General features: G+C 73.7%; 79 protein-coding genes, 3 tRNA genes and 1 pseudogene (1 of these 83 running past the window's edge). 40 read left to right on the forward strand and 43 right to left on the reverse strand.

Annotated elements, in window-relative coordinates; all coding sequences use genetic code 11:
* Positions 1 to 279 precede the first annotated feature (279 nt).
* Positions 280 to 352, reverse strand: a tRNA-Arg gene (locus tag B124_RS16525).
* Positions 353 to 646: 294 nt separating this feature from the next.
* On the opposite strand from B124_RS16525, the gene B124_RS16530 reads away from it, so the two are divergent.
* From B124_RS16530 to B124_RS16565, 8 genes are all read left to right on the forward strand, one after another.
* Complete coding sequence (locus tag B124_RS16530; protein ID WP_496503610.1) at positions 647 to 2,581, forward strand: GTPase domain-containing protein; 1,935 nt, start codon at positions 647 to 649, stop codon at positions 2,579 to 2,581.
* Positions 2,582 to 3,089: 508 nt separating this feature from the next.
* Entirely contained in the window at positions 3,090 to 3,284 is a 195-nt protein-coding gene (locus B124_RS16535; protein WP_496503611.1) for a hypothetical protein, read from the forward strand.
* A gap of 239 nt (positions 3,285 to 3,523) precedes the next feature.
* Positions 3,524 to 5,662 carry a GTPase gene (locus B124_RS16540; RefSeq protein ID WP_496503612.1) on the forward strand — a complete coding sequence of 713 codons (2,139 nt, stop codon included), beginning with the start codon at positions 3,524 to 3,526 and terminating at the stop codon, positions 5,660 to 5,662.
* A gap of 119 nt (positions 5,663 to 5,781) precedes the next feature.
* Positions 5,782 to 6,285 carry a single-stranded DNA-binding protein gene (ssb, locus tag B124_RS16545; protein ID WP_496503688.1) on the forward strand — a complete coding sequence of 168 codons (504 nt, stop codon included), beginning with the start codon at positions 5,782 to 5,784 and terminating at the stop codon, positions 6,283 to 6,285.
* Between the two features lie 330 nt (positions 6,286 to 6,615).
* A complete protein-coding gene (locus B124_RS16550) occupies positions 6,616 to 8,025 on the forward strand; it encodes a Cys-Gln thioester bond-forming surface protein (RefSeq protein ID WP_496503613.1) in 1,410 nt (469 codons plus the stop codon).
* Positions 8,026 to 8,343: 318 nt separating this feature from the next.
* Positions 8,344 to 10,008 (forward strand): energy-dependent translational throttle protein EttA, encoded by a 1,665-nt coding sequence (ettA, locus tag B124_RS16555; protein ID WP_496503614.1) that lies wholly within the window; start codon positions 8,344 to 8,346, stop codon positions 10,006 to 10,008.
* 1 nt (position 10,009) lies between these two features.
* Positions 10,010 to 10,480, forward strand: a complete 471-nt coding sequence (locus tag B124_RS16560) for an acyl-CoA thioesterase (RefSeq protein ID WP_496503689.1) — start codon at positions 10,010 to 10,012, stop codon at positions 10,478 to 10,480.
* Entirely contained in the window at positions 10,477 to 11,241 is a 765-nt protein-coding gene (locus tag B124_RS16565; protein WP_496503615.1) for a DUF8185 domain-containing protein, read from the forward strand. The genes B124_RS16560 and B124_RS16565 overlap by 4 nt, the downstream gene beginning before the upstream one ends.
* 160 nt (positions 11,242 to 11,401) lie before the next feature.
* Here the strand turns inward: B124_RS16565 and B124_RS16570 are convergent, their stop codons facing one another.
* From B124_RS16570 to B124_RS16630, 13 genes are all read right to left on the reverse strand, one after another.
* Positions 11,402 to 12,445: an ABC transporter ATP-binding protein gene (locus B124_RS16570; RefSeq protein ID WP_496503616.1), complete on the reverse strand. Its 1,044-nt coding sequence runs from the start codon at positions 12,443 to 12,445 to the stop codon at positions 11,402 to 11,404.
* Position 12,446: 1 nt separating this feature from the next.
* Positions 12,447 to 15,407, reverse strand: a complete 2,961-nt coding sequence (locus B124_RS16575) for a hypothetical protein (RefSeq protein WP_496503617.1) — start codon at positions 15,405 to 15,407, stop codon at positions 12,447 to 12,449.
* Between the two features lies 1 nt (position 15,408).
* A complete protein-coding gene (locus B124_RS16580; protein ID WP_496503690.1) occupies positions 15,409 to 19,233 on the reverse strand; it encodes an FtsX-like permease family protein in 3,825 nt (1,274 codons plus the stop codon).
* Positions 19,234 to 19,364: 131 nt separating this feature from the next.
* Complete coding sequence (locus B124_RS16585; RefSeq protein WP_496503618.1) at positions 19,365 to 19,766, reverse strand: globin; 402 nt, start codon at positions 19,764 to 19,766, stop codon at positions 19,365 to 19,367.
* 177 nt (positions 19,767 to 19,943) lie between these two features.
* Positions 19,944 to 20,426: an NUDIX domain-containing protein gene (locus B124_RS16590; protein WP_496503619.1), complete on the reverse strand. Its 483-nt coding sequence runs from the start codon at positions 20,424 to 20,426 to the stop codon at positions 19,944 to 19,946.
* A 598-nt stretch (positions 20,427 to 21,024) separates the two neighbouring features.
* A complete protein-coding gene (locus tag B124_RS16595) occupies positions 21,025 to 21,438 on the reverse strand; it encodes a hypothetical protein (RefSeq protein ID WP_496503620.1) in 414 nt (137 codons plus the stop codon).
* A 127-nt stretch (positions 21,439 to 21,565) separates the two neighbouring features.
* Entirely contained in the window at positions 21,566 to 22,633 is a 1,068-nt protein-coding gene (locus tag B124_RS16600) for an ABC transporter permease (RefSeq protein ID WP_496503621.1), read from the reverse strand.
* A complete protein-coding gene (locus B124_RS16605; RefSeq protein ID WP_496503622.1) occupies positions 22,630 to 23,355 on the reverse strand; it encodes an ABC transporter ATP-binding protein in 726 nt (241 codons plus the stop codon). The genes B124_RS16600 and B124_RS16605 overlap by 4 nt, the downstream gene beginning before the upstream one ends.
* Positions 23,356 to 23,504: 149 nt before the next feature.
* A complete protein-coding gene (locus tag B124_RS16610; RefSeq protein ID WP_496503623.1) occupies positions 23,505 to 24,785 on the reverse strand; it encodes an extracellular solute-binding protein in 1,281 nt (426 codons plus the stop codon).
* Positions 24,786 to 24,787: 2 nt separating this feature from the next.
* Positions 24,788 to 25,777 (reverse strand): GlnX family signal transduction membrane protein, encoded by a 990-nt coding sequence (locus tag B124_RS16615; protein WP_496503624.1) that lies wholly within the window; start codon positions 25,775 to 25,777, stop codon positions 24,788 to 24,790.
* On the reverse strand, positions 25,774 to 27,258 hold the full coding sequence (locus B124_RS16620; RefSeq protein ID WP_496503625.1) for a vWA domain-containing protein: 1,485 nt from the start codon (positions 27,256 to 27,258) through the stop codon (positions 25,774 to 25,776). Before B124_RS16620 ends, B124_RS16615 begins: the two co-directional genes overlap by 4 nt.
* A 28-nt stretch (positions 27,259 to 27,286) precedes the next feature.
* Positions 27,287 to 29,881, reverse strand: a complete 2,595-nt coding sequence (locus B124_RS16625; protein ID WP_496503691.1) for a tetratricopeptide repeat protein — start codon at positions 29,879 to 29,881, stop codon at positions 27,287 to 27,289.
* 62 nt (positions 29,882 to 29,943) lie between these two features.
* Positions 29,944 to 31,296, reverse strand: a complete 1,353-nt coding sequence (locus B124_RS16630) for a trypsin-like peptidase domain-containing protein (protein WP_496503626.1) — start codon at positions 31,294 to 31,296, stop codon at positions 29,944 to 29,946.
* Positions 31,297 to 31,386: 90 nt separating this feature from the next.
* On the opposite strand from B124_RS16630, the gene B124_RS16635 reads away from it, so the two are divergent.
* On the forward strand, positions 31,387 to 31,686 hold the full coding sequence (locus B124_RS16635) for a trypco2 family protein (RefSeq protein WP_496503627.1): 300 nt from the start codon (positions 31,387 to 31,389) through the stop codon (positions 31,684 to 31,686).
* Between the two features lie 174 nt (positions 31,687 to 31,860).
* On the opposite strand, the gene B124_RS16640 is transcribed toward B124_RS16635, so the two are convergent.
* The 4 genes from B124_RS16640 to B124_RS16655 all read right to left on the reverse strand — a co-directional run bounded on the left by B124_RS16640 (position 31,861) and on the right by B124_RS16655 (position 37,969).
* Positions 31,861 to 32,868: an FHA domain-containing protein gene (locus B124_RS16640; RefSeq protein WP_496503628.1), complete on the reverse strand. Its 1,008-nt coding sequence runs from the start codon at positions 32,866 to 32,868 to the stop codon at positions 31,861 to 31,863.
* 28 nt (positions 32,869 to 32,896) lie between these two features.
* Positions 32,897 to 34,252, reverse strand: a complete 1,356-nt coding sequence (locus B124_RS16645; RefSeq protein WP_496503629.1) for a vWA domain-containing protein — start codon at positions 34,250 to 34,252, stop codon at positions 32,897 to 32,899.
* 121 nt (positions 34,253 to 34,373) lie between these two features.
* A complete protein-coding gene (locus B124_RS16650; protein WP_496503630.1) occupies positions 34,374 to 35,729 on the reverse strand; it encodes a protein phosphatase 2C domain-containing protein in 1,356 nt (451 codons plus the stop codon).
* A gap of 11 nt (positions 35,730 to 35,740) precedes the next feature.
* A complete protein-coding gene (locus tag B124_RS16655) occupies positions 35,741 to 37,969 on the reverse strand; it encodes a serine/threonine-protein kinase (protein ID WP_496503631.1) in 2,229 nt (742 codons plus the stop codon).
* A 40-nt stretch (positions 37,970 to 38,009) separates the two neighbouring features.
* On the opposite strand from B124_RS16655, the gene B124_RS16660 reads away from it, so the two are divergent.
* On the forward strand, positions 38,010 to 38,321 hold the full coding sequence (locus B124_RS16660) for a hypothetical protein (RefSeq protein WP_496503632.1): 312 nt from the start codon (positions 38,010 to 38,012) through the stop codon (positions 38,319 to 38,321).
* 48 nt (positions 38,322 to 38,369) lie between these two features.
* Here the strand turns inward: B124_RS16660 and B124_RS16665 are convergent, their stop codons facing one another.
* The 4 genes from B124_RS16665 to B124_RS16680 form a co-directional block, all read right to left on the reverse strand.
* On the reverse strand, positions 38,370 to 39,668 hold the full coding sequence (locus B124_RS16665; RefSeq protein ID WP_496503692.1) for a coiled-coil domain-containing protein: 1,299 nt from the start codon (positions 39,666 to 39,668) through the stop codon (positions 38,370 to 38,372).
* An 84-nt stretch (positions 39,669 to 39,752) separates the two neighbouring features.
* Positions 39,753 to 40,784 carry a glutamate ABC transporter substrate-binding protein gene (locus B124_RS16670; RefSeq protein WP_496503633.1) on the reverse strand — a complete coding sequence of 344 codons (1,032 nt, stop codon included), beginning with the start codon at positions 40,782 to 40,784 and terminating at the stop codon, positions 39,753 to 39,755.
* A 20-nt stretch (positions 40,785 to 40,804) separates the two neighbouring features.
* Positions 40,805 to 42,310 (reverse strand): GlnX family signal transduction membrane protein, encoded by a 1,506-nt coding sequence (locus B124_RS16675; RefSeq protein WP_496503634.1) that lies wholly within the window; start codon positions 42,308 to 42,310, stop codon positions 40,805 to 40,807.
* 399 nt (positions 42,311 to 42,709) lie between these two features.
* Entirely contained in the window at positions 42,710 to 43,246 is a 537-nt protein-coding gene (locus tag B124_RS16680; RefSeq protein ID WP_027770178.1) for an HNH endonuclease, read from the reverse strand.
* 323 nt (positions 43,247 to 43,569) lie between these two features.
* Between B124_RS16680 and B124_RS16685 the strand changes: the two genes are divergently transcribed.
* A complete protein-coding gene (locus B124_RS16685) occupies positions 43,570 to 44,580 on the forward strand; it encodes a mechanosensitive ion channel family protein (RefSeq protein ID WP_496503635.1) in 1,011 nt (336 codons plus the stop codon).
* 250 nt (positions 44,581 to 44,830) lie between these two features.
* Positions 44,831 to 46,039 (forward strand): ROK family transcriptional regulator, encoded by a 1,209-nt coding sequence (locus tag B124_RS16690; protein WP_496503636.1) that lies wholly within the window; start codon positions 44,831 to 44,833, stop codon positions 46,037 to 46,039.
* Positions 46,040 to 46,322: 283 nt separating this feature from the next.
* Here B124_RS16690 and B124_RS16695 read toward each other — a convergent pair whose 3' ends face one another.
* The 3 genes from B124_RS16695 to B124_RS16705 form a co-directional block, all read right to left on the reverse strand.
* Positions 46,323 to 49,376, reverse strand: a complete 3,054-nt coding sequence (locus B124_RS16695; protein WP_496503637.1) for a SpoIIE family protein phosphatase — start codon at positions 49,374 to 49,376, stop codon at positions 46,323 to 46,325.
* Between the two features lie 275 nt (positions 49,377 to 49,651).
* A complete protein-coding gene (locus B124_RS16700) occupies positions 49,652 to 52,822 on the reverse strand; it encodes a beta-N-acetylglucosaminidase domain-containing protein (protein ID WP_496503638.1) in 3,171 nt (1,056 codons plus the stop codon).
* A gap of 302 nt (positions 52,823 to 53,124) precedes the next feature.
* The gene (locus B124_RS16705) at positions 53,125 to 53,853 is read right to left on the reverse strand and encodes a FadR/GntR family transcriptional regulator (RefSeq protein WP_496503639.1); all 729 of its coding nucleotides are present in this window, start codon (positions 53,851 to 53,853) and stop codon (positions 53,125 to 53,127) included.
* Positions 53,854 to 54,002: 149 nt separating this feature from the next.
* Between B124_RS16705 and B124_RS16710 the strand changes: the two genes are divergently transcribed.
* From B124_RS16710 to B124_RS16760, 11 genes are all read left to right on the forward strand, one after another.
* Positions 54,003 to 56,615 (forward strand): dipeptide ABC transporter ATP-binding protein, encoded by a 2,613-nt coding sequence (locus B124_RS16710; protein ID WP_496503640.1) that lies wholly within the window; start codon positions 54,003 to 54,005, stop codon positions 56,613 to 56,615.
* A 151-nt stretch (positions 56,616 to 56,766) separates the two neighbouring features.
* A complete protein-coding gene (locus B124_RS16715; protein ID WP_496503641.1) occupies positions 56,767 to 57,672 on the forward strand; it encodes an ABC transporter permease in 906 nt (301 codons plus the stop codon).
* On the forward strand, positions 57,673 to 58,620 hold the full coding sequence (locus B124_RS16720; RefSeq protein WP_496503642.1) for an ABC transporter permease: 948 nt from the start codon (positions 57,673 to 57,675) through the stop codon (positions 58,618 to 58,620).
* Between the two features lie 60 nt (positions 58,621 to 58,680).
* Positions 58,681 to 60,216 (forward strand): ABC transporter substrate-binding protein, encoded by a 1,536-nt coding sequence (locus B124_RS16725; RefSeq protein ID WP_496503643.1) that lies wholly within the window; start codon positions 58,681 to 58,683, stop codon positions 60,214 to 60,216.
* Between the two features lie 269 nt (positions 60,217 to 60,485).
* Positions 60,486 to 61,421 carry a dihydrodipicolinate synthase family protein gene (locus B124_RS16730; RefSeq protein WP_496503644.1) on the forward strand — a complete coding sequence of 312 codons (936 nt, stop codon included), beginning with the start codon at positions 60,486 to 60,488 and terminating at the stop codon, positions 61,419 to 61,421.
* Positions 61,418 to 63,112 (forward strand): sulfatase-like hydrolase/transferase, encoded by a 1,695-nt coding sequence (locus tag B124_RS16735; protein WP_496503645.1) that lies wholly within the window; start codon positions 61,418 to 61,420, stop codon positions 63,110 to 63,112. Before B124_RS16730 ends, B124_RS16735 begins: the two co-directional genes overlap by 4 nt.
* Before the next feature lie 10 nt (positions 63,113 to 63,122).
* Positions 63,123 to 65,051: an exo-alpha-sialidase gene (locus tag B124_RS16740; RefSeq protein WP_496503646.1), complete on the forward strand. Its 1,929-nt coding sequence runs from the start codon at positions 63,123 to 63,125 to the stop codon at positions 65,049 to 65,051.
* A gap of 225 nt (positions 65,052 to 65,276) precedes the next feature.
* Positions 65,277 to 65,507, forward strand: a complete 231-nt coding sequence (locus tag B124_RS16745; protein ID WP_496503647.1) for a hypothetical protein — start codon at positions 65,277 to 65,279, stop codon at positions 65,505 to 65,507.
* Positions 65,508 to 65,642: 135 nt separating this feature from the next.
* Positions 65,643 to 67,916: a 4-alpha-glucanotransferase gene (locus B124_RS16750; RefSeq protein ID WP_496503648.1), complete on the forward strand. Its 2,274-nt coding sequence runs from the start codon at positions 65,643 to 65,645 to the stop codon at positions 67,914 to 67,916.
* On the forward strand, positions 67,909 to 69,570 hold the full coding sequence (locus tag B124_RS16755; RefSeq protein ID WP_496503649.1) for an alpha-L-fucosidase: 1,662 nt from the start codon (positions 67,909 to 67,911) through the stop codon (positions 69,568 to 69,570). The genes B124_RS16750 and B124_RS16755 overlap by 8 nt, the downstream gene beginning before the upstream one ends.
* A gap of 64 nt (positions 69,571 to 69,634) precedes the next feature.
* A complete protein-coding gene (locus B124_RS16760) occupies positions 69,635 to 69,859 on the forward strand; it encodes a hypothetical protein (RefSeq protein ID WP_496503650.1) in 225 nt (74 codons plus the stop codon).
* Between the two features lie 135 nt (positions 69,860 to 69,994).
* On the opposite strand, the gene B124_RS16765 is transcribed toward B124_RS16760, so the two are convergent.
* Positions 69,995 to 70,792: a VOC family protein gene (locus tag B124_RS16765; RefSeq protein WP_496503651.1), complete on the reverse strand. Its 798-nt coding sequence runs from the start codon at positions 70,790 to 70,792 to the stop codon at positions 69,995 to 69,997.
* A gap of 114 nt (positions 70,793 to 70,906) precedes the next feature.
* A pseudogene (locus tag B124_RS16770) lies at positions 70,907 to 71,125 on the reverse strand (DUF1203 domain-containing protein); the annotation flags it as partial.
* A gap of 41 nt (positions 71,126 to 71,166) precedes the next feature.
* Between B124_RS16770 and B124_RS16775 the strand changes: the two are divergent.
* Positions 71,167 to 71,433, forward strand: coding sequence for a hypothetical protein (locus tag B124_RS16775; protein ID WP_496503693.1), 267 nt, complete (start codon positions 71,167 to 71,169; stop codon positions 71,431 to 71,433).
* Positions 71,434 to 71,629: 196 nt separating this feature from the next.
* Here B124_RS16775 and pepN (B124_RS16780) read toward each other — a convergent pair whose 3' ends face one another.
* The 3 genes from pepN (B124_RS16780) to B124_RS16790 form a co-directional block, all read right to left on the reverse strand.
* Positions 71,630 to 74,200 (reverse strand): aminopeptidase N, encoded by a 2,571-nt coding sequence (gene pepN / locus B124_RS16780; RefSeq protein ID WP_496503652.1) that lies wholly within the window; start codon positions 74,198 to 74,200, stop codon positions 71,630 to 71,632.
* A gap of 244 nt (positions 74,201 to 74,444) precedes the next feature.
* Complete coding sequence (locus B124_RS16785; protein WP_496503653.1) at positions 74,445 to 75,482, reverse strand: aspartate-semialdehyde dehydrogenase; 1,038 nt, start codon at positions 75,480 to 75,482, stop codon at positions 74,445 to 74,447.
* 212 nt (positions 75,483 to 75,694) lie between these two features.
* Positions 75,695 to 79,048, reverse strand: coding sequence for a S8 family serine peptidase (locus B124_RS16790; protein ID WP_496503654.1), 3,354 nt, complete (start codon positions 79,046 to 79,048; stop codon positions 75,695 to 75,697).
* A gap of 366 nt (positions 79,049 to 79,414) precedes the next feature.
* Here B124_RS16790 and B124_RS16795 point away from each other — a divergent pair, with 366 nt between their 5' ends.
* A complete protein-coding gene (locus tag B124_RS16795) occupies positions 79,415 to 81,193 on the forward strand; it encodes a TIGR03767 family metallophosphoesterase (protein WP_496503655.1) in 1,779 nt (592 codons plus the stop codon).
* 23 nt (positions 81,194 to 81,216) lie between these two features.
* Here the strand turns inward: B124_RS16795 and B124_RS16800 are convergent, their stop codons facing one another.
* From B124_RS16800 to B124_RS16810, 3 genes are all read right to left on the reverse strand, one after another.
* The gene (locus tag B124_RS16800) at positions 81,217 to 82,317 is read right to left on the reverse strand and encodes a hypothetical protein (RefSeq protein ID WP_496503656.1); all 1,101 of its coding nucleotides are present in this window, start codon (positions 82,315 to 82,317) and stop codon (positions 81,217 to 81,219) included.
* Between the two features lie 143 nt (positions 82,318 to 82,460).
* The gene (pepN, locus tag B124_RS16805; protein WP_496503657.1) at positions 82,461 to 85,112 is read right to left on the reverse strand and encodes an aminopeptidase N; all 2,652 of its coding nucleotides are present in this window, start codon (positions 85,110 to 85,112) and stop codon (positions 82,461 to 82,463) included.
* Positions 85,113 to 85,165: 53 nt separating this feature from the next.
* Positions 85,166 to 86,632: an amino acid permease gene (locus B124_RS16810; RefSeq protein ID WP_496503658.1), complete on the reverse strand. Its 1,467-nt coding sequence runs from the start codon at positions 86,630 to 86,632 to the stop codon at positions 85,166 to 85,168.
* Between the two features lie 350 nt (positions 86,633 to 86,982).
* Between B124_RS16810 and B124_RS16815 the strand changes: the two genes are divergently transcribed.
* The gene (locus B124_RS16815) at positions 86,983 to 87,600 is read left to right on the forward strand and encodes a biotin transporter BioY (protein ID WP_496503659.1); all 618 of its coding nucleotides are present in this window, start codon (positions 86,983 to 86,985) and stop codon (positions 87,598 to 87,600) included.
* A gap of 222 nt (positions 87,601 to 87,822) precedes the next feature.
* Here B124_RS16815 and B124_RS16820 read toward each other — a convergent pair whose 3' ends face one another.
* Positions 87,823 to 88,299, reverse strand: a complete 477-nt coding sequence (locus B124_RS16820; protein WP_496503660.1) for a hypothetical protein — start codon at positions 88,297 to 88,299, stop codon at positions 87,823 to 87,825.
* A gap of 158 nt (positions 88,300 to 88,457) precedes the next feature.
* On the opposite strand from B124_RS16820, the gene B124_RS16825 reads away from it, so the two are divergent.
* Entirely contained in the window at positions 88,458 to 89,309 is an 852-nt protein-coding gene (locus B124_RS16825; RefSeq protein WP_496503661.1) for a helix-turn-helix domain-containing protein, read from the forward strand.
* A 7-nt stretch (positions 89,310 to 89,316) separates the two neighbouring features.
* Entirely contained in the window at positions 89,317 to 89,520 is a 204-nt protein-coding gene (locus tag B124_RS16830) for a DUF397 domain-containing protein (RefSeq protein WP_496503662.1), read from the forward strand.
* 171 nt (positions 89,521 to 89,691) lie between these two features.
* Here the strand turns inward: B124_RS16830 and B124_RS16835 are convergent, their stop codons facing one another.
* From B124_RS16835 to B124_RS16855, 5 genes are all read right to left on the reverse strand, one after another.
* Entirely contained in the window at positions 89,692 to 90,648 is a 957-nt protein-coding gene (locus B124_RS16835; RefSeq protein WP_496503663.1) for an SUKH-3 domain-containing protein, read from the reverse strand.
* A gap of 37 nt (positions 90,649 to 90,685) precedes the next feature.
* Positions 90,686 to 91,045, reverse strand: coding sequence for a hypothetical protein (locus tag B124_RS16840; RefSeq protein WP_496503664.1), 360 nt, complete (start codon positions 91,043 to 91,045; stop codon positions 90,686 to 90,688).
* A gap of 33 nt (positions 91,046 to 91,078) precedes the next feature.
* Positions 91,079 to 95,596: a DUF6531 domain-containing protein gene (locus B124_RS16845; protein ID WP_496503665.1), complete on the reverse strand. Its 4,518-nt coding sequence runs from the start codon at positions 95,594 to 95,596 to the stop codon at positions 91,079 to 91,081.
* 65 nt (positions 95,597 to 95,661) lie between these two features.
* Entirely contained in the window at positions 95,662 to 96,735 is a 1,074-nt protein-coding gene (locus B124_RS16850) for a hypothetical protein (RefSeq protein WP_496503666.1), read from the reverse strand.
* Positions 96,723 to 97,382, reverse strand: coding sequence for a hypothetical protein (locus B124_RS16855; protein WP_496503667.1), 660 nt, complete (start codon positions 97,380 to 97,382; stop codon positions 96,723 to 96,725). The genes B124_RS16850 and B124_RS16855 overlap by 13 nt, the downstream gene beginning before the upstream one ends.
* Before the next feature lie 294 nt (positions 97,383 to 97,676).
* Here B124_RS16855 and B124_RS16860 point away from each other — a divergent pair, with 294 nt between their 5' ends.
* From B124_RS16860 to B124_RS16870, 3 genes are all read left to right on the forward strand, one after another.
* Entirely contained in the window at positions 97,677 to 98,162 is a 486-nt protein-coding gene (locus B124_RS16860) for a ribose-5-phosphate isomerase (RefSeq protein WP_496503668.1), read from the forward strand.
* A 51-nt stretch (positions 98,163 to 98,213) separates the two neighbouring features.
* Complete coding sequence (locus tag B124_RS16865) at positions 98,214 to 99,023, forward strand: Fpg/Nei family DNA glycosylase (protein WP_496503669.1); 810 nt, start codon at positions 98,214 to 98,216, stop codon at positions 99,021 to 99,023.
* A 145-nt stretch (positions 99,024 to 99,168) separates the two neighbouring features.
* Entirely contained in the window at positions 99,169 to 100,311 is a 1,143-nt protein-coding gene (locus B124_RS16870; protein ID WP_496503670.1) for a SpoIIE family protein phosphatase, read from the forward strand.
* 127 nt (positions 100,312 to 100,438) lie between these two features.
* Here the strand turns inward: B124_RS16870 and B124_RS16875 are convergent, their stop codons facing one another.
* Positions 100,439 to 101,629 (reverse strand): cation:proton antiporter, encoded by a 1,191-nt coding sequence (locus B124_RS16875; RefSeq protein ID WP_496503671.1) that lies wholly within the window; start codon positions 101,627 to 101,629, stop codon positions 100,439 to 100,441.
* 309 nt (positions 101,630 to 101,938) lie between these two features.
* Here B124_RS16875 and B124_RS16880 point away from each other — a divergent pair, with 309 nt between their 5' ends.
* Together B124_RS16880 and B124_RS16885 are read left to right on the forward strand one after the other, a co-directional pair.
* Positions 101,939 to 102,748 carry an ABC transporter ATP-binding protein gene (locus B124_RS16880; RefSeq protein ID WP_496503672.1) on the forward strand — a complete coding sequence of 270 codons (810 nt, stop codon included), beginning with the start codon at positions 101,939 to 101,941 and terminating at the stop codon, positions 102,746 to 102,748.
* A gap of 5 nt (positions 102,749 to 102,753) precedes the next feature.
* On the forward strand, positions 102,754 to 105,480 hold the full coding sequence (locus B124_RS16885) for an FtsX-like permease family protein (RefSeq protein ID WP_496503694.1): 2,727 nt from the start codon (positions 102,754 to 102,756) through the stop codon (positions 105,478 to 105,480).
* Positions 105,481 to 105,659: 179 nt separating this feature from the next.
* Here B124_RS16885 and B124_RS16890 read toward each other — a convergent pair whose 3' ends face one another.
* Entirely contained in the window at positions 105,660 to 106,796 is a 1,137-nt protein-coding gene (locus B124_RS16890) for an acyltransferase family protein (protein WP_496503673.1), read from the reverse strand.
* Between the two features lie 621 nt (positions 106,797 to 107,417).
* Between B124_RS16890 and B124_RS16895 the strand changes: the two genes are divergently transcribed.
* A complete protein-coding gene (locus B124_RS16895) occupies positions 107,418 to 107,612 on the forward strand; it encodes a hypothetical protein (RefSeq protein WP_496503674.1) in 195 nt (64 codons plus the stop codon).
* Positions 107,613 to 107,719: 107 nt separating this feature from the next.
* Here the strand turns inward: B124_RS16895 and B124_RS16900 are convergent.
* Positions 107,720 to 107,790 (reverse strand) — tRNA-Gly (locus tag B124_RS16900).
* 225 nt (positions 107,791 to 108,015) lie between these two features.
* Here B124_RS16900 and B124_RS16905 point away from each other — a divergent pair.
* The 5 genes from B124_RS16905 to clpX all read left to right on the forward strand — a co-directional run bounded on the left by B124_RS16905 (position 108,016) and on the right by clpX (position 113,637).
* Positions 108,016 to 108,092: transfer RNA gene (locus tag B124_RS16905), tRNA-Pro, on the forward strand.
* A 195-nt stretch (positions 108,093 to 108,287) separates the two neighbouring features.
* Positions 108,288 to 109,676, forward strand: a complete 1,389-nt coding sequence (tig, locus tag B124_RS16910; RefSeq protein WP_496503675.1) for a trigger factor — start codon at positions 108,288 to 108,290, stop codon at positions 109,674 to 109,676.
* 1,044 nt (positions 109,677 to 110,720) lie between these two features.
* Positions 110,721 to 111,323: an ATP-dependent Clp protease proteolytic subunit gene (locus tag B124_RS16915; protein ID WP_107086199.1), complete on the forward strand. Its 603-nt coding sequence runs from the start codon at positions 110,721 to 110,723 to the stop codon at positions 111,321 to 111,323.
* A 115-nt stretch (positions 111,324 to 111,438) separates the two neighbouring features.
* Positions 111,439 to 112,131, forward strand: a complete 693-nt coding sequence (locus tag B124_RS16920) for an ATP-dependent Clp protease proteolytic subunit (protein WP_496503676.1) — start codon at positions 111,439 to 111,441, stop codon at positions 112,129 to 112,131.
* Positions 112,132 to 112,344: 213 nt separating this feature from the next.
* Entirely contained in the window at positions 112,345 to 113,637 is a 1,293-nt protein-coding gene (gene clpX, locus B124_RS16925) for an ATP-dependent Clp protease ATP-binding subunit ClpX (protein ID WP_496503677.1), read from the forward strand.
* Between the two features lie 102 nt (positions 113,638 to 113,739).
* On the opposite strand, the gene B124_RS16930 is transcribed toward clpX, so the two are convergent.
* Positions 113,740 to 114,852, reverse strand: a complete 1,113-nt coding sequence (locus B124_RS16930; protein WP_496503678.1) for a hypothetical protein — start codon at positions 114,850 to 114,852, stop codon at positions 113,740 to 113,742.
* A 162-nt stretch (positions 114,853 to 115,014) separates the two neighbouring features.
* Here B124_RS16930 and B124_RS16935 point away from each other — a divergent pair, with 162 nt between their 5' ends.
* Positions 115,015 to 115,343: the beginning of a valine--tRNA ligase gene (locus B124_RS16935; RefSeq protein ID WP_496503679.1), read on the forward strand. The gene runs 2,290 nt beyond the window's last position; 329 of the gene's 2,619 nt are visible here — the first part of the coding sequence; it begins with the start codon at positions 115,015 to 115,017; the stop codon falls past the right edge of the window.

The raw sequence follows: 115,343 nt of genomic DNA on the forward strand, positions 1-115,343 counted from the left end.
CAGGAATTCTGACGCACGTGCTTCGCAGCAACACTCCACGGTTCCCGTGGAAGGCCCCCAGCACCACGCTGACCTGCGAGCTCACCGGCATCACAGAGGCATCGGTTTCGGCCGGAACGAACCCCACCAGCATCCCGGACCGGCATCAGCCCCGTCAGAGCGGACAGAAGCACTTCCGGCGCGCGCCACGAGATTTACCACGCCCCCGGCGCGCACCGAAGGTGCGCTGGATCGCTGACCTGCAGGTTGGGCCCTCCCTGGGGGAGGAGGGCAGCCCTGCGCCCCCGGCAGGACTCGAACCTGCGACCAAGCGCTTAGAAGGCGCCTGCTCTATCCGCTGAGCTACGGGGGCCGGTGTGGCGTGGAACGGTGGCCGGGCTCGGCGGATCCGTGACCTTGCCAGGGGTCAAGGATAGGGCTCCGTCGAGCCACACCCGGTAGCTTCACTCCGGCACCACCTTGTGGAGGTTCAGTGAAGCGTCCCGATAATCGCAGGCGGGTGCGATTCGCGCGACGCTTTTTTCCGCGCGGTGCCGGTGGTGTTGTGCAGTCGTTATGCCCGCGTGGCGGAAGCTTCCGGGATGAAGAAGGCGCGCTGTGGGGCTAAACGCTTTCAAATTCGGATAGAAGCGGGCATTCTTCGCATGTGGCGACCCCGGATGTACGGCCTGACCTGCTGAGCGCACTCTCCGCCCTCCGAGAGTGCGTCGCCGCCGCGCGCTTTCCACTCCCCCTGCCGGGGGCGGACGGGGCGCGGCGCAGCAGAGCGGAACTGCTGGCACAGCTCGACGACTACCTGGTGCCCCGGCTGCACCGGCCGGACGCACCGCTGCTCGCGGTGGTCGGCGGATCGACGGGGGCGGGGAAATCGACCCTCGTCAACTCGCTCGTGGGCAGATGCGTCAGCGAGTCCGGCGTGTTGCGGCCGACGACGCGCATGCCCGTACTCGTCTGCCATCCCGACGACCAGTCCTGGTTCGCCGGTCAGCGGGTGCTGCCGCACCTGACGCGGGTGTGGATGCCGCGGCAGGACGCCGCGCACGGGCGCGTCGAGGCGTATGAGTCGTACGGCGCGTACGAGGCCCAGGAGATCGAGGGGCCGTACGGGGGTGGCGGGGGTGCTCGTGAGCCGTACGCGTCGGGTGTGGGGGACGGCTCCCGTGGGGAGTACGACGGGAGCTCACCTGAGGCGTACGGGACGGGCGGGGCGATCGGGGCGGCCGGGGGTGATTCCGGGGCGTACGACGTGCCTGATCCGTACCGCGCCCGGCACGGGCTGGCCCGCGACGGCGGCCTGACCCGGGGCGGCCTGACCCGGGGCGGCCTGACCCGGGGCGGTCTGTCCCGGGGCGGTCTGTCCCGGGGCGCCGCGACCTTCGGCGAGGGCGGTGGCGGGCCCGACGGGACCCTGCTGCGGATCGAGGTCGACGAGAACGTACCCAGCGGTCTCGCCCTCCTCGACGCCCCCGACATCGACTCCCTCGCCGGGCACGCCCGCGAGCTGGCCGCCGAGCTGGTGTGCGCCGCGGACGTGTGGGTGCTGGTGACGACCGCCGCGCGGTACGCGGACGCGGTGCCCTGGCACCTGCTGCGTACGGCGAAGGAGTACGACGTCAGCCTGGTCACCGTGCTCGACCGGGTACCGCACCAGGTCGCGGGTGAGATCTCCCTGCAGTACGCGACGCTGCTGCGCAAGGCCGGGCTCGGGGACGTGCCCCGCTTCACCGTCCCCGAACTCCCCGAGTCAGCCGGCGGCGGCAGCGGGCTGCTGCCCGCCACGGCGGTGCGGGAGCTGCGCGACTGGCTCGGCCACCGCGCCCAGGACCCGGAGGCCAGGGCGGAGGCCGCCGTACGGACCGCGAACGGCGTGCTCGCGTCGCTGCGCTCCCGGGTCACGTCGCTGGCCGGGGCGTGTGCCGCCCAGCACGCGGCGTCGACGCGGATGGCCCACCGCGTGGAGCGGGCGTACGAGGAGGCCGCGGAGCAGGCGCACGCCGACCTCGTCGGCGGCACCGCGTTCGCCGGCGATGCCCTCGCGCACTACCGCAACCGCGCCCTCACCCGCGCCCCGGCCGACCTCCTCACCGCCCTGACCAGCAGCGTCGCCGCCGTCCTGCACTGCGCCGTGGCCGCCGCCGACGAACGGTTCACCGCCGAGCTGCGCCGCGAGCCGGCCGCGGCGGCGGTGCCGTTCGGCGAGGAGGGCGCGGGGGCGAAGGAGCGGGTGGGCGTGCTCGTACGGCGCTGGCAACGGTGCCTGGAGGAGCTGGCCGACGAAACGCTGAGCGCCGCGGAACGGCCCGCCGACGCGGAGCCGGAGGAGGTCGCGGCGCTGCTGGCGGTGGCGCTGCTCGGCGGCTCGAACGGACACGGGGCGGCGGAGGAACTGGCGGCGCTGCTGGGCGCGAAGGCCGGGCTGCGGCTGCGGAGCCGGGGCGGGCGGCTGCTCGGTACGTACTTCGAGCGGGTGCTCGACGGGGAGCGGGACCGCCGGCTGGCGGCGATCGACGCCTTGGAGACGCAGTCGGGTCAGCAGGCTCAGCTGATCGCTGCCATGTCGGTGCTGCAGCGGGAGAAGTGACGAGAGATGGCGGAAGAGGCGGCGGGAGACGTGGTGGGTGAGGTGGCGGGAGAGGCGGGCGAGGTGGACGAGGTGGACGAGGTGCGCGCGGGGGAGATGCCGGGACCCGGCGATGCGGCGGAGGTTCCGGTTCCAATTGGGGAGGCGGCGGGGCAGGTCGTGGGGGCTGGCGGGGTGGATGGGGTGGGTGAGGTGGCTGAGTTGTGTGGGGTCATGGGGGTGGCAGAGGCCGTGGGGACGACGGGGGGCGTGGGGGGTGCGGGGGGTGCGGCGGCTGCCGGGGACGTGTGTGCGTCTGGCGAGGCTGCGGCTGCGGCTGAGGCAGAGGCCGCGGCTGAGGCTGCGGCTGCGGCTGAGGCCGCGGAGGGCGGTGCGGCTGCGGCTTCGCTGCCTGCGCCCGCCGGGATGTGGGACGACGGGTTGATCGCGCGGCGTTCGGCGCGGGGCGGGGGTGGTGCGGGGGGTTTCCTCGGGGGTGAGCCGGGTGGCGTGGATGTGTCGGAGGCGGGTGCCGGTGCCGGTGGTGCCGGTGGTGCCGGTGGTGCTGGTGGTGCTGGTGGCGGTGTCGGTGCTGGTGGTGCTGGTGGCGGTGTCGGTGCTGGTGGTGCTGGTGGCGGTGTCGGTGCTGGTGGTGCTGGTGGCGGTGTCGGCGCTGGTGGTGCTGGTGGCGGTGCGGGTGTCGGTGCTGGTGGTGCTGGTGTGAGTGGCAGTGCCGGTGGTGCTGGTACTGGTGCTGGTGCGGGTGCCGGTGCCGGTGTGGGGAGTGGCGCGGGGGTTGGTGGAGGGGGTGGCGCCGGTGTCGGGGGTGGCGTGGGGAGTGGTGCGGGTGTCGGGGGTGGCGCGGGGGTTGGCGTGGATACGGGGGGTTGTGCGGGCGCCGGGATCGGTGCGGGGTGCGGGGGTCGGGCGGATGACGGTGGGCGAGAGGACGGTGTCGCGGAGATGGATGCGGACGGCGGGCTGGACGTCGGGGCGGCGGGGGTGCCGGAGCCGGCGGGTGGTGCGGCGGCGAGGGCTGGGAGCCCCGGTGCGGGGCTGTCCCCCGGTGCGGGGTTGTCGGGGGACGGGGGTGCGGGTTCCGGGGCGGAGGCGGGTGTGTGCGCCGACGTCCGCCCGGGTGCGGGGTCCGGCTCGGGGGCGGGTGCGGGTGCCGGGTCCGGCCCGGGTGCGGGGTCCGGCTGCGGTGCGGAGCTGGGGTCCGGCTGCGGTGCGGGGGCGGGGGACGACGCCTTCGGGGACGGTACGGGCCCCGGGGCCGGCCTCGGCGGCGGTGCCCCGGCGGACGCCGGTGGGCGCGGCGGTGCGTACGACGGTGACGGTGCCGTGCCGCGCCCTGCGGAGCGGGGTCGCGGCGGGGCGCGCGCGGGGTCGGGGGCGGACGCGGGGGTGGTGCCCGGAGGATTCGTACCACGTGCCGAAGGCCCCCTGCGCGGGCGGCTCGACGCCCTGCGTGAACTCGTCGGCCTCTCCCGTACGCGGCTCGACGGGCGCACGCTCGCCGAGGCCGGGCGCGTACTCGACGAAGCCGCCGACCGGCAGCGGCTCTCCCTCGACCACGCCGTCGTCGCCATCGCGGGGGCCACCGGCAGCGGCAAGTCCAGCCTCTTCAACGCGCTCGCCGGTGCCCCCCTCTCCGAGGTCGGCGTGCGCAGGCCCACCACCTCCGTGCCCGCCGCGTGCGCCTGGCGCGGCGCGGGCGACCACGCGCCGACCCTGCTCCTCGAACGCCTCGGGCTCCCGGCGCGCGCCGCCCGCCCGCTCCGCGACGACCTGGGGCTGCGCGGGCTCGTCCTCGTCGACCTGCCCGACCACGACTCGTCGGTGGAGGAGCACCGCCGTCGGGTGGAGGACCTGCTGCGCCGGGTGGACGCGGTGATCTGGGTGGTCGACCCGGAGAAGTACGCGGACGCGGCGCTGCACGAGCGCTACCTGCAACCGCTGGCCGGCTACGCCGAGGTGATGTTCGTCGTCCTCAACCAGGTCGACCGGCTGCCCGCCAACGCCGTCGGGCAGGTCCTCGACGACCTGCGCCGGCTCCTCGACGAGGACGGTCTCGCGCTCGGCGAACACGGCGAGCCCGGCGCGTGCGTGCTGTCACTGTCCGCGCTCACCGGCGAGGGCGTGGGCGATCTGCGCGCGGAGCTGGTGTCGTTCATCGCGGAGCGCCGGGCGGCGGAACGCCGGCTGACGGCCGACGTGGACGAGGCGACGGCGCGGCTGCGCGAGGTGTACGTCGGGGAAGGCGGCGGCAGCGGTCTTGACGACCGGGTCAGGACGGAGTTCGAGGACCGGCTCGCGGAGGCGGTCGGGGCGGCGGCCACGGGGCAGGCGGCGGAGCAGTTGTGGCTGCGGGAGGCGGAACAGGCGTGCGGGGCACGGCTGGTGAAGCTGCGGCGCCGCCGCCGGGCAGGCGCGGCGGGCGGCGCTGCCGGCGTCGTCGGTGCCGGTGGAGCTGCAGACCGGTCGGCTGCGGACCTGAGCGCGCTGATGCCGGAACCCCGGGACGGGGACCAGGGTCTGGTTCCCGCGCGTGCGGTGGTGGAGCAGGCCGTACGGACCGTGGCCGACGAGGCGGGCGCGGGGCTCCCGGCGGCGTGGGCGAAGGCGGTGCGCGAGGCGGGGGTGCGCGGAGCGGAGGGGCTCGCGGACGGGCTGACGCGGCGGGCGGCGGACCCGGAGACGGGCGCGGGTGACGGTGCCGGTGCCCGGCCGGGTGGTGTGCCGCGACCGCGGTGGTGGTCGGTGGTGGGTGCGGTGCAGCGCGGACTGCTCGGCGTGCAGGCGCTTGCCGTGCTGTGGCTGGCCGCGGCGGTGTTCGGCGTCACCGGCGTGCCGTGGCCGCTGCCGCTGGCCCTCGTGGTGGTCACCGCGGCCGTCGGCCCGGGGCTGGCGCTGGCCTGCCGGCTCGCCTCCCGCGGCCCGGCGCGGCGGTACGGCGAGGAGGCGGAGAGCCGGCTGCGCGAGGAGGCGGCGGCGAGCGGGCGGGCGCGGGTGCTGGAGCCGATGGCGGCGGAGCTGCTGCGCTACCGCGAGGTGCGGGAGCAGTACGCCGTTGCCTCGGGCGGTGGCGCACGGCCCTGACCTGCTGTTTCGTTACCGGGCCCGGAGTTATCCACAGGGGTCGCGGAGTCCGGGCGGGGGAGGGCAGCATGGAGGTCAGCGGGCAGGTGATGTGCCCGGACGGGGGAGGTGCGTGGGAGATGAACGAGACGATGGTGACCGTCGTGGGGAACGCCGCGACGAGCGCGGATTACCGCACGACGCAGTCAGGAGTGCCGGCGGTGCGCTTCCGCCTGGCGGCCACGGTGCGGCGGTTCGACCAGGCGAGCGGCAGTTGGACCGATGCGTACACGAATTTCTTCACGGTCTGGGCCTGGCGCCAGTTGGCGGAGAACGTGGCGGCGTCCGTGGCCATCGGCGAACCGCTGCTGGTGCGGGGCCGGCTGCGGGTCAGGGAGTACGAGAAGGAGGGCGTGCGCTTCACGGACCCGACGATCGACGCGACGGCGGTGGGACACGACCTCGGCTGGGGCACGGCGGCGTTCCGCCGGGCGTCGCGGCTCAAGCCGTCGTTCGCGGCCCCGGCCAGAGCGGACCTGGACGTCGCGGTACGGGACGTCCTGACGCCGGGGCCGGGGTCAGGGGCGCCCGGCACGGCGGAACGGGACGAGCGGCAGCCGGTGCTGACACCGGACCCGGGCTGACGCGGAACACCGGGCGACGCGGAACACCGGGCGACGCGGAACACCGGAGAGGCGGCCGACGGGCCTCGCGCGGGCGGGCGGTGACGGTTCCGGGACGATCAGTTCGAGTGGGGCACGCGGACTTCTGGCGGTCCGCTGGGGTCTGCCCGAAATAGTCGTTGCCCGATGTAACGATTGCGTTCTAAAACCCTGTCCGCTTGGGGCATTTGAGGTTCGGGGGACAGGGGAGTCCCTAGGATTCCGAGCGGCTCGACGAGCCCGGAGCGAAGGCGTTCTTACGGCGGGGGCCATCCGAGCCTTGACCAACCCGCCCGGAGGGGATTTTCGACCATGATTTCTGTTCGGAGGCCGTCACATCGGCGGTCTGCTCGGCTTACCGCGGTCGCGCTGGCCGCAGGTCTGGCCACTGCCGGTGCAATAGCCGGCGCCGGCCCGGCGGCAGCGCAGGACGCGCCGCCCACCAGCGGCGCCACCGCCACCCTGGGCGGTCTCACGATCAAGGACACCGCCATCGTCCACGGCGACGGCGGCGACCAGGAGATCGGTGCCGGTCTGTTCGAGATGGCCGTCGACCAGGGCGGCTCCATCCAGACCTACTGCATCGACTTCGGCAACCCGACCCAGCCGGAGGCCAAGTACCAGGAGGTGCCCTGGAGCGCCTCCTCGCTGCAGAACAACCCCGACGCGGGGAAGATCAACTGGATTCTGCAGAACTCCTACCCGCAGGTGGACGACCTCTCCGCGCTCGCGGAGAAGGCCGGTGCGGGTGAGCTGACCGAGAACACCGCCGCGGCCGGCACCCAGATCGCCATCTGGCGCTTCTCCGACAAGGTGAACGTCGAGGCCAAGGACCCCGAGGCGGAGAAGCTGGCCGACTACCTGGAGGCCGGTGCCGAGGCCATCGAGGAGCCCGCGCCCTCGCTGAACCTCGGTCCCACGGCGGTCTCCGGCAAGTCCGGTGAGAAGCTCGGCCCGGTGACGGTGAACACCGACGCAGCCGAGGCCAGCCTCTCGCTGTCGCCGGAGGCCGAGTCCGCCGGCGTCAAGGTTGTCGACGCCAACGGCGAGGCCCTGGCCAGCGCCGCCGACGGCACCGAGGTCTTCCTCGACGTGCCCGCCGGCACCCCCGACGGGTCGGCGACCCTGACGGCCTCGGCCACCACCCAGGTCCCCGTCGGCCGCGCCTTCGCCGGCGTCGGTGAGCACGCCAAGAGCCAGACCCAGATCCTGGCCGGCTCCAGCGACACCACCGTCTCCGCGCAGGCCACCGCCACGTGGGCGAGCAAGGGGCCGATCCCGGCGCTGTCCGCCGACAAGAACTGCGCCAAGGGCGGCGTGGACGTGACCGCCGAGAACAAGGGCGACCAGCCCTTCTCCTTCGAGCTGGCGGGCGAGTCCCACACCGTGGCGCCGGGCGAGTCCAAGACCGTGCTGGTCGAGGTCGCCGAGGACCAGGCGTACGAGATCACCATCAACGGTGACGACGGCTTCAGCGAGAAGTTCACCGGCGTGCTCGACTGCGAGACCGCGGGCAACGACACTCCGGCGCCGAGCGAGCCGAGCCCTGCTTCCGCGGGCGGCTCCGCCGGTGACGACTCGGGCGACGAGGGCGACCTGGCGAACACCGGTGGCAGCAGCGCTACCCCGGTGATCGCGGGCGTCGCCATCGGCCTGGTCGTGGTCGGCGGCGCGACCGTCTTCCTGCTCCGCCGGCGCGGCAACAGCGCCGACGCCGCCTGACGACGGACCTCCGGCCGGCGCCGGGAAGCGCGCAGCCGCGCTGAACGGTGCCGGCCGGCGGACGCCGGCTGACGGCCGGCTCTCTGCACGGCACAGGGGCCGGGTCCCACGGGACCCGGCCCCTCTGCATGCCCGCGGACCGTCCCCGTAACGGCCCCCGACCGTCCCCAGCCCGTCCTCGGCCCGTCCCCCGACCTTTCCCTGGCCCGTCCCCGGCCGCCGTGGGCGGCGGGTGCGACCGGGGGCGTTTTCGTGCGGGGCGGCGCGTGCGGCAAGATGGGTGCATCTGCCCACCTCGGATCTGCCGGACGGTTTCTCTTGGCTGAGTTCATCTACACCATGCGCAAGGCACGCAAGGCGCACGGCGACAAGGTCATCCTTGACAACGTCACCTTGAACTTCCTGCCCGGCGCCAAGATCGGTGTCGTGGGCCCCAACGGCGCCGGGAAGTCGACCGTGCTCAAGATCATGGCCGGCCTGGAGCAGCCGTCGAACGGCGACGCCTTCCTCTCGCCCGGCTACAGCGTCGGCATCCTCCTCCAGGAGCCCCCGCTGAGCGAGGACAAGACCGTCCTGGAGAACGTCCAGGAGGGGGTCGCCGACACCAAGGGCAAGCTCGACCGGTTCAACGAGATCGCCGAGCAGATGGCGACCGAGTACACCGACGAGCTGATGGAGGAGATGGGCAAGCTCCAGGAGGAGCTGGACCACGAGAACGCCTGGGACCTCGACGCCCAGCTCGAGCAGGCCATGGACGCCCTCGGCTGCCCGCCCGGCGACTGGCCCGTCACCAACCTCTCCGGCGGCGAGCGCCGCCGCGTCGCGCTCTGCAAGCTGCTGCTGGAGGCCCCCGACCTCCTCCTCCTCGACGAGCCCACCAACCACCTCGACGCCGAGTCCGTCGCCTGGCTGGAGCAGCACCTCGCGCAGTACGAGGGCACCGTCGTCGCCATCACCCACGACCGGTACTTCCTCGACAACGTCGCCGGCTGGATCCTGGAGCTCGACCGGGGCCGCGCCTACCCCTACGAGGGCAACTACTCCACGTACCTGGAGACCAAGTCCGCGCGGCTGAAGGTCGAGGGCCAGAAGGACGCCAAGCGGCAGAAGCGCCTGAAGGAAGAGCTGGAGTGGGTCCGCTCCAACGCCAAGGGCCGGCAGGCGAAGTCCAAGGCGCGCCTCGCCCGCTACGAGGAGATGGCGGCCGAGGCCGAGAAGATGCGCAAGCTGGACTTCGAGGAGATCCAGATCCCGCCGGGTCCGCGCCTGGGCAACGTCGTCGTCGAGGTCGAGAGCCTCAGCAAGGGCTTCGGCGAGAAGCTGCTCATCGACGACCTGTCGTTCACCCTCCCGCGCAACGGCATCGTCGGCGTCATCGGCCCCAACGGCGCCGGCAAGACGACCCTGTTCAAGATGATCCTCGGCCAGGAGAAGCCGGACGCCGGCAACATCCGGGTCGGCGACACCGTCTCCGTCAGCTACGTCGACCAGTCCCGCGCGAACATCGACGCCAAGAAGACGCTGTGGGAGACCGTCTCCGACGGCCTCGACTACATCAACGTCGGCCAGGTCGAGATGCCTTCGCGGGCGTACGTGTCCGCCTTCGGCTTCAAGGGCCCGGACCAGCAGAAGCCCGCCGGCGTCCTCTCCGGCGGCGAGCGCAACCGCCTCAACCTCGCGCTCACCCTCAAGCAGGGCGGCAACCTGCTGCTGCTCGACGAGCCGACCAACGACCTCGACGTCGAGACCCTGTCCTCGCTGGAGAACGCGCTGCTGGAGTTCCCGGGCTGCGCCGTGGTCATCACCCACGACCGCTGGTTCCTGGACCGCATCGCGACGCACATCCTGGCGTACGAGGGCGACAGCAAGTGGTTCTGGTTCGAGGGCAACTTCGAGTCGTACGAGAAGAACAAGATCGAGCGGCTGGGCCCGGACGCCGCGCGCCCGCACCGTGCCACGTACAAGAAGCTCACCCGTGGCTGACGTGGCCAGACACGTCTACCGCTGCCCGCTGCGGTGGGCGGACATGGACGCGTACGGCCACGTCAACAACGTGGAGTTCCTCCGCTATCTGGAGGAGGCCAGGATCGACTTCATGTTCCGGCTGGCGCCCGGTGAGGGCGCCGCCGGGGGCGGCACGTCCTTCGCGGGCGGGTCGGTCGTGGCCCGGCACGAGATCGACTACCGGCGCCAGCTCGTGCACCGGTATGAGCCGGTGACGGTCGAGGTGTGGGTGACGGAGATCCGGGCGGCGGCGGCGACGCTGGCGTACGAGGTGAAGGACGGCCCGGAGGACGGCGGCGCGGTGTACGCGCAGGCGTCGACGGTCATCGTCCCGTACGACTTCGAGGCCGGCCGGCCGCGGCGGATCACGGCGGAGGAGCGGGCGTTCCTGGAGAAGTACCTGGCGCCTGCGGGAGAGCCGGGGAAGCCGGGGGAGGCAGCGGCGGCATGACGCGGCGGCTGGTGTTCGCCGAGGGGCGGCAGGCGGCGGGCCTGGCGGTGTTCCTGGGGCGGCTGTTGCGGTACGACCGGGGCGCCGCGGTACGGCTGCGGGTGGCGCCGGGCGCCGGTGGCGGGGGAGCGGCGCTGGCCGTCTTCGGGCACGCGCCGGCGCTGGAGGTGATCGTGGTCCGTACGGCGCTGCTGACGGCGGCGGCGGAGCTGGACGAGACGGTGTCGGCGGGGGAGCTGGCGGAGGCGATCGACGCGGCCGGCACCGGAGAAGGTGCGGGCCGGGCCGACGCCGGTGCGGACGCCGGTGCCGGGCAGGACGGATCCCCAGCAGTACGCGGGGAGTTGGCCGTGGCGCTGCCGCAGCCCGTGAGCGGGCCCGGGTGGGCCGGGCTGCTCCCGCCGCGGAGCGGCTGGCAGCCGGTGGCCGGGCTGCCGCACCCGGCGGAGCTGAACGTCGCCGTGGCGGCGGGCGTCGCGGAGTTCAAGTCCCGGGTGGAGGCGCTGCCGGAGGAGAAGCGGACGCGCGCGGAGCTGGACCGCATAGGCGGCGACATCTGGAGCCGCCCGCTGGGCGGCACCCCGCTCCCGCTGCGCGCCGCCCACGCCGCCCGCGTCTTCGGCCTGCTGCCCCCCGCCGCAGACGCCGCGGCACCGGCCCTGCTCGCCACCGGCAACTGGCTCCGCCTGCGCACCCCGTACGGCTCGGTGGCCCTCCGCCGCACCGGCGGCCTGGGCCGCCTGGGCGTCACCCCGGTCTGAGCCGCGCGTCGTCCGCTGCGGGTTCGCTGCGCGGGCGCCGCGAGGGTACGGGATCGGAGAGCAACGCGCCGGGCCGCCCGCCGCCGCGCCGCGGGCGCGCGGTGCGGCGGCCCCGGAGCGGGCGAGCGGCCGCGCCCGTACGGCACGACGCGGCCCCGCTCTACCCCTCGTCCTCCCGGTGCGGGCTCACTCTGATGTGGTCCTCCTGCAAGTCCAGGACCACCCGCTCGCGGATGTCCAGCGCCTCCGTGTACTGCTGCGGCAGTTGCAGGCGGCCCGTGCGGTCCACCGCGGCGTACTCGCGGGCCACCACCCGCTCCTCCCCGCTCGCGTCGACCTCCGTGCTGCGGACCACCTCCGACGCCATCCGGCCGTCGCGGATCGCGACCGTGCGGCGGACCTGCGCCGCCACCGCCTGGTCGTGGGTGACGATGACGATCGTCGTGCCCAGCTCCTCGTTCGCCGTGCGGAAGGCGGCGAAGATCTGGTCCGCCGTCGTGGAGTCCAGCTCGCCGGTCGGTTCGTCGGCCAGGATCACCGCGGGGGTGTTGGCCAGCGCCACGGCGATCGCCGCGCGCTGCTGTTCACCGCCGGACATCTGCCCCGGGCGGTGGTCGCGGCAGTGGGCCAGGCCCAGGAGGTCCAGCAGCTCCTCGGCGAGCGCCACCCGGCGGCGGCGGACGCGGCGGCCGTGGCCGCCCTCGCTGAGCTGCATCGGCAGCACGACGTTCTGGACGGCGGTCAGGTACGGCAGCAGGTTGCGCGAGGTCTGCTGCCAGACGAAGCCGACGACCTCCCGGCGATAGCGCAGCCGAGCCCGCGCGTCCATCGCCAGCAGGTCGAAGCCGGCGACCGCGGCGGTGCCCGCGGTGGGGACGTCGAGGCCGGCGAGGATGCCGAGCAGCGTCGACTTGCCGCTGCCGGAGGCGCCGACCAGGGCCAGCAACTCGCCCTCGGTGACCAGCAGGTCGAGCCCCTGCAGCGCCTGCACCTCCACGCCGTCGGTGCGGAAGATGCGGACGAGCTGGTCGCAGGAGATCAGCGCGTCGTGACCGTACGCCGGCTTGGCGCGCTGCTCCGCCGCCCGCCGCTCCAGCTCCGCCAGCGTCGTGCCGCTCCCGGCACCCCCGGCACCTCCGCCACTCACGGCACCCCCAGCGCCGCCGCCCGTCGTACCGCCCGTGCTCTCGTGCGTCTGGGCCATCTCACTCCCTCTCCCCGGCCCGCAGTTCCTGTACGGCCCCGCGTCTGCCGCCCCACCACGCCTGCACCAGCACCGCCGCCAGCGCCAGTGCCGGCACCGCCACCGAAGGCAGCGCCAGTGCCAGCGGGTCGGTGCGTAGCTGTGCACTGCCGGCGCCGAGCCCGTCGGTGCTCTCCTCGCCGAGCGCCAGTGCACTCAGGTCGATGCCCGGCCCCAGCAGCCGTACGGTGACCAGCCCCGCCAGCGCCCCGACCAGACCGGCCGCCGCCAACTGCGGCAGCGCCTCCAGCACCAGCAGCCGCCGACCGTGCCGCCGGCTGAAGCCCATCGTGCGCAACCGGGCCAGCAGCGCGACGCGCTCGGGGGCGGCCCGCAGCAGCGAGAGCAGGACGGCGAGCAGGGCGTAGCCGGTGGCGGCGACGGCGGCGACGGCGTACAGCCGCTCCGCGCCGCGCTGCAGCTCCGAGGCGGCCAGGTCGTCCACCACGTCGGCGCGCAGCAGCAGGGCGGCGCCGGGCGCGGAGTCGCGGGCCAGGGTGCGCAGCTCGGCGCGGTCCAGGCCGGCGCCGGTGGCGGAGAGCAGCAGCGTGTCCGGCCGCGCCTCGGGCAGCGCATCGGTGCCGGGCAGGGACCGGGCGACGGCGGCGGCGTCCACCACGGCGAACTCGCCGCCCGTCAGCGCCGGCGTCACCTCCCGTACCCCGGCGACCTCGGCCGTGATCCGGCCCCGGGACGACTGCAGCCCGAGCGTGTCGTCGCCGGCGAGCTCGGCGACGCCCGGCGAGACGAGCGCGGGCACCGCGCCGCCGTCGCCGCCCCGCAGCCGGCCGGCGTCGAACGTGCCGAGGCCCAGGTCCGCGCTGAGCTTCGCGTACGTGCCCGCGTCGACCGTCAGCAGCGTAAGGTCGCCGCCAAGACCGACGACCTGCAGCCCGTTCTCGGTGCCCACGGCGGCCACGTGCCGTACGCCACCCGCCTTCGCCGCCTTCGCGGCGAGACCGTCGGGCAGCGGTGCGGCCGAGGCGAGGCGGGCGTCGCCGCCGACGCGGTGCAGCGAGGCCGTCTCGCGCGCGTCGGCCACGCCCGCGAGCACCGAGCCGCCGAAGGAGGCGGTGGTCAGCGCCACGAGCAGCGCCAGCAGCGGCAGCGCGGACGCCTCGGGGGCGCGCCCGGCGCGGGCCAGCGACAGGAACCCGAGCGCCCCGCGGGCCCACGCCGCCGGGCGGGCGGCCAGCCGCAGCGGCAGCGGGTAGAGGCGTACGAACACGGCCGCGGCGACCACCCCGACAAGCACCGGCGCCGCGCTGACCAGCGCGTCCGCGCCGCCGTCCGCGCCGCCCCTGCGGCGCAGCACCACGAGGGCGCCCACCGCGAGCACCACCGTCGTCAGCTCCGCCACCAGCCGCTGCCGCGAGGGCCGGGCGCGGACCAGGTCGGTACGGACCGGGGGCCGCGGCCGGCGTACGGCGGCCACCGCGAGCACCGGCAGCGCGCACAGCGCCAGCGCCGCCGTCGCGCCCGCCGCGAGCAGCGCGGGCCCGGGCCGCCCGCCGGGCAGCAGGAGGGCGGCGAGGCCGTAGCCGGCCGCGGCGGCGGGCAGGACGGCGGCGGCGTTCTCGGCGAGGAGGCGCACGGCGATGCCCCGCAGGGAGCCGCCGCGGGAGCGGAGCAGGGCCAGCTCGGCGCGGCGCCGGGATGCGGCGAGGCCGCCGCTGATGGCCAGCACCACCGCCGCGACGGCGCCGACGCCGAAGGCGGCGACGGCCACGACGGGCCTGACGGCGTCGCGCAGCCCCGTGTAGCTGCCGAGCAGCCCGGTGGCGCCGGTGGAGACGTCGAGCCCGCTGCCGGTCCGGTCGCTGATCCGCTGGTAGCCGGGGCCCTCCTGGAGGGCGGACAGGCCGTCGAGCACGGCGGGCACGTCCCGGCCGCGGAGCGCGCCGCCGGCGACGGGCACGTTCCAGTACGCCGAGGTGCCCGCGTCCTCGTAGGACACGCTGAACCCCTGCGTCCCGGCGAAGAGCGCGGGGCCGCTGTCGGGGTGGAGGAGGAAGGCGGCGGCCCAGTAGCGCCGCGGTTCGAGCGAGTTCGGCTTCTGGCGCAGCTCGGGGGCGCGCAGGAGCGGGTCGACGGACCAGTAGTCGCTGCCCGGCGCCTTCGGCTCGACGATGCCGGTGACGTGGACGACGAGTTTCCCACCGGCCCGCGGCAGGTGGACGCGGGAGCCGACGCGCAGGTGCAGTTTGTCGGCGGTGGCGGCGGAGACGGCGGCCTCGAAGACGACGTCGCCCCCGGCGGCCCCCGCGGCGGCCCCGGTCCCTGCCCCGGTCCCGGCCCCGGCTTCGTCCCCGGCCCCGTACGCGGTCGGCTCCGGCAGCCGGCCGTCGGCGACGCGGACGCGCTCCGTGACCCCGGCGCGCGCGTCGAGCTGCACCTCGGGCCGCTGCCCGTCGGTCCTCGGCAGCCACGGGTCGTCCGTGACGAGCACCGGGTTGGTCCGTACGCCGTACGAGACCTGCCCGGTCTCCGCGCGCAGCGGGTCGCGGAACTCCCGCAGCACCGGGCCCGCGACCCCCGCGACGGCCCGCGCGGACATCGACTCCGCCTGGTCCTCGAACATCACCTCGGGGTCAGGCTGCGCGGTCAGTGCCACGTTGCGCTCGGCGGCCGAGGCGCCGTCGATCAGCCGGCGGGCCTCGCGGTCCTCGTACGTGTCGACACCGCGGGGGAACGCGGCGGCGAGGAACGCGGTGGCGAGCACGAGCAGCGCGAGCGCGACCGCACCGCCGGGCGCGGCCCGCAGCCGGGTCCGCACCCAGGGGGCGGCGCCGGGGGCCCGGGGGGCGCCGGGCGTGTCAGTCGCCTCCGTCGTCTCTCGGGTCTCCGGGGTCTCCGGGGTCTCGGGGGTCTCGGGGGTCTCGGGGGTCTCGGGGGTCTCCCGAGGGTCCTGTGCGGGGGGCATGTCACTCGCTTCCCAGGCGCAGTGCCGTCGCCGGGTCGCCGCGGCGCAGCGCGACGAGCACGGTGACGAGGACGGGAACCACCGCGACCGCCGCCAGCAGGCCCGCCACGGACCCCGCCGGCAGCTCCACCACCACCGGCGGCACCGGCTGCGCGGCCCGGCCGGTGAGGGTGATGAGCGGGATGACGGCACGGGCCAGCGCCCAGCCGAGCAGCATCCCGGCGGCCAGCGCGAGCGTGATCAGCACGCTCTGCTCGACGGCGAACGTGCGGGCCAACTGCCGCTGCGGGGCGCCGAGTGCGCGCAGCACGGCGAACTCGCGGGTGCGTTCCCGTACGGACGCCGCCGCGCTGACGGCGAAGCCGAGCGCCGCCAGCACCGCCGCGGCGACGGCGGTGGCGGCGAGCGCGGCCTGCGGCCCGGCGCCGAGCGGGTCGGTGCCGAGTTCGTCGGCGAGTTCGTCGCGGACGAGGACGTTGCCGGGGTCGGTGTCGGCGCGTTCGCGCAGCGCGGTGACGGCGGTGCCGGTCTCGCCCGGCCGTGTCGTCAGCCACCACTCGGAGGGCAGCAGCGTGGCCAGGCCGCGCTGGGTCAGCGCGCGGTTGGCGGTGGGCAGGTCGAGGAGCAGCGCCCCGCCGAACTGGGCCCGCGACGGCTCCGCGACGGCGGCGGGGGAGCCGGGTCCGGTGGTCGGCAGCTCCCGCAGCGCGCCGGTGATCTTCACGGACAGGCTGCCGCCGGGGACGGGGACGCTGAGGGTGTCGCCGATCTCCGAGCCGGTGGATGCGAGCAGCTTGTCGGTGGCCAGCGCGGTCAGCGGCGGGGCCGGGCCGCGTTCTGCGGTGACGGTGAGGGTGACCAGCGGCGGGCCGGTCCAGCGGTCGAAGGCCTGGTCGCCGGTCTCGTAGCGCAGCGAGAGGGCGGAGCCTTCGGGGGTACGGGGCCGGTCGACGACCGCGGCCGGGGTCTCGTCGTACAGCGCCTCGGGCTCGGAGACCGCGCGGGCGTGCCACGTGAACCCGTCGGGCACGGGCACCTCCCGGACGCCGCCGGAGCCGTCGGAGTCCTCGCCTCCGTCGCCGAGGGGCTTGGCGACCTCGACCCGCTCGACGTCGAGCCGGCGCTCCCCGCCGTCCCCCGGCTGCGGGTGTACGAGCCGGAGCCCCGTGAGCCGCAGCGGGCCCGCGGGCCGGCCGTCCGGGGCGCCCGCGGCGGCGGCGACGTCGGCGGCGAGGGTGTGCGTACGGCCGTCGGCGGGGAGGTCGCCGGCGGGCAGCTCGTACGCGGCCCCGTACCGGTCCTCGACGACCACGGTCACCGCGGCACCCCCGCCCGCACCAGCATCGGCCCCGAGCCGCGCCACAACCCGCACCTCCCCGGGCACCCCGGGCAACTCCAGCTCACCGCCACGGGCGCCGGCACCGGCGGCGGGCTCCGTGCGTGCGGCCGAGGACATCGTTCCGTCCCGGGCCTCCGCGACGTCCGCTGCCTCCGCTCCAGAGCCGGTGCGCTCCGCGGTCGCGGCCGGGTGGACCGGACCGGCTGCGGTGTCCGCGACCGAGGCCGTGCTTCCCGCGCACCGCGCGCCTGCGGAGTCCGCGTTGCCAGCGCGCCCCGTGTCCGGGCCCGCTCGGTCCGGTGGGCCGGGTCCGCCGCCCGCCGCGGGGCTGCGCCAGGCCGCGCGGTCCGCGGCGGGGTCCGCGCCCGCTCCTTCCGCACCCGCGCCCGGCGCCGCTCCGTCCGCCCGGCCCGGTCCGTCGTCCACCGCGGCCCCTGGCGGAGCCAAGCCGCGCAGCAGTTCCGCGCCCTCCGTGCCGTCCGCCAGGTCCGGCCGCAGGCGCAGGCCCGCTGCGGCCCGGGACGTGTCCAGGGCCAGTACCTCCGCCGACCCCCCGCCCGACAGGCTCATGCCCCACCGGGCCGCCGGTGCCGCGGCGGCCACGCCCCCGACGCGCTCCATCATGCCGCCCTGGCCCAGCTCCGGGAGCCGGGTGCCCAGCACCCGTACGTCCGTGCCCGTGTGGAAGTCCGCCTGGTCGCGCTGCGAACGGTTCCACGACGCGCCCTGCGCCAGCGCCAGCATCCCGATCGCCACCGCCAGCACCAGCAGCAGCACGGGACCCGCGCCCCGCAGCGGGCGGCGGCTCAACTGCCAGCCGGCCAGCGCCGAGGGCAGCCCCCGCCCCGCCACCGCGCGGCGCTCCGCGAGCCGGGCGACCGGCGGCAGGAGGCGCAGCGTCAGCACCGTGCCGGCCAGCAGCGCCAGCGCGGGCGCCGCGACCAGTACCGGGTCGATGCCCAGCGCGCCGGAGCGGTCGCCGCTCAGCGCGCCGCTGCCGGAGGTCTGCCGGTCCAACTGCCAGTACGCCACCCCCGCCACCACCAGCAGCGCCCCGTCGGCGCCCGCGCGCAGCGGTGCGGGCAGCGGCCTGGCCCGTACCGTACGGCCCGCGGCCAGCACTCCTTCGCCGGCGGCACCGCCGCCGCCGCGCAGCAGCGTCGGCGCGATGACGGCCGCCGCACAGCCCAACGCGCAGCCGGCGGCCACGAGCCACGTGCCGCTGCCCGCCGCGCCGTCCGGGGTGAGCCCGGCCCGCTCCAGCGGGCCCCGCGCGGACAGCAGCCGGATCAGCGGCCCGGCGAGCAGCGGCGCGGCGATCGCGGCGGGCAGCGCGAGGAGCAGCGACTCGGCGGCGGTCAGCGCGCCGACGCGCTGCCGCGAGCCGCCGCGGGCGCGCAGCAGGTCCGTCTCGCCGCGGCGCTCCGCGCCGAGCAGCCGGGCGACGAGCATCAGCGCGTACCCGGCGAGCAGCACGAGCTGGAGGGCGACGATCAGCAGCGTCGACCGGCTGACGAGCAGGGCCCGTTCGGTGCCGTCCAGGAGCTGCGGCAGCCGGGTGCCGGCCACCGCGCGGCCGTCGAAGACCGGCTCGTCCGCGAGCGCGCCGGAAGCTTTCTTCACCGAGGCGCGCAGGGCGTCCGAGCGGTCGGCGGTCATCTCGTCGAAGTCGCCGCGCAGCACCCACGCGCCCGCGGCCTGCGCCACGCGGCCGGAGGCGAAGGAGCCGGGGTCGGCGAGCAGCGGTCCGTAGGTGGTGTAGCCGCCCTGCTGGACGCCCTTGCCGCGGAGTTCGTCGGCGAGCCAGTAGGGGGCGTCGCGGTCGCGGGGGCGGTAGACGCCGGTGATCTCGACGGGCAGCGGAGGGTCGTCGCCGCGGCCGGCGAGGGTGAGGGTGTCGCCGGGGGCGAGGCCGAGCCGGTCGGCGGCGATCTGCGGGACGGCGACCTGGACGCTGCTGCCGTCCTGGGTGTCCGAGGAGCCCGCAGTCTTCCCGGAGCCGGCAGTCTTCCCGGAGCCGGAGGTATCCGTAACGTCCGAAGCGGCCCGCTCGTTGTCTGCCGCCCCCGGCCAGCGGCCCGCCGCCAGCGCGACCTCCGACCGCTCCAGCACCCCCAGATGCGTCAGGTCCGGGTCCTCCCCGGCGCGCGCCGCCGGCGGCTGGAGCCGGCGCGGCAGCTCGTACGGCCCGGAGCGGTCCAGGCTCTGGACCCGTACCGGCAGCCCCGCGAAGGCCGTGCGCGCGTTGTCCTCGACGGCCTCGGCCGCCGCCGCGCGGTCCTCTCCCGTCAGATACGGCACGTCCAGGGTGAGCGCCGCGTCGGCCGCCGCGTCACCGGCCAGCGTGCGCCGCAGCGCGGCGTCGCCGACGGTGCCGGAGAAGGCGGCGAGCGTGGCCAGCACGGTGGTGGTGAGGAGGACGGCGAGCAGAGCCGCGGCGAGGAGCAGCCGGTGAGCGCGCGCCCGCAGCAGCACGAAGCCCGTCACGATCCCCCCAGACATCACCGTCAAACTGTCTGGATGCTGTCAGAACGCGTTCGCACGTGGTAGCGAGTGACAGGGGAATTTGATCTGATCGTGACCGGGTCGCCGCCCCGGCCGTGGAGCGAACTCGCCGGTCAGCCGGGGGTGTTGATCATCGAGGCCGCCGCGTACACGAGGTAGTCCCAGAGCTGCTTCTCCTGCGCCGCGGGCAGCTTCAGCTCGTTCACCGCCGTACGCATGTGGCGCAGCCAGGCGTCGTGCGCCGCGCGGTCCACGGCGAACGGCACGTGCCGCATGCGCAGCCGCGGGTGACCGCGCCTCTCGCCGTACGTACGCGGGCCGCCCCAGTACTGGATGAGGAACAGCCGCAGCCGCTCCTCGGCCGGGCCGAGGTCCTCCTCGGGGTACATCGGGCGCAGCAGCGGATCCTCCGCCACGCCCTCGTAGAACCGGTGGACGAGGCGGCGGAACGTCTCTTCGCCGCCGACCTGCTCGTAGAACGTGGCTGGCGGCTGCCCCTCTGGATTCTCGCTCATCCCTGCCATCGTCTCATCCCGCCTGGCGGAGGACCGAAGGCGTAGGACCTGGGCTGGGCCGGGAGAGCGGGCTGAGCAGCCGGCGAGGGGGTCGGTGAAGCGGCTGGCGAGGGGGCGGCTGGCGAAGGGGCCGGTGAGGCCGGGCCGCGGGGCTTGCGGGTGACGGCGTGGACGTGGTCACCGTCCATGGCGATCGAATATCTCCTGACTGTCAGGAGTGAAGGTCCACTGCCGCAGGGCCCGCCGCAGCTCGGGCTCGGTCAGCCACCCGTGCCAGGCCACCTCTGCGGGGTCGGTGGCGCCGGTCTCCGGAAGCACGGCGTCGCACACGCCGAGCCAGTGGGGGCTGAGCCCGCCCCGGTTGAGGAACGTGAACCGAAGGCGCACGGCCGCCTGCACCCCCAGCTCCTCACGGAGCTCGCGGGCAGCGGCCTGCTCGTAGGACTCGCCGACTGCCGCGGCGCCTCCGACGCCGAGTTCGTAGTGCCCTGGGAAACGGGACAACTGCGCGGCACGCCGATGGACGAGAAAGCGGCCTTGCCCGTCGCGGCACACCGCGACGCCGACCCGGTGCAACCAGCCCTCCCGAACGGCCTCCCGCCGACTGACCACGCCCAGCACGTGGTCCTGGGCATCGACGCGTTCCACGAGTTCATCCACGAGGCACACGGTCGCAGACGCCACTGACACCGAGCTGCGCAGAGGGCCGGGACCGTCGGGGCCGTGTCGGCCTCCGGCTGGGTGGGGTGCGTCTCGTTGAGCAAAACTCGGGCCACGTGGGCGATTTGCCCGCGTTTGGCTTGAGGGTTACCCAGAGTTTGTCCGCCTGGCGTGCACTTGGGGGCTGCCGGGTGGTCGCGGCAAGGTTGTGGCTGGGTGGGCGTCACCCCTGGGGTTGGTGTGGGCTCGCGGGCCCCGCCCCGCGCCGGGCCCTCGCCCCCCGTCGGCCGGAAACGCCCCCGATTCCGCCACCCCGGCGCCGTACCCCCGGACGCGGCCCACCCCACAGCCCGTAGCCACAACCGCACCCCCGGGGCGCCCGATCGGCCAGCAAGTCCGCGTTGTCAGTGCAGCCGCATACCCTTGGGCGGGAGTGTGGGGGACGTGTGACGCGCGCGGTGCAGGGTTCTCGGTTCCGTGCGGTGCAAAGTGCTCGGTGACGAGCGGGCGCCGTTTTTCGGGGATTTCGGGGATGCCGGGCTGCGGGGTTTAACCGCGCGGCCTGGGTGCGGCAGCCCGGTCGTCTCTCTGTTCGCGTCTACCTCGACGGGGGATGGACGCAGTAACTCCAGAAGTCGAACTCGCAGACTCCGGGCGCAATCTCACGGCACTCCAGGTGGACGTCGCATCCCTCCCTCTCCATCGGCTCCTCCGCGAGGAGTTGCCGGCTTATCCCAAAGCCTTCGAAGACCTCGAAGATCTGCGTCAGAGGGAGCGTCATCAGTGGTTTGTAGCTTCCGGCAACCATCCCGCCACCACGGAAGACGAGGCCGTCGAGGAACTTCTCGAAGTCCTCGTGACTGAGATTTGCCAGCGGGCTGTGACGGCCTTCGCGCAGGCGCTTCACATCCTTGGCTGTGCGCGCGAACCAGTCTTCATCGCTCGCCAGCAAGTCGCCGTATTCCTTGGTGTTCTTCGCGAGCTGGCTTCGGTCAACTTCCTTTATTCTCATGCCGCTGCTTCCTCTCATGAGAAAGGACTCGCAGTTCCTTGCTTGACACCCCGGTAACCATTCTCGGCCAGGCTGCACACATCTGCATCCCGGGCCGCCGCTACCCGAGAGCCCGAGAGCCCGGGTCCTACGTCGCGTCCCAGCGGAACAGCCGGTGCGCCAGTGCCGTGAACACCGCCGCCGTCAGCAGCAGCACCCCCATCGTCGGCAGCGCGTCCGACCAGCTTCCGCCGCGCGTGAGCACGTCCTGCACCGCCTGCACCAGGTGCTTGAGCGGCAGCGCCGCCGAGATCGTCCGCACCCACGGCGGTGCCTCGTCGAGCGGGAAGAACGACCCGGACAGGAACGCCATCGGCAGCACGACGATCTGCGCGAGTCCGTTGGCGGCGTCCTCGGTCTTCGCCCACGCGCCGATCGCGAAGCCGATCGACATGAACGCGATGCTGCCGCAGGACACCAGCGGGATCACCAGCCACCAGTCGCCGGTCAGCTTCAGCCCGTAGTACGGCAGCGTCGCCACCAGCAGGAAGACGGCGGTCTGGCCGAAGGCCAGCAGCATGTTGACGCCGAGGCGGGCGGAGATCACCGGGCCGGCGCGTACCGGTGCCAGCCACAGCCGCCGCAGGATGCGCTTCTTGCGCCAGTTGACCAGCCCGAGGGCGGCGCTGAACACCCCGCCCATCGCCACCGCCCAGCCCAGCAGCCCGGGGGTGAAGTACTGGATGGCCTCCAGCGACTCGTCCTCGACCTGACCGCCGTTGAGCGTGTACGCGGGCGGCTGTCCGGTCGCCGCGATGCTGGCCTGGTCCACGACGGACCGCAGCACTCCGCCGACGCTGCCCGCCTGCACCGGGTCGGCGGCCGAGACGCGCATCTGGACCGTGCCGCCGGGCTCCTCCCACACGGCGGCGTCGGCGTCGCCGTCGCGTACCTTCTCCAGCGCCTCCGGCCGGTCGCCCGACTTCTCGATCTTCAGGACGTCGTCGAGGTCCGCGCGCTGCTTCGCCGGCATCTCGTCGAAGACCTCGACGGCGCCCACCTGCACGACCGTGGCGCGGGAAACACCCGCGTCCTTGAAGAGCACGCCGAACAGGGCGAGGAACATCAGTGGGAAGACCAGGATGAAGAACACGGCGGCGCGGTCGCGCAGCAGTCCCAGCGCCATGGCCTTCGCCAGGCTGACGAACGGCTTCACTCGCGGTACTCCCGCCCGGTCAACTGCAGGAACACGTCCTCCAGCGAGTCCACTTCCAGCTCCGCGGCCAGTTCGGCGGGCGGCCCGACCCGCAGGATGCGGCCGGCGTCCATGACCGCCACGCGGTCGCAGAGCACCTCGGCCTCGTCCATGTAGTGCGTGGTGAGGACGACCGTGCGGCCCGCCGCGTTGATGCCGCGCAGCAGGTCCCACAGGTTGCGCCGGGCCTGCGGGTCCAGGCCGGTGGTCGGTTCGTCGAGGAAGACCAGCTCGGGGTCGTGCACCAGCGCGCAGGCGATCGACAGCCGCTGTGCCTGGCCGCCGGAGAGCTTGTCCTCGCGGGTGCCGGCCTTCTCGGTGAGGCCGACCTCGGCGAGCATCGCGTCGGCGCGTTCGTCGGTCACGCCGTAGAGGGAGGCGAAGGTGCGGATCTGCTCGCGGGCGGTCAGCTTCTCGAAGAACGCCGACGCCTGGAGCTGGACGCCCATGCGCCGCAGCAGCGCCGGGTTGCGCGGCCAGGACGGCTCGCCGAACAGCAGCGCGCGGCCCTCGTCGGGGCGGCGCAGGCCCTCGACCATCTCCAGGGTGGTGGTCTTGCCGGCGCCGTTCGGCCCCAGCAGCCCGAAGAACTCGCCCTCGCGGACGTCGAAGGTCACGCCGTCGACCGCGTGTACGTCGCCGTAGCGTTTGCGCAGGTCCTGGGCGGAGATCGCGGCGGACATGGGCCGACCCTAGCGGCGGAGCGCCGGCTTCGGGAGGGGCGGGGTACCCCGTAGTGCAGTTGGCGGTCGGTACGGGACGCGGTTGGCGGTCGGTACGGGACGCAGTTGGCGGTCGGTACGGGACGGGGGCGGGCGCGCCCGGGGGGCCGTCAGCCGCAGATGCCCGTCATCCACGGCCGCTGCTTCTCCAGCTCCTGCACCTGCTGGATGTCGCGCAGCCACCGCCGCGGATCGAGGCCGTCCGCGGCGAGGTACTGCAGCGCGCCGTCGTAGAACGCGTCGCGCACCGCCGGCGGCATCACGTCGGAGGCGTCCAGGCAGCGCGGCAGGGCGGTGTCCTGCAGGTCGTGGACGATCCTGAGCGTCACCGGATCCGCCGGACGCGGCGCGCCCCGCGCGGAGCTGGCGCTGTACACCGGCGACTTCGAGGCGGCGGACCAGGCCCGCTGCCCCTGGTGGGAGGCGAGGAACCGGAACACCTCCCGGACCTTGGGCCGGTCGTCGAAGAGCGCCGCGAAGTCCCCGCTCACCTCCCGCCCGCGCGCCACCGTCGTATCCGGCAGGTACGGGGTCGAAGGCGCGTAGTCCGCCCGGCCGGCGGCATCCCCGTACAGGTCGCGGGCGAACGAGCCCTGGTGCTCCGCCACACACCGCTCGTCGGTCTCCGTCCGCCCGCCGAACAGCAGCCCCCGCTCGCCGGGGGCGCCCCGGTGGTCGTTGAGCAGCGCCCAGCGCGGCGGCCCGGCGCCGTCCGACTTCATCAGCCCGCCCCAGGCCCGCCAGGCCCGTACGACGGGCTCCGCCGTCCACTCCAGTTCGCCGCGTGCCCAGCGCGCGTACGTCCGCGGGCCGGCGCGTTGCAGCACCAGGTCCTCGATCCAGTCGCTCGCCGGCCAGCCGGCGGCGCCGTCGTCGCCCATGCCCACGCACCACTCCCGTACCCCGACGGACTCCGGCCTGCCGTTCGCCGCCCGGTACCAGACGATGCTCTTCAGCGCCGCCCGCACCGGCACCCAGTACACGCGCCCGCCGGGCTGTCCGGTGGCCCGCGGCGTCCACGGGGCGTCGTAGTGCGCGGGCTCGTACAGGTCCCGCCCGTCCAGGGGCTCCAGCAGGTCATCGGCGGCGTACGCGGCCAGCTCGCCAGGCCCCGGCATGATCACGATGTCGGGCGGGGTGCCGGCCTGCACCTGGGAGAGCAGCACCTCGCGCTGGGCGGCGGTGCCCTGGTAGACGTAGTCGAAGCCCTCGCTCTCCAGCAGCTCCTCGAAGGTCTCCTCCTGCGTGCCGGTCCACGGCCCGAGCACCGTGACCGGCCGGTCCGCCGCCTCGTCGACGGGCGGCTGGCCGCCGACGCAGCCGGCGAGGACGGCCGCGAGGACGGCCGCGAGGGCGGTCGCCGTGAAGGCCCGGCGGGGGGTCCCGAGCACGGTCAGTCCCTTCCGTAGTCGGCGTAGAGCCGCCAGAGCAGTCCGCCGGCGGCGCAGACGACGGCCAGCCCGCAGCCCGCCGCGAGCCACGGCAACGCGCGGGCGGCCGTCGAGGTGGACGCGATCGTGTCGCGGACGGCCGCGGCGTCGGCGTCGATGCGGCCCTGCTCGCCGGCGCCGTCGAGGCGCACCAGGGTGGTGTGGACGGCGTCCAGCTTGTCCTGGGTGTCGTCGGTCGCCGCGAGCGGCACCGTGGCCAGGACGCCGACGAGCACCAGGGCCGCGGCCAGCCAGCCGCTGAACAGCCGCCCGCACCGCCGCCACAGCAGCCGCCAGGCCAGCCCCACCACGAGCCCCAGCACCAGCAGCGCCGCCACCGCGACGACCCAGCCCGCCTTCTCGGCCGCGCTCACGTCCGTCTCGTCCCGGATCTGCGCGAGCTGGTGGTCCTGGAGTTCGGCGAGCCGCGGCAGGATGCCCGTGCCGTCGCGCTTGAGCTCCGTCGCGGCCTCGTACAGCTTCTGCTCCCGCATCAGCCGGTTCTCCTTACCGGTGTAGTGCCAGGCGGCCTCGCTGATCGCGTACTGGTACGAGTTGTGGAGCTCGTTCATGACCTCGACGGCCCGCTCGCCGCGGTCGCCGTCGATCTGCCGGTCCGACAGCCGGGACAGCGCCTGGTCGGCGGCACTGCTCTGCTGCTTGTACCCCTCGCCGGGGCCCACGGTGTCCATGAGGCCGTCCACGTAACTGCGGTGCGCCTGCTTGTCCGCCTCCAGCAGCGCCGTGCGCACCGCCACCGCGTCCTGCACCGCGAGCACCGAACGCGCCTGGAGCTCCGCGGGCACCCGGTGCACGCTGTCGTACGACACGAGCAGCGCGGTGCTGCCGATCGCGCCGAGCACGAGCACCGCCGACAGGTGCCGCAGCAGCCGGTACTTGACGGACCTCGGGAACAGCAGCGAGCGGACCAGTTGCCGCAGCCGCGCTCTCACCGCGGGCTCCCGGCGGACGCGAGCCGGGCGCCGCAGGCGACGCAGAAGGCGGCGGCGACGGTGGAGAGCCGGGTGCAGGCCGGGTCGGGGCAGGGGACGCCGGCGGGCGCCGCCGCCAGGGGGACGTCCAGCGGCCGGTGCTGCCCGCGGGAGAGCCGGCTGCGCAGCAGCGCCGTCTGGTCGACGGTCGCGCCGGTCCGTACCCGTACGACGCCGTTGCGCGCGTCGAGCACCTCGGCGATCCGGTTCAGGTCGTGGTCGAGGAAGTGCCGGTCCTTGAGCACGTACGCGAGCTTCGCCGCCTCGCCCAGCTTCGCCTTCGCCTCGGGCATGTCGCCGCGGGAGTAGGCGGTGCAGCCCGCGTTGAAGGCGTCGGCGAGACGGTCGCGCAGCCGGTACGTGGCCGTGGTGCCGCGGGCCCGTACCCCGGCGGGGGAGGAGTCGTACGACCAGCGCACCAGCACCGTCGCCGCCGTCGCCCGCTCCGGCAGCGCCGCGAGCCCCGGCCCCAGCGCGACCTGGGCCAGCAGCAGGTCGGCGGCCAGCAGGTCGGCGTCCCGCCCGGCCGCCGGGTCGCCGTCCGGGCGCACCTCGACCGACAGGATGTAGCGGCGGACGCCGGCGTCCCACAGGCGGGTGGTGAAGACGTGCCGCCACGGGTCGGCGCCCGCCGGCGCCGGGTCGGGCCGCAGTTCCCGGCTGACCGGCGCCGCCTCGCGGAAGGACCGCAACGTCACGCCGGTGCGCAGCCGCACCTCGACCGGCACCGCCGGCATCCGGGTCGAGCGCAGCCGGCCGGCGATCTCCGTGAGCCGGTCGGCCAGCGGCCCGGCGTCCTCCGCCAGTTCGGCCCTGCCGTGCAGCCGGGTCGCGAGAGCGGTCAGCGGCGCCGGCTCCCAGTCGCCGCCGACGCCGATGACGTCGCACGTCAACACGCCGACGCAGGCGTCGATCGCGGCGTCGAGGCGGCCGTCGTCGTGGCCGCGGCCGTCGGTGATCATGAGCAGGTGGGCGATCCGCCGCGGCTCGCGGGCGAGGTGCGCGCGGGCCGCGTCGAGCCAGGCCGCGTAGCCGCCGGGCCCGCCGGCCGCGCCGCCGGCGGTCTCGGCGGGCAGCATCTGCCCGGCCGCGAACTGCGCGGTCCGCCGGCTGAGTCCGTCCGCGCGCGCCCACACCTCGCTCGTGTCGTACGGATAGCAGACCCGCGGTGCTCCGCCGCCGTGCAGCACGGCGAACGACGCGCCGTCGGGCAGCGCCGCGATCGCGGCGGCGACCGCCTTCCGGGTCTCGTCCACCCGGTCCGGCGCGAAGTCCAGCGCCACGATGACGCCGGTGTCCGCGGGCACCGGCGCCGGCCCGCCCGCGGCCTCGGCGGTGACCTCCACGGTGGTGTCGACGGTGTGCGCGGCGACATCCGCGCGCAGCCGGTGCCGCGCCTCCGCGGCGTCCGCGAGCGTGACGCCGAACCGCAGCGTGTCCATCGGGTTCGCCTCCAGTCGGGACGGCGGGTCAGGAAACGGTGGGCGGGCGGACCGCGTTGTGCAGCTCGACGAGCTTCGCGCGGTCGCCGTCCCGGCAGTGCCGGGACAGCTTCCGGTAGCAGGCCGCGAGCAGCAGCCGGATGCGCCACTCGGGGGAGTCGCGGCGGGCGGTCCTGCGGGCCGGCAGGAGGCGGGGGAGGGGGCGTTCGCCGCCGCGGGGGCGGTACGTGACGCCGAACAGCTCGTCGTACGGGAAGCCGTCGCCGCCTCCGTCGGCCGTACCGCCCGCGTCGTCTGTGTCCTTAGTACTGCCCGCGCCGTCCCCCGTGACCAGGTCCAGCGCCCACTCCAGAAGCTCCGCCTCCAGCAGCAGTCCGTGCTCCTGCGCCAGATGCAGGGGCGCCTTGCTCCTGGTGTCCGCGGCGAGGGCCAGCCGCTTGCGGGCCTCGCCGATCTCCCGCAGCGACGGCAGCGCCGGTCCTTCCGGTGCCAGCCGCGCGGCCGAGACCCGCATGGCCGCGATCCACGCGGCGGCGTGGTCGGGGGAGTCCTCCGGCATGTTCTCCAGCGCCTTCACCGCGTCGGCCCGGCTGCCGCGGGCCAGTGCCAGCCGGGCAAGCCCGAAGGCACCGTTGCCCTGCATGCGGTTGCGCGACCAGACGGTGAGGTAGTGGTCGGTCGCGGCCTGGTGCAGCTCCTGCGGAGTGCGGCCGGCCGCCGCGGGCCGGTCGGCCGCGGCCAGCCGCTCGGCGCAGTAGCCGAGGGCCATTTTGGGCGCGTACTCGCCGGGCAGCCGCCGGTAGACCGCCTCGAAGTGGCCGTATGCCCGGCTCAGCGCCGCCTCTTCGGGTGACACCTCGTCGGCCGCGTCCCCTTCACCCTCCGGGGTGGCGGCCTCTTCGCCCCCGGCCCCGGGCTCGGTTTCGTCCCCGGCCCCTTCCCCAGTCCCTTCCCCGGTCTGCTCCGCGGCTCCGGCTCCGGCTGCGGCTGCGGCTGCGGCTCCGGTCCCGGCCCTGGCCCTGTCCGCGGCGGTCTGGGCACCTACCAGCTCCAGCAGGCCCTCGTACCACTCCAGTTGCCAGGCCCGGTACGGGGCCCGGTACGGGCTGTCCTTCAGGATCCGCCGCGCCTCGGCCAGCTCCTTCACCGCCTTTGCCAGCGCCGGCACCGTCAGCTTCCGCAGGTGCAGCCGCACGTTGTGGAAGCAGATCTCCGCGGACGGCTCGCCCTCCTGCTGGTGCAGCTTGCGGTCCGGGTCGTACGTCGACAGCCGGAACAGGTTGCGCTGCTCGTCCTGCGGATGCGGCCCCGGCACCGGCAGGGCCAGCGCCACGTCCCCTGCCCGCGGCGGCCCCACAGAAAGCGGCTCCGACACCGGCCGCGCGCCTCGTCGCGGCGTCTTGCGGTCCAGCCAGCGGGTGAGCTGCGGCAGCGAGCCGAGCCCGTTGTCGAGCAGCCGCCGGGTCGGCTCGAACAGGCCGGAGGGCTCGGGCCGGTCGCTCTTGCCGCGCAGCGCCCGGATCTCCCGCAGCACACCGCGCAACTGCTCGCTCATCTCGGCGGCGGAGGCGAACCGGTCGTCCGGATCCGGCGCCGTGGCGCACCGCACCGCGTGCTGGAAGGAGGTGATGCCGGTGCCGGGGATGCCGTGGGTGGCGGCGAAGCGGGCCAGTTCCTGGAGCGTACGGCCGACGGTGTGGAGGTCGTGCGCGACGGTCGGTCCGGTGCTGTCGGTCTCGGGGGCGGCGAAGTCCTCGGTGAGCGCGGGCGCGGTGCGTTCGCCGATGCGGCGGACGCCGCCGAGGTCGATGACCTTCAGACCGTCCCGGTAGTGGATGACGTTGGAGGGCTTCATGTCGCAGTAGGCCAGCGGCCCGATGGGCTCTTTGCGCCGGTGCAGGTGGTCGAGCGCGTCGAGGATCCGGCAGCCGTAGGTGACGACCTCCTCTATGTCGAGCCCGCGCCGGCCGTGGCGTACCTCCGTGACGATCTTCTCCAGGGTGCTGCTGCCGACGTACTCCATGACGATGTAGTTCATGGGCTGTTCCGTGCCGCCCCGCTCCTCGTGCAGATAGTCGAGGATCCGCACGATGTCGGGGTGGTCGAGCGCGATGAGGTAGCGGCGCTCGCTCTCGGCCAGCTCGGCCAGTTGCTCGTCGTGCCGGTTCAGCAGCTCCTTGACCGCGACCAGGGTGCCGTCGAGCCGGGTGTTCTCGGCGAGGTGGACCCAGCCCTGGCCGCCGTGGGCCAGGCAGCCGCGCACCCGGTACTGGCCGAGCATGTCCCCCTCGCGCAGCCGCGGCACGAACGAGTAGAGGTGTCCGCAGGCCGGGCAGTGGCCCTCGTTGGGCACCGGCGGCTCCACCAGCGGCGGTGCGAACAGGGCGCCGCACGCCTTGTTGCCGCAGCGCTTGCCGTAGGCCAGCGGCCTGTTCTCGGGGATCAGGGAGGCGTACGCGTCCTCCTCGGGCAGCTCCGGCAGCTTCAGCGGCTTTGCCGGGTTCAGCGGCTTTGACGGGCCGCCGTCCGGCTCGGGCAGCGGCCGGTCGTCGCGGTGCCGGCCGCAGCGCGTGCAGTAGCCGGTGGGCAGCAGTTCGCCGGCGCAGTCGGCGCCGGAGAACATCCGGTGCGGGCAGCGGGTCCGTACGCCGGCCGGGTCCGCGTCGGTCGTGACGGTCGTGGCGTTCAAGATCGGCCCTCCAGACGGGCGATGTCCGCGCGCAGCCGGTCGGTCAGGTCGCGGAGGGCCGAGACCGGGTCGCGGGCGCAGTCGTGCGCGGTGAGCGCGGCGTTGCGGCCGTTGGCCACCCGCGGCGGGGGCCGGCCGCGCTCCAGCGCGATCACCCTGCGGACCAGGCCGCGGGCGTACGCGTGCAGCGCCGGGCACTCCACGCACCGCTCCGCCGCCGCGACGGTCTGGGCGCTCGGGCGGCGCAGCACGAGCAGCAGCCGGACGCCCAGCGCCGCGAGTTGCGCCAGCACCCGAAGGGCCGCCGCCAGCTCCCGCGACCTGTCGGCCCCGGCCACGGCGACCCTGACCGGCAGGTCGAGGCGCTGGCCGGAGTCGCGCAGGACGGGGCGCGGCCCGTCGCCGCGCAGCCACGTGGTGAAGGCGCTGCCGTACGGCTCCGGCAGCCGCAGCAGCGCGCCGAGCGTGGCCGCGAGGTCGTCGGCGGTGCGCCCGGCCGCGTTCAGGGAGATGTCGACGGGGGCGAGCCCGGCGAAGGCGAGGTCCTGCGCGGAGCCCTCGGGGGCGGTGGCCAGCACCACCGGCGGGCCGGAGCCCGCGGCCCACTCGGCGAGCTGCGCGGCGAGCCCGGCGTCCGCCCCGGTGCCGGGGCGCGCCGGGACGACGGCGGACAGCGCGGGGTCGCGCGGGGCGGGGCCGTCGAGGAGCCGGGCGACCTCGGGCAGCAGCTCCGCGATGCGGTCCAGCGGGATCATGTGCCCGTGGCGCCTCTGGAACAGCGGCACCTTCTTCTCGTCGTCGTAGAACCGGCTGACGACCATGCCCAGGACCTCGGGCAGCGGTTCCGGCGAGACCTGGTCCAGCTGGGCGCTCGCGACCCCCGCGCCGCTGAAGCCCTTGTCGAGGACCATCGCCGGGGTCTCCGGGGTGAGTTGCCACCAGGTGCCGTACGGGCCGTCCACCTCGGCGCGTACCCATAACCCCTCGTCGTTCTTCTCGGGGAAGCCGCCGATGCGCACTTTCGCGCCGGTGTAGTGGGGGATGCGGCGCAGCGGCGCCGGGCGGGCCGCGGCGCGGGGCGGGTCGAGGGACAGCAGCGCTACGTCGCCGTCGGCCGGTTCCGTGCCCCGGGGCTTGACGCAATTGGGCAGCGGGCGGGCGCGGCTGGGCTCGACGGTGCCCCCGTAGTCGACGTAGTCGACGGTCAGTTCGCCGTCGGTGCGGTCCAGCGCGTGCGCCGAGGTCAGGGCCCGGTCCGGGGCGATGAGGATGCCCGCACCCAGGATCCGGCGGCCGGCGCGCAGCCGCAGCCGCCAGCCGTTGCCCTCCGCGGCAGCGCGATCCCCCATGACGGCTGACGATAACGCCACGGGCGGCTCCCCCTCTACACTCTGGCACGGTTCAATGACACATAGTCATGACGGAAGGGGGGCTCGCTGATGGCAGCCGGAGCGGGGAACGGCGAACTGGTGGGGCTGGCGGACGCGATCGCCGAGGTGCGGCGGGAGCTGGCGGAGGCGGAGCGGGAAGGGGAGGGGAGCGACTGGCGGTTCCGGGTGGAGAAGGTGAGCCTGGAGTTCGCCGTGGAGCTGCACCGTACGGGAGAGGGACGGTTCTCGCTGCGGCTCGGGGTGGTGGAGGCGGGCGCCGGGGGATCCGCGACCCGGGTGGGTACGCACCGGGTGCAGCTCGATCTGGTGCCGCACGGCGAGACCGGCGACCGGGGAATCAGCCGCTGAGGGCGCTGGTCGTCGAGGCGGTGTCGAGGCGGTGTGGTGCGGGGCCGGCGGTGGCGTACGGGATGGGGTCCGTACGACATCGCCGCGGCCGGCCGGTTCGTCATGCTGCGGCGCCGGGCCGTCCGGGTGGTGCGGGTGATGCAGGTGGTGCGGTCGTGCGGGGTGAGCGGGCGGCTAGCCCCGCTCGATGCGGATCGTCGTCCACGCGCCGACATGCACCCGGTCGCCCTCGCGCAGCGGCACCGGGATGAAGGGCTGGATCGGGTCGGCCGCGCCGTTGACGGTCGTGCCGTTGGTGCTGTTCTGGTCGACGACCGCCCAGCCGCCGTCCGGCTGCTCGACGAGCATGGCGTGCTTGTGCGAGACGCCCGGGTCCTCGGGCGGTCTGGCGAGGTCGATGTCCGGCACCTCGCCCGTCGACTGCCGCTTGCGGCCGATGGCGACCTGCGGGCCGACCAGCGGCACCTTCTGCTCCGGCGAGTACGCCGGCAGGTTCAGCCCCTGCGCGTCGGGGCCGCTGCGCGACATCATCGCCGCGAAATACTCCCGGTCCGGCGCCACGACCGCCACCCAGCCCACCGGCTGCGGCGGCCCCTGGCCGGGGAACTGCTGGCCGGGGAACTGCTGCCCGTGCTGCGGCGGCGGCTGCGCCGAACTGGGCGGCGTGATCAGAAAGTCGCCGCCGCCCATCCGCGGGTCCTGCTGCGCCGGCGGCGCCTGCGGGGGCACGCCGGGACCCGGGCCCGGCGGCGGGGGCGGCGGCGGAGGCAGCGGGCCCGCGCCGGTGTCCGGGCCCAGCGGCTCGGGGCCGCGGTGGACCTGCGAGGGGCCCGACGGCTGGTACGTCAGCCCCTGCGGGTGCTGCGGGGGTTGTCCGTGCTGCGGCTGGAAGCCCTGCGAGAAGCCGGAGGCCATCGTCGGCGGCACGTACGGCTGGGCGCTCTGGGTGACGAAGTTGTACCGGCACTCCTCGCAGAACTGGGCCTGCCCCTCCCGGGGCGTGCCGCACGAGGGGCAGGGCTCGGCGGGGCCGCCGGCCGGCGGACCGGGGTAGCCGTAACCCCCCGGGCCCGGTGGCGGGACCTGGGCGGCCGGCGGCGGGACGGCGCCGGGCATGCGGATGCCGCACACCTCGCACCAGTCCTCGGCTCCTGACGGGTGACCGTTCGGGCAGGTCGCCATCTCGGTGGATCCCCCTGTCTCACTCTCGTCACTTCTTGACGCGGACGGTCTTCGTCGACCGTGTCTCCAGTGTCATCTCGTCGGCCTCCGCGACCTTGGCCTTCAGACGCACAGTACCGCTCGCCGCGTCGACCACGTCGACCACCTTCGACAGTAGCTTCGCGGTGTCCGCGTTGCCGGAGGCGCTCGCCAACTGGACGGCGCGCCCCAGTTTGGCCGTGGCGCCGTCCATGTCGCCGGCCTTGCGGTCCTCCAGTCCCTGCTGGATGACCTGCGCGAGTTCGGCCTGTCCGGTGTAGTGCGCGACCTGCGCGTTGATCCGGGTGGAGGCCGCCATGTCGTCCGTCCACACCGCCCGGATCAGCCCCTGGGAGAGGGTCTGTGCGCTGCCGTCCGGCTGCGGCAGGATCAGCGAGACGCGGGCGGCCAGCATCTCCTGGCCGACGGAGGCGGGGGGCACCTCGACGCAGACGTGGTAGTCGCGGGACTCGTCGCCCCACGAGCCGGTCGGGTAGTCGCCGGCGCGCGGGCCGGCCTCCGTACGCCGCTCGGTCAGCTCCTCGACGGTGGGGGCGACCTGCTTGACGAACTTGATGGCCGACCCCTGCGGCGTCCACAGCCGCAGGCTGACGTCCGCGACCTCCTTGCCCATCGCGGCCTCCATCATCTGCGTGAAGTCCGCGGCGAGACCGGCCGGGTCGGCGACGATGTCGGCGGTGCCGAGCAGCGCGGAGGCGATGCCGGTGACCTCCTTGACCTCCCAGTCCGTGCCGACGCCGCGGGCGTCGCAGGTGAAGCGGCCGGCGCAGGCGTCGAGGGCGGCCCGCAGGTCCTCCGGCGACTCGTGCTCGTTGCGGCCGTCGGTGAGCAGGATGCCGTGCCGGATCGCCACCTCGGCGGAGCCGAGCAGCTTGTCCGCGAGCCGCAGCCAGGTGCCGATCGCGGTGCCGCCGCCGGCGCTCAGCTTGCGCAGCGCCTCCTTGGCCTCGGTACGGGTCGTGGCGTCGGCGACCGCGAGCCGGCCGCCGCCGGGGTAGACCTCGCGCGCCACGTGGGTGCCGGCGACGACGGCGAAGGCGACGCCGTCGCGTACCGTCTCGATCGCGGCGGCCGTGGCGTCCCGGGCGTTGCGCATCTTGGTGGGGGGATAGTCCATCGAGCCCGAGCAGTCGACCATGATCACCACACCCGCGTCCGGGTTCCCGGAGCCGGACCGGGCACGTGCCGGATCGGCCGCAGGCAGGGGCATGCCGCCCGTCGTGCCGCCACCGGTCGAGGCGACGGTCACGATCGCGTTCACTTCCCGGCCGCCCTCGGGCAGGTACTCGTTCTGGTAGACCTCGACCGAGAATGCCGGCGCGTTCGACTTCTCGAAGTTGGCCATCTCGTCCCCTCCCACTGATGTTAATGAGAATCTATGTAGACAAGTCGCCGGGCAAGGGAGGCTGACCACCTTACGTGCGCCGCCCCCCGCGGCGGATCGACCCCCGTACGTCCCCCCTCCGTTACGAAGGGCCTGCCCCGCCCGCCGGGCCGGGGAACGGGAGAACCGCCACTGTTACGTTGTCGTGGCCGCCGCCGTCCAGCGCGTGGCCGACGAGCACCTGGGCCGCGTGCAGCGGCCGGGCCGCGGCGTCGGGCGGCACCGCGGCGGCCAGTTCACCGGCCGCCTCGGCGTAGTTCCACAGGCCGTCGGTGCACACGATCACCACGCCAGGACCGTCGGGCTTGAACGAGGCCGTGTGCGGGTCGAGTTCGTGCGCGTCCGCGCCCAGCCAGCCGGTGATCGCGTGCGCGCGCTCGTCCGCGTACGCGTCCGCCTCGGACATCAGCCCGGCGGCGACCATCTGCGCCGCCCACGAGTCGTCCTCGGTGAGCCGGGCGGAGGGCGCGGCGCGGTCGTCGGGCACCCAGTAGGCGCGCGAGTCGCCGATCCAGCCGACGGTCAGGATGCCGCCGGCGATCACCGCGCTGACGATCGTGCAGGCCGGCGCGTTCTGGTGGCTCAGCGGCGAGTGCTGCGCGGCCAGTTCGTTGACCGCGCCGGCGGCGGCGAGCAGCGCCTCGTGCATCGCCTGCTGCGGGTGCAGCCCGCGGCCCAGCGTGGCCTGCAGCGACGCACCCCCGGCGGTGCTGGCGGCGGCGGAGGCCTCGTCGGGGCGGCTGGCGGAGGACACGCCGTCGCAGACGACGGCGACGGTCGCGGGGGCGCCGTTGGGCAGGGCCGTCTCCGCGATGGCGAAGAAGTCCTCGTTGCGGTGGTGGCGCAGGCCCCGGTCGCTGACCGCGGCGACGCCCTCCAGCTCCCGCTCCATGTGGTCCCGCTCGCGCGGCTGCGCGTGGCCGCAGCGCTCGCAGTAGCCGTCGGTGTCGATCGCGCCCGTACGGCACGCGATGCAGCGCCGCCCGGGCGGCACCGGACCGGCGGCGGGCGGCTCGGCGGCTGCGGCTGCCTCGGGGGCGGCGGTGCCCAGCGCCGCGCGCGGATCGGCGCCCTGCGGCGCCGCCGGCGCGTCGAGGCGGAAGTGCTCCGGGTCCTCCGCGGGCGCATCGAGCAGGAACTCGCCGGAGTCGCCGCCCTGCGTCCCCGCCCCGGGGACCGCGATGCGGTAGCTGCCGGTGCGCTGGGCCGCCGCCGGGCCGCTGTCCGGCGCGGCGGCGGGCGGGGCCGCCGGGGCCGCCGCCGGTGCGGCGCCGTTGGGACCCGCCGCGGGCTCCGCCGCCGCCGGTACGGGCTCCGGCGCCGGCGCGGGCGCGGCGAGATCCGCACCGCACGCCCCGCAGAACAGGTCACCCGCCTCCAGCGGCTCCTCGCACGAGGGGCACGCGCTCAGTTGGGATACGGGAGGTGTGTTCGCCATGGGCTTTCCTCTCATACCCAGGTCTTCGGGCGGTAGCGGTTGGCCCGTTCGACCATGTCGATCCGCTCATGGCCGTGCTGCGCGAGACGGGCCAGCACCCGGAAGGAGTTTTCCAGACCGAGCCGCAGCCCGTTCTCGTCCAGCGCGCAGCCCAGCAGCGGCAGCGGCGGACCCGACGGACCCGACGGACCTGCCGGGCCCGCGCCGGCCCCGGTGCGGCCGGTGAGCACCCAGTCCAGCGCACTGCCCAGCACCTCGGTGGACAGCCGGGCTCTGCGGCCCGCGTCAAGACCCACGTCCTGCAGCCGCTCCACCTGCGCACCGGCCGCCTGCAGATCGGTCAGCAGCGGCTCCTGCGGGGCGCGCTGGCGCAGCCGGGCCCTGATCGCGGCGACGCGCGCCGCGGTGTAGTGGATCGACGCCTCCGGTACGGACTCCAGCGCCCGTACCGCGCTCGACCGGTCGGCGGCGGCGAGCCGCACCCGGGCAAGACCGAACGCGGCGCTGACGTAGGCCGGGTCGGTCGTCCACACCAGCCGGTAGTACTCGGTGGCGTTGTCCAGTTGGCCCAGCACCTCGGCGCAGATGCCCAGCGCCAGCTTCGGCGCGGGCTCGCCGGGGAAGGCGTCGTAGATCGCGTCGAAGGACAGCGCGGCGGTCTCGAAGTCGCGGGTGGCCAGGGCCTGCAGGCCGCGGTACCAGACGATCCGCCAGTCGTCGGGGTGCTGCTCGCCCAGCTCGGCCAGCTCCGAGCCGGTCGCGGCCAGGTCGCCCAGCTCCAGATGGGCGCGGACCCGGCGCAGTTGCAGCTCGACGGAGTCGGTCGGCGCGTTGGCCAGCGCGGCGGTCAGCTCCGCCGGCGCGGAGGCCATCAGGCCGGCCAGGAAGCCGGCGTTGGGGTCGCTGGAGTTCACCCGCGGCACCGGCAGCGCCAGCGCCGCCGCGGCGGAGTCCAGCGGCAGCGTGTCGGCGATCTGCGCGGGCAGCGCCACCTGCGTGCCCATCCCCGGCCCGCCGCCCGGCAACTGCGCCGGTACGCCCTGCGGCGCCGGCAGCGCCGGGGTGCCGTTGCCCGCGGCCCGGGCCGCGCGCTCGCGCTTGCTCACGGCGCGGGAGCCGAGCTGCGAGGTCTCACCGGCCGCCGGCGGGAACAGCTCGGTGTCCACCACCCGCAGCTCCGGCCCGAAGAGCGTGGACAGCGCCGGCTGCGGCTTGCCCGTCTGGAGCGCCACGACCTCCCGCAGCACGCCCGTCAGTTGCTCGGACATCTCCGCGGCCGAGGCGAACCGGCGGGCCGGGTCGGGGTCGGTGGCGCGGACCAGCAGCCGGTAGAAGGACTCGTACCGGTTGAAGACGTCGATCGAGTCGGGGTCGGGCAGGCTGTCGGCGAAGACGTTGGTGTAGCCCTGGAAGTCGAAGGTCAGCACGGCCAGGGTGCGGGCCACCGTGTACAGGTCGGAGGCGATGGACGGGCCGACGTCGGCGACCTCCGGCGCCTGGTAGCCGACGGTGCCGAAGATCGCGGACTCGTCGTCGTCCATGCGGCGCACCGCGCCCATGTCGATCAGCTTGAGCTGGTCGCCCTGCTGGATGGCGTTGTCGACCTTGAAGTCGCAGTACAGCAGGTTGCGGCTGTGCAGGTGCCCGAGGGCCTCCAGCGCCTCGATCCCGTACGCGCACGCCACCTCGACCGGCAGCGGGTCGCGCTTGCCGTCCGGCGTGCGCCGCTCGTTGGCGATCTCCTTCATCGACTTGCCGCCGACGTACTCCATGACGATGTAGCCGTCGAGGCTGCCGGTGCGCTGGTCGAGGTGCTCGACGAAGTTGTAGATGCGCACGATGCCCGCGTGCTCGATCTCCGCGAGGAAGCGCCGCTCGGAGACGGCGGCGGCGATGGCGTCCTCGTCCCCGGTGTTCAGCAGGCCCTTGAGGACCACCCAGCGGTCCGCGACCGCGCGGTCGATCGCCAGGTAGATCCAGCCCAGGCCGCCGTGCGCGAGGCACCCCGCGACCTGGTACTGGCCGTGGACGATGTCGCCCTCCTGGAGCTTGGGCACGAAGGAGTACGGCTGCCCGCACTTGGTGCAGAAGCCCTCCGTGCGCCCCGGCCGGCCGCTGCGCGAACGGCCCACCGGCGCACCGCAGTCGCTGCGGCTGCAGTACCGCTTGCGCTCGGGCACCTCGGGGTTCTCCAGCACCGCGGTGCGCGGGTCGGGCCGCGGCACCTCCGGCACCGTCACCAGGCCCGCACCCAGCTTGCCGCGGGAGGCGACCGCGGACGTGCGGGAGCTCTTGACCGAGACCGAGCGGCCCGTGGACGCCCCCGTCAGCGCGCGCGACAGCCGCCCGGAGACCGACCGGCGCGACGCCCGCGAACTGCTCCGCGACGTGCTGCTCGACCGGCTCGACGCACTGGAGCTGCTCGACGAACTGCCCCGGCTGCCCCGGCTGCCGCGCCGGTGGCTGGTCACCCCGGTGGGCGCCGAGCCGACGACGCCGTCCGGCGAGACGACGGGGGCCAGACCGCAGGTGTCGCAGTACAGCTCGCCGCCGCCGACGTCCTCGTACGTACCCTCGCAGCCCGGCCGCTGACATGCCTGCGCGTTGCTCATGACTCCCCCAACTCCGTTCCGTCCAGCCTCACGCCATGCCCCCTGGCCGATCAACCGGGCCCGCCAGCACCTCCGCGGCGGCCCGCTGGTAGCGCAGCACCGCCTGCTCCGCCGCGATCAGGTCGCAGGGCGCCGACCACAGCAGCCGGCGCGCCGTGTCGTACCGCTCCACCAGGATGCGGTCCTCCGCGAAGCCGTGCCGCGCCACCTTCGCCTTGTACGCGTCCAGCCGGCCGCGCAGCTCCGCGCGCACGGCCAGCGGCGCGGTCACCGCCGTCAGCGACTCCCGCGCCCGCAGCAACTCCTCCTCGGCCCGCTGCTCCAGGCTCTCCAGCAGCGGCGAGAGCCGGTGCCACTGGGCCCGCCTGCGGAACTCGACCGCGCGGGCCAACTGCTCGTTCAGCGCGGTCGGCGGGCCGCTGACCGCCGGCACCTCGGACGCCGCTATCTTCGCCAGCACCTCGCCGCGCGCGCGGCGCGCCTCGCCCAGCGTACGGTCCGCGCGCGACAGCACGTCACGCACCCTGATCAGCCGTTCCTCCGCGTCCTGCCGGACGTGCAGCACGGCGTCGATCTCCCGGCGCACGTCCTCAAGCCCGCGCGCCGCCGCGTCGTAGCGCGCGGTGTCCGGCGTGCCGCCGCCCGGCGCCGCGCCGGGGCTGCGCCCCGCGGGCCGGGACCAGAACGCCAGCGGGTCGCGTACCACCTCGTCGCGGAGCGAGGCCAGTTCCGCGGTGATCCGCTCCAGGTCGTCGCCCGCCGGGTGCTCCCCGGAGCGGACCCCGACGGACTGGGCCAGCGAACGGGTGCGCTGCAGCTCGGCGGCGAGCAGGTCGATGCGCGCGGGCAGCGCCGACCACACGGAGTCCGCCGCCGCGACGACGTCGATCACCTCCGCGTACCACCGGTTCATCCGCTCCACCAGCTCGTCCAGCTTCAGCGACTCCGACAGCCTGGCCGGGCCCGTCAGCGACGCCGGATAGCCGCCGGCGACGGTACGCGGCCCGGCGGCGCCCGGTGCGAGGGTGACGCCGTGGTCCCGCAGCAGCGCCGTCAGCTCGGCCAGCTCCGCGCTGCCGGGCGAACGGCGGCGGGCGCGGATCTCGCGGGCCGAGCGCAGCGCGCCGGTGTACGCGTCGAAGTGCCCCCACAGCAGCGAGATCGCCTGCTCGGCGGCGGCCCAGCGCTCCTTGGTCGTACCGGACAGCTCGGCGCCCTCCAGCAGCCGGCGTCCCGCGTGGTCCTGGAGCGCGAGCAGCGAGGTCTCGATCGCCTCGTGCTCGGCTCCCAGACGCGCAAGCGCACGATCGACCTCCTCGCGGCCCATCGAGCCCCGTGGCGGGAGCGGCATCTGTTTCCCTCCGTGCTGCCGTACTCTGCCCGTTGTCGTGCTGTTCCTGCGTGTGCCCGCTCAGTCCTTGTACGCGGGGTCCGGCGGGCCCTTGATCCCCGGCATGGCGTCGGCCAGCCACTCGTCGTAGGAGTCCATCCAGCGCCCGTCCTTGCGGTAGTCCTCAAGCAGCTTGTTGACCCGGCGCACCAGATCGTGGTCGTCGATGTTCATCGCCACGCCGTACGGCTCGGGGCGGTTCAGGGTGCCGAACAGCTTCATCGACGGGTCCTGTGCGGCCTGGCCGGCGGCCAGCGCGTTGTCGGTGACGACCGCGTCGGCCTTGCCGAGCTGCACCCGCACCAGGCAGTCGAGCTGGTTCGGCACCGTCTTGACCTGCGCGCCGTACGACTCCTCCGTCAGGGCGTCCTCGCCCGTGGAGCCCTCGGCGGTGCAGACGCGCTTGCCGGCCAGGCTCTCGTCGAAGCCGGTGATGCCGGAGTCGGCGGGCGCCAGCACCGCCTGGTCCCCGGTGAAGTACTCGGTGGAGAACGCCACGTCCTCAATGCGCTCGCAGTTGATGGTCATCGTGCGCACCACGATGTCCACGTCCTTGTCCTGCAGCGCCGGGATGCGCTGGCTGGTGGGGATGGAGCGGAAGACGACCTTGTCCTCGCCCCCCGGGCCGAGGATCTCCCCGGCGATGGCCCGCGCCAGGTCGATGTCGAAGCCCTCCAACTGCCCCGTGAGCGGGTTGCGGTAGCCCCACTGATAGCTGTTCTGGTCGATGCCCACGATCAGGTGCTGGGGCTTCCGGTCCAGGATCCGCTGGACGCCGTCGCCGGAGGCGGTCGCGGACGGCCGCAGGCTCGCCTCCGGGGTGTCGCAGTCCTCCTGGCCCGACTTGGCCGCCGTCGCCGGCTGCGCCGCGACCGCGCCGCCGGCGGCGCGCTCGTCCGCCGCGCCGTCCTGCCGGTCGTCGCCGGCGAGGCCGGGCAGCAGGGCAGCGGTCAGCGCGACCGCCGCCGCCGTCCCGGCCACGCCGCCCCAGCCGCGCAGGCTCCGCCTCGTCCTGCCCGTCCTGCTCGTCGTGGGTGTCTTCGCTGTCGGCATCGCTGCCTCCCCCTTCGCCGTCACCGGTACTCCGAGAGCCTGCGGCCGATGCCGAACACCGCGCCGGCCGCGCCGAGCACGGCGAGCACCGCCGCGCCGATCCACAGACCGGACAGCGCCCCGCGGCCGTCCTCGGCCGCCGACTTGAACTCCTGGCGCTCGTGCTCCAGGGCGGTCACCAGGCTCTCGTCGACCTGGTCGAAGAACTCGCTGGTCGACTTCTCCCCGTCACCGCCGATGACCATGTCCTTCGCGGACTCGTAGTCGCCCGCGACGTTCTTGTCCTGCGCCTCGCCGTGCAGCTTGCGCCATGCGCGCACGCTGTCCACGGCCTCGGCGACGGGCTCGCGGCCCTGGTCGTCGTCGGCCAGCTCCAGGGCCCGGCCGAGCATGCTGTCCGCCGGCGCCTCCTGCGCGTCGGCGTCCTCGCCGGCCAGCTCCTTCATGCCTTTGAGGTAGGTGGCCTCGTACTTGTCGAGGCCCTCCTCGGTGGTGACGGAACCCCGGTTGACGTACGTCAGGTTCTCGTCGGCGCGGGCCGTGAGGGTGTTGATCCGCGCCTCGTTGAGCGCGTGCAGCGACTGGGCGCCGTGCCGGTCGGAGTCGCCGAGGCCGGAGCGGGCGAGGGTGTGCCCGACGGCCAGCCAGAGCAGCACGATCACGGTGGCCGCGGTGGCCGCCACCATGCCGTGGTTGAACACCCGGTTCGTACGGCGGTAGTGGCGGCGCTGCGCCCAGAACAGCACCCCGAGCGCGAGCAGTCCGCTGACCAGTGCGGCCCACGGCCACGACTTGGCGTCGGAGTAGTCCTGTTCCAACTGCCCGGTCTCGGACTGGTAGAGCTGCCGGGCTGCGGGCAGCAGCGTCTCGCGCATCTGCTCGTCGGCGTAGCGCAGGTACGCGCCGCCGAGCGGCAGGCCCTGGCGGTTGTTGGCGCGGGCGGTCTCGACGAGCGAGGTGTAGACGGGCAGCGTCCGGTTCAGCTTCTCGATCTGCTTCTGCGACTCCTCGGCGCCCTGGGAGTTGGCCGCGGCCCGCACCAGCAGTTGCGAGGCCCGCTCGATGTTGTCGTCGTACCGCTTGCGCACCTCGGGCGGCTCCTGCCCGCCCTCCAGGAAGCCGCTGGCCGCCGTGGTGTTGGCACCGGCCAGCGAGCGGTAGATGTCGGCGGCATCGGCGCTCAGCGGCTGGCTGCGGTTGATGACGTCGTCGGCCGCCGCCGACCGGCCGGAGACCTGCCAGGCGGTCAGCGCCCCGAAGAGCACGACCAGCGCGGCCAGTACGGCCCCGATGATCCGCAGCCGGCCCGGCTCGGTGGTCGCGGCGGCGCGCAGCCGGTCGAAGCCCTCGGCGAACGCGGAGCGCCGCTCCGGCGGTGCGGCGGGCGGCGGCGGGGCGGCGGCGCCGCCCGCGGGGGAGCCCGCCTGCGGTACGGGTGGGCCGTTCGGCCCGGCCTGCGCGGGAAACGCAGGCGCGGTCTGCTGCTCCGGCGGCGCGGCGCTGCCGGCCGGCGGCGGGTACGTCACGTGACCTCCCCCTGGGTCGCTGGCTGTTCGCCCGGTTGCGTGGGCGGGTCCAGTCCACCCCGGGCACGTCGGCAAGTATGGCGGCCCGTACAGGGCGTCACACCGCGATTCCCGGGATCTTGTTCGGATCGGTACCGTAACGCGCCACGCGGGGGGCGTCAGGCTCCCATCCTGCCCTTCTTCACGCTCAGGGCATCAGTTCGGTTCCTGTTCCGAGCGGCTTCGCCGCCCCGGGGGGAGAGCGGGGGCGGCGGGGCGGCGGGGATCGCTCCGGGCACGGCAGCGGGCACGACAGCGGACACGACTGCGGACAACAGCGGACACAACAGAGGGCACGGCAGCGGGCGTCACAGCGGGCACGGCGGCGAGCACCGCACCGGGCATAACAAAGGCCCGGTTCTAGGCAGAGATGCCGTCGATCCGGGCCAGGGCCTCGTCCGCGCCGTATGGCTGCAGGTAGGGCAACCAGCGCGGATCCCTATGCCCTGTCCCGATGATCCGCCAGGCCAGTCCGGACGGCGGCGCGGGCTGGTGGCGCAACCGCCAGCCCAGCTCGTGGATCGGCCGGTCGGCCTTCACATGGTTGCAGCGGCGGCAGGCCGCCACGACGTTGTCCCAGCGGTGCTGGCCGCCGCGGCTGCGCGGGATCACGTGGTCGACACTCGTGGCCACCCCGCCGCAGTACGCGCAGCGCCCGCCGTCGCGGGCGAAGAGCGCCCGGCGTGTGAGCGGAACGGGCCCCCTGACGGGGACCCGTACGAACCTCTGCAGGCGCACGACGCTTGGCGCCGCTATCACTCGCGTGGCGCTGTGCAGGAAGGCACCGGACTCCTCCAGGCTGACGGCCTTGCCGTTCAGCACAAGCACGAGCGCCCGGCGCAGTGGCACGACGCCGAGCGGCTCGTAGGAAGCATTGAGGACGAGGACGTGCGGCACGGTGCCTCCTTGTACGCCGGCGGCGCGTGGCTCGCGCCGGGACGATCTGGTCAACAGTGTGTCCTGCACCCCCGCCTCCGCGCCAGCCACGATCAGGTAAACGGGCCAACCACCCGGCAAGGTTCCGCGGCCGTGCCCGTGATGCTGATCCCCCCTTCGGCCCCGGCCTACGCCTGCCCGCGCGGGGCGGTAACAGGACCGCAACACAGGCCCGTCCGGTCGCCCCCCGCGGCCGGACTCCGGGCGCCTTCGCAGCGGCAAAGAGGCAGGCTGGGGCGGCGGGTAGGGTGAGTATGCCCACCCCTGAACGGAAGGTTCCACGCGTGTTCGCCACCGCCCTCCCGGCTGCCGAGAGCCCTGCCCCGACGCCGCTGGAGGACTCGCGCAAGAGCGCGGAGGAGACCGCCGGGTGGATCCAGGAGAACTGGACCTCGTGGCTGGGCGTGAGCCTGCGGATCCTGCTCGTCGTCCTGATCGCGTACGTGCTGCGCCGCGTGGTCCAGCGCATGATCACCAGGCTGATAACGCGGATGACGCGCACCGCCGACGCCGTGGACGGCACCGCGCTCGGCGGGCTGCTCGTCAACCACGAGAGACGCAGACAGCGGTCGGAGGCGCTCGGCTCCATCCTGCGCAGCAGCGCCTCCTTTGTGATTCTCGGCACAGCCGCCCTGACTATCCTGTCCGCGCTCAAGATCGACCTGGCGCCGCTGCTGGCCAGCGCCGGTGTCGCGGGGGTCGCGCTCGGCTTCGGCGCCCGCAACCTGGTGATGGACTTCCTCTCCGGCGTCTTCATGCTCATCGAGGACCAGTACGGGGTCGGGGACACCATCGACGTCGGCGAGGTCACCGGCGAGGTGATCGAGGTCGGGCTGCGGGTGACCAAGCTGCGCGGCGACAACGGGGCGATCTGGTACATGCGCAATGGCGAGGTCAAGCGGATCGGCAACCTCAGCCAGGGCTGGGCGACGGCCGTCGTGGACGTGCCCGTGGCGGCCGGCGAGGACCTGGACCGGGTGCGCGCCGTGATCGTCGCCGCCGGCGAGGAGTTCGGCCGCACCGAGCCGTGGAGCGAGCAGTTGTGGGGCGAGGTCGACGTGCTCGGCCTGACGGGCGTCTCGCAGGGGACGGCGATGCTTCAGGTGCAGGTCAAGACGGCGCCGGGGAAGTCCATCGAGGTCGAGCGCGAGCTGCGCTGGCGGATCCGGGAGGCGCTGCTGGCGGCCGGGATCGTCATGTCGGACGTACCGCCGGGCGCGATGGTGCCGCCCCACGCGGAGCAGGTCCAGGTGCCGCAGCAGGCGCCCGCGGGCGGCGACGGCGGCGGAGAGTAGCAGGCGGCGGAGGGTAGCCGGCGGTGGAGAGTAGCCGGCGGTGGAGGGCAGCCGGCGGCAGGGAGCAGCCGGGGGCGGTGAGGGACCGGCGGTGGAGAGTAGCCCGGGGCCGCGGCGGGCGGCCGTCGCGTTTCGCCCGCCCTCTTGACGCCGCTTCGTCCGCGGCATTAGTTTCGCCGCACTCCGATAGGAAAGTTTCCTAACCATTTGCCCGCGACCGCTGAGAAGCGAGCGCTGAGAGGTGACGCCCATGGCCGGTGGCCCGGGGACGCTGCGCGCGATGAACGACCGCGCCGCGCTGGACCTGCTGCTCGCCCACGGTACGCTCTCGCGCACCCGGCTGGGCAAGCTCACCGGACTGTCCAAGCCGACCGCCTCGCAGTTGCTCGCCCGGCTGGAGGCGGCCGGGCTGGTGATCGCCACCGGCACCAGCGAGGGCAGCCCGGGACCCAACGCCCAGCTCTACGCCCTCAACCCCGCCGTCGCCCACGTCGTCGGGCTCGACGTCACCGCCTCCCGGATCCGCGCAGCCGTCGCCGACGTCACCGGCCGCACGGTCGGCTCGTACGAACTGCCCGCCGCCAAGCGCACCGGCGGCGGCTCCGCGGCGGCGGAGACCGTGCGCCGCGTCCTCCGCGCCGTCGACGGCGCCGCCAAGGACGCCGGGCTCACCCGCGCCGGGCTGCACCGCGCCGTCATCGGCACCCCCGGCGCCTTCGACCCCGGCACCGGCCGCCTGCGCTACGCCTCCCACCTGCCCGGCTGGCACTCCCCGACGCTGCTGGAGGAGCTGGCCGCCGCCCTGCCCATGCCGCTCGCGTACGACAACGACGTGAACCTCGCCGCCGTCGCGGAACAGCGCCGCGGCGCCGCCCGCGGCCACGACGACTTCGTACTGCTGTGGAACGAGGAGGGCCTCGGCGCCGCCGTCGTCATCGGCGGCCGGCTGCACCGCGGCAGCACCGGCGGCGCCGGCGAGGTCGGCTTCCTGCCGGTGCCCGGCGCCCCCCTCGTCCGCCAGGTCACCCGCGCCAACAGCGGCGGCTTCCAGGAGCTGGCCGGCGCCCAGACGCTCGCCCCGCTCGCCCGCGAGCTGGGCCTCGTCCCCGGGCGCGGGCACTACGCCGAGGTCGCCGCCGCACTCGTCGCCCACGCCGCCGCCGAACCCGAAGAACCCCGCCACGCAGAACTGCTCGACCGCTTCGCCCAGCGCCTGGCCGTCGGCCTCGCCTCCGTCGTCGCCGTCCTCGACCCGCAGCTCATCGTGCTCTCCGGCGCCGTGCTGACCGCGGGCGGCGACCGGCTGCGCACGCTCGTCCAGGCCGAGCTGGCCGAGCTGGCCGTACTCCCGCCGCGCCTGGTGACCGGTGAGGTCGAGCAGCACCCCGTCCTCACCGGCGCGCTGGAGAGCGCGCTCGCCGCCACCCGCGACGAGGTCTTCGACACCACCGCCCGCTGACACCCGCCCGCGGCCCCGCCCGTCTCCCTTACCCGCCCGGCCCGTCTTTCCGCCAGGGGTACGTCCACCATGCCCTCAACCCGCCCACGCGGTCGCCGCGTCGCCGCTGTCCCTCTTCGCCGCCGCCCGCACCGGCAGCAACGACTCCGGCGCCGCGAACGACGACCCCCGACGCCGAGGTGATCAGCTTGCTCCTGAGGAGCAGGGCGAAGGCAGCCGGATCCCCGGCAGGGCGATTCCGGAGCCCTCTTCTTCCGCTGGACCAGGAAATGGTGTGCTCGCTTCAGCGAGTGCCGGCGGGAGGAACCGTGTGAGGTGCTGCTCTCCTTTCGGTGCCCTCCGCAGTCCGACCGGAACGGTCCCGCGTTCGTGTCAGCCAGTCGCCGTACCCCGGGGCACCCGGTGGGAGAACGGCGCCCGGCTCGGTGACCTCCGCCGTCAGCAGCGCGAGGTACAGGTGCGCGCGGCTGACGGGATCGTTCAGGTCCATGTCCAGTGCGCGGGCGGCCCGTGTGAGACGGCGGGTGACCGTGCTGTGGTGTACGCCGAGGTGCGCAGCCGTCCGCCGGGTGTTCCCGTAGTGCTCAAGCCACAGCATCAGGGTCTGCCGCTGGGCGGCGGACAGGGGGTGGACCAGTTCGACGGCCCAGTGCCGGGCCGTGGGGACGTCGACCAGCCACATCAGGCAGTCGGTGGCCGGGTTGACCTGCTCGACCGGCCCCTCCGGAGCGAGCGAGGGGCCGGTGTCCGGTGTCATGCGCAGTGCCAGATACAGCCGTACCCGTACGCACGTCTCGTCCAGGTCCGTGTCAAGCGCCGAAGCGGTCCGACGCAGTTGCTTGCGCACGACGGCGGGCGGATACCCCGTCTCGCGGGCAGCGGCGGCGACCGAGGCGCGTGGCAGCCACGCCCGAAGGGTGCGGCGCTCGCTTTCATCCAGCGGGGACAGCAGGGCGCTGGTCCAAGCCGCCAGCCGATCGCGCGGGATGAGGTGGAGCAAGTGCTGTCCGCCGAGGCCGGCCCCCGGGCTGACGTGGCGCACCGTGGCTGCTTCCCGGGCCCGGGCCGCCGCACGCGAGGCCGCGGGCAGGTCCTGTTCGGTCCAGATGAGCTTGCCGTCGGCCGTGTACCGCGTTCCCCAGCGGCGCGTCATCTGCGCGACGAGAAACAGGCCCCGGCCGCCCTCGTCCGTGATCCGGGCGTGACGCAGGCGCGGCGAGGTGCTGCTGCCGTCGGCGACTTCGCAGGTCAGCACGTCATGATGGATCAGGCTCAGGCTGATGGGGCCGGTGGCGTGGCGGATGGCGTTGGTGACGAGTTCACTGACGACCAGTTGCGTCGTCATGGTCAGCTCGTCCAGGCCCCAGGCGGCGAGTTGTTCCTCGACGTCGGCTCGGGCGCGGACGACGACGGCAGGTTCGGAGGGCAGCTTCCAGTGGGCGAATCGCTGGGCGCTGAGGGCGCGCGTTCGGACCAGCAGCAGGGTGACGTCATCGGTGGGCGGGCCGGTCAGGAGGGTGTCGGCGATGTCCTGGCAGGTGGTGTCGATCGGGGCTGCGCGGGAGCGCGCGAGAGAGGCCGCGAGCCGGCCAAGGCCGACGTCGACATCATGGTCGGCGTCGGCGGACTCGATGAGGCCATCGGTGTACAGGGCGATAAGGCTCGCCTCGGGCAGATCCAGCTCGACGGACTCGAACGGCAGTGAACCGAGGCCGAGTGGTGGTCCCGCGGGCAGGTCGGGAAAGGTGACCAAGCCGTCGGGGGTGGTCACCGCGGGCGCGAGGTGCCCGGCGCGGGCCATCGTGCACCGCTGCGTCACCGGGTCGTACACCGCGTACAGGCAGGTTGCGCCCGTCAGCGCGGTCGCCATGGCTCCGCTGTCGGCTTCTTCATCGGCGAGGCGGATGACGAGATCGTCCAAGTGTGCGAGAAGTTCCTCGGGAGGCAGGTCCATGTCCGCCAGGGTGTGGACGGCGGTGCGCAGTGTCCCCATGGCTGTGGCGGCGGCGACACCGTGCCCGACCACGTCACCGACCACGAGGCCGACCCGGGCGCCGGACAGGGGGATCACGTCGAACCAGTCGCCGCCCACTCCGATCCGGGCGTCGGCCGGCAGGTAGCGGAACGCGGTCTCCACCGCCGCTCCGCCGCTCAGGACATGCGGCAGCAGGCTTTGCTGCAACGCCAGGGCAGCGGTGTGCTCGCGGGCGTAGCGGCAGGCGTTGTCCATGCTGATCGCGGCCCGCGTGACGAGTTCCGCGGTCAGGAGCACGTCGTCGTCCTCGAACGGTGGCCGGCTGCTGGAACGGACGAACTCGGACACCCCCAGGGCTGCGCCGCGGGCGGACATAGGCATGACGAGATGACGGGTGCCCGTGCCGGTCCGCTCGCCCTCGGCCAGGTGCTCGTACACGTCGGCAGAACCGCTGACCGACTGCCGTGCCGCCCGCCGCAGTGGGGGCGGTCCCTTGACCGGCGGGGGGATGAGCTCGTCCCCCCGCAGCACCGTCTCCAAGAGGTCGACGACGGCGACGTCGGCGAGGCGGGGCACCGCGAAATCCGCCAGCTCCTGGGCGGCCTTCTGGACCTCCAGCGTGGTGCCGATGGCGGTGCCGGCCTCGCTCAGCAGACTCAGCCGTTCCCTGGCCCGGTTGCGGTCGGTGACATCCATGAGCAGGACGCAGACGCCGAGCACGCGAGAGGCATCACTTTCGAGCCGGAAACAGGACAGTGAGTAGTCGCGCCGGTACGCATAGTCGATCAGCGGCGATCCCGTCTCCAGCACCCGGCGCATCCGGGCGTCGAACCCATCGGTGGCCGGATCGGTGCCGATGCCCGGCAGCAGGTCGGCTATCCGGCAGCCGGCGCAGCTCTCGTGCGGTGCTCCGGCCAGCCGCTCCCAGGCTTCGTTGGCCCAGACGAGCCGCAGGTCGGGGTCGAGTACGGCCGTCCCCATCGGCACCTGGTGCAGACATCGTTCCAGCACGGTGCGGGAAAACGCCAGGGCGGCGGTGTTCGACACGGCCGTCGCGGTGACCAGGACGTGGACGAGGCCGTCAATCGTGAACGTCGGCGAGACCCCGAGTTCCACCTCGAAGCGCCGGCCGTCCCTGTGCCGCAGCGTCGCGGAGCCTTGCCACCCCTGCTTCCCGCCGGCCGCTGCGCGTACCTCGTCCGGCTCCGCCAGGAGCCGCTTCGCAGGCCGGTTCACCACCTCGGACGCGGAATACCCCAACAGTTCCTCTGCGGCCCCGCTCCACCCTCTGACCGTGCCGTCCTCAGCGATCACGGCAGTCGCGTCGGTGGTGGGGAAGGGCTTCCCTGCGGAGACGGGCATGAGGCAGACCTCACAACAAAATACTTCTCATTTCTATCGTAAGTTCAATTTGGGACAGCGCCCGCCCGGTGCCACCATCGGCGGCGTTGCAGGCGCGCGGACGGGGCCGTACGGTCGCCGTCCACCCGGCACGTTCGCCCTGCTGCGGGCCCTCCCCGCCGGGTGCGCAGCCGCGCGGCGCCGCCGCCGGCTGCGGCGCCGGACCCACGCACCGGAGGCGGCCAGGTCCCGTACGCCCGCCCCTTACGGCTGACGGGCCTGCCGCCCGTACGGGCTCAGTCGCGTACGGCCCGTACCTCCAGCGCGTACAGCGAATAGCCGAACTCCGTCGCCCGCTCCACTCCCTGCACCCGCACGTACCGCACCTCGCGCTCGTCCATCCGCACCGACTCGCGCCCGCCGTCGCCGTCGTCCACCGCCGCCGCCGTGCGCCAGCGGCGGCCGTCGGCCGAGACCTGGACGCGGTAGCGCTTGGCGTACGCGCTCTCCCAGGTCAGCGCCACCTCGCCGACCCGCGCCGGCTCCGCGAGCCGTACCTGGACCCAGGCGCCGTCCTCGACCGGCGAGGACCACCGGGTCTGCGGGTCGCCGTCCGCCACCGCCGCGGCCGGGAAGTCCGGCGTCTCGTCCGCCGACGACGACGCGCGGCCCGCGCGGGCCAGGTCGGGGCCGCCCACGGCGGGGTAGGCGTGCACGGTGACGGTACGGACCTGGGCGGCGCCGCCGTCCTCCAGGCGCACCGGGATCTCGTACGCGCCGGGGGCCAGGCCGTCCTTCGCGCGGATCTCGATCGGGGTCCGGGCCGTCGTGCCGCGGGGTATCCGCACCGGGCCGGGGGACTCGGCGCTCAGCCCCTTCGGCGCCTTGGCCGTCACCTCGCCGCCCGCGTCGTCCGGCCGCCGCGCGGTCAGCTCCGCGTCCACCACGACCGGGTCGCCGCCGATCGTCACGTCTGCCTCGTCGCGCGAGAGCGAGAGCCGGGCGCCGGGCTCGTCGGCGGACCACGGCACCACCTCGTGCACGACCGGCGCTGTGGTGCCGGCGGCCCACACGAGCCGCAGGGCGTCGGCGTCGGCGCGCTCGGCGGGCAGCTCCGTCCAGCCGCCGCCGTCGAGTTCGCCGAGCGGGCGCCACGCGGTCCGGCCCCGGTCCCGTACCCGGACCTGCACCTCGGCCCGGGTGCCGGTGCCGGGCTGGGTCAGGACCGTCACCGCCCGCAGCGGCTGCCGGTCGAACTCCACGACCAGCGCCTCGTGCGTGCCGGGCGACGGCGGGCGGGCGGCCTCGTACGCCGTCGCCGGCCTGCCGTCGGCCGCCGCCGCCACCGGCGAGCCGGGCAGCGGCTCCGCGCCGCCGGAGGCGGACGCCCCGGTGCCGGCGCCGCGCCGGGCGGCGCCGCCCGCGCCCAGCCAGGAGTCCGAGTCGGTCAGCGCCCGGCTGAGGAAGGCGTCGAGCACACCGGCGCCCACCACCCCGCCGCCTGGGGGGACCGCCTCGCCGGCGAGGCGCTGCAGCTCCAGCCGCGTCTGCCACGCGTCCTCGTGGCGGCCCTCGGCCTGCGCCGTGACCATGTCCACCGCCAGCTCGCCGGCCCGGCCGTACCGCGCCAACTGCGTCAGCCAGGGCCGCACCTCGTCGCCGAACGTGCCGTCCGCCAGCGGCGCCAGCTCGTCCGGTGCGCGGCGCATGACGGTGAACGCGTCCCGCAGCCGCTGCGCCGCTTTCTTCGTGCTCCCGGCGTTCTTCCCGTCCCGCCGGCCGGCCGACGCGCGCTCCTGCCAGAAGTCCGCGATCAGCGGGCGCAGATACGCCGACTCCGTCGCGCCCAGCTCCGACGACGCCGAGTTCCCGGCCAGTGCCGCGAGCGCGGCCCCCGCGCTCTCGGGGTCGGGGGCGTCCGCGGCCAGGTCGCGCACCGCGGCCCGCCAGGCGGCGTCCGGGTCGTACGCGCGCGGGTTCCAGGCGAAGTCGGCGACCGTGAACAGCGGCACCCGGGAGGCCGCGGGCTGCTCCATCGCGCCGGCCAGCACACCCGCGGAGCCGGCGGCCACCGCCGGGTCGCGGCCGTCGTACGGGCCGAGGAAGATGCGGTCGCGGGCGTAGTCGTTGACGGGGTAGTTGTCCTGGGTGATCAGCGGGTGGCCGCCGAACGCGGCCTGCGCGTCGCGCAGTTGGGTCCCGCTGATCTCCTTGGGCACCGCGCCGACGCCGGACCACGCGACCTCCACCCGCTCGTCCAGCTCGCCGGCGAGCGCGGAGCGGTAGTCGGTGGTGCCGTCCTGGTAGTACTCGGTCGGCAGCAGCGACAGCGGGGCCGCGTCCGGGTGCCGGCGGGACAGGTGCGCGGCCAGCGCGTTGGCGGTGTCGGCCTGCGCGCGGGCGGCGGCCTCGGGACCCGAGCCGTACTCGTCGGCGTCCTCGCCGCAGGCCCACTCGCTGTAGCTGACGTCCTGGAACTGGAGCTGGAACGCCCGTACGCCCAGCGCCCACATCGCGTCCGCCTTGGCCAGCAGGTCCTTGCGGTCGCGGCCGGAGGAGAAGCAGAAGTTCTGGCCCGGCGCCACCGCCCAGGCGAGCGTCACGTGGTTGGCGCGGGCCCGCTCGGCCAGCTCGCGGAACCGGGCGCGCTGCCGGGCCGGGTACGCCTCGCGCCAGTCGGCCTGGCGGTACTGGTCGTCGCCGGGGGAGTAGAGGTAGCGGTTGAGCTTGGTGCGGCCCATGAAGTCGAGCTGCGCCAGGCGCTGTTCGTGGCTCCAGGGGCGGCCGTAGTGGTTCTCGGCGATGCCGCGCACGGCGGTGCCCGGCCAGTCGCGTACGGACACGGCGGGCAGCGTGCCCTCCGTACGGGCGGCGCGGGCCAGCTCGCGCAGCGTCTGCACGCCGTGGAAGAGGCCCGCCGCGTCGGTGCCGGCCAGGGCGACGACGTCGCGGCCCTCGTGCTGCCCGGCGGCCAGCCGGTAGCCGCCGGCCGGCAGGTCGGCCTGCTCGCCCGCGCCCAGGGCGCGCAGCGCGGCGTCGGCGGGGCTGCGCCGCGGCGGCGGGCCCGCGACGCCCGCGGGGCCGGCCGGCGCCTGGTCGGCGTAGACCACCAGACCGGTGGCGGGCAGGGCGGCGCCGGGGCGTATCTGCGTGAACTCCCGTACGCCCGCGGCGCGCAGCACCTCGCGCAGCTCCGCGAGCGCCCGCGGGTCCGCGCCCTCGGGGGTGACGAGCACCGCCTGCCCGCCCGCGTGCACCTCGCCGTCGCGGGCGCTCAACTGCTGCGGACGCGGCCAGACCGCATCCCGCAGCGCCGTCTGTGCGTCCGGCGCCTCCCTGGCACCGGCAGCGCCGGCAGCACCGGCGCCGCCCGGGTCCGGCTGCTGCGGCTGGGCGGCGGCGTCCGGCGCCCGGCCGCCGAGCAGCCCGCCGATCACGGCGGCGGACAACGCCGTCGCCGTGGCCACCCGCCGCCTCGCCGCTCCGCCCAACTCCGTCCGCCCTCCGTCCGTTTCCGGCGCCGTACACCGGCGTCCCGACCGGTCTTCCGGCGGTACGCCAACGTACTGGCCGCTTGTCGCCACGGCATTTCACCACCGTTGCGCATTCCGCTTCCGCTGCGCTTCGCGCGCTGCCCCGCGCCGCATGTGCGCGAGCGAGGCGCAAACCGAGAGCCCACCACCGCGGCCCCGTTGCTGTCAACGCGCCGGTCGGCCCCGATCCGCGGGAAGGGCGGGCCGCGGGCGGCGTCGGCGCGCCGTACGGGCCGTCACGGCGCGGACCCGGCGACCCGCTCCTCGATGCCCACGTAGTGCTGCCGCACGGCCTCCCTGGCCCGCTCGGGGTCGCCGCTGAGCACCGCGTCGAGGATGCGCGCGTGCAGCTCGTGGATCACCTCCGGGTCGCGGTGCGGGGCGGTGGGTGCGGCCCGGTGGTAGGCCACCCAGAAGAGGTCGAAGAGCTGCAGCAGCATCGAGTTGCCGAGGTCGGCGAAGAGCAGCCGGTGGAACTCCCGGTCCAGCTTGGCGATCTCCTCGTGCCGGTCCGCCGCCGCGCGCATGCCGGCCAGCACCTCGCGCAGCGCCGTCACGCTTGCCGGCGTCAGCGCCCCCATCGCGTCGGCGATCATCCCGGACTCCAGCGCCTTGCGGAGCGCGACCAGCTCGCCGAGGGCGCGGGGGCCCTGCATCAGCCCGTACGGGAGGTTGTCGAGCAGCGGGGTGAAGGAGAAGTCCCGGATGAACACGCCGCTGCCGCGGCGGGTTTCGAGCACGCCCGTGGACTCCAGGGCCTTCACCGCCTCCCGGACGGAGTTGCGGCTGACGCCGAAGAGCCGGGCCAGCTCGGCCTCCGGCTTGAGCGGGTCGCCGGGCCGCAGCCCGCGCTTGATGATGTAGTGCCTGATCTCGTCCTGCACCGTCTTGTGCAGCGGGGGTACGGTCCCCACCCGCTTGAACGCTGGTTGCACCGACGACTCCTGCCTCTTCTTCTCGTCCACTCTCGAATCCCCGTCCTACCACGGCTCTTGACAGCGACGCACCGTCAACCTACGGTCCCAGGACTTGTAGGATATCTTGCAGACTTCGAACGTTCCCGTAGGGGGATCCGGTGGCAGCAGACACGGTGCCGGCCCTGAGCATCAGGGACTTGACCGTTGAGTTCGACACCCCGGCCGGTGTGGTCCGCGCGGCGGACGGCGTGAGCTACGACGTCGCCGCCGGCGAAACCCTCGGCGTCGTCGGCGAGACGGGCTCCGGCAAGAGCGTCACGGCCCTGGCGGCGCTGGGGCTGCTGTCCGCAGGGAACGTGCGGCGGGTGAGCGGGCAGGCGCTCCTCGGCGGCACGGACCTGCTGGCGCTGCCGGCGGACGAACTGCGCGCGGTGCTCGGGCGCGACGTGGCGATGATCTTCCAGGACCCCGGCTCGGCGCTGAACCCGGTGCAGCGCGTGGGCGACCAGATCGCGGAGGCGCTGCGGGTCCACGACCGGACGCTGACGGCGCCGGCCGCGCGGGCCCGGACGGTGGAGCTGCTGGACGAGGTCGGGGTGCCGGATCCCGCGGGGCGGTACGACGCGTACCCGCACCAGTTCTCGGGCGGGATGTGCCAGCGCGTGGTCATCGCGATGGCGATGGCGAACCGGCCGCGGGTGCTGATCGCGGACGAGCCGACGACGGCGCTCGACGTCAGCGTCCAGGCGCAGATCCTCGACGTGCTGCGGCGGGCGGCGCGGGAGACGGGGGCGGCGACGGTGCTGATCACCCACGACCTGGGGGTGGTGGCGGAGACCGCGGACCGGCTGTGCGTGATGTACGGCGGGCGGGTGGTCGAGTCGGGCCCGGTGCACGGCGTCTTCGCCCGGCCCCGGCACCCGTACACCGCGGCCCTGCTCGCGTCCCTGCCCCGCCTCGACGTCCGCACCGACCGCCTCACCCCCATCCCGGGCCACCCCCCGGACCTGCTCGACGTGTCCCCCGGCTGCCCGTTCGCCCCCCGCTGCCCGGTGGGCCACGACCGCGTACGGTGCGCGGAGGAGCGCCCGGAGCCGGTGGCGGCCGGGGACGGCCTGAGCGCGTGCCACTACCCCTCCGAGGCCGGCCCGCCCCCAAGGGCGGCGGGGCCCGAGCGGGGTGGCGGGGCGGGTGACGCGGGCGCGGCGGCCGGTGACGGGGCCGGTCCGCAGGGCCCGGCCACGTCGCGGCACGGTGAGCCGGAGAAGTCCGGCCTGCGGCCGGCTGGCGGTGAGGGCCCGCCCCCGCAGGACGCGGGGAGCGCCGCGGGCGATGCGGGTGCGCCCGGCGCCGAGCCCGCCCCACCCCCGGCTGCGCCGCGTGGCGGGCCGGTGGACGGGGGCGTCCCCGGACCGGATGCGGGAGCGACGGCGGCCGAACCGCCGAATCCCGGCGAGCCCGGCGCCACCGCGGCACGTGCCGCGCGCGACGCGGACGCAGCCGGCGCCGATGCCGGCCCGGCCGCCCGGCCCGCGGCTGCGCCGCGGGGCGCGGCGGCGAAGTCTGGTGCCCCGCCGGGCGGCGGCACCGCTCCGGGGGGCGGCGTACCGCCGCCTCCCGCCGTGTCCGACGGCGTCCGTCCGTCCGCCGCTGCCCCGCCGGACGGCGGTCCCGGCCCCGCCGCGGCGGACCCGGCTCGACCCCCCGCTGCCGCGCCGCGCGGCGCACCGCCGGACGGCGGGCTCGCGCTGGACGTGCGGGAGGCGCGGAAGCTCTTTCCCATCCGTACCGGGGTCTTCGCCCGGACCTCCGGGTACGTGCACGCCGTCGACGGGGTGTCGCTGCGGATACCCGCGGGGCGGACGCTCGGGCTCGTGGGGGAGTCCGGGTGCGGAAAGTCGACGCTGGCGCGGATGCTGCTGCGGCTCGTCGAACCGAGCGGCGGGGAACTCGCCGTCGCCGGGCACGACCTCGTCCGCGCCGGCCGCGGTGAGCTGCGGCGCATCCGGCGGCGGGTGCAGATGGTCTACCAGGACCCCTTCGCCTCCCTGAACCCCCGGCTCAGCGTCGGCGACAACGTCGCAGAACCCCTCCGCCTCGCCGGCGGCTTCAGCCGCCCGCAGCGACGCGCCCGCGTGCTCGACCTCTTCGACCGCGTCGGCCTCCGCCCCGAGCACGCCGACCGCTACCCCGCCGAGTTCTCCGGCGGCCAGCGCCAGCGCGTCGCCATCGCCCGCGCCCTCGCGCTGCGCCCCCGGCTGCTGCTCCTCGACGAGCCGGTCTCCGCCCTCGACGTCTCCGTCCAGGCGCAGGTCCTCAACCTCCTCGCCGACCTGCAGCACGAATCCGGCATGGCGTACCTCTTCGTCAGCCACGACCTCTCCGTCGTCCGCCAGGTCGCCGACGAGGTCGCCGTCATGTACCTCGGCCGCATCGTGGAGACCGGTCCCGCCGAGCGCATCTACGGCCGGCCCCGCCACCCGTACACCCGCGCGCTGCTCGACTCCGTGCCCACCCCCGACCCCGCCGGCCGCGAGACCCGCCGCCGGGCCCCGCTCGGCGGCGACGTGCCCAGCCCCGCCGACCCGCCGTCCGGCTGCCGCTTCCGCACCCGCTGCCCGCTGGCGGCGGAACGCTGCGCCACGGAGGAGCCGGCGCTGCGCGCCGTCGACGGCGGCCTCACCGCCTGCCACTTCGCCGAGTCCCTGCGCGGTCCCGGCACCCCCGGCGCCCCCGGCGGCCAGAGCACCCCCGGCGCCCCCGGCGCCCCCCGCACCGCCGGCCCCGTACGCAGCGAGGTGCACACGTGACCGACACCGCCCTCACCCAGCCCCCCGCTGCCGGGCCGCCCGGCAGGGCACCCCGCCGCGCCGCCGGGCGCCTCCGCGGCAGCGGTCGCCCCGCGTCTCCCGTCTCCGGCACCCGTCGCGCGGCCGGCCACGTACGACGCGAGGCGCGGTCATGACCGGCACCGCCCGCACCAAGACCCCGGCCGCAACCCCGCCCGGCAGGGCACCCCGCTTCGCCGCCGCCCGCCGCTTCGCCCGCTCCCGCTCCGCCCTCGTCGGCGCCGCCGGGCTCCTCCTCCTCGTACTCCTCGCCCTCCTCGCCCCCTGGGCCGCCCCCTTCGACCCCAACGAACAGGGCGCCGACAACCTCCTCGGCCCCTCCGCCACCCACCTCCTCGGCACCGACGAACTCGGCCGCGACATCGCCTCCCGCGTCATCCACGGCACCCGCGCCTCGCTGCTCGTCGGCTTCGGCGCCGCCGCCCTCGGCGCCCTCGCCGGCGTGCCGCTCGGCCTCGTCGCCGGCTACGTCGGCCGCTGGGCCGACGCCGTCGCCATGCGGCTGACGGACCTGCTGCTGGCCGTCCCCGGCATCCTGCTCGCGCTGGTCATCATCGCCGTCCTCGGCCCCGGCCGGCTCAACCTCATCCTCGCCATCGGCATCGGCGCCGTACCGGAGTTCGCCCGGCTCACCCGCGCCGCCACGCTCTCCATCCGGGAGCGCGACTTCGTCGTCGCCTCCCGCGGCATGGGCGCGCCGGCCGCCGACACCATGGTCCGCACCGTGCTGCCGAACGTCCTCGGGCCCATCCTCGTCCAGCTCGTCGTCACCGCCTCGCTCGCGGTCGTCGTCGAGTCCGGCCTCAGCCTCCTCGGCCTCGGCACCCCGCCGCCCGCGCCCTCCTGGGGCGGGATGCTCCAGGAGGCCCGCTCGTACCTGCACCAGAGCCCCTGGTACGGCGTCTTCCCCGGGCTCTGCCTCGCGTTCACCGTCTTCTGCCTCGACCGGGTGGGCCGCGGGCTGCAACGGGCCTTCGGCACGGCCGTGTCGGGCGGGGCACGGGAGGGGACGGTCTAGATGTACGCGTACGTCATCCGGCGGCTGCTGCAGTTCGCCCTCGTGCTGTTCCTCGGCTCCCTCGCCGTCTGGGCGTTCGTCTTCGCGCTCCCCGGCGACCCGGCGACCGTCCTCACCGGACCCGACGCCGCCCCCGCCGAACTCGCCGCCACCCGCGAGCGGCTCGGCCTGGACGACTCGGTGGTGCAGCAGTACGTCACCTGGCTCGGCAACGCCGTCACCGGCGACCTCGGCGACTCGTACTTCTCCGCCGAAACCGTCCGCTCCACCCTCCTCGACACCGTCCCCGCCACCGGCCAGCTCGCCGCCTTCGCCATGGCGCTGACCCTGCTCATCGGCATCCCCGTCGGCACCGTCGTGGCGCTGCGCCCCCGCTCGTGGGCCGGCCGCGCCGCCGACGCGTACCTCACGGCCGGGCTCGCGATCCCCGCCTTCTGGCTCGGCCTGCTGCTCATCATCGTCTTCGCCGTGCAGCTCGGCGCGCTCCCCGCGGCCAGCGACTACGTGCCGCTGTTCAGCGACCCGGCGGGCGCGGTACGCGCCACGATCCTGCCCGCGCTGGCCGTTGCCGTGCACGCCTCCAGCGTGCTCGCCCGCTTCCTGGCCGCCTCGCTGCGCGACGTGATGGGCCGGGACTACATCCGCACCGCGCGCGCCAAGGGCGTGCCGGAGCGGTACGTCGTACGCCGGCACGCGCTGCGCAACGCGGCGCTGCCGACCGTCACCGTCGTCGGCCTCCAGCTCGGCGGCTTCCTCGGCGGCACCGTCGTCATCGAGGCCGTCTTCAACTACCCGGGCCTCGGCCGGCTCCTCTACACCTCGATCGGCGAGCGCGACTACGCCGTCGTGCAGGGCGGCGTGCTCTTCGTCGTGGCCGCCTTCCTCTGTCTCAACCTGCTGGTCGACGTCCTCTACGCCTGCCTCGATCCGCGGATCCGGCTCGCCTGACCCGCCTCACCGACTCCTCCGGACCTGACACCTGCCACGTACTACGTAAGGAGTCCTGCCATGGCACGACCCGCGCCACGGCTCAGCCGGCGCTCCCTGCTCAAGGCCGCCGGCCTCACGGGAGCCGGCTCGCTGGCCGGGGTACCGCTGCTGACCGCCTGCGGCGAGGGCAGCACGTCCGGCGACACGTCCGGCCGGCTGACCCTCGGCACCACGCAGATCATGCAGTTCGACCCCTACCAGACGAACACCGCCCTGCACATCCACACCTTCTACGCCTACCTCCTCGACTACACCGACGACTACACCCCCACGCCCGCCGCCGCCTCGAAGTGGACGTTCGCCGACGACAAGAAGTCCGTGACCGTGACCCTCCGGAAGAGCGAATTCCACTCCGGCCAGGCGGTCACCGCGGCCGACGTCGTCGCCGGCGTCGAGCGCGCGAAGGACCCGGAGGCGGGGTTCACGCTGGCCGCGACGACCGCGTTCATCGACCGCGCCACCGCCGAGGACGACCGCACCGTGCGGCTGGACTTCACCGGGGCCGTGCCCGACGAACTGGTCCTGGACTGGATGTTCGCCTTCCCGCTGGTGCCGGCGAAGCGGAACGATGTCGCCGTGCTGGAGAAGGAGCCGGCCGGCTCAGGACCGTTCCTGCTGGAGGACTTCCGGCGGGACCGGCTGCTGCGGCTGAAGAAGAACCCCGGCTTCTGGAACAGCCGCGAGCCGCGGCTGGACGAGGTGGAGTTCCGCTTCTTCCGCGACGAGGAGTCCCTCGTCAGCGCGCTGGAGTCGGGCGACCTCGACGGCGCGCTGTACCTCTCGCTGCGCAACGCCGACCGGCTGCGCGACCGCTACAAGACGGTCCAGGGCGCCGGGCGGATGGACCTGTTCTTCATGAACGGGGCCCGGCCGCCGTTCGCCGACAAGAAGGTGCGCCAGGCCCTCGCCCGGGCCATCGACCGCGAACGGATCATCGACCAGGTGCGCTTCGGCCTCGGGGAGCCCGTCTACACCGCGTTCATGCCGGAGTCCCCGGCGTTCGACGCCGGCTACCTCGACTCCCACGGCTTCGACCTCGACGCCGCGAAGAAGCTGCTCGACGCCGCCGGCGGGCCGCGCAAGGCGACCGCGGCGTTCGGTCCCGAGCCGGGTGCCAAGGACATCGTGCAGGCGATCCAGGCGGACTTCGAGAAGATCGGCTTCGAGCTGACGCTCCAGCCGATGGAGGAGACGGCGTTCCTCGACGCGCTGTTCGCCGGCGAGCTGGACTGCTGCATCGCGGCGCAGCCGAACAACCTGCAGAGCCCGTCGCTGATCTCCCGCGGCCGGCAGATGCTGCCCACCGAGGACAACGTGATGATGGGCGCCAACGTCCCCGCCCGCTACGCCGCCGCCGTCGAGGCGAGCCGCACCGCGCTCACGCCCGACGCGAAGACCGCGGCGTACGCGGAGCTGAACGAGGTGCTCGTCGACGAGGCGTGGGCGGTCGGCATCGCCACCCGGCCCTCGCTCGCGGCGCTGGACCGGAGCATCAGCGGCTACGCCGTCGACAAGCGCGACTTCCTCGACCTGACCCGCACGAGCACCGCCTAGCGGCGGGCCGCGGTTTGGCGGTGCGGGGCCGGCGGTGGACGCGGGGCGGTGGCCGGACGGTTTGGCGGTGGCGGTGGTTGCAGGGCGCTGGTCGCGCGCCCGTCCGGCGCTCTGCCCGCGGCCCTACGCCACTCCGCCCTTCCGGTCCTCCGGTCCTCTGCCCTCCGCGCCGACGCGCACTCCGGCCCGTCCCCCCGGACGCCCCCGCCGGGGCCCCGCGCCCCCGTACCCGTACATCCGGCCCCCGATCCTCCGAGAAAGGCCATCGTATGAAAGCGCTCGACTACGCCGCCGGCAGCCCGGTGATGAGCCTGCTCACCGCCGTGTTCACCCCCTTCCGCCCCGACGGCGGCCTCGACCTGGCGGCCGTGGACACGCAGGCGGACGCGGTGGCGGCCTGGGGCTGCCCGGCGGTGTACGTCGGCGGCACCGCCGGCGAGGGGGCGTCCCTCACCACCGCCGAGCGGATGGCGCTGCTGGAGCGGTGGTGCGCGGTGGCGGCGGGGCGGATGGACGTCATCGCGCACGTCGGCCACACCAGCCTCGCCGAGGCGCAGGCCCTCGCCGCCCACGCCGAGGCGAGCGGCGCCCGCGCGATCTCCGCGGTACCGCCGTACTTCCACCGCCCCCGGGACGCCGCCGCGCTCACGGACTTCCTCGCCCCGCTGGCCGCCGCCGCCCCCCGGCTGCCGTTCATCTACTACCACATACCGTCCGTCACCGGGGTGCAGGTGCCGGCCAGCGCACTCCTCACCGAGGCCGCCCGGCGCATCCCCACCTTCGCCGGCATCAAGTACGCGGACAACGACCTGGCCGACTTCCAGCGCTGTCTGGAACGGGCCGACGGCACCTGCGAGATGTACTTCGGCAGCGCCCGGCTGCTGCTCGCCGCCGCCGGGGTCGGGGCGCGCGCCGCGATCGGCTCCGCGTACAACTTCGCCGCCCCCGTCTACCTGCGGCTCGTCCGCCATCTCGAACGCGGCGAGACCGACCGGGCGCGCGCCTGCCAGCTCCTCGCCCAGGCCGCCATCGACGCCGCCTCGCAGTACGCCGGGGAACTGCCCGGCTTCAAGGCGGCGACGCGGCTCGCGGGCGTGGACTGCGGCCCGTGCCGGGAGCCGCTGGGCACCCTCGACGACGGCCAGCTCACCGCCCTGCGCGCCGACTTCGACCGCATCGGCTTCCCGGACGGGCCGCCCGCGTGACCGCCCCGAGCCCCGCGCCGCCCGGCCGGCCCGGCGCCCGCGCCCGCCCCGACGTGCTGGTCATCCAGGCCGACCAGTACCGCTGGGACTGCCTCGGTGCCGCCGGCCACCCCGACGTCCGCACCCCCGCCCTCGACCGGCTCGCCGCCGACGGTGTCCGGCACACCGAGGCGTACTGCCCGTACCCCGTCTGCACCCCCTCCCGCTACAGCCTCCTCAGCGGCCTCTACGCCCACCAGCACGGCGCCTGGACCAACCACAGCACCCTCGACCCCGCCCTCGACACCTTCCCCCGCGCCCTGCGCCGCGCCGGCTACCGCACCGCCGCCGTCGGCAAGATGCACTTCACCCCGGCCTACCTCGACGTCGGCTACGACCGCCTGCACCTCGCCGAACAGCACGGCCCCGGCCGCTACGACGACGACTACCACCGCGAGCTGCGCGCCGCCGGACTCGCCGACGTCGTCGACCTGCTCGACCAGGAACTCGCGCTCCGCCCCGAGGCGCCGCCGGGCTACTGGGACACGTACGGCACCGCCCGCTCCGACCTGCCCGAGGAGTGGCACTCCACCACCTGGATCGGCGAGCGCGCGCTGCGCGAGATCGAGTCGTGGGACGACGCCGGCGGTCATCTTCTGCACGTCTCGTTCGTCAAACCCCACCACCCCTTCGATCCGCCCGCGCCCTGGGACACGCTCCACGACCCCGCCGCGCTCACCCTCCCGCCGGGCTGGACCCCCGCGGTCCCCGACGCCGATCTGCCGCACGCCCGCGCGTACTTCGACTACGGTCCGCTGACCGAACCCGTGCTGCGCACCGTCCTCGCGCACTACTACGGCGCCATCGCCCACCTCGACCACCACGTCGGCCGGCTGCTGGACGCGCTGCGCCGGCGCGGGCTCTACGACGACACCCTGGTGCTGTTCACGTCCGACCACGGCGAGTACCTGGGCTTCCACCACCTGCTGCTCAAGGACGGCCCGATGTACGACCCGCTGGTGCGGGTGCCGCTGCTGGTCAAGTACCCGGCGGGGGCCCGCGGCGGCGGGCGGCGCGGGGAGGTGAGCGACGGGCCGGCCTCGCTGGTCGACGTGGCCCCGACGGTGCTCGCCGCGTGCGGCGTCGCGGGCGGAGAGGGCGTCGCGGGCGCGGCGGAGCACGCGGGCGGTGCGGGCATCGCGGGCGCCGCGGCCGGCGCCGCGTCCGGCGGGCTGCCGGGGCGCGACCTCGCCGCGCAGGGCGCGGGGCACGGCGTCGTCTTCGCCGAGGACCGGCGGCGCGGGCGGGTGCTCATGGCCCGTTCCCGTACGCACAAGCTGCTGCTGGCCGCGGAGCCGGCGGAGGACGCGCTGTACGAGCTGACGTCCGACCCGTACGAGCTGACCGACCGGCTCGCGGACCCGGCCTGCGCGGACGCCGCCGCCGAACTCCGCGAGGCGCTGTGGCGCTGGGCGGTGTTCGACACCCCGGTGCCGTCGCGCCTGGACGAGCACGCCCCCCGCGTCGCCGGAGGGCCCGGCCCCGTACCCGGCGGTGATCCGCGCGCGGCGCCGCGCGCGCACGACGCGGCGGCCGTCCGCCGCGCCCTCGCCGCCGGCGGCCCCGCCGCCTGGGCCCGCTCCGCATCCCCCGCCGCTCCTTCCCCTTCTGCCGCCGCCCCGTCTGATTCCTCCGGTGACACCCACCCCTGAAGGGAGCACCATGTCCGCACCGCCCCGTCCACCCGCCCCCGAACCCCGCCGCGGCCGGGGGCCGTTGAGAGCCGTCGGCCTCGCCGCCTGCGGCCTGCTGCTGGCCGGCGCCGTACCGGCCGCCGCCGCGGGTGAGCCCCCGACCGACGCCGCCGCGCGCATCACGTACTCCACCGTCTTCGAGCGCGGTGAGGACGGCTACCACTCCTTCCGTATCCCCGCGATCACCGAGGCCGCCGACGGCACGCTCCTGGCCTTCGCCGAGGGCCGGGTGGACAGCGCGGGCGACGACGGCAACATCGACCTCGTCCTCAAACGGTCCCCGGACGGCGGCCGTACGTGGGGCGAGCTGGCCGTCGTCGCCGACGACGGCGGCAACAAGTTCGGCAACCCCGTGCCCGTCGTGGACCGCGCCACCGGCCGCGTCCTGCTCAACACCACCCGCACCGGCGGCGGCGTCTCCGGCCAGGACGTCGTCTGCGGCCGGGCGACGGCCGAGGAGACCCGGCGCTCGTTCATGCAGCACAGCGACGACAACGGTGCCACCTGGTCCGAGCCGCGGGAGATCACCGCCGACGTCAAGAAGCCCGAGTGGCGGCACTTCGTCGGCGGCCCCGGCCACGGCACCCAGCTCACCCGCGGCGCGCACGCCGGCCGGCTCGTCATCCCCGGCAACCACTCCAGCGCCCCCGAGCCCGGCGGCGCCTGCCCCGACAACCGCCTCTTCGGCGGCCACGCCCTCTACAGCGACGACGCCGGCGCCACCTGGCACCTCGGCGGCGTCGACGAGGTCACCGACGGCACCGTCATCCCCAACGAGACCTCCGCCACCGAACTGTCCGACGGCACCGTCTACTTCAACACCCGCGACCAGCACGGCAGCAGCCCCGGCAGCCGCGCCGCCACCGTCAGCCACGACGGCGGCGCCAGCTTCGAGGCCCCGTACCGCGAGGTGCCCGACCTCCTCGCCCCCGTCGTCCAGGGCGCCGTGCTCACGCTCCCGGCCGCCTCCGACCCGGCCCGGCGGCTGGTGTTCTCCGCGCCCCGGCACGCCACCGCGCGGGAGAACCTCACCCTGCGCACCAGCCGCGACGAGGGCGCCACCTGGCGTGAAGGACCGCAGATCAACGACGGCCCGGCCGGCTACTCCGACCTCGTACCGGCCGCCGGCGGCGTCGGCGTGCTCTACGAGAACGGCGACCGCACGCCGACCGGCGACGGCCTGCTGCCGTACCACCAGCGGATCACGTACGCGCACGTGCCCGCCCCGCTGCTGACCGTGCCGCCGCCCCGCCCCTCGGTCACGCCCGACGTCTCGGGCCACCGCCACCACTCCGTCGTCAGCGGCGCCCCCGGCCGCGTCCCCGGGCCCTTCGGCAGCGGGCTGGGGCTCGCCGGCGACTACGTCGAGACCCCGCTGACCGGCGAACTCGCCTTCGGCGAGGGGCCGTTCACCGCCGCCGCCTGGTTCCGCAGCACCGAGCGGACACAGCAGCAGGCCGTGCTCTGGGCCCACTCCGAGGAGGCCGCGGACGCCAAGTGGTGGATCCGTCTGGAGCCGGACCAGCACCGCATCCGCGGCCACGTGAACACCGGCACGGCGAACACCTTCGTCTCCGCCCCCGGCGACTTCGCGGACGGCGCCTGGCATCACGTCGCCCTCACCCGCGACGAGACGGGCATCACGCTGTACGTGGACGGGGCCGCCGCCGCCGCCTCCGGCCCGGTCGCGGGCCCGGTCTCCGCGGGCGCCCGCACCGGCATCCGCGCCGGCGCCCGCGTCAACGGGATCAACAACCCGCTCGTCGGCGCGGTGGACGAGGTGTGGCTGTCCGACCGGGCCCTCGACGCCGCACAGGTCGAACGGCTCGCGGCGGACAACCTCGCGCCGCAGGGAGCCGCCGTGCTGCACCTGCCGCTGGAGGAGGTCCGCCCGTAGCTCTCAGGCACGCCCGGCACCTCCTCCGCCCTCCCGGCCCGCGACGGAAAAAGCGGGTCGGGAGGGCGTGCAGGCCCAAGCTCTTGCGTTCCACAGGCCCCGCTACAGTGAATTCGCCCGTTCCGGGTACTGTGACGTGTGGCACGAACGCGTGCCGCCACGCCTGCCGGGCCCGCGACCGGGTAGCGGCGGACGTGACCAGCCGTCGACCGAGGAGGACTCGCGGTGGCCGCTCCCGCTCAGTACGAAGCCAGCCACGCCCACCACGCACATCACCACAAACCGGTGGAGGGCGCCGACCCCGACTACGGCCTGGCCGGCTCCTGTTCCTGCGCCGAGCTGCCGCTGACCAGCGAACCCCCGCTGGCCGCGGGCACTCCGCTGACCAGCGAGCCGCCGCTCGCCGCCGACGACAACCTCATCAGCGAGCCCCTGCCGCCCGTTCACTTCACGTGACGGCGTGCTGACGGCGCGCTGCAGCCGCAGTACGATCAGCCTGCCGGCTCACCCCGGCGGCGACCCTCCGGGGCCCGCGACCGGATGCGTGGGTGACGCCGGAGCCGATGACGTCGCATACCACCTGGGGGTGGCATGTCTCTGGCGCGGTTAGCTGCGCTGCACGGAGTCGCGGTCTCGTACGAACGCGCCCCTGACCGCGCCGTCCCGGTCCCCGAGGAGACCCTCGTCGCCGTCCTCGCCGCGCTCGGCGTGGACGCCTCCGGGCCTGCCGCCGTCGCCGCGGCCCTCGCGGCGTACGACGCCGCGGAGCGGGACCGCCTCCTGCCCGCGACCCTCACGCCGCCCCCCGGCACCCTCCTCGACCCCGGCCCACTGCCTGACGGTACGAAGACCGCCCTGGCCGGCGAGGACGGCACCGCACTCGACCCGCGCGCCCCGGTCCCCCTCGGCGTCCACACCCTCACCGCCACCGCCCCCGACGGGCGCACCGGCCGGGCCGCCGTCATCGCCGCCCCCGCGCGCCTGCCGCAGCCGCGGCGGCGCGGCGCCGGGCTCGCGCTCCCGCTGCCCGCGCTGCTGTCCGCCCGCTCCTGGGGCATGGGCGACCTCGGCGACCTCGCCGAGCTGGCCGCGTGGTCCGCGCGCACCCACGGCATGGACTTCGTGCAACTGAGCCCGCTGCACGCCGCCGTGCCCGGCGCGGCCGGCCGCCCCGCGGACCCCTCCCCGTACCGGCCCTCCTCGCGCCGCTTCACCGACCCCGTGCACCTGCGGATCGAGGACATACCCGAGTACCGCTACCTCGCCCCCGCCGACCGCGCGCAGGCCGCAGAACTCGCCGGCCGCGCCGCCGCGCTGCGCGAGACCGTACGTGCCAAGGGCGGGCTCATCGACCGCGACGAGGTGTGGCGGCTCAAGCGCGCCGCCCTGGAGCTGCTGCTGCACGTCGAGCTGACCCCCGGCCGGCGCGTCGCGTACCACCACTTCCTCGCCGAACAGGGCCAGGCGCTCGACGACTACGCCGCCTGGTGCGCGCTGGCCGAGATCCACGGCCCCGACTGGCGCTCCTGGCCAGGCGGCCTCGCCGACCCCCGCTCCACCGCCACCACCCGGGCCCGGCACGACCTCCTCGACCGCATCGACTTCCACTGCCGGCTGGCCTGGCTCACCGACAACCAGCTGTGGCGGGCCCAGCGCATCGCCAAGGATGCGGGCATGGCCGTCGGCGTCGTGCACGACCTGGCGGCCGGCGTGCATCCGTCGGGCGCCGACGCCTGGGCCGAGCAGTCCGTCCTCGCCGCCGGCTGCACCGTCGGCACCGCGCCCGAAGGCCCCGGCACCCGTGACGACGACGGTGACACCGGCGGCGCCGGCGGCGCCGACCTGGGTGTGCCGCCGTGGCGGCCCGACCGGCTGGCCGCCGCGGACTACGGCCCGTACCGCTCGGTGCTGCGCGCGGCGCTGCGGCGGGCGGGGGCGCTGCGCGTCGGGCGCGTGAGCGGGCTGTTCCGGCAGTGGTGGGTGCCGGCGGGAAAGCCGCCGGGGGAGGGCACGTACGTCTCGTACGACGCGGCGGCGATGCTCGGCGTGCTGGCGCTGGAGGCCCACCGGGCGGGCACGCCCGTGATCGGCGAGTTCGGCGGGTTCGGCGGGTTCGGCGGGTTCGGCGGGTTCGGCGGGTTCGGCGAGGATGCGGCCGGCCCGGCGGACCACGGCGTACGGGATGCGCTGGCGGCGCGCGGCGTGCTGGGCACCTCGGTGCTGTGGAGCCGGCGCGACCCGGCGCCGGAACCCGGCGCGGCCGTGCCGTGCCCGCGCCCGCCGGAGGACTGGCCGGCCGCCGTGCTGGCCACCGTCACCGGCCCCGGCCTGCCGCCCGCCCCCGCCCGGCTCAGCGGCGCGCACCTGGCGCTCCGCCACGAACTGGGCCTCGTCGCCGCCCCGCTGTCTGCCGCCCGCGCCGCCGACGCCGTCGAGGTCGGCGCGTGGCTCGACCTGCTCGACCGGCTCCGGCTGCTGCCCGGCGGCCGGGCCGACGAGGCGTCGGTCATCACCGGCCTGTACCGCTTCCTCGCCCGTACCCCCGCGCGGCTCGTCGCCGTCTGGCTGCCGGACGCGGCCGGCGACCGCCGCCCGCAGCACGTGCCGGGCGCGGGCGCCGAGTACCCCGGCTGGCGGCTGCCGGTCGCCGACGCGGACGGCCGCGCGGTGCTGCTGGAGGAGCTGGCGGACTCACCGCGGACGCACCGGCTGCTGGCGGAGGTGGTGCGCGAACTCGGCGGCAGGGCGGGCGGAGACCCGGGCGTACGCGCCGGCGACGGGGAACACGGCGAGGAGTCCGGCCGGGAGCCGGGTGGCAGTGGCGAGGCGTCCGGTCGTACGAGCGAGGAGGAGCCCCGTGCGTAGAGCCGCCCGTTCCGTCGGCACGTCGGCCGCGGCCGTCGCCCTCACGGCGACCGCCCTGCTGCCGTCGACCCGCCAGCCCGCAGCCGCCGCCGACGAGTGCACCCGGCCCATCGAGCCCGCCTCCCAGATGACCGTCGAGGACTGCGACACCCCCGAGCGCATCCTCGCCAAGGCCGCCCACATCGTGCCCACCCGCGGCCAGCTCGCCTGGCAGCAGCGCGAGGTGACCGCCTTCACCCACTTCGGCATGAACACCCTCACCGACCGCGAGTGGGGCTCGGGCGCCGAGGACCCGGCGCTCTTCGACCCCGGGCGGGTCGACGTCGCCCAGTGGATGCGCACGTACAAGGCGATGGGCGCCGAGACGGCCATGCTCACCGCCAAGCACCACGACGGCTTCAACCTCTACCCCACGCGCTACTCCGACCACTCCGTGGCCGCCAGCCCGCACAGCCGCGACCTGCTCGGCACGTACGTCAGGGAAGCCCGCAAGGCCGGCCTCGGCGTCGGCGTCTACCTCTCGCCGTCCGACGGCGCCGAACTGCCGCACGCCTGGCACGCCGACTGGCTGGCGCACCTGCGCGCGCAGCAGGAGGCGGGCGAGCCGCTGACGAGCGTCGAGCGCACCGCGCTCGCCGACGGCGGCCCGCCCTCGGGCCACGGCCGCTACGGCAACGGCAGCCCCGTGCGCACGCATACCATCCCCACCCTCACCGAGGGCGACGACCGCGCCGACGACGTCGCCGCCGGGCGGCTGCCCACGTTTCGCGCGCGGACCAACGACTACGACGCCTACTACCTCAACCAGGTCTACGAGCTGTTCACCGAGTACGGCCCCATCGACGAGCTGTGGCTCGACGGCGCCAACCCGTGGCGGGACGCGGGCATCACGCAGGAGTACGGCTTCCGGCAGTGGTACGAGCTGATCCACGCGCTCTCCCCGCAAACCGTCGTCTTCCAGGGCCCGCAGGGCATCCGCTGGGTCGGCAACGAGCGCGGCGTCGCCCGCGAGACCGAGTGGAGCGTCACCCCGCACACCGTCGACCCCTGGTCCACCCACGGCGCGCTGCCCGACGACTCCACCGGCCCCGACATCGGCTCGCGCGCGAAGCTGCTGGCCGACGGCGTGAAGTACCTCCAGTGGTATCCGGCGGAGGCCGACGTCTCCAACCGCCCCGGCTGGTTCCACCACCCCGGCGAGCGGCCCAAGACCGCGGACGAACTCTTCGCGCTGTACGAGCAGAGCGTCGGCCGCAACGCCCCGCTGCTGCTCAACGTGCCGCCCGCGCGCGACGGCCGGATCGCCGCCGAGGACGTGCGCGAACTGCGCGCCTTCGGGGACCGGGTGCGCGCGGTGTACGGCGAGAACGTGCTCGACCGGGCCGGGCCGCAGACGTTCGACCGGGTCCGGCTCGCCGAGGACATCCGGCACGGCCAGCGCGTGGAGCGCTTCACGGTCCTGGCGCAGGACCCTGGGACGGGGCAGTGGCGGGAGATCGCGGCGGGCACGACGATCGGCGCGTACCGGATCCTGCCGCTGGCCGGGCCGGTGACGGCGGAGCGGCTGCGGGTACGGGTGGACGAGGCGCGGGCGGAGCCGCGGCTGCTGCCGGTGACCGCGCACCTGAGCACGGCGGGGGAGCCGGACCCGTAGGAGACACCGCACGTGAGGCGACCCCGGGCGCGCGGGTGGCGCAGGCGTTCGCTACCGTGTGAACGTGGACACGAAGAAGACCCTGCGCGCCGGTGCACTCGCCGCCGGGACGGCGCTGATCATGCTGATGTCGTCCCCGGCCGCCTCCGCGCTCAGCCGCGACGACGGCGACCAGCCGGGCCCCGGGCTGAGCGTCGCGGAGACCCTCGGGCTCTTCGTGCTCACCCCGCTGGTGGCTTTCGCGGTGATCGCCGGACTGGTGGTCGCCGCCGACAAGAAGAAGGGCTGACGGCCCCGGCCGTACGCCGCGCGCAGGCGCCTGCTCCGTATCGGGGGCGGGCGCCTCTCGCACGCCTGCGCACAGAGCCGGGGACCGGCCCCGGGCGGACCGGCGCCCGGGCCCGGGGCCCGGCGCCCGGCCCGCTCAGGCGAACTCCGGCATCTCCCCGACCGTGCGGTTGACGTCGATCACCGTGAACGATGCGCCCTGCGGGTCCTGGAGGGTAGCCATCCGCCCGAACGGCGAGTCCTGCGGCCCGAACGTCACGTCGCCGCCGTGCCGCCGCGTCGTTTCCACGGCCCGGTCGCAGTCGTCCACCGCGAAGCAGACGCCCACGTGCGGGGGCGTGCCCGCGGGGAAGAAGTCCCTGCGCATCTCGGCCCGGCCGAGCAGGGGGGCGCCGTCACCGACGCTCCACACGGCGTAGTCCATCTTCTCGTCCTGCATCCGGTGCACCCGGTAGCCGAAGACCTCGGGGAAGAAGGCGTCGGCGTGCTCGGGGTGGGGGGTGTCGACCTCGGCCCAGACGAACGTGCCGGGCTCGCCGACCGCCGCGAAGCCCTCGTGCCTGCCCGGCTCCCACAGGCCGAACCGGATGCCGTCCGGGTCCTCGGCGAGGGCCATCGTGCCGGCCGGGCCGACCTCCGTCGGGCCCATGACGACCCGCCCGCCGTGCTCGCTGACCTGCTCGACGGTGGCTTCCGCGTCGGGGGTGGCGAAGTACAGCGTCCAGCCCGGGGGCTCGTTCTCCGCCCCGGGCATCGGCGGCGCAAGACCGGCGGCGACTCCGCTGGCCGCGGACGCCTGGGTGTAGTGGTTGGCCTCCTCGCCGGCGTCCTCGAAGGTCCAGCCGAAGACGTCGGCGTAGAAGCTCTTCGCGGCCTCCAGGTCGCGGAAGGTCGCGTCCGTCCAGCAGGGCGCGCCTTCGGGTCGTACGGTCATGACGGTCGCCTCCTCCGAGGCCGGGGGGTCTTGCGTGGATTTGTCCCTTCTCACGCTAGCCCCGTGGCGCGCCGCTCGCGCGCGGACGGCTGCGCGGCCGGCTGCGCAGGCGGCTCAGGGGCGGCGTACCTCGTACAGGAAGCAGCCGTGCTCCACGGCGCGCACGTGCACGAGCGCCACCGCCGGATCCGCGAACGCCTCCGCCAGCGCCTCGTCCAGCGCCGCCCCCGCCTGGGCCGGGCCGTCGGGCAGCCGCAGCGCGGCCCCGCCGGTGATCCGGCCGGCGGCGTCGTAGCGCCTCAGCGCCCGCAGCCCCGCGGTCTCGCCCCGCGGACTCGGCGATCGACGCCCTCATCCGCTCCCTCGCCCAGGAACTGGGCCCGCGCGGCGTCCGGGCGCTGGGCCTGTGGGCAGCGGGCGTCCCGGAGACCCTCACCCCGGAGAAGCTGGGCGCGGTCACCCCGGCACTGGCGACACCGGAAGCCCTCCGCGGCGTCCTGGACACCCTGGACAACCTCCGCATGCTGCCGGCCTCCCCGCGCTTGCAGGAGATCGCGGACCTGGCGGCGTTCCTCGCGTCGGACCGCGGGGGCGCGGTGACGGGGAGCTGGGTGAACGCGACGGCGATGTTCCCGGCGTGACTTCGGGCGGGGAATGGCGTGGACGGGCACAACTCGGGCCGTGCGGGCGCTTTGTCCGGATTCGCGGGGGAGGTTACCGCGAGTTACGGCCGGATTTCTCCGCTCAGGCCACGTACCCCAGCCGCCCCGGCACCCGCCGCCCCCGCGCCGCCTGCCCCCTTCCCGGTCCGGCCGGGTGGCCGGACCGGGGGACGGGTCAGGACGCGGCGGCGGTGTCGGACTGCTGGGCGCGGAGGGCGCGTTCTACGCCGGCGCGGGACTCCGTCACCATCCGGCGCAGGGCCGGGGGCGGCTGGGTTTCGGTCAGCCAGGTGTCCGTGGCGTCCAGGGTGGCCTGCGAGACCTGGAGGGCCGGGTAGAGGCCGACGACGATCTGCTGGGCGATCTCGTGGCTGCGGGAGTCGAAGACGTCCTTGACCGCGTCGAAGTACTTCGCCGTGAACGGGGCCAGCAGGTCGCGCTGGTCGGTCTGGACGAAGCCGGCGATCACCGCCTCCTGGACCGCGTTGGCGAGGTTGCCCTCCTCGACGACCTCCGTCCACGCGCGCGACTTCGCCGCCGCGGTCGGCCGGGCCGCGCGGGCCGAGGCCGCGTGGCGTTCGCCGGCGGCGGTCTTGTCGCGCTCCAGCTCCGCGGCGATGGCGTCGTCGGCGGCGCGGCCCGTGGCGGCCAGGCGGTGCAGCAGGGCCCAGCGCAGCTCGGTGTCGACGTCCAGGCCCTCGATCGTGCGGGAGCCGTCGAGGAGGCCCGCGAGCAGGTCGAGCTGGCCGTCAGTGCGGGCGGTGGCCGCGAGGGCGCGGGCCCAGGCGAGCTGGTGGTCACTGCCCGGTTCCGCGGCGTGGAGCTGGGTCTCGGCCTCGGCCGACCAGCGGGCCAGGCCCGTCTCGCGCCAGTCGGGGGCCGCGTAGAGGTCGAGGGCCAGCTTCACCTGGCGGTGCAGGGACTGCACCACGCCGATGTCGCTCTCCTTGCCGATGCCGGAGAGGACGAGGGCCAGGTAGTCGCGGGTGGCCAGCTCGCCGTCGCGGGTCATGTCCCAGGCCGACGCCCAGCACAGCGCCCGCGGCAGCGTGGTCTCGAAGTCGCCGAGGTGCCGGGTGACCACGTCCAGGGAGGCGGGGTCCAGCCGGACCTTGGCGTAGGTGAGGTCGTCGTCGTTGAGCAGGACGACCGCGGGGCGGGGGCGGCCAGCGAGCTGCGGGACGTCGGTCAGCTCGCCGTCGATGTCCAGCTCCAGCCGGTCGGTGCGGACCAGCCGGCCGTCCTTCAGGTCGTACAGCCCGATCGCGATGCGGTGCGGGCGCAGCACGGGCTCGCCCTTGGCGCCGGCGGGCAGCGCGGGGGCCTCCTGGCGGATGGCGAACGAGCTGACCACGCCGTCGGAGTCGGTCTCCAGCTCGGGCCGCAGCACGTTGATCCCGGCGGTCTCCAGCCACGCCTTGGACCAGGCCGTCAGATCGCGCCCGCTGGTCTCCTCCAGCGCGCCGAGCAGGTCGGTCAGCCGGGTGTTGCCGAAGGCGTGGCGCTTGAAGTACGCCTGCACGCCGCGGAAGAACTCGTCCTCGCCGACATACGCCACGAGCTGCTTGAGCACCGAGGCGCCCTTGGCGTAGGTGATGCCGTCGAAGTTGACCAGCACGTCGTCGAGGTCGGTGATCTCGGCCATGATCGGGTGGGTGGACGGCAGTTGGTCCTGGCGGTACGCCCACGTCTTCATCTGGTTCGCGAACGACGTCCACGCGTGCGGCCAGCGCGAGCCGGGCGCCTGGGCGAGGCAGGCGGTGGCGGAGTAGGTGGCGAACGACTCGTTCAGCCAGAGGTCGTTCCACCACTCCATGGTCACCAGGTCGCCGAACCACATGTGGGCCAGCTCGTGCAGGATCGTGTCGGCCCGCATCTCGTACGCCGCGTCCGTGACCTTGGAGCGGAACACGTACTGATCGCGGAAGGTCACCGCGCCCGCGTTCTCCATCGCGCCGGCGTTGAACTCCGGGACGAAGAGCTGGTCGTACTTCTCGAACGGGTACGGGTAGTCGAAGCGCTTCTGGAACCAGTCGAAGCCCTGCCGCGTGACCTCGAAGATCGCCTCCGCGTCCAGGAACTCCGCGAGCGACGGCCGGCAGTACACGCCGAGCGGCACCGTCCGCCCGTCGCCCTCCCAGGTGCTCTGCACCGACGTGTACGGCCCGGCGATCAGCGCGGTGATGTACGTCGACATGCGCGGCGTGGGCGTGAAGCGCCACACCCCGTCCGCCGGCTCGGGCGCCGGGGAGTTGGAGATGACCTGCCAGCCGGCCGGCGCGGTCACCGTGAAGGTGAACGTCGCCTTGAGGTCCGGCTGCTCGAAGCTGGCGAACACCCGGCGCGCGTCGGGCACCTCGAACTGCGTGTAGAGATACGTCTCGCCGTCCACCGGGTCGACGAAGCGGTGCAGACCTTCACCCGTATTGGTGTACGCGCAGTCGGCGACGACCCGCAGCTCGTTCTCCCCCGCGCGCAGCCCCGGCAGGGCGATCCGGGAGTCGGCGAAGACCTCGGCGGCATCGAGCGCGGTGCCGTTGAGCACCACCTCGTGCACCTCGGGCGCGATGAGGTCGGCGAAGGTCTCCGCGCCCTCCTCGGCGGCCGAGAACCGCACCGTCGTCACCGACCGGAAGGTGCCACCCTCCTTGGCGCCGGAGATGTCGAGGTCGATCTCATACGCGTCCACCCGCAGCAGGCGCGCTCGCTCCCGCGCCTCTTCCCGGGTCAGATTCGTGCCAGGCACCTGGGCTACTCCTTATCCCTACGACTGACCGCAATCCTCGCACGGTGGACCCCCGCGCGAAGCGGCCTGTGGACAACCGCGGCACCCCCGTCGATCCAGGCGGCCGGACGGCCCGTACCGCCTGTGGAAACCCCGACCGGACGCGGGCCCGGCCGCCGGTCGGCAGCGCTGGTCAGCCGTGCCGGTCAGCCCGCGCCGGGCCGGCTGCGCCGTGCCGGTCAGCCGTGCCGGTCAGCCGTGCCGGTCAGCCGCGCCGCTCCGCCGCCACCAGCTCCGCGATCTGCACCGCGTTCAGCGCCGCCCCCTTGCGCAGGTTGTCGCCCGAGAGGAACAGCGCCAGCCCGTTCTCCGCCGTCTCGTCGCGCCGGATGCGGCCCACGTACGACACGTCCCGCCCCGCCGCGCCCAGCGGCGTCGGCACGTCCGCGAGCGCCACGCCCTCGGCGCCGGCCAGCACCTCCTTCGCCCGCGCGGGGCTCAGCGGCTCGGCGAAGCGGGCGTTGACCTGGAGCGAGTGCCCGGTGAAGACGGGGACGCGGACGCAGGTGCCGGAGACCTTCAGCGCCGGGATCTCCAGGATCTTGCGCGACTCGTGGCGCAGCTTCTGCTCCTCGTCCGTCTCGTCGAGCCCGTCGTCGACGAGGGAGCCGGCCATCGGCAGCACGTTGTACGCGATCGGGGCGACGTACTTCGCAGGCTCGGGGAAGTCGACCGCGGAGCCGTCCCGGGTCAGCTTCGGCGCCTCCTCGCCCGCGGCGCGCACCTGCTGGAACAGCTCCTCCACGCCGGCGAGGCCGGAGCCGGAGACCGCCTGGTAGGTGGCGACGACCAGGGAGACCAGGCCCGCCTCGCGGTGCAGCGGCTTGAGCACGGGCATGGCGGCCATCGTGGTGCAGTTCGGGTTGGCGATGATCCCCTTGGGGCGGTCGGCCACCGCGTGCGGGTTGACCTCGGAGACCACCAGCGGCACGTCGGGGTCGCGGCGCCACGCGGAGGAGTTGTCGATCACCACGGGGCCCTGCGCGGCGACCTTCTCGGCGATGGCCTTGGAGGTGGCGCCGCCGGCGGAGAACAGCACGATGTCGAGCCCGGAGTAGTCGGCGGTGCCGGCGTCCTCGACCGTGATCCCGCCGCCCGGAGCGTCCCGCCACGGCAGCGTGCGCCCCGCGGACCGGGCCGACGCGAACAGGCGCAACTGGTCCACCGGGAAGGCCCGCTCGGCGAGGATGTCGCGCATCACTCCGCCGACCTGGCCGGTGGCTCCGACGATTCCGATCTTCATGGCTCTCCGTTCACGGGTGCGGGTCCGCCCTCCATGATGCCGGGCGCCGGGCGGCTGGCTCCAGTCGTTTCCCCTGCCCAGCCGCCCGCACCGGGTGCGCCCGCGCGGCGGACTGAGACACACGCCACAGGGGCGGGACACCGGATCTCCGGCGTCCCGCCCCCGCGGGTTCGGTCAGGACGTACGGGACGGATCGGCCCGTACCGGGACGGTTACGGCACCACCGTCCCGATCCGTACGCTGCCCGCGCCCGCCGCCGTGCCGCGGGCGTTCTGCAACTGCACCTCGCCGAAGAACTCGCGGCCCTCGGGACCGGGCGCCGCCACCGTGACCTCGGCCGCGACCTCCGCGCTCCCGCCGCTGTCCAGCTCCACCGGCTCGCCGCCGACGCTCACCTCGCCCAGCGCCGGGGAGAAGTACACGTCGCGGTAGTCGTACTCCGTCGTCCCCGCCGGCACGTCGTAGCCGAAGACCTCCACCGTGTACGTCCCGGGCTCCGGGTCGATCAGGGTGACCGCCTCCTCCGAGTCGGCGTCCGCGGACTGGCCCACGACCTCGCCGTCGCGGTAGACCGTCAGGTCCAGGTCCGCGTTGGCGTCGGAGGTGGCGCCGATCACCGCGTCCAGCCGGGTGACGCCCTCGGCGACCTCGATCGTCGTGGTGTTCGCCGCACCCGCCGCGATACTCGGGCGCTCCGACAGGCCGGAGCCCAGCGGCCCGCCGGCGAGCTTGCCGGCCACCGGGGCGAACCCGTTGGTCACCGTCCACTGCACCGGGCTGGGCGTGCCGACCTTCGCCTCGTCGATCGTCTGCACCTCGGGGTCGAAGGCCGCGCCGAGCACGGTCGCCTCGACCGTGAACGGGTTGTCCAGCAGCGGCGAGGTGCGCCGCGACTCGACCTCGAACTCCCACACGCCCGGCATCGGGTTCTCGTAGGAGCGCAGGTCGGGGCGGCAGGTGTTGGCCGGATTGGCGTAGTTGGGGTAGCAGAAGGGCGTCGAGGAGTTGTCGGCCGGGATGCCCCAAGGGTCGATCGCGATCCAGCGGGTCTGGCTCGTGTCCGCGAGCCCGCTCATTGCCACCTCCAGGGTCTTCGCGCCCTCGGGGACCTTCACGAAGTACGAGCGGGTGGCGTTGCGCTGCACCTTGCCGGACACCTGGTGCCCGTACGCCGGCGCCGCCAGCTCCGCCGCGTTGATCACGGTCGCCAGCACCCGGTGGTCGATGCCCTCGGTGCGCCCGCCGTCGACCAGCAGCGCGGCGCTGTGCAGCCCCGCCGTGCGCGGCTCGGCCTTGACCTTGACGGTCAGCGGCTGGCCGCGGCGCAGCGTGACATCGTCGTCGCCGAGCAGCGTGAACGTGCCGTCGTTGCCCTGCCAGCTCAGCTCGTGCGGCGTGCCGCCTGCCGGTCCGGAGGTGCGGGTGAGGGTGATCTCGTACGTCTCGGAATCGCCGGGCGCCGGGCCGCTCTCGCGGTCGTAGACGCCGCTGCCCACGCCGGGGGTGGCCAGGAAGCCGTCGAGCACGGTGTCGACGGGCGCCTGCACCTCGTACTCGTACGCCATGGCGCCGTCCTCCAGGGAGTCCCAGGCGCCGACGACGTCGACCCGGCCGGCGCCCTCCGCGTAGGTCTGCACGCCGGGGATGTGGTCGGCGGTGGAGGTCAGCGCGGTGCGCAGGGCGTTGGGGGTGACGTCGATGCCCTCCCGCTCGGCGGCGGACAGCAGCAGCGCCGCGGCGCCGGCGGTCTGCGGCGAGGACATCGAGGTGCCCTGCAGCATGCCGTAGCCGGGCGGCAGGTCGTAGCCGGCCTCGGCCACGGGGCTGCCGGGCTGCCAGGTCGGGATGGTGTTGACCGACGCGCCGGGGGCGGTGATCGTCGGGGTGGCGCCGCCGTCCTCGCGCGGGCCGCGGGAGGAGAACGGCATCATCGCGTACTTCGTCTGCACGGCGCTGCCGTAGTTGGCGGCCCAGGTCTCGCGGGAGACGGCCGCGCCGACGCTGACGACCTTGTCGGCCAGGCCGGGGTCGCCGATGGTGTTGGCGCCGGGGCCGTCGTTGCCCGCGGAGATGACGAGCTGCACGCCGTAGGTGTCGATGAGCCGGTTGTACAGCTCGGCGCGGGCGTTGTTGCCGTCGTTGAGCGGCGGCAGGCCGCCGACCGACATGTTGACGACGTCGACGTTCCGGTTCGTGACCAGGTCGATCATGCCCTCGGTGAGCGCGACCGCGGTGCAGCCGCCGCTCCAGGTGCAGGCCCGGGAGGAGACGATCTCGGCGCCGGGCGCGGCGCCGTTCATCCGGCCGCCGAAGAGGCCCTTGGCCGCGGTGATGCCGGCGACGTGGGTGCCGTGCGCGCCCTCGACGACGCCGATGTTGACGAAGTCCTCCGTCTTGCCGATCCAGTCCCCGCCGTACGGGTCCATCGGCACGTCCTTGCGGATCTCCACGACGAACGGGATCGCCTCGGCGACGGCCGTGGCCGGGTCGTCGGTGCCGAAGTAGGCGAACTCATGGTCCTCGCCGTACGGCGCCATCGGCTTGTCGTTCGTGAAGTCGCCGTCGTCGCCGAGGTCGACGCGGACGGTGCCGGCCTGCGCGTCGTACAGCAGCGCCCAGGAGTCGGCGGTGTCGCCGTCGCGGTTCAGGTCGCCCTGCATCTCGCCGCCGAGCGTGGCGCTCTCGCGGAAGAGGCTGACGGAGTAGGCGCCGCGCGGGGCGGTGTACTCGCGGTCGTTGTACGTGAAGGACGGGCCGGAGACGTCGGTGACCATCGCCCGCCAGGTGCCGTCGCCGTCCACGATCGGGTCGGTGGCCGTCACCCAGTCGGTGATCTTGCGCTCGCCGGTGGTGGTCGTGCGCAGGGCGGGGTGGGCGAGGTCGACGCCGGAGTCGAGGATGCCGATGGTGATGCCGCGGCCGTCGGCCTTCGGGTGCTTCTTGACGAAGTCGACGGCGCCGGTCTCGTGGGCCGGCTGGTACGGGTTCTTGGCCGGGGTCGAGCGGTCGGGGGCGGGGTACGTGCCCCGCGCGCCGCCGGCCGTGCTGCCCGTGCTGCCCGTGCTGTCCTTGCTGCCCGCGGCGCGGTCGGCGTCCGGGCGCGGATCGGGCAGCTCGATCTCCTCGTTCAGATCGATGCCGTGCACCGCGGACAGCGTCGCGGCCCTGTCGATCGCGGCGTCGGCGCGGCCCGTCGGCACGGTTGCGCGGACGTAGCCGAGCTTGTCGTGCGTGGCGCCGACGGAGGCGCCGCGTACGCCGCGGAAGGTGTCGGCGACCTCGGCCGCCTCGCCGGGCTCGACGGCGACGAGCAGCGTGACGTTCTTGTCGCCGCCCGCCTTCGCCTCGGCGAGCAGTTCGGCGTCCTTCGCGCCGAGTTTGTCCGCCGCGGCCTTGGGCCGGTCGGGCTCCGGGGCGCCCTCCGCGGCCTGCACGGCCGCTGCCATCGACGGGCCCGTCGCGGTGAGCGCTGCGGCCAGGCCGGCCGCGAGGGCTATTCGGGCGGCGGCGCGCGGCCGTCCGCCCCCCGGTATGCGACCGGGTGTGCGTCTGGGAGAGATCGTCATCTCGTGTTCAACCCCCACCTGTGTGGAAACCGGCATCCGGTGCCGGCTGCCGCATATCTATCAGCAAGGCACACGCGCGCGGGGGGAGTTGAGTGTGGCGGATTGCGGCGTTGGCGCATAGCCGCCAGGCGGGTTTGCCGGGCGCGTTCCCGCAGCGGTGAACCCACGGTGACCGTCGCCACTCGAACGGGCGAGGATCGCGTGTCCATTGCGCGGTGTTTTCATCCGGTGAGGGTAAGTGTGGGCTTTCCGGCCGCCGTCGTTCCGGTTGCGTTAAGTAGCAGGTCACCCGGCGTGCCAAGGCTCCGAGTGCGCGGGTGACCCACTCGCGTCGAAGCCTCCCGCTCGTCCCCCTCAGGAGCGCCGATGCACCGCGAAAGCACGTCCACCAGGCTCCCGGGCCCCGGCCGGCGCGCCGTCCTCCTGGGCGCCGCCGGGGCCGCGGGTGCGGTCGCCGGGCTCGGGCCGGCCCTCGGCCCGCAGCCGCAGGCCAGCGCGCGCTCCGCCGCACCGCCGGCGCTGGCCTCGCGGCCCGGCGCCCGCGGTCTTGCGCCCGGCGGGCCGCCCGCGCCGTCGTCGGCGGGCACCACGATCCGTACGACGGCGACCGCCGTGGGCCAGGGCGGCTACCGGCACCTGACCGAGGGCGCGGGCTGGCCCCGGGCCGTACGCACGGAACTGGGCGCCGCGGGCGCGCGGCGCGCGGACACCCGCACCGCGCTCGCCGCGTTCGTCCAGCTCACCGACCTGCACATCGTGGACGTGCAGACGCCGCTGCGCTCGGAGTACTTCCGCGAGCAGGCAGGCGACGGCTGGCGCCCGCAGGAGGCGCTGAGCGTCCCGGGCGCGGTCGCGCTCATCGAGCGGGTCAACTCCCTGACCGTCGGGCCCGCCACCGGCCTGGCCCTCGGCTGCGCCGTCACCACCGGCGACAACACCGACAACAACAACGCGCTGGAGCTGGAGTGGTACCTCACCGCGATGAGCGGCGGGCGGATCGTGCCCAACAGCGGTGACCCCGGCTCGTACGAGGGCGTGCAGAACAGCGGCATCGACCGCTACTGGCACCCGGAGAGCCGGCTGCGCGACGCCGACAAGGCGCTGGGCTTCCCGCGTCTTGACGGCTTCCTCGCGGCGGTGATCCGGGAGGTCACCAGCCCCGGTCTTGACCTGCCGTGGTACTCCACCGTCGGCAACCACGACCTGCTGCCCGGCGGCTGCTACGCGGCGCGGCAGCCGTACTTCGCGGAGTACGCGGCCGGCGACCGGAAGCTCATGACGCTGCCGGAGTCGATCGCCGGGCCGCTGTTCGACTCGCTGCGGGCCGGCACCGACCCGCGGGGTGAGGCGTTCGCCGAGATGCTGCGCACGCAGCGGCATCTGATGCGTACGGTCACGCCGGACGAGCGGCGGGTGCCGTTCACGTCGTACGAGTACGTGGCCGCGCACCTCGACGAGCGGTTCACCGGGGCGGGGCCCGTGGGCCACGGCTACACGGAGGCCAACCGCGCCGCCGGCGAGCTGTACTACGACTTCACGCTGAGCGAGACGGGCCCCGGCGTCATCGGCATCAGCCTGGACACCACCGACCAGGGCGGCGACTTCCGCGGCTCGCTGGGCACGGCGCAGCTGCGCTGGCTGGAGCGCAGGCTGGCCGCGCACCGGGACTCCTACGTCGTCGTCTTCAGCCACCACACCAGCAAGTCGATGAACAACACCACGCCGGACCCCTCCCGGCCGGACGACGAGCGGCACACGGGGGCGGAGCTGCTGGACGTGCTGCTGGCCCACCGCAACGTGGTCGCGTGGGTGAACGGGCACAGCCACCGCAACGAGATCACCCCGCACGGCGCGACCGACGGGGCCGCCGGCGGGCTGTGGGAGATCACCACGGCCTCGCACGTGGACTTCCCCCAACTGGCCCGGGTGGTGGAGCTGGCGGACAACGGCGACGGGACGCTGTCGCTGTTCACGACGCTGATCGAGTCGGCGGCCCCGTACCGTGCGGACGGCGCGGGACTCGGTCAGGAGGACCTGGCCTCCCTCTACCGCGAGCTGGCCCTGAACGCCCCCCACTCCCCGCGCCGCCGCGCCCTGGCGGGCCTGGAGACCGACCGCAACACGGAGCTGCTACGCACCCGTTGACCCCCGCCGCCGCGCCGGCCCGCTCACCTGGGCAGGACCATCACGTGCGTGATCTGCTCCCGTTCCGCCGAGACCAGCATCGCGGCCCGTACCAGCTCCGCCTGCCGCTCCAGCGACTCGCGCAGCCCCCGCGGGGTGAGGTGGACGACCGTGATGCCCAGGCGCTCCAGGGTCTCCCGCTTCTTCGCGTACTGGGACCACAGCGCCTGCTCGTCGTGGCGGGCCCGGCGCGGGGTGCGGGCGTCGATCTCCACGGCGACCGCGTGGTCCGGCCAGTAGGCGTCGACGCCGCCGAGGTGCGGGCCGCCGGGCAGGCGCAGCTCGACGTTCCACAGGGGGTCCGGCAGGGCGTGGACGTGGACCATGTCGTAGAGGCGGCCCTCGGCCAGCGCGCGGCCCGCGGCGATCAGGGCGTCGACCGCGTCGATCACCTGCGGGCGGCCCAGCAGCCGGGCCCGGCTCAGCTCGCGTACCACCGCCGGCGCCTCGCAGTGCCCCTCGCGGACCGCCTCGGTCAGCAGCCGGTGGACGTCGGCGGGTTCGGTGAGGACGGCGACGGTGTCGGCGAGGGCGCGGGGGACAGGGGCCACGGGCAGGCCCGTGACCAGGTCGGGACGGGGCAGCGTGTGGGCGCGGACGAGGCGGGCCAGGCCCGTGGAGCGCAGCCGGCGGGTGCGGGGGAGCAGGACGTCGATCCGGTTGAGCGCGAGCAGCGGCGGGGCGGCGGCGAAGCCGTGCAGCGCGAGCGCCGCGAGACCGGTGATCATCGCGTCGCCGTACGGGGCCGGGGCGGCGTCCTGCGCCGGGGCTGCGTCCTGCGCCGGAGCCGGCGCTGCCGCGCCGCGCGTCTGGCCGGGGACGGTGGCGCGGCCCGGCGCCCGGCCGGCGTAGAGCAGGGCGGCGTGCAGCCGCTCCTGCGGCGTCGGTGGTCCGGCGTGCAGGAGGCAGACCCCGGGCAGGAGCTGCTGCCACGGGCCGCCGGGGCGGCAGCGCTGCGCGGCGTCGGCGGCGGCCACACCGTGCTCGCGCAGTTGCCGGACGGTCATGACCTGGCCGCGGGCTCCGGCGGCGTGCTGGAGCGGGCGGGGGCTGAGCGGTGCGGGGGAGGGCGAGTTCGGGTTCATGGCCGCTGGATTCCCGGTCGCCTGCCTTCCCCTAACCGCTGTTACAGGGCCGTCGAAGAATGCGGACAAGCCGGGGCTAAAGGGCACACGTTCGACTGTCGAGCAGGGGAGCCATGACGCCGTACGGGCCACGCCCCCGGGGCTCAGTCCTGCCCGTCGCGCGCCTGCGCGCGCAGCGCACGCGCCAGGTCGTCGCGCGCCTCCCGCACCAGCCGCCGCAGCGCCGGCGGCGCCGAGCCCTCGGTCTCGCGCAGCCACCTGTCCGTCGCGTCCAGCGTCCCCCGGTGCGCCTGCAGCGCCGGGTAGAGGCCCCGTACGACCGCCATGGCGCTCTCGATCGTCCGCTCCCGCCAGATCCGCTCGATCGACGCGAAGTACCGCGGCGCGTACGGCGCGAGCAGGTCCCGCTGGCCGGGCCGGGTGAAGCCGGAGATCGTCGCCTCGACGATCGCGTTGGACAGCTCGTCGGAGTCCACGACGGCCGTCCACGCCTCCTCCTTGACCCGCGCGTCCGGCCGGGCGGCCAGGCAGCGGACCTGGTGGCGCTTGCCGGAGGCGGTGTCGTCGCGGGCCAGTTCGGCGTCGATGGCCGCCGCGTCGGCGGCGCCGTGCGCGGCGAGCGGGAGCAGCACGTCCCAGCGCAGCTCCTGGTCGACGTCGAGGCCGTCGATCTTCGCCTGGCCGTCGAGGAGGCCGCGCAGCAGTTGCAGGTCCTGCTCCGTACCGGCGACGGAGGCGAAGAAGCGGGCCCACGCCAACTGGTGGTCACTGCCGGGCACCGCCAGGCGCAGCTCGCCGAGCGCACCCTCGGCGAGGGCCTGCTCGGCCTCGGCGCGGTGCTCCGGGGCGGTGTAGTGGTCGACGGTGTAGTGCGCCTGCTGGTGGAGGCCCTGGAGCACGCCGATGTCGGTCTCGCGGCCGGCGAAGCGCAGCACGAGGTCCAGGTAGTCGCGGGCGGGCATGAGGCCGTCGCGGGCCAGGTCCCAGGCGGCGGCCCACAGCAGGGCGCGGGCGAGCGAATGAGACGCCGGGGCCTCCCCAGGCCCTCCGGGCCCAGGGGACGGGTCGGTGACGTCGCCGAGGCGCTCGCGCACGGTGTCGAGCGAGTCCTCGTCGAAGCGGGCCTTGCAGAAGGTCAGGTCGTCGTCGTTGACGAGGATCAGCTCCGGGCGCGGCTGCCCGGCCAGCTCGCCGACGGCCGTGTGCCCGTCGGTGACGTCGACCTCGGCGCGCGCGTAGCGCACCAGCTCGCCGGAGGCGCCCTGCTGCGCGTACAGCCCGACGGCCACCCGGTGCGGTCGCGGCGGCGCGCCGGCCGTGGCGCCCGGGCCGGTCTCGGGGCCCGCGCGCAGGATCGCCAGCTCGGTGATCCGCTCGCCCGCGTCGTACGTCGCCTGCGGGGTGAGGGTGTCGACGCCGGCGGTCTGCAGCCACGGCCCGGCCCACGCCGACATGTCCCGGCCCGACGTCTCCTCCAGCGCGGCCAGCAGGTCCGCGAGGCGGGTGTTGCGGAAGGCGTGCCGCTTGAAGTAGCGGCGGGCGCCCTCCATGAAGGCGTCCCTGCCGACGTACGCCACGAGCTGCTTGAGCACCGCCGCGCCCTTGGCGTACGTGATGCCGTCGAAGTTGAGCTTGGCCGCCTCCAGGTCCTGAATGTCGGCGGTGATCGGGTGCGTCGTCGGCAGTTGGTCCGCCCGGTACGCCCACGCCTTGCGGCGGTTGGCGAACGTGATCCAGCTCCCCGTGAACCGGGTGGCCTCCGCGAGCGCCAGCGCGCCCATGTAGTCGGCGAACGACTCCTTGAGCCACAGGTCGTCCCACCACTCCATGGTCACCAGGTCGCCGAACCACATGTGCGCCATCTCGTGCAGCACGACGTTCGCCCGGCGCTCGTACGCCGCGTCGGTGACCTTGCCGCGGAAGACGAACTCCTCGCGGAAGGTGACGAGCCCGGGGTTCTCCATCGCGCCGATGTTGTACTCCGGCACGAACGCCTGGTCGTACTTGCCCCAGGGGTAGGGGTAGTCGAAGTGGTCGTGGAAGAAGTCCAGGCCCTGCTTGGTGACGGTGAACACGTCGTCGGCGTCGAAGTGCCGGGCGAGCGACCTGCGGCACAGCGCGCCGAGCGGCACGACCAGCTCCCGCCCGTCGTCGAAGGTGCGCGTGTAGCGGTCCTCGACGCGGGTGTACGGGCCGGCGACGACGGCCGTGATGTACGTGGAGATCGGCTTGGTCGGCTCGAACCGCCAGGTCGCCGACCCGTCCTGGTGCGCCTCCGGCCGGCCGGCCAGCGCGCCGCCGGAGAGCACGGTCCAGTGCTCGGGGGCGGTGACGGTGAAGGTGAACGGGGCCTTGAGGTCGGGCTGTTCGAAGGTGGCGAACACGCGGCGGGCGTCGGCCGGCTCGTACTGCGTGTAGAGGTAGACCTCGCCGTCCTCCGGATCGACGAAGCGGTGCATGCCCTCGCCGGTGCGGCTGAACGCGCAGCGCGCGTCGACCACGACCTCGTTCTCCGCCGCCAGGTCCTCCAGCGTGATCCGGGAGCCGTCGAAGACCGTCCCGGGGTCGAGGTCCCGGCCGTTGAGGGTCACCGCGGTCACGTCCGGCGCGATGAGGTCGAGGAAGGTCGCCGCGCCCGGCTGGGCGCAGCGGAACCGCACGGTGGTCACCGACCGGAAGGGCTCCGCCGCGGGAGCCACCGCGGTGCGCAGGTCGAGCTCGACCTCGTACGCCTCGACCTCCAGCAGCCCCGCCCGCTCCCGGGCCTCCTCGCGGGTCAGGTTCTCACCGGGCACGGGGGGCTCCTTCGTCTCACAGGTCCGATCGCTGGTCCGACAGCGAAATCATGTCATGCGGGTTCCGCGCGGCGGTGCTGACGTACCAGGCCCACGACGGACAGCGCGACGGTCAGGCCCGCCGTGGTCAGCAACTGGGTGCGGGAGTCCGGCTCGCGCAGCATCAGCACCAGGATCCCGCCCATGGCGGCCAGCGCCGCCCACGTCAGGTACGGGTACGCCCACATCCGTACCGTCAGCAGCTCGGGCGCCTCGCGCTCCAGCCGGCGGCGGGTGCGCAACTGGGCGGCGGCGGTGAACGCCCAGACCACGAGGATCGCCGCGCCGGTCATGTTCAGCAGCCACTGGAAGAGCGTGTCGGGCCAGCGGTAGCTGAGCAGCACGGCGGCGAAGCCGAAGGAGCAGGTGGCGACCACCGCGCGGCGCGGCACGCGGTGGGTCAGCCTGCCGAGGAAGCGCGGGCCCTGGCCGCGGGCGACCAGGGAGTAGGCCATGCGCGAGGCGCCGTAGATGTTGGCGTTCATCGCGGACAGCAGTGCCACCAGCACGACGACGTTCATCACCTGGCCGGCGGCGGGGATGCCGAGGTGGTCGAGCGCGGCGGCGTACGGGCCGGACGTCACCGCGGGGTCGTCCCACGGGATCAGCGCGACGACGACCAGCATGGAGCCGACGTAGAAGATCGCGATCCGGTACATCGCGGTGCGCACCGCGCGGGCGACGCCGCGCCGCGGGTTGTCGGACTCGGCGGCGGCGATGGTCACGTTCTCCAGCCCGCCGTACGCGAAGACGGAGGCGAGCAGGCCGACGAGCAGCCCCTCGGAGCCGCGGGGCAGGAAGCCGTCGCCGGCGCCGGTGAGGTTGGCGGTGCCGGGCGCGTCGGTGCCGGGCAGCAGGCCGAGCACGGCGAGCAGGCCGAGGGCGAGGAAGACGGTGATCGCCGCGACCTTCAGCCCGGCGAACCAGAACTCGGCCTCGCCGAAGTTGCCGACCGCCGCCAGGTTCGCGGCGCAGAAGACGGCCATGAACAGCAGGACCCACATCCAGGACCCGGTCCCCGGCAGCCAGCCCGTCACGATCTGCGAGGCGCCGATGGCCTCGACGGCGATGGCGACGCCCAGCAGGCACCAGTACATCCAGCCGGAGGTGAGCCCCGCCCACGGGCCGAACGCGCGCTCGGCGTGCACGGAGAAGGAGCCGGAGGCGGGGGTGGCGGCGGACATCTCGCCGAGCATCCGCATCACGAGCATGACGAGGATCCCGGAGACGGCGTACGCGAGGACGATGCCGGGTCCTGCGGCGGCGATGCCGGCGCCGGAGCCCACGAAGAGGCCGGCGCCGATGACGCCGCCGAGGGCGATCATCGTCAGGTGGCGCTGCTTGAGGCCGGTGCCCAGGGCGGTCGGTACGGGGGCGGCGCCGGCGGGTGCGTCGGAGGGAGCGGGGGCGGCGGCTGGGGCGGCGGCGCGCACGGCATCCGTGGGGGTGCCGGCGCCTTCGGGGTGGGGGGTTGCGCTCATGCTCGGGTCCTGGGGGGTAGTGCGTGGGGAGGTTCAGTGTGCGGCATCGCGCCGGGCGCGCGCCGCGGCCGGCGGGCCCGCGTTGGAGGGGTTCCACAGCGGGAGCCGGGCGTACGGCCGGGCAGTTGGGCCGGCGCGAAACCCGATCACCGTGTGGTGTATCTCACGTGACCTGCTGAGATGCCGCAATCGCGGTCCCCGGGCCGGTAACCGGCCGGGTGCGGGGGAGTGACAGGTATGTGCGCGGCGAATTGGCACCTTTCCACGGTGATCGGCCCGAGGCCGTCGGCTAGCGTACGCAGGGTCCCCGTACCCCGTGACGGACCCGCGAACCGAGACCGGAGAACCCGATGAGCACTGCCGCCGTCTCCTCCCCGCACCCCGCCCGCCCCGGCGCCGTACTCGCCGACGTGCTGCCCGCGTCCACCGCGGCCCGCGCCCGGCTGCGCGACATCGCGCTCGTGGCCGGCGGCGCGGCGCTCACCGGCGCCGCCGCGCAGTTGTCGGTGCCCGTGCCGGGCTCGCCGGTGCCGGTCACCGGGCAGACGTTCGCCGCGCTGCTCGTCGGCGCCTCGCTGGGCACCGGGCGGGCGTTCCTGTCCCTCCTGCTGTACGCCGTCGCCGGCATGGCCGGCATGCCGTGGTTCGCGGAGGGCTCCTCGGGCTGGGGCATGCCGTCGTTCGGCTACGTCCTGGGGATGCTGCTCGCCGCCGGGGCCGTCGGCGCGCTGGCCCGCCGCGGCGGCGACCGCGACGTGTGGCGCACGGCGGGCACGATGGTCCTCGGCAGCGTGATCATCTACGGGGTGGGTGTCCCGTACCTGGCGCTCTCCCTCGACGTCTCCCTCGGCGAGGCGGTCTCCCTCGGCCTCACCCCGTACCTCCTGGGCGACGCCCTGAAGGCAGCCCTGGCGATGGGCGCCCTCCCGGCGGCGTGGCATCTCGCGGGCCGCACGCACCGCGACTGAGGACCTGCGCGGCAGGGAGGTTGATGTCGTTGTCTGCCACCCGGCAGCGTCGGAGTTCGACGACGAGCTGCGACGCGAGGAACCAGCGCCCGGCGGGATGCCCGTAGGGGAGGCATTCGTCGGTCGGAGCCGGGACGAGTGCGCCGTGTGCGTCGGGGGTGACCAGGCCGCCGAACACCCCCCAGACACGAGGCTTGCGCACCCGTACCGCGAGGGGCCCGGTCAGGTGCGGGCAGTGCCGGAGGGCGAGCCGGGCGCACGGCACGCACACGGGCGGCTTGGCGGATAGCCCGCCCTCCGGCCAGTGGGCCGGTTGTTCGCCGGGTCCGGGCCGCTGGAGGAGGAACAGCCACCCCGTGCCGTACGCCCGGCCGGGGCGCCGCAGACCTGGCATAGCATGCCGAGCATGGCGCGCCGCTGCCGGTGGGAGTGCAGCGAGCGGAAGTTCGGCCGCCCCACCCCCTGCGCCTCGGTAAGCCGTGCCCACAGCACACCGTGCCGGTCCCGGTCGAGGGCCCGCTCGTCCCGGTAGGCGAGCCCGGAACCGTCCGCGCGAACGGTCAACGCGCCGTCCACTGCGGGGACCTCCGCGCTCCAGGCTGCGGCGTAGGGGACGGGCAGGTTGTTCGGTCCCCACGACAGGCGCGGCGGTGCGGTCTGGGTCTGGGCGTGGTACCGGTTGGTGTTGGTACTGGTCATGGGGGTGTCCTCTCCGCCGTGCCGCGCCGAGTGGTGCCCGCTGAACGTAGGGCGCACTATTGTTACGGCGCAATGGTGTGACGCCTAGATCCACCCGGTGGAGTGACTCGTGGCACAGTGGTGGCGACAGTCCGTCACGACAGAGGGGGAGGGCCTGGATGCCGCCGCGTGGACAGCCCTCGGCACGCCAGGTGCGGCTGGGCGCGGAGCTGCGCAAGCTCCGCGAACAGGCCGGCCTGACCAGCGCCCAGGCCGCCGCGTCGCTGGGGTGGGAGCGCCCACAGGTCAGCCACATCGAGTCCGGCCGCTGGGGCGTCAGCGGCGAGCGGGTACGGCACCTCGCCGCGCACTACTCGGCGAGGGATGTGGCTTACATCGACGCGCTGGTGGCGATGGCGGAGGACCATACGAAGGGGTGGTGGAACGACTTCCGCGGCACCCTGCCCGCCAGCGCCCTCGACCTGGCGGAGCTGGAGAACCACGCAAAATATCTGCGCACCGTTCAGACGGTCATTATTCCGGGACTGCTCCAGACCGAAGAGTACGCGCGCTCGGTATTCAGCGGCGCAATCACCCAGCGACCGGTAGCGGAAATTGACGCCGCCGTACGGCATCGGGTCACGCGGCGCTGCGTCTTTGCGCGTTCGTCTCCCCCAGAATGCGAAGTATTCCTGCACGAATCCTCGCTGTGCATGCGATATGGAAGTCGAAAGGTGATGCGCGCGCAACTTGAGTTTCTCGAGGAAGTCGCCGACTGGTCGATGGTGACCATTCGCGTCATCCCGTTCGAGGTGGAAGGAATCTCTTCTTCCCTTCAGTTCTTCACCTACGCGGGTGGTCCGGTCCCGCAACTGGATACGGTCCAGGTTGACAACGCATTCCATGGCACTTTTCTGGACGCCGAAGCCCAGCTCGGAAAGTATCGCGCGCTTCTCAATCACGTCGAGGCGATCTCGCTCGGCGTTGGCGAGTCAAGGAAACTGATCCAGTCCACCAAGCAGGAGTTGTGAGTCTACCGTGACGAACAAAGAGATCTGTTGGGGGAAGTCTTCCTTCTCTGACGGAGGTGATGAAGGGCAATGTATCGAACTGGCTTCCGTGGCTGACGGAATCCTCATACGGGAAAGCGCCGCCCCCGATGTCATCGTGGTCACGAGCCAGGAAAAGCTCCGAGCCTTCGTGCTCGGTGTGAAAGCCGGCGAATTCGATCACCTGATCTGAGAAAGTGGTCGCGCTCATCAGCCGCCGACCAGCACGAGTACCCAACTCGCCATTCACGCCAGCCCCGTGACCTGCGCCGGACAGCGCAGTACCGATCGATCCGGGTCCGCGGCGGCCAAGGACGCGTCTGACTCCCGAACGCCAGGCATACCGCCCTTCGCCGCTCCCCGGTTACCGGATTCCCGCGATGAGCTTCTCCAGCGCCTTGTCAGCGGTGTCCGCCAGCAGTTCGATACTGTCCATTCCGATGTAGACCGCCCCGTCCGAGGCCATGCCAAGGTACTGATTGCGGCGGAAGGCGTCGCCGATGGGATAGAGGTTGGTCCCGGACTCCTCACTGAGGACCTCGAAGATCTCATAGTCCCATTTGGCCACGAGGGGATCGAGACGGAACGGTGACCGGGCCATCGTTCTACCCGGCCCCTGCTGGTTGATCTCCAGGCCGCCGAACTCGGTGAGGAACCGTCGTGCGGCCTCGTGGATCTCGAACCCCTCGTCGCTCTCGTGCAGGACGCGTTCCCACTCCGCGGTGGGCACCGAACGCCCAGGGTGCCAGCCGGCGAGCCGCAACACGCGGTCGGTCTCTGCGGACCACCGAGTCCCGATCTCCACGCTCCGCTCTTGCTCGATGTTGTGGGGCAGCACAAGGCCATCCCCCGCTGGCACGAATGGCAGGGGGGCTTCGGTACGCCGTTCCACAACGAGCTTCTCCAGTGCCTCCTCGGCGGTGTCCGCCAGCAGTTCGACCCCGTCTTTGCCGATGTAGATCGCGCCGTTCGCGGCCATGCCCAAGTAGTTGTGACCGCTGTCGGCCTGGCCGATGGGGTAAAGGTAGGTCCCGGCTATCTCGCTGAGCCTGGCGAAGGTATCGCTGTCCTCCTCGGCAAGTCGGGGATCGAACCGGAACGGCGACTGGGGCATGATCGGGCCCGGTGTCCACTCATCGGTTGCCAGCCCACCGAACTCGGTGAGGAACCGTCGTGCGGCCTCGTGGATCTCGAAGCCGCCGTGCTCGCGCAGGGGACGTTGCCACTTCTCGATGGGCACTGAGCGGCCGGGGTACCACGAGGCCGCCCGCATTACGCGGTCGGTCAACGTGGACCAGCGCGGCTGGAGCTGGTCATTCATTTCTAGCTAGGGAGTCAGAGCACTTCGGATTCGATTTCTACGAGTGGCGCGCGATGTCGATCATGTCATCCACGGCAAGCCGGAACCACTCCCAGAAGCTGTTGACCGTGACATCGATCTCCGTGCCTGGCGACGCGAAATCATGCAGAACCATAACATTGCCGGCATTCTCGCCCGCCCCTGGGCGGATGATCAGGCATGCCACGTCATCGGTGTCCACCCTCTCGGCGAAGCAGACCACGATCCTGTTCGGATAGCGGCTGTTAACTGCCGCGGTCCGAGGCTCGATTTCACTGCTATTGGTGTAAACGGTCCACGGGTCGACGTCGGTGAGGCCATGTTCTCGAACGTAATCCCACCCCCTCTTGAATTCCGGAAAATCGGAAATGCGGTCCATGTGCGATACGTTCCGAAACTGGTTACTCAAATCTCACTCCGGCATTCTTGGTCGAACGGATGTTCCGGTAGGGTCTAGGGAGGGGCGTTGCCTGGAGGTTCGATGAACGAGCGCTTCGCCCCATGTGTTCGCCGAGCCGAAACGTCCGATCATGTCGCCGGGCAAAGCCTCAGCCATGCTATGGATCCGCACCGGAATCTCCGAAATCCCCAGCTCCTGAGCCACCGCGACTCTGGTGTTGTCGATCGTGGTGAGTCCGTCGGGGTTTCGGACCACATCGACTGGATCGCCATCCCAACCTCTTTCCCTCATGCTCTGGCGGAGCATCGCGGCCCTACCCCTGCCGCCGGCCGTGTTCTGGCTGTATCGCAGCGCCGATGGGTCGGCGGTAGTGATTTCTGGCTGACCAGGTACCTCCGGCGTATGGGCGGCGAGACCGAGGGGATCGGTCCAGGTGGTCGGGTTGTGGGGGTAGGTGTGGGGGTTGGGGGCAGGGGCCAGACCGAGGGGGTCGAGGGTGGCGTAGCGGCCCGTGAGGGGGTCGTAGTGGCGGAAGACGTTGTAGTGCCAGCCTGTCTCCTCGTCCGCGTACTGGCCGGGGAAGCGCAGCGGCATCTCGCGGGAGTCATCGCCCGGAGCCAGCGGCAGCCCCCAGAGGGTGGTCTGCCGCCGCCATGCCGTCGAGCCGTCTTCGTCGACGAGTTCGGTGGGGGTTCCGACGATGTCGGTGACGATGGCGTAGAACCTGCGGTCCACCTCGCCCTGGCCCGGTGCGTGGCACGTCTGGGTGACTGGTTGCAGTCCGCGGTGATTCCATGTCAGGACGGCCGGGTCCGTGGACTCGCCGTCCATGGTCGTCTGCTCGACGAGGGTGGAGCCGTGCCAGGTGAAATCGGTGTGCTCCACGACTGCGCCGGTGTCGTCCAGACGCTCCTTGGTGGTCCGGCGGCCGAAGCCGTCGTAGCGGTAGCGCCAGGTGGTGCCGTCGGGGGTGACGACCTGGGTGAGGCGGTCCTCCGCGTCCCAGGTGTAGCGCCAGGTCTCCGGCTTCTTTGATAGTCGGCGGCGCTGGCGCAGCACGATGCGGCCAGCGGCGTCGTGTTCGTAGCGGACGCGCCCCGCACCGGTGAGGAGGGTGCCATGGAACTCGCGGTCGCCGACGGCGTCCGCTGCGGGTGCACCTTCGGTAGTGGGCCATAGGGCAGTGGCCTGGTTGCCTGTTGTGTCGTACGTGTAGGTCTCCTGGCCGGTGGTGCTGCTGGCGGTCAGGACTCGGCCGACGACGTCCAACTCGTAGGTCCGGGCGCCCGCGAGGGCGTCGTCGAACGAGGTCATGTGGCCGTCGGCGCGGTAGCGGTAGTTGCGGGCGACAACCGGGAGGACCGTGGGCCCGACCACGGACTGTGAGGTGATACGGCCCGCCGGGTCCCATTCCTGCGCGTAGGTCAGTCGGTCGCCGACCCTGCGTGAGGTCTCCTGGCCGAGGGCATCGTGGTCGAAAGCGATTGTGCGCCCGTCAGTGGTGAGCGTGACGGCGAGACCGCCGGCGGAGTATGCCCACTCGCTGTGGTGCCCGGAAGGGGTGGTTCGGGCCAACGGGCGGTTGGCCGCGTCGTGGGTGAGGGCGAGGGTGCGGCCGTTGACGGTCTCGGTGAGGAGGTTGCCCAGCGGATCGTAGGTACGGGCGAGTTCAACTTCCGGCGAAACCGCGCGTACGACTCTTCCTACCGCGTCACGTTCGTAGCTGCTGACGAGGTTGCCGTCCGGCGTGCTGGTGGTCTTGAGTCGTCCCAGGAGGTCGTGGTCGTAGATGAGTTGCTGTCCAGCAGCGTTGATGCGGGTGCGTATCTGGTCGGCAGCGTCGTAGGCGTAATGGGTGATGCGCCCATCGAAGTCGGATTCCGACACAAGCCTGCCTGCCCCGTCGTACTCGTAGTGCCAGCTGCGGCCGGCGGGGTCGGTGACTTGGGCAAGGTTGAGTTCGGTGTCGCGGGTGAAGCGGTAGGTGGCTCCGTCAGGCCCAGTGGTAGAGGTCGGCAGATCGAAGGCGCCGTATGTGTAGGTAGTAGTCGCTCCGCCCGGCTCGCGCCTGCAGAGGACGTTGCCCTCCGGATCCCGCTCGAACATCTCCACTCCGCCAAGAGGATCCGTGCGCTCCAGGAGGCGCCCTTCCACCGTCCAGCGGCTGTGGATCTGTCCGCCGAGCGGATCGGTGAGCGTGATCGGCCGGCCGAAGGCGTCCCGGGTGAGGGTAGTGGTCTCCCCGGCCGGGTCGGTGACAGCGATCGGAAGCCCGGCGGCGTTGCACCGAATGCGCGTCTTCCCACCGGCCGCGTCCTGGACCGAGGTGGGTCCGCCGCGCTCGTCGTAGGTGAAGCGGATACGCTGCCCCGAGGGGGCGAGGGCGGTGAGGCGGTTGCCGCGGGCGTCGTATGCGAACTCCCAGCGGGCGCCGTCGGCATCGATCAGTTCGTCAGGCCGGCGCAACTCGTTGTAGACGGCCTGCTTGCGGCTGCCGTCGGGGAGCACGATGGCGGTCAGGTCTCCCCGGGCGTCGTATTCGTAGCGGGTGATGCGGCCGAGAGGGTCGGTGTAAGCGCTCAGCCTGTCTTCGAGGTCGTACTCCTGTCGAGTGGTGTGGCCGAGGGCGTCGGTGGTGGCGATGAGTTGGAAGCTGTCGTTGAACTCGTACACGGTGGTATGGCCGCGGGAGTCGACGGCGGTGGTGCGCAGCCGTTCCGGCTCATAGCGGTAGGTGTACTCCAGCGCCCGGTCGGTGCCGGTCGAGAACACACAGCGGCCCGCCTCGTCATACTCGTAGCGGTACCAGGTGCCGTTGCGGTCCTCCCAGCGGGTCAGCCGGGCCGCCTTGTCGTAGGAGAAGCGAAGGGGCAGCCCGGAGGAGTTGAACACCTCAGCGAGCAGGCCGGCCTCGTCGTAGTCGTACGCAAGCAGCACCGGCTCGTCCGGATCGGATAGCAGCCGTAGCGAGGTCACGCGGCCGTCATAGACTGCGACCCCGACGCGGTAGCCGCCGGTGTGCGCCAGCTCGGTGAGAGAGCCGTCGTCGCGGTAGCGGAAGTCGATCCGGTTGCCGTTGCGGTCGATGACCGCGACGAGCGGCAGTTCGTTGCCCGCCCTGCCCGTCACGGGCGCGAACAGCAGTACCCGCCCCGCCTCGGGCTGTTCGACGGCAAGTGGGGTACCCGGCTTCCCGTCCCATGTCAGACCCCACCGCGGCCCGGTCACGGGGAGGACGGCAGCCTCACCGCCGGCCTGTGGGGCCGGGTAGACCAGGGTCATGCCGTCCGCGGTGAGCAGATGGACCGCGTCTTCGGTCAGTTGCAGACGCTGATCCAGCGTGGACGCCCACGAACTGCCGAAGTACCGGCCGTCGGTGTAGGAGGTGATGTGATGACGCTCAATCACCAGCGGCAGGATGCCGGGTAGCTCGACGTCGGTGGCTGACAACGTCATCTCGCCGGTGGCCACGTCCACCGGGTCGCCGCAGCTGTTGCGCTTGAGCATCTGCACGGCCTTCTTCTTAAAGGCTTTCCCCAAGCCCTTCGCCCCCAGCGCCATGCCCTTCAACCCGCCCTTGGCCACGGCCTTCAGGCCACCGGCGAGTTTTCCGAGGGTGGTGAGGCCCTTCATGCCGGGGATGCAGTCGAGGGCGGCGAAGGCGACGTCCCAGAGGGAGGCTTGGCCGTTGAGGTATTTGATGAGGGTGTCGGCGAGGACGACGAGGGCGGCGGCGAGGACGACCAGGGCGAGGGGTCCGCCGATGATGAGGACGACGATGCCGAGGACGGCGACGATGACCTTGCAGACGTTGACGATGGTGTCCCAGTTGTCCTTGACCCAGTCGACCGCCTTCTCCCACCACTTGCGGTTTTGGATGCCCGCGTCGGAGGCGTCTTCGAGCGTGTCTTTGGCGTCGGATGCGGCGTCTTCGCGCATCTTCTTGGCGTCGGCGGCCATCTTCTTGGCCGCTTCGAGGCCGCCTTCGGCGTTGTCGACGGCCCGTTGGGCGCTGGTCTGGGCGGACTTGGCGTCGGTGGCGTTGCGGGCGGCGGCGCGGACGTCGGACTCGTCGGGCTTGTCCTTGCCCTCTTTCTCGTCGTACTCCTCGGTCTTCGCGGTGGCACGTTCGAGCCAGGAGTTGGCCGAGTCCAGCCGGCCGGTCGCCGACGACAACTCGTTGCGGGCCTCGCGGCCCCTGGCTAACGCCTTGTCCGCTAAGGACTGCGCGCGCTCCAGCTTCGGCCAGTACGCGGCCAGTGCGTCGCCTGCCAGGTCGTAGGAACGCTGGAGCTTCTTGAGGTTCTTGGGGACCTCGTCGAACTCCTCCTGGAACGTCTTCGCGGTCTTGCCCGCCCAGCGCAGGATCGCGTCCTCGCCCGCCATGCTCTTGATCTGGCGCAGGGCGTCGGCGACGTCGTCGGCGAAGTCGTGCAGCTCACGGGCGAGCTGCTTCACCCGATCCGGGTCCCCGGGGGTGGGGTCCTCGTCGAGGTCGAGTATGTGCCAGTCGGTGGGACGGGTGCTCACAAATCCCCCTGAGGTGGTGGCTCGCAGTCTCAAATGGGGTGATGGGGCCGGCCGTAGGCAGTACGTCAGCGGATGACAGTTTGGATCTCTGCGACGTCGACCTCGGTGGTCGCGTTGAAGACACCGTCGGGCAACCGTTCAGGGGTGGACTGGCCCGTGCCGGCCCAGCTGATCTCCCAGGTGACCGTGGCCGTCAGGTCGTACGGGCCCGTGTTCTCCGTGGAGCGGAGGTACGTCAGGCCGCAGGGCGGCGTCTCCTCGGAGCGGCCGGCCGTGTACGGGGTGCCGATGGAGCCGTCGTCGTTGATGCGGCAGACGCCGCCGTCGGGGTACAGCTCGGCGTCGTCCGTGCCGGGGTCGATGTGCAGGCCCACCGGGCGGGCCGTGGTGGTCGCCTCGATGCCGATTTCCGGGATGGAGGCGGTGACCGACACGGGGTGGAACGTGCCTTCGTCCAGCCACACCCAGGTCGGCAGGTTGACCTTCTGGTTGGCTGCTGCGGGGCGCAGGGTCGCCTCGTCGCGGGGGATGCGGAGCCTGTCGTAGGCGAGTTCGGCCAGGACATCGGGGGTGACCGCGTTCTCGTATTCCACTGGCGGGGGTTCCCCCTTGTCGACCCAGAACCACGGCTCCATGCAATCGAAGATCGCCGGGTCGTCCTTGCGGCTCTCGTCGTAGAAGTCGTCCCACCAGTAGCCTTCACCGGCTTTGTCGTGGTTGAAGTTCTCGTAGGGCTCGCCGCCGCTGTACTTGTCCATGAAGTCCGAGGCGATGTCCTGCCCGTCGGGGTCGTGGACCATCGCGAACCACACGTTCCGGGCCAGTTCCTCGAACTTGTCGGGAGTGTAGGCCGGGCCGTACCAGCAGGGGGGCGGCTCCCAGTCGCTCACCGGGGTCACCGCCCCGCCGCCGTCCCCGCCGGGACCGTTGCGGGCCTCGTCCCACACGATCTCGATCTGCGCGTAGATGTTCCCGTTGCCGTCAGAGCCTCCGGTGGGGGCGCTCTGACCGGGGTCTAGGTCGCTTCCGTGGCCGCCGAGCCCGTCGTTGTCCTGGGCCGCGGCGGGGCCGGATAACAGTACGAGACCGGCGAGCCCGGAGGAGGCGAGGGTGGTCGCGACTTTGGCTAAGCCTGGCACTGCTCAGCCCCCCGGTCGGAGAGTCCCCTCGTCGTTCGCCAGACGCCGTCCGTGCCCTTCTCCAGCAGTGTGTTGTAGAGAACGTACGCGTCCTTCGAGCCTTCGCTGGTCGGCAGCTTCGTCTCGTTCGCCGGGTCCTTCGTGATGACGGCATCGCTCTCGTCAGCACAGAAGACCACGGCCGCGGTGCCGTTCTCCTTCAGGGTCACCTCGCGGTCGAAGACCCGGATGACACCTGCCCACTTGTCGTCGGCGTCGACCCAGCCCTTGATGAAGGTGCGCGACTTCGCGAGTGCTTCACCACTGCTGTAGAAACTCAGGGCAGAGCTCTTGACGTCCGCCTTCAAGATCGCGTCGTAGAGGGCGATGAAGCGCTGCTCACTGTCGCTGAGGATCGCGTCCTTCGTAGCGTCGCCCGTCGCGTCGTCCTCGAAAGTGATCTTCGAATACGACGGAAGCTGGATCTCCGGGCGGTCTGCCTCCGGTTCGCTCTCCTTCGGTGACGGCGGCGCCGACGAGGCGTCGTCCGCGCCCTTGATCTTCTCGTCGTCACCCCCGTCCCCGTCGTCGGAACCGCAGGCCGTGAGCAGCAGGCTCGTGGCTGCTAAGGCGGCGAGGGAGGCGGGGAGGGTGCGTCGGCGCTTCACGTCAACTCCCGGTAGGAGACAGATCACTACGGGTAGAAGACGCTATCCATGAGGCGCATGGTTTCGCCAGCGCGTTCGTTGGCTCGATACCGACCCTTCACCCGCAGGCGTTATGCCCCTCCGCGCCCCCCGGCGCCCGGTTCGCTCGGCCCGGCCGGTCCGGGCCGATGCGGTCCGGGCAGGACCTGCCGGGCGAGGGGGCACCGGACGGCGGATGGCGGACCCCCGCCCGGGTCGGCGGCGCCGGGCCGGGCGCGCGCAGCCGGGCTGAGCGGGGCCCGTAGACTCCGGGCCATGCGCGTGTACCTCGGCAGTGACCATGCCGGCTACGAACTCAAGAACCACCTCCTCGCCTGGCTCCGGGAGCACGGGCACGACCCCGTCGACTGCGGTCCGCTGATCTACGACGCCGCCGACGACTACCCGCCGTTCTGCCTGCGCGCCGCCGAGCGCACCGTCGCCGACGCCGGCAGCCTCGGCATCGTCATCGGCGGCTCCGGCAACGGCGAGCAGATCGCCGCCAACAAGGTGGCGGGCGTGCGCTGCGCGCTGGCGTGGAGCGAGGAGACGGCGCGGCTGGCGCGCGAGCACAACGACGCCAACGTCGTCAGCGTCGGCGCGCGGATGCACACGCGTGACGAGGCCACCAGCTTCGTCGAGGTGTTCCTCGCCACCCCGTACCCCGGCGAGGAGCGCCACCAGCGGCGCATCGACATGCTCAGCGCGTACGAGCAGAGCGGCAAGCTCCCCGACGTGCCGGCGCACCACCCGCAGCCGTAGCGGCCACCAGCAGGGGCAGGGACAAGCAGGCGCAGGACCGGGAGAGGACGTATGCCTGAGGGCCACACCATCCACCGCCTGTCCGTCGAGTACGGCGTACGCTTCGGCGGCCGGGCGGTCCGGGCGGCCAGCCCGCAGGGCAAGTTCGCCGACGGCGCCGCGCTCATCGACGGCTGCCGGCTGACCGGCACCGACGCCCACGGCAAGCACCTCTTCCTCGGCTTCGGCCCCGTCGGCCACCTCCACGTCCACCTCGGCATCTACGGCAAGGCCGGCTTCGGCGACGGCCCCGCGCCGCCGCCCGTCGGCGCCGTCCGGCTGCGGCTGGCCACCGGCGCCGGCTACGCCGACCTGCGCGGCCCCTCGGCGTGCGAGCTGATCACCGAGGAGGAGAAGGACGCCGTGCACGCCCGGCTCGGCGACGACCCGCTGCGCGCCGGCGACGACGGCGAGGCGGCGTGGGTGCGGATATCGCGCAGCCGCGCGCCGGTCGCCACGCTGCTCATGGACCAGCGGGTGATCTCCGGCGTCGGCAACATCTACCGCACCGAGGTCCTCTTCCGGCACGGCATCGACCCGTACCGCGCGGGCCGCGACCTCGCCCGCCCCGCCTGGGAGGCGGTCTGGGCGGACCTCAAGGCGCTGATGCGCGAGGGCGTACGCACCGGGCGCATCGACACCGTAAGGACCGAGCACCTGCCGGAGGCGATGGGCCGCCCGCCGCGCGTCGACGGGCACGGCGGCGAGGTCTACGTCTACCGCCGCGCGGGCCGTCCCTGCCACCTCTGCGGCACCGACGTACGCACCGCCACGCTCGCCGCCCGCAACCTTTTCTGGTGCCCCACGTGCCAGCCCACGTGACCCTCGTCCCAACTGCGGCCGGGCAGGCTCTCCTTCGCTCAAAACGCCGCGAATTCGCATACGATTCCGGCAGTGCCGCCCGAAGAGTGCGGTCGGCACGCCGTGAATCGACGCCCGGCGCGGCGGGTGGATAGGGTCCCGGGGCATGGCCGGAGGTGCGGATTCCACCTCGCACGCGGCCCGGTGGCACAAGGCGCTGCACCGGGCCCGCGTCGGCGTGCGCCGAGCCGGTGTCGACTACTTTCGCGGTGAGGGCTCCGACTGGATCGCCCTCGTCGCCCTCCTGCTGACGATCCCGGCGCTGGCCGCCGGCACGCTGCTCTCGGCGGCCTGGGTCTCGCCGGCCGCGCTGGTGCTGCCGATCTTCATCGGCGGCCTGGTGCTGCGGCCCGCCAGCCTCCTCGCGCTGTACGCCGCGTCCGCCACCGCGCTCATCATCGAGTCGATGCTCCTCGGCCCGTACGCCGAAGGCCCGGCCCGGGTGACGCCGGGCACGGTGCTCGTGATCGCCTCGGTCGGCCTGACCGGGCTGACCGTCGCGCAGTTCCGCAGCCGCGTGGGCGTGCCGTGGCGGCGCGGCGGCACGATGCTCTTCGACCTGCGCGAGCGGATCCGGGTGCAGAGCAAGCTGCCGCGGCTGCCGCGCGGCTGGCACGCGGAGATGTCGCTGCGCCCCGCCGGCGGGCAGTCCTTCTCCGGCGACTTCGTCGTCGCCTCCCGCACCCAGGGCGGCCACATCCTGGAGGCCGTGCTCACCGACGTCTCCGGCAAGGGCATGGCGGCCGGGTCGCGGGCGCTGCTGCTGTCCGGCGCCTTCGGCGGGCTGCTCGGCTCGCTGCCGCCGCACGACTTCCTGCCCGCCGCCAACGGCTATCTGCTGCGCCAGGAGTGGCAGGAGGGCTTCGCCACCTCCGTGCACCTGGTGCTCGACCTGGAGTCCGGGGACTACGAGCTGTTCTCGGCCGGGCACGTGCCGGGCGTGCAGCTCAGCGCCGGCACCGGGCGCTGGGAGGAGAAGGGCGCGGAGGGGCCGCTGCTCGGCGTGGTGGAGGAGGCGCAGTTCGACCCGCTGAAGGGGACGCTGCGCCGCGGGGACGTGCTGATGCTCTTCTCGGACGGCCTCGTCGAGGCGCCGGACCGGGATCTGAGCGACGGTATGGACCGGTTGATAGGAGAGGCGGACCAGTACGCGTCGAGCACGTTCCGGGGCGCGGCCTGGCATCTGATCGAGAAGGTGGCCAAGGACGTCAAGGACGACCGGGCGCTGCTGCTGATCTGCCGCGAGTGAGGCGTACGGGGCCGGGCGCGGGGCCGCCGGGCGGCCCGTAGCGTGCGGACGGCCCGTGGCGTGCGGACGTGCCGGGACCGGGGCGCCTGCGCCCCGGCGCCGCGCGCGTACGCCCCGGCCCCCGCGGTCAGTTGGCCGCCGCCTGCGGCGCCGGCTCCAGCGGACCGCCGCCGCCGGGCGGTCTGCCCCCGGGCAGGATGCGGGCCAGCCAGTGCGACCGGCCGGCGGCCAGCGGCGCGAGCACGGCGAGCAGCAGCACGTACCCGGCGATGAACGGCGACAGCCGCCGGTCGAGCCCGGCCGTGGCCGCCATGGTGGCCAGGATCAGCGCGAACTCGCCGCGGGCCATCAGCGTCAGCGCGACGTTCGCCGCGGGCACCGCGCCGAACCCGTACAGCTTCCTGGTGACCAGGCCGGTCGTCACGTTCATCACGATCGTCAGCAGCACCGCGAGGGCCACCGGGGCCGCGACCGGGGGCAGGTCGCCCGGGTCGATCGAGAGCCCGAAGCCGAAGAAGAAGATGGCGCCGAAGGCGTCCCGCAGCGGGTGCACCAGCGTACGGATCCGCTCCGCGGACGTCGTGCTGCCGAGCATCAGGCCGACCATGAACGCGCCGATGGCGTCCGCCACCCCGAACCACTCCGAGATCCCCGCGACCAGCACCGCGGCGCCGAGGAAGGAGATGACGAGCAGTTCGTTGTCCCGGGTGTCGAAGAGCCGGCTGATGACCCTGGTGCCGAAGCGCGCGAGGGTGGCCAGGGCCAGCAGGAACGCCAGCGCCTTGCCGGCTTGCAGGACGGCCTCGCCGGGGCCTTCCGCGCCGGAGAGGACGGGCTGCAGGACGGCCAGGTAGAGGGCGAGGAACAGGTCGTCGACCACGATGATGCCGAGGATGGGCTTGGTCTCGTCGTTCCCGAGCCGGCGCAGGTCGACGAGGATCTTCGTGACGATCGCGGACGAGGAGATGCCGACCACGCCGGCGAGCACCAGCGCCTCGGAGGTGCCCCAGCCGAGCGCGAAGCCGAAGCCGAGTCCGGCGCCCACGTTGAGTATCAGGTAGATGCCGCCCGCCAGGGCCATGCGGCGACCGCCCGACTTCAGGTCGTCCATGTGGAATTCGAGGCCGAGGTAGAACAGCAGCAGGACGAGGCCCAGAGCGGTGAGCATCTCCAGGTCGTGCGGGTCCGCCACCAGCACGATGCCGGGGGTGTTCGGGCCGAGCAGGATGCCGGCCAGGATGAAGAGCGGGATGGTGGGCAGCCCGATGCGGCTGCCGATACGGGCGAGGATGGCGGCGGCCATGAAGGCACCGCCCATGGCGATCAGGGTGTCTGCGTGTCCGATGGGTTCCTCCCGGGGTCGTGGGGACGGCCGTTCCGGGACCTGAGCCCTTTACTTACTTTACCTTAGTGTTTACCTGGCAATTAGTCTGCCGGGCGCACCTCCCCGCCGGTCGGAAGCGCCGCCACCTCGGGTTAACCCCACCCCGGGTCCGCCAGCAGCCGCCATGGCTGCGGCCCGGCCCCGCTCCGTAGCGTCGGACCCACGATGACCGGGGCACCGGACCCGGCGACGGCACGGCCACGGCCACGGCCTCGGCGACGGCAAGGACGAAGGGCGGACGACATGCGGCTGCGGAGCAGGGGAGAGCGGCAGGACGACGGGGCGCCCGCCGCCCTCGGCCACGCCGTCGAACTGCGTGGCGTACAGCGGCGCTACGGCCGCGGGGCCGGCGCCGTCCACGCGCTGCGCGGCATCGACCTCGCCCTCCCCCGGGGCACGTACACCGCCGTCATGGGCCCCTCCGGCTCCGGCAAGTCCACGCTCCTGCAGTGCGCCGCGGGGCTCGACCGGCCCACCGCGGGCTCGGTGCTCCTCGGTGGCACGGAGCTGACCGGGCTCGGCGAGAACAAGCTCACCGAACTGCGCCGCAGCCGCCTGGGGTTCGTCTTCCAGGCGTTCAACCTGCTGCCGTCGCTGACCGTCGAGCAGAACGTACTGCTGCCGATGCGGCTCGCCGGGCGGCGCGCCGACCACCGCCGGGCGGCGGAGGTGCTGACGCAGGTCGGGCTCGCGGCACACGGCAGGCGGCGGCCGGCGGAGCTGTCCGGCGGCCAGCAGCAGCGGGTGGCGATCGCCCGCGCGCTGATCACCAGGCCGGACGTGATCTTCGCGGACGAGCCGACGGGGGCGCTGGACACGCGCACGGCCGCGGAGATCCTGGCCCTGCTGCGGCACGCGGTGGACGGGCTGGGCGCGACGGTGGTCATGGTCACCCACGACCCGGTCGCCGCGTCGTACGCGGACGTGGCGCTGTTCCTCGCGGACGGCGCCCTGGCGGGCAGCCTCCAGCGGCCGACGGCGGAGCAGGTCGCGGCCCGGATGGCGGCCCTGGACCCGCGCGGCTCGGGGTCCGCGGCCGGGACGGCGGCGTGAGCGGGATGGCACGCGGGCCGCACGGCGAGGAGGCGGACCGGGCGGGCGGCGGCCCGGCCCGGGGCGGTCCCTCGTATTCGTACGGGCCGGATGAGCGCTCCGGCAGAGGCGGCCGGGAGGGCGGAACGGCGCCCGCGTACGGGCCCGGCACCCCGGGGGGCGGCGGCTCGCCGGAGGCCGGGAGGCGGGCGCGTACGAACGGGCTCGCGCGGGCCGCGCTGCGGTTCCGGCCGGGCGGCTTCGCCGGGACGTTCGTCGCGCTGATGATGGCGGCGCTGATCGTGTCGGCCTGCGGCATCCTGCTGGAGACGGGCGTACGGGCCACGGTGCCGCCCCAGCGGTACGCGAACGCGCCGGTGGTGGTCGCCGCGGACCAGCGGGCGCACCTGACGGTGGGCAGCGGCGACGGCGCGTACGACGCCTCGGAACAGGTGCCGGACCGGGCGCGGGTGAAGGCGGACCTGGCCGAGCGCGTCGCGAAGGCCCGGGGCGTCGCGGCGGCGGTCCCGGACGGCACGTTCCCCACCCGCCTGGCGGCGCCGGGGGGACAGCCGGACGGCGCCGCGCTCACCGCGCAGGGCTGGGGCTCGCACGCCTTCACCGGCGCCGCGCTCACCGCGGGGTCGGCACCGGGGCCGGGCGAGGTGGTCCTCGACCACGCGACGGCCCGCGCCGCGGGCACGGAGGTGGGGGACAGGGTCACCCTCGTACTCCCGGCAGGACAGCAGGAGTTCCACGTCTCGGGCCTCGCGGCCCCGGCGGCGCCCACCGCCTCCCGGCCTGCCGTGCCCGTGACAGGCCGCCCCGGCGCCGTCTACCTCGCCGATGCCGCCGTCGCCCGTGCCGCCGGGCACCCCGGGCGTATCGACGCCGTCGCCGTGCTGCCCGCCGAGGGCGTCGGCGCCGGGCAGCTCGCCGACGCCGTGCGCGGCGCCGTGGGGGAGCGGGCCCGCGTGCACACCGGGGACGGGCGCGGGGCCGTGGAGGATCCCGGTGTCGTGGCGGCCGAGGAGGTGCTGACCGGGCTCGGCGGCTCGTTCGGCGGCATCGCCGCCACCGTCGCCGTCTTCACCGCCGCCGGCACCGTCGCCCTCTCCGTCGCGCAGCGCAGACGCGAGTTCGCCCTGCTCCGCGCCGTCGGCGCGACCCCGCGGCAGATCCGCCGCTCCGTGGCCGCCGAGGCGCTGCTCGTCGCGCCGGTCGCCGGGCTCGCCGGGCTGCTGCCCGGGATCGGGCTCGCCTCCTGGTGGTTCGGCCAGCTCAAGGCGCGCGACGCCGTGCCCGACGCCGTCGACCTGCACGTCTCCGTCATCCCGCTCGCCGTCGCCGTGGGCACCGCGCTGCTCAGCGCGCTGGTCGCCGGCTGGGCGGCCTCCCGCAGGCCCGCGCGGACCAAGCCCGGCCAGGCGCTCACCGAGGCGTCCGTGGAGCGGCCGCGCCCCGGGATCGTACGCACCGTCCTCGGCCTCGCCGCCGCCGGCGGCGGCCTCGCCCTCAGCGGCGTCGCGGCCCGCTCCGCGGGGGACGACGCGGCGGAGGCGGCGCTCGGCGTGGTGATGCTGTTCATGCTGGCCGTCGCGCTGCTGGGGCCGCTGATCGCGCGGCTGGCCGCCGCGCTGTTCGGCCTGCCGCTGCGCGCGGGCGACGCCGCCGCGGAGCTGGCCGCCGCCAACTCCCGTACGAACGCCCGCCGGCTGGCCTCCGCGATCACTCCGATCGTGCTGGCGACGGCGTTCGCCTCGGTGCTGGTCTTCATGCACACCAGTGAGGACCACGCCACCGCGACCCAGCAGCGTGCCGGCGTCACCGCCGACCACGTCGTCACCCACCCCGGCGGGCTGCCCGCCGACGCCGCCGCGCGCGCGGCACGGCAGCCCGGGGTGGACGCGGCGGTGGGCGTGCTGCGCGCGGAGGTGCTGGTGCCGGTCGGCGGCGGGGGCGACCGGTGGCTGCAGAGCGCGACGGCGCAAGGCGTCGCCGGCGACGGGCTCACCCGCGTCCAGGATCTCGACGTACGCGACGGAGCCCTCGACCGGCTGCACGACCCCGGCACGGTGGCGCTCGACGAGAACCTGGCCCGCTCCGCGGGCGTCGGCGTCGGCGAGCGCGTCGAGCTGCGGCTGCCGGACGGCACGCCGGTGAAGGCCGAGGTGGCGGCCACGTACGGGCGGGGCCTCGGGCTCGCCCGGGTGACGCTGGACCGCGCCGCGCTGGCGGGGCACGTCACCGCGGCGTACGACACGGACCTGCTGGTCAGCGGCGGTCGCGCCGCCGACCTCGGCGCGCTGGGCGGCGCCGGCACCGCGGTGACCGACGCGGCCGGCTACGCGCAGCGGCAGGACGCCGACCGCAGCCTCAACCGCTGGGCGAACTACACCATGGCCGGCGTGCTCGGCGGCTTCGCCGCGATCGCGGCGGTCAACACCCTCGTCATGACGGTGCTGGACCGCCGCCGCGAACTGGGGATGCTGCGGCTGATCGGCTCCACCCGGCGCCAGGTCCTGGGCATGATCCGCTGGGAGGGCCTGCTCGTCGGGGTCGCGGGCCTGGTGCTGGGCGGGGCGATCGCGGCGGCGACCCTGGTGCCGATGGTCCGCGGCATCACGGGCGGGGAGCCGTATCTGCCGCCGCTGACGGTCGCGGGTTTCACGGCGGGGGCCGTGGGACTCGGGCTGCTGGGCACGGCGCTGCCGGCCCGCGCGGCGCTGCGGCGGGCGGAGCAGCCGGGCTGACGGTGGGCGGGGGCGCGGTTTCGTACGAGAAGCGGCACGAGAAGCCGTATCAGAAGCCGCACCGAAGGCTGCACAGATAGCCGCACGGGAAGCCGTGGGCGAGCGCGTACGGGAACGTGAGCGGCCCGGGCCGCCCTTTCGCGAGGAGGGGCGGCCCGGGCCGCGTGCCGTACCGGGACTCAGCGAGAGGCGCTCGCGCGCTCCCGCTCGGGGGCCCGCTCCGCCGCCGGCCGCGAGCGCGGCGAGCTGCCGTGCTTGTCGCCGGGGTCGGGCCGGAACAGCCAGTTCATCTTCGGCTCCATGGCCCACCGGAACATCTGCCGCACCGGCGGGGTGCACAGCACGGTGATGATCACGACCGCGACCGCCGTCACGGCGATGGCGCCCAGCGGCGTGTGCACGAAGTCGTGGTCGTACCAGCCCCAGAAGCGCGAGCCCTTGGCGAGGAACCCGTGCAGCAGGTAGCCGTAGAGCGTGCCCGCGCCCAGCACCGTGAACCACATCGTGCGCCGCGGCACCCAGGCCAGGAAGCACGCCGTGAGGACCAGCGCACAGCCGAACATCGCGAACGTCATCGCCGGCCCGGCCCAGATGGGCGCGCCCAGCTCCTGCGCGGAGTCGCGGTGGTAGAACCAGCCGGCGTTCATCCGCGGCACGGCCCAGTACGCGACGACCGCGGCCATCAGGACCACGGGCACCGACAGCAGCCGCACCTCGCGCCTGCGCACCAGTTGGAAGTGCTCCGGCCTGAGCATGAGGCCGAGGACGAAGAAGGGCATGAACTGCAGCACGCGCTGCAGGTCGAGGTCGTTGCCGACCGTGTCGCTCATGGACGCGGCGATGGCGATGACCAGCGCCAGCGGAACCGGCCAGCGCACCGCCTTCCACAGCGGTGTCGTCATCCGCCAGACGAACAGCGCGATGAGGAACCACGTCAGATACCACGGGTCGAGGATGCTGATGCGGTAGTCGGGGACCTCGCCCGCCCAGCGGTTGAAGAACGTGTACGCGGTCTCGAAGATCACGTACGGCACGAGGACGCCGGTGACCAGCCGCTGCACGCGCCCGGGGCGGCCCAGGTCGAACGAGCGTGACATATAGCCGGAGATGAGGATGAACGCCGGCATGTGGAAGGAGTAGACGAGCATGTAGAGCGCGGACGCGGCGCGGCTGTCGTCGCGCAGCGGCTCCCACGCGTGGCCGAGTGCGACCAGCACGATGGCCAGGTACTTTGCGTTGTCGAAGAAGGGGTCGCGGGTCTTCGGCTTGCCGGAATCGCCGGCCGGACGAGCCGCGGTCTGCGGCGGGTGGGTCACGGAGCCTCCAGGTACGAGTCCGGCGGCGGAACCCGGAACCGCACCGGCGGGTTGGGGTCGAGGGGGGATCGGAACATCGTCGGCACCCTAGCGTCCTGATGTCGGGCCCGTAAATTCGAAGTCGGTGTCGGCAATTTCCGTACGCTGATGAAGAACGGTGAGGTCAGTGGGCATCATCGTATGCCAGGTTTGTCCTGAATGAACCGGACATACGAGTACGAAGCATCGGCGTGTCCGTCGATCTTTTTTCGGCCATTCCCGGTGCGCATACACCCGGTGTGAATGGGGAATTGGGGCGTCTGGGAACGTCGTCCGCGTACCGTGTAATACGCATATCCGCGGCCTGGATCGCGGAATTCGGATTCGCCGCGACGGTTTCCCCTGGCCCGCCGCCGGGGATGGACCGCATGGGCGCATCGCCGGCGCGGAGGGAGTGCGGCGTCCCGCGTAGGAGGCCCCGCGTGCGCCGGGGGGCGCAGATCGGTGTAAGGGGCGCGAGATATCAGCCAGTTGGGCATCCCACGCACCTCCGTGCACCTCTTGGTGGCACGATGGACCCACCGGGGTGTGCGGGCGGCGGGTGCCCTGGGCGGGTGAACGAGAACCTAGGGGTGATCAGGCGTGGCTATCTCACTGTCATTGGTGCTGCTGATGGGGATCATCCTGGTCGTGCTGATCCGTGGCGGCTCGATCAAGATGGGCCCGGCGATCGTCGCGGTGCTCTTCGGCTTCTTCCTGGCGTCCACCAGCGCCGCTCCGGACATCAACGACGCCCTCGACGAGATCAGTCAGAGCATCAGCGACATCGGCACCTGACCGCTCCCCGGGACGACCCGGCCGCCGCGCACACGCCAACGGCCGGGATCCCGGCCTGCGCGCGTCGCGACGGACGCGGCGCGGCCCGGAGCCCGGCCGTCGCACCGAGCGGGTGACGGGAATCGAACCCGCGTGGCCAGCTTGGAAGGCTGGAGCTCTACCATTGAGCTACACCCGCAGATGCCACCTGCGTGGGTGGCACGCCCTGCATCGTAGCCTCTGCGCCCCCGATCCCGCACGCCACCGTGGCGTTGCATGCCCGCCGCCGCGCGCCGGGTACGGGCCGCGGTGCAGGCCGGCTGCCGGCCGCGTGCCGGCTGTGTGCCGGCCGCGTGCGGCGTCACCAGGGACGTAATCGGCGGCGGCGCGGCTGCGCGGGCATGTACCCTACTGCTCGCACACGCGGGGTGTGGCGCAGCTTGGTAGCGCGTCCGCTTTGGGAGCGGAAGGTCGTCGGTTCGAATCCGGCCACCCCGACCACGGCGGGGGCCTTCGTTTCGAAGGTCCCTTTATGGGGAGCGGACCCGGCACCGGTACTATGCAAGCTGCGTTCCTGCGTGCCTGGACCAGGCCGCTCCACGCCTCGCCAGAAGCCGGACCCAGAGGCCGGACGCAGCCACAAGAAGTCCAGAAGAAGTACAGCACTTCCCAGACGCCATCCCAAGGAGACCGACCGTGAAGAGCGCCGTGGAGACCCTGAACCCGACCCGGGTTCGGCTCACTGTCGAGGTGCCCTTCGAGGAGCTCAAGCCCAGCCTCGACGCGGCGTACAAGAAGATCAACCAGCAGGTCACCGTGCCGGGCTTCCGCAAGGGCAAGATCCCGGCCCGCATCATCGACCAGCGGTTCGGTCGCGGCGCCGTCCTGGAGGAGGCCGTCAACGACGCGCTGCCGAAGCTCTACGAGGACGCCGTCAACGAGGGCGACCTCAAGCCGCTGGGCCGGCCCGAGGTCGACATCACCGAGCTGAAGGACAACGAGACGCTGACCTTCACCGCCGAGGTCGACATCCGCCCCGAGTTCGAGATCCCGGACTACTCCGGCATCAGCGTCGAGGTCGACGCCGTCGAGGTGCCCGACGAGGACGTCGACAAGTCCGTCGAGCAGCTCCGCGAGCGCTTCGCGTCCACCACGCCGGTGGAGCGGGCCGCGGCCGAGGGCGACGTCGTCACCATCGACCTGGAGGCGAGCGTCGACGGCGAGGTGCTGGACGACGGCGTCGCCAGCGGCGTGTCGTACACCATCGGCTCCGGTGAGCTGCTGGACGGCATCGACGAGGCGGTCACCGGCCTGGAGGCCGGCGGCTCCGCGACGTTCGCCTCCGAGCTGAAGGGCGGCTCCGCGGCCGGCCAGGAGGCGCAGGTCAAGGTCGAGGTCACGCAGGTCGCCGAGCGCGAGCTGCCGGAGCTGGACGATGAATTCGCCCAGATGGCCAGCGAGTTCGACACGCTGGAGGAGATGCGGGCGGACAGCCGCAAGCGGCTGGAGCAGATGAAGCGCTACGACCAGGCGCAGCAGGCCCAGGAGAAGGTGCTGGACGAGCTGCTCGGCCTGGTGGAGATCCCGGTGCCGGAGAAGCTGCTGGAGGAGGAGATCTCCACCCGCCGGCACAACCTGGAGAACCACCAGCTGGCGCAGATGGGGATGACCCTCGAGGGCTACCTGAAGCTTCAGGAGAAGACCGCCGAGGAGTTCGAGGCGGAGCTGAAGGAGCAGGCGGAGCGCGGCATCCGCACCCAGTTCGTCCTGGACGAGCTGGTGGGCAAGGAGCAGGTGAACGTCGGCCAGGAAGAGCTGACCGAGCACCTGATGCGCCGCGCCCAGTCCTCGGGGATGAGCCCGGACCAGTTCGCCCAGGCGGTCGTCGAGGGCGGCCAGGTGCCGGTGCTGGTCGGCGAGGTGGCCCGCGGCAAGGCCCTGGCGGTCGTGGTGGAGGCCGCGGAGGTCAAGGACACGAACGGCGAGCCGGTGGACCTGTCGGACGAGGACGAGACCGCCGAGACGGTCGAGGCGGAGTCCGACGAGGCCGAGGCCGAGCAGAAGCCGGAGAAGGCAGACGCCTGACCCGGACGAACCGAACACGACCACGGGCCCTGCCGCACCGCGGCAGGGCCCGGGCCACGCCTGGGGGCCGGCGGGCCAGCCACGGCGGCCCTGCGAACCTACGCCGCCCGACAGCACCCCACGCGCCCTCCGCGCCACGGCCGCCGGTCCCGGGCGCGGTGCGCGGCGGGAATCCCGCGCCCCTTGCGCGCGCTTCGCGCGTCGTGGCGGCGCGCGGTCCCGGTGCAGTGCCTGCCGCCCCCCCGCGGGGGACGTGGTCCCATTGCGCCGGGTCCGCACCCGACACCCACGGTGCCTGCCGGCCCCCGCGGGGGCGCGGTGGTGCGCGAGCAGGCCGCGCGGCATCGCCCCGCGCCTCGTCCCCCGGCCGTCACCGGAGCCGCCGCCGCGGCGGTGAGCGGCGGGATCCCGCACTCCTCACGGGCGCTTCGCGCGTTGCGCCCGTGCGTGAGCGGGCCGTGGGCTCTGCGCCGGTCCCGGCCGCGATGCGCCGCGGGACTCCCGCGCCGCGCACGCGCGCTTCGCGCGTCGTGCCCCGGCCCGCCCCACGCCGTGGCCAACCCCACATGCGGACGCCCGCAGCCCCCGCGCCCTCCGGCGTACCCGCGGCAGGGGCCGCCGGGCGGGCGGGCTGCCGGGGCCGCAGGGCCGCGCTCGCGGCGTCGGCGTGCTGCGGCGACTCCGCGCCTGCCGCATGCGCGGTGCGCTCCGGGGCGGCGCGGGTCCCGGCCCGCGTGCGCTGGTGCCGCCCGCCGGCCGGAGGCCGGGGACGCCCGCTCCCGGGTTATCCTTCCCACCCCGCCGTGCCGCCCGCAGGGCCCGGGTGCCCCGCAGACCCGGCTCGCCACGGTGCCCGGCACCCCGCCGTGCCGCCCGCAGGGCCCCCGCAGGGCCTGCGCTCACAGCGAACAGTTCCGGAACCGGGATGGCCGTCGCCTACCTGCGCGTTAGGGTCCATAAGCAAGTCAGGCAAGTCAGGAACGTACAGTCAGACGGCCTCTGGCGGCCGTCGCAGAGTGAGCAGGTGGACACGTGACGAACCCGATGCTTTCCGGCCCGGGCGAGCCGTCCTTCGGCGGCCTTGGCGACCAGGTCTACAACCGGCTGCTCAACGAGCGCATCATCTTCCTCGGTCAGCCGGTCGACGACGATATCGCCAACAAGATCACGGCGCAGCTCCTCCTCCTCGCCGCCGACCCGGACAAGGACATCAACCTCTACATCAACAGCCCGGGCGGTTCCGTGACCGCCGGGATGGCGATCTACGACACGATGCAGTTCATCAAGAACGACATCGTCACCATCGCCCTGGGTCTCGCGGCCTCCATGGGCCAGTTCCTGCTCAGCGCCGGCACCCCCGGCAAGCGCTTCGCGCTGCCGAACGCCGAGATCCTGATCCACCAGCCGTCCGCCGGCCTGGCCGGCTCGGCGACGGACATCAAGATCCACGCCGAGCAGCTCATCCGCACGAAGAAGAAGATGGCGGAGCTCACCTCGCTGCACACCGGCCAGACCGTCGAGCAGGTCACCCACGACTCCGACCGTGACCGCTGGTTCTCCGCCGAGGAGGCCAAGGAGTACGGCCTGATCGACGAGGTCATGCCGTCGGCCTCGGGCATCCCCGGCGGCGGCGGCACCGGCGCCTGAGGCCCGGCGTCCGGCCCCCCGACGGGGCCCGCCCGGTCCCGGCGCCCGGCAACGACCCGCAAACAGCCCCGCGCAGCCTTTCTCAGCCGCACTGCCACCAGGACGGAACACCACGATGCAGAACTTCCCCGGACGCGGCCTCTACGACCGCATGGCCGACGAGGCCGCCGACGCCCGCGGTTCGCTGGGCGCCGAGTCCCGCTACGTCATCCCGCGCTTCGTCGAGCGCACCTCGCAGGGCATCCGCGAGTACGACCCGTACGCGAAGCTCTTCGAGGAGCGCGTCATCTTCCTCGGCGTGCAGATCGACGACGCCTCCGCGAACGACGTGATGGCCCAACTCCTGTGCCTGGAGTCGATGGACCCGGACCGGGACATCTCGGTCTACATCAACAGCCCCGGCGGCTCCTTCACGGCGCTCACCGCCATTTACGACACGATGCAGTTCGTCAAGCCGGACATCCAGACCGTCTGCATGGGCCAGGCCGCCTCGGCCGCCGCCGTGCTGCTGGCCGCCGGCACCGAGGGCAAGCGCATGGCCCTGCCGAACGCGCGCATCCTGATCCACCAGCCGTACACCGAGACCGGCCGCGGCCAGGTCTCCGACCTGGAGATCGCCGCGAAGGAGATCTTCCGGATGCGTAACCAGCTCGAGGAGATGCTGGCCAAGCACTCGACGACGCCGATCGAGAAGATCAAGGACGACATCGAGCGGGACAAGATCCTCACCGCCGAGGAGTCGCTGGAGTACGGCCTGATCGACCAGATCGTCTCCACCCGCAAGCTGTCCGCCGGCATCGGCGGCTGACGGCTCGCGGCGGCTGCCGGCTCCGTATCCGCGGCGCCGGACCCCGTCCGGGCCCTTGTCCTCTGGACAGGGCCGCCCGTGGAGCGGTCCCCTGGGAAGCGAACCAGTGAGTTGGGCCCAAGGGGACCGCTCGGGGCTCCGGGCAAGGTACCGTCGATACGCAACCAGGTTCCGCCCCCCAAGAGCGGATCCCAGGCGAAGGGGAAGCACCTCGTGGCACGCATCGGTGACGGCGGCGATCTGCTCAAATGCTCGTTCTGCGGCAAGAGCCAGAAGCAGGTCAAGAAGCTCATCGCAGGACCCGGTGTATACATCTGCGACGAGTGCATCGACCTCTGTAACGAGATCATCGAAGAGGAGCTCGCGGAGAGTTCCGAGGTGCGCTGGGAGGAACTGCCCAAGCCCCGCGAGATCTACGAGTTCCTTGAGGGCTACGTCGTCGGCCAGGAGGCCGCCAAGAAGGCGCTGTCCGTCGCGGTCTACAACCACTACAAGCGGGTGCAGGCCGGCGAGAACGGCGCCGCGGCGAAGGACCGCGAGGACGGCATCGAGCTGTCGAAGTCCAACATCCTGCTGCTCGGCCCCACCGGTTCCGGCAAGACGCTGCTGGCGCAGACCCTGGCCCGGATGCTCAACGTCCCCTTCGCCATCGCCGACGCCACCGCCCTCACCGAGGCGGGGTACGTCGGCGAGGACGTCGAGAACATCCTGCTGAAGCTGATCCAGGCCGCCGACTACGACGTCAAGAAGGCCGAGACCGGCATCATCTACATCGACGAGATCGACAAGGTCGCACGGAAGAGTGAGAACCCGTCGATCACCCGTGACGTCTCCGGCGAAGGCGTGCAGCAGGCGCTGCTGAAGATCCTGGAGGGCACCACCGCCTCCGTGCCGCCGCAGGGCGGCAGGAAGCACCCGCACCAGGAGTTCATCCAGATCGACACCACGAACGTGCTGTTCATCGTCGGCGGTGCCTTCGCCGGCCTGGAGAAGCTCATCGAGTCCCGGGCGGGCGCCAAGGGTATCGGCTTCGGCGCCACCATCCGCTCCAAGCGCGAGCTGGAGAACGAGGATCCGTTCCAGGAGGTCATGCCCGAGGACCTGGTGAAGTACGGCATGATCCCCGAGTTCATCGGGCGGCTGCCGGTCATCACCAGCGTGCACAACCTGGACCGGGCCGCCCTGCTGAAGATCCTCGTCGAGCCGCGGAACGCGCTCGTCAAGCAGTACCAGCGCCTCTTCGAACTCGACGGCGTCGAGCTGGACTTCGACCGCCCGGCGCTGGAGGCCATCGCCGACCAGGCCATCCTCCGCGGCACCGGCGCCCGTGGGCTGCGCGCCATCATGGAGGAGGTGCTGCAGTCGGTGATGTACGAGGTGCCGTCCCGCAAGGACGTCGCCCGCGTGGTCATCACGGAGGAGGCGGTGCACTCCAACGTCAACCCGACGCTGGTGCCCCGCTCCCGCAGCGCCGAGCCGGAGCAGCGGCACCAGGAGAGCGCCTGAGCCGCGCCGCCGTCCGCGCTCCGCAGGAGCGCCGCACCCCCAGACGAACCCATACGAAAGGGGCCGCCCACCGGGCGGCCCCTTCGCGTTGCGCTGTACGGATCAGCCGATCGGCACCCGGACGTCGTTGCGGACGTCAGCGGTGGTGGTCGCGGCGTCGTCGATGCTCATCTCACCGCCGGTGAGGATCAGCGACGGGTCGGTCAGGGCCACGTAGCCGATGGTGCTGCTGTCGGCCCAGGCGCAGGTCGGGAACTGGAAGCTGTCGACCGGTGAGGTGGAGTCCGCCGTGGTGAACTTGACGTACTGGCACTTCATCGAAGCGCCCTCCTCCAGCCCTTCGGGCTGGACCTCCTCCGGGCTGCCGACCAGCTCGGCCGTGTCGCCACCGCCCGCGGACGGGTCGGCGGCGGCCTCCTTCGCCATGTAGGTGAAGAACGCGTCCAGGACCATGTCCGGGTTGGAGACCTCGCCGTAGACGCCCTGGAACTGCAGGATCTTGGCCGTGGCGCTGTCGCCCGCCGTGTAGCCGGCGCCGACGTCCTGCGGGTTGGAGATCCCGATCGTCTCCAACTGGTCGATGTCGCTGGAGTTGAGCCCGGAGCCGGCGCTCGCCGCGTCGTCCTTCTGGTACTCGGTGGCGACCGTGTCGGGGGCCGTCAGCTTGTACTGCTTGCCGTCGTCGACGGGCGGGTCGTCCCCGCTGTCCGTGCCGTCGCCGTCGTCGCCCGTCTTGCCGCCGTCGGTCTGCGAGTTCTTCGACTCGTCCTTCTTGTCGTCACTGTCGTCGCCGCCGATGAGGAAGAACGCGGCCACGGCTATCACGGCGACCGCGACCACGGCGCCGACGACGATGAACAGGGTCTTGTTCTTGCCACCGGCCGGCGGGGGCGGCGGCGCCTGGCCGTAGCCGGCCTGCTGCTGCCCGTACGGGCCCGCCTGCTGCTGTCCGTACTGCTGCTGCTGGCCGTACCCCCCGGGCTGCCCGTACGCGCCGGGCTGCTGCTGTTGCCCGTAGCCCTGGTCGCCGCCCTGCTGCGGGTAGCCGTAACCGGGCTGACCCGGCTGGCCGCCCTGGGCGGGCTGGGAGTAAGGCGACGGCGCGGGCTGCTGCGGAGGCTGCTGGGGCTGGCCGTAGGGACCGGGCTGCCCGTACGGGCCTGGCTGCTGCCCTCCACCCCCGTACGGTCCGGGTGGCGGCTGGTTGTGACTCATTACGGTCCCCTCCGTGTGTAAGACTGCTCCGCCCATACTGTCGGATCACGCCGCGTTGTGCTGCCTCGGGTCCTCATCGGCTGCCGCGCGGTTGTCCACAAGGACGCACGCCGTCCACAAGTGGTTCGCAGCAGGATGTGACGCGGCTCTACACTGACCGTCGTGACCGACGCAGAGAACCCGCAGAGCAGCGCAGCAGAGCTTCCCACGCAGTACACCCCCGGCGAGGTCGAGACCTCGCTGTACGAGGGCTGGGTGGAGCGCGGTTACTTCGCGGCGGACGCCAAGAGCGACAAGCCGCCGTACACGGTCGTCATCCCCCCGCCGAACGTCACGGGGAGCCTCCATCTCGGCCACGCCTTCGAGCACACGCTGATCGACGCCCTCACCCGCCGCAAGCGCATGCAGGGGTACGAGACGCTGTGGCAGCCCGGCATGGATCACGCCGGCATCGCCACGCAGAACGTCGTGGAGCGCGAGCTGGCCAAGGA

The sequence above is a fragment of the Streptomyces sp. CNP082 genome (assembly GCF_059570535.1).

Bases quoted from the DNA above. Each gene is read 5' to 3' on its own strand.
- B124_RS16570 (WP_496503616.1), bottom strand. From the start codon at position 12,445: ATGGCCCAGACGCACGAGAGCACGGGCGGTACGACGGGCGGCGGCGCT.
- B124_RS16575 (WP_496503617.1), bottom strand. From the start codon at position 15,407: ATGCCCCCCGCACAGGACCCTCGGGAGACCCCCGAGACCCCCGAGACC.
- B124_RS16865 (WP_496503669.1), top strand. From the start codon at position 98,214: ATGCCTGAGGGCCACACCATCCACCGCCTGTCCGTCGAGTACGGCGTA.
- B124_RS16625 (WP_496503691.1), bottom strand. From the start codon at position 29,881: ATGTTCTCCGGCGCCGACTGCGCCGGCGAACTGCTGCCCACCGGCTAC.
- B124_RS16750 (WP_496503648.1), top strand. From the start codon at position 65,643: ATGTCTCTGGCGCGGTTAGCTGCGCTGCACGGAGTCGCGGTCTCGTAC.
- B124_RS16635 (WP_496503627.1), top strand. From the start codon at position 31,387: ATGGCAGCCGGAGCGGGGAACGGCGAACTGGTGGGGCTGGCGGACGCG.
- B124_RS16785 (WP_496503653.1), bottom strand. From the start codon at position 75,482: ATGAAGATCGGAATCGTCGGAGCCACCGGCCAGGTCGGCGGAGTGATG.
- B124_RS16550 (WP_496503613.1), top strand. From the start codon at position 6,616: ATGATTTCTGTTCGGAGGCCGTCACATCGGCGGTCTGCTCGGCTTACC.
- B124_RS16815 (WP_496503659.1), top strand. From the start codon at position 86,983: ATGAGCACTGCCGCCGTCTCCTCCCCGCACCCCGCCCGCCCCGGCGCC.
- B124_RS16695 (WP_496503637.1), bottom strand. From the start codon at position 49,376: ATGCCCGTCTCCGCAGGGAAGCCCTTCCCCACCACCGACGCGACTGCC.
- B124_RS16800 (WP_496503656.1), bottom strand. From the start codon at position 82,317: ATGAACCCGAACTCGCCCTCCCCCGCACCGCTCAGCCCCCGCCCGCTC.
- B124_RS16540 (WP_496503612.1), top strand. From the start codon at position 3,524: ATGGATGCGGACGGCGGGCTGGACGTCGGGGCGGCGGGGGTGCCGGAG.
- B124_RS16885 (WP_496503694.1), top strand. From the start codon at position 102,754: ATGGCACGCGGGCCGCACGGCGAGGAGGCGGACCGGGCGGGCGGCGGC.
- B124_RS16645 (WP_496503629.1), bottom strand. From the start codon at position 34,252: ATGGCCAACTTCGAGAAGTCGAACGCGCCGGCATTCTCGGTCGAGGTC.
- B124_RS16720 (WP_496503642.1), top strand. From the start codon at position 57,673: ATGTACGCGTACGTCATCCGGCGGCTGCTGCAGTTCGCCCTCGTGCTG.
- B124_RS16840 (WP_496503664.1), bottom strand. From the start codon at position 91,045: ATGGACCGCATTTCCGATTTTCCGGAATTCAAGAGGGGGTGGGATTAC.
- B124_RS16730 (WP_496503644.1), top strand. From the start codon at position 60,486: ATGAAAGCGCTCGACTACGCCGCCGGCAGCCCGGTGATGAGCCTGCTC.
- B124_RS16690 (WP_496503636.1), top strand. From the start codon at position 44,831: ATGGCCGGTGGCCCGGGGACGCTGCGCGCGATGAACGACCGCGCCGCG.
- B124_RS16825 (WP_496503661.1), top strand. From the start codon at position 88,458: ATGCCGCCGCGTGGACAGCCCTCGGCACGCCAGGTGCGGCTGGGCGCG.
- B124_RS16670 (WP_496503633.1), bottom strand. From the start codon at position 40,784: ATGCCGACAGCGAAGACACCCACGACGAGCAGGACGGGCAGGACGAGG.
- B124_RS16765 (WP_496503651.1), bottom strand. From the start codon at position 70,792: ATGACCGTACGACCCGAAGGCGCGCCCTGCTGGACGGACGCGACCTTC.
- B124_RS16565 (WP_496503615.1), top strand. From the start codon at position 10,477: ATGACGCGGCGGCTGGTGTTCGCCGAGGGGCGGCAGGCGGCGGGCCTG.
- B124_RS16875 (WP_496503671.1), bottom strand. From the start codon at position 101,629: ATGGGCGGTGCCTTCATGGCCGCCGCCATCCTCGCCCGTATCGGCAGC.
- B124_RS16740 (WP_496503646.1), top strand. From the start codon at position 63,123: ATGTCCGCACCGCCCCGTCCACCCGCCCCCGAACCCCGCCGCGGCCGG.
- B124_RS16860 (WP_496503668.1), top strand. From the start codon at position 97,677: ATGCGCGTGTACCTCGGCAGTGACCATGCCGGCTACGAACTCAAGAAC.
- B124_RS16595 (WP_496503620.1), bottom strand. From the start codon at position 21,438: ATGAGAATAAAGGAAGTTGACCGAAGCCAGCTCGCGAAGAACACCAAG.
- B124_RS16620 (WP_496503625.1), bottom strand. From the start codon at position 27,258: ATGGACACGCTGCGGTTCGGCGTCACGCTCGCGGACGCCGCGGAGGCG.
- B124_RS16915 (WP_107086199.1), top strand. From the start codon at position 110,721: ATGCTTTCCGGCCCGGGCGAGCCGTCCTTCGGCGGCCTTGGCGACCAG.
- B124_RS16640 (WP_496503628.1), bottom strand. From the start codon at position 32,868: ATGGCGACCTGCCCGAACGGTCACCCGTCAGGAGCCGAGGACTGGTGC.
- B124_RS16585 (WP_496503618.1), bottom strand. From the start codon at position 19,766: ATGAGCGAGAATCCAGAGGGGCAGCCGCCAGCCACGTTCTACGAGCAG.
- B124_RS16920 (WP_496503676.1), top strand. From the start codon at position 111,439: ATGCAGAACTTCCCCGGACGCGGCCTCTACGACCGCATGGCCGACGAG.
- B124_RS16715 (WP_496503641.1), top strand. From the start codon at position 56,767: ATGACCGGCACCGCCCGCACCAAGACCCCGGCCGCAACCCCGCCCGGC.
- B124_RS16880 (WP_496503672.1), top strand. From the start codon at position 101,939: ATGCGGCTGCGGAGCAGGGGAGAGCGGCAGGACGACGGGGCGCCCGCC.
- B124_RS16650 (WP_496503630.1), bottom strand. From the start codon at position 35,729: ATGGCGAACACACCTCCCGTATCCCAACTGAGCGCGTGCCCCTCGTGC.
- B124_RS16930 (WP_496503678.1), bottom strand. From the start codon at position 114,852: ATGAGTCACAACCAGCCGCCACCCGGACCGTACGGGGGTGGAGGGCAG.
- B124_RS16665 (WP_496503692.1), bottom strand. From the start codon at position 39,668: ATGGGCCGCGAGGAGGTCGATCGTGCGCTTGCGCGTCTGGGAGCCGAG.
- B124_RS16725 (WP_496503643.1), top strand. From the start codon at position 58,681: ATGGCACGACCCGCGCCACGGCTCAGCCGGCGCTCCCTGCTCAAGGCC.
- B124_RS16605 (WP_496503622.1), bottom strand. From the start codon at position 23,355: ATGTCCGCCGCGATCTCCGCCCAGGACCTGCGCAAACGCTACGGCGAC.
- B124_RS16820 (WP_496503660.1), bottom strand. From the start codon at position 88,299: ATGACCAGTACCAACACCAACCGGTACCACGCCCAGACCCAGACCGCA.
- B124_RS16630 (WP_496503626.1), bottom strand. From the start codon at position 31,296: ATGGGGGATCGCGCTGCCGCGGAGGGCAACGGCTGGCGGCTGCGGCTG.
- B124_RS16795 (WP_496503655.1), top strand. From the start codon at position 79,415: ATGCACCGCGAAAGCACGTCCACCAGGCTCCCGGGCCCCGGCCGGCGC.
- B124_RS16810 (WP_496503658.1), bottom strand. From the start codon at position 86,632: ATGAGCGCAACCCCCCACCCCGAAGGCGCCGGCACCCCCACGGATGCC.
- B124_RS16870 (WP_496503670.1), top strand. From the start codon at position 99,169: ATGGCCGGAGGTGCGGATTCCACCTCGCACGCGGCCCGGTGGCACAAG.
- B124_RS16790 (WP_496503654.1), bottom strand. From the start codon at position 79,048: ATGACGATCTCTCCCAGACGCACACCCGGTCGCATACCGGGGGGCGGA.
- B124_RS16835 (WP_496503663.1), bottom strand. From the start codon at position 90,648: ATGAATGACCAGCTCCAGCCGCGCTGGTCCACGTTGACCGACCGCGTA.
- ssb (WP_496503688.1), top strand. From the start codon at position 5,782: ATGAACGAGACGATGGTGACCGTCGTGGGGAACGCCGCGACGAGCGCG.